This is a genomic window from Sphingomonas sp. Leaf208, assembly GCF_001421415.1.
In the GTDB taxonomy this organism is placed as follows: Bacteria; Pseudomonadota; Alphaproteobacteria; order Sphingomonadales; family Sphingomonadaceae; genus Sphingomonas.
On record NZ_LMKH01000036.1, the window covers coordinates 284,306 to 396,015 of the forward strand.

Below are 111,710 nucleotides of genomic sequence, written 5' to 3' on the forward strand. Positions count from 1 at the left end.
CACCGCGCCCGCCCGCGCCGCGCAGATCCTGCTGGGTCTGGGCTTCGACGAGGACATGCAGGCGCGGACGCTCGACAGCTTCTCGGGTGGCTGGAAGATGCGCGTGGCACTCGCCGCTCTGCTGTTCTCGCAGCCTGACCTGCTGCTGCTCGACGAGCCTTCGAACCATCTCGATCTCGAAGCGGTGATGTGGCTCGAGGACTTCCTCAAGGGCTACAAGGCGACGATCGTGGTGGTCAGCCACGAGCGCGATTTCCTCAACAACGTGGTCGATCACATTCTGCATCTGCAGGGCGGCAAGATCACGCTGTATCCCGGCGGCTATGACGCGTTCGAGCGCCAGCGTGCCGAGCGCCTCGCGCAGATCGAGGCGGCGCGCGCCAACCAGGCGGTGCAGCGCGAGAAGCTGCAGGAATATATCGCCAAGAATTCGGCCCGTGCTTCTACGGCCAAGCAGGCGCAGTCGCGACAGAAGATGCTGTCGAAGATGCAGCCGATCGCCGAGAGCTACAACGATCCGACGCTGTCGTTCGGCTTCCCCAACCCGACCGAACTGCGGCCGCCGTTGATCACGCTCGACATGGCGACGGTGGGCTATGCCGACGTGCCGATCCTGAAGCGGCTTAACATGCGGCTCGATCCCGACGACCGGGTCGCGCTGCTCGGGCGCAACGGCAACGGCAAGACCACGCTCGCGCGGCTGCTGGCGGCGCAGCTGACGCCGATGGACGGCGAGATGTCGTCGTCGGGCAAGATGAAGGTGGGATACTTCACCCAGTATCAGGTCGAGGAACTCGATCCGACCGACTCGCCGATCGAGCATATGTCGCATCTGATGAAGGGCGCGACGCCGGCGGCGGTGCGCGCGCAATTGGGGCGGTTCGGCTTCTCGGGCGACAAGGCGACGACCCGGGTCGGCAAGCTGTCGGGTGGCGAGCGGGCGCGTCTGGCGCTGGCGCTGATCACGCGCGATGCGCCGCACCTGCTGATCCTCGATGAGCCGACCAACCATCTGGACGTCGATGCGCGTGAGGCGCTCGTGCAGGCGCTCAACGCGTATACCGGCGCCGTGGTGCTGGTCAGTCATGACCGGCACATGCTGGAGCTGACCGCGGATCGGCTGGTGCTGGTCGACGACGGGACGGCGAAGGAATTCGACGGCAGCCTCGACGATTACATCGCGTTCGTCCTGAAGGGCGATGGCGGCAAGGGCGATGCGGCGTCGAAGGCCGACAAGAAGGCGGGCAAGAAGGCCGCCGCCGAGGCGAAGAGTAATGACGCCGCTCTGCGCAAGGCTTTGCGCGAGATCGAGGAGCAGACGGCCAAGTTCACCAAGGAGCGCAATGCTCTGGACCGCGCGATGGTGGATCCGGCGAGTGCGGAGCCGCGGTTCTCGCGGATGTCGATGGGGGACCTGAGCAAGCGTCGCGCCGAGGTGCATGCGAAGCTCGAGGCTAGCGAGGCGAAGTGGCTCGAGGCTAGCGAGGCGCTTGAGGGCGTGGAGGCTTAACCCTCTCCTTACGCCCCTCCCTGGAAGGGAGGGGTTGGGGGTGGGTCGGCCTGTTGGCGGGCTCGGGTGGATCCCAAGCAGCCTACCCACCCCCGGCCCCTCCCTTTCAGGGAGGGGGGAAGAAGGTCAGCCCTCGTCGGTGTCCGCGCCGGCTGCCGGCCGCTCGAACCAAGCCTCCACCGGCCCGACCAGCTTCAGTGTCAGAGCGTTGCCGTTGCGGTCGACCTTCTTGCCGAGCGCGACTCGGATCCAGCCTTCCGAGATGCAATATTCCTCGACGTCGTGGCGCACCTTGTCCTTGAAGCGGATGCCGATGCCGCGTTCGAGCAGGTCCTGCTGGAAGAACGGGCTGCGCTGGTTGATCGACAGGCGATCGGGGGGCGTGTCGCCGGTTGCGGCCGGGGTGGTGGCGGCTTCGGTCTCGGGCGTGTTTGGCGTGTCGGTCATGGTCGCGCGTCTAGCGGCAAGCACCGGGGGCGCGCCAGAAAAAAGGCACCGGACGCAAAAGAGGCGCCGGGATTGCTCCCGACGCCTCCATGCGATCGTTTGATCGGATCAGCTGCAGACCTGCACCGCGACCCGGTCGCCGTAATAGGGGTCGACGCGCCACTCGTTCCAGCACCGCGGGCGGTAATCCTCGCGGTAGTAGGTGCGTACCGGTGGGTTGTAATAGGCCACCGGTGGCTGCGCGTAATAGCCGCCATTATAGTAACCGCGGTCATAGTACCGATTGCGGTTGTTGCTGCTGGCAATCGCCGCGCCGACACCCAGGCCGAGGATGCCGCCGAGCACCGCGGCGCCGGCTGCGTTTCCGCCGCCACGATGGCCGTGCCAACCGCCGCCGTAGCCGCGCCCATAGCCGCCGCGTCCCCAACGCTGCGCGTCGGCTGGTGCTGCTGCCGTCAGAGCCGTTGCGGCGAGTGCTACGCCAAGGCCTGCTTTCTTGAAAAATCCGTTCATCTCTTCCGAACTCCGTTACTAGTTACGCCCGGTCCGCTTGGGACAAACGCATAAGTGTCCGACCGTGTTTCAGCATTTAGGCGATTCGGTCTGAACTGGTTCGGAACGGCTTGTTAACCCACGGTATAGCTGGCGGAGCTGGTCCCGTGCGGGGACACGGGCGGCGCGGCACTGCTGGGCAATGTTTACGAATATCGGTTAGGGTGCGGCGATGCGCAGGATGATGACGACGCGAGCGATCGCCTTTGCCGTGCTCGGCGGGAGTGCGGTGCTGATCGGTGGACTGGCCTTGTCCGGGTCGCCGGTGAAGGTACGGGCGGTCGAGGCGCCTGCTCGGGTGGCTCGGATCGCCGCGCCGGTTGCGAAAGCGGCGCCGAAGCCCGTTGCGGTCGCTGCGGAGGACCCGGCCGATGCGTATGTCGTGAAGCGGGTGCTGAACGTGCCCGAGCCTTTGCGGCATGGCGCGTATTATTGGGATACCGAGGGCGTGCCGGAGGGGCCGATCGTGATCACGGTCGACTTGGTGGCGCAGACCTTGTCGATCTTTCGCAGCGGGTACGAGATCGGGACGGCGGCCGTGATCTATGGTGCGGACGAGAAGCCTACCCCGCTCGGCGTGTTCAAGATCACGCAGAAGGACGCGCATCATGTGTCGAACCTGTACGGGGCGCCGATGCCGTACATGATGCGGCTGACCAATGATGGGGTTTCGATCCACGGCAGCGCGTTGATGGATGGGAAGTACGCTACGCATGGGTGTGTTGGGGTGCCGACCGCGTTTGCGAAGCTGATTTTCGAGCAGGTTAAGCTTGGGGATCGGGTTATTGTGACGAGTGGGGAGATGTTGGCGCGAGGTGGGCGGATTACTGCTGCTTGAGGGGCGGTAGTGCTCCGTGCCCTCACCTTTCGCCGCCTTTGGCGTCTCTTCCTCTCCCGATGGGAGAGGAATTTGAGAATGCCCTCATATCCTAGAAATAGGCACCTCCCCGGCGAAGGCCGGGGTCCAGTTGGGGGACGTCGCTAACGAAGGGCAGCGCCGAGTTACTGCGACCTTTCCACCTGGGCCCCGGCCTTCGCCGGGGAGGTGCACCTATTGAGTCCTGACCGCTCGCGTTGCCGTCAGCGTGAGTGCTGCCCTCGGTCTTTCTAGCACAAAACAAAAGGGCCGGAGGTTTCCCCCCGGCCCTTCTTCATTTCCTAGCCAGCGCGCCGCGGCAAAGCCGCGTCGTCGGACCTCGCCTGAGCGAGGCCGGCCGAGCTTGTAAGCTTGGCCGGCTTCGCCGTGCCAGGCTTACGCGCTCTGCTTAGCCCGGCTAGCCCGCTTGCGCTCGTTCGCATCCAGGAAGCGCTTGCGCAGGCGGATCGACTTCGGCGTGACTTCGACCATCTCGTCGTCGTCGATATACGCAATCGCCTGCTCCAGCGTCGCGCGCTTCGGCGGGGACAGGCGGACCTGGTCGTCCTTGCCGCCCGAAGCGCGGAAGTTGGTCAGCGCCTTGGTCTTCATCGGGTTGACCTCGAGGTCGTCCGGCTTGGCGTTCTCGCCGACGATCATGCCCTCATAGAGCGCCTCGCCGTGGCCCACGAACAGGATGCCGCGCTCTTCGAGCGGACCCAGTGCGTAGTTGTTCGCCTCGCCCGAACCGTTCGAGATCAGCACGCCGTTCTTGCGGCCTTCGATCGCGCCCTTGTGCGGACCGTACTTCTCGAACAGCCGGTTCATGATCCCCGTGCCGCGCGTGTCGGACAGGAATTCGCCATGATAGCCGATCATCCCGCGCGACGGCGCCGAGAAGGTGATGCGGGTCTTGCCGCCGGTCGACGGACGCATGTCGGTCAGCTCGGCCTTACGCGTGTTCATCTTCTCGACGACGGTACCCGAATGCTCCTCGTCGACGTCGATGATGACGGTCTCGTACGGCTCGGTCTTCTTGCCGTTCTCGTCCTCGCCGAACAGTACGCGCGGACGCGAGATGCCCAGCTCGAAGCCCTCGCGGCGCATCGTCTCGATCAGCACGCCCAGCTGAAGCTCGCCGCGGCCGGCGACTTCGAAGCTGTCCTTGTCGGCCGCCTCGGTCACCTTCACGGCGACGTTCGACTCGGCTTCGCGGAACAGGCGCTCGCGGATCATACGCGACGTCACCTTGCTGCCCTCACGGCCCGCCATCGGCGAATCGTTCACGGCAAAACGCATCGACAGCGTGGGGGGATCGATCGGCTGCGCGTGCAGCGGCTCGGTCACCGTGATGTCGGCGATCGTGTCGGCAACCGTAGCGACCGAGAGACCTGCCAGCGAGATGATGTCGCCGGCCTTGGCTTCGTCGACGGGAACGCGCTCGAGACCACGGAACGACATGATCTTGGACGCACGACCGGTCTCGATGATCTTACCGTCGTTATCGAGTGCGTGGATCGCCTGGTTGGTCTTCACGGTACCCGAATTGACGCGACCCGTGAGGACGCGGCCGAGGAACGGATCGCGGTCGAGCAGCGTGACGAGGAAGGTGAACGGCACGCCGGCGACTTCCACGGCGGGCGGCGGCACGTGCTTCACGATCGTCTCGAACATCGGGATCAGCGTGCCTTCGCGCGCGTCCATGTCGGTCGATGCATAGCCGTTGCGACCCGATGCGTAGAGCACGGGGAAGTCGAGCTGGTCGTCGTTGGCGTCGAGCGACACGAACAGATCGAACACTTCGTCGAGCACTTCCTGAATGCGCGCGTCGTTACGATCGACCTTGTTGACGACGACGATCGGCTTCAGGCCGAGCGCCAGCGCCTTGCCGGTGACGAACTTGGTCTGCGGCATCGCGCCTTCCGACGAATCGACCAGCAGGACGACGCCGTCGACCATCGACAGGATGCGCTCGACTTCACCGCCGAAATCGGCGTGGCCGGGCGTGTCGACGATGTTGATGCGGATGCTCTCGGACTCGCCGGGAGGGGTCCAGTCGACCGAGGTCGGCTTGGCGAGAATGGTGATGCCACGCTCTTTTTCGAGGTCGTTCGAATCCATTGCGCGCTCTTCGACGCGCTGGTTGTCGCGGAAGGTGCCGGACTGGCGGAAGAGCTGGTCGACCAGCGTCGTCTTGCCGTGATCGACGTGCGCAATGATCGCCACGTTGCGGAGGCTCATGAATGTATTCTCTTGATCGAGGAACGGGGTTGGCGCGCGCCATAGCGTAATTGTTGCGCCGCGGGAAGATGCAGCGGCATTTCGTCGCCTTTAGAGGGAACCTCCGCGGCGCTTGTATGTTCCGGCGCCGAGAATAGCACGGGGATCGCGAACCGCCAGCATTGCCCTCAGCGCGGCGTGCTTGTCAGGCGCCGCGGCATAGTAACGCTGCCAGATCCGCAGCCCCATCCAATAGCCGAGTTCGGGCGGCCAGCCGGCGGGCGGCGTGGAGTAGTTGCCGATCCAGCGGGCATAGGCCTTGGCTTCGGGTGAGCCTTCCTCGGGGTCGTCCTTGTCGGTGAGCTTGCGGGTGAGCGCGATGTCGGCCTGCATCTGGCGCCAGAGTTCCGCCTCGCGCGGGGTGGCCCAGGCGGCGCGGGCGGCGTCGGGCTCCTCGCCGGTGACGAGTTGCGCGATGAAGTCCGCCGCGCCCTCGGCCAGGATCGCGGTGAGCAGCGGATCGCGGGCGAGCGTCATGCCGGCGTCCTGCTGGAAGGAATGCACCGTCTCGTGCGCGAAGAAATGGCGGAGCGTCTGGCGCAGTTTCTCGGGCGTCGGCGACATGCGGCAGAGCACTTCGAGGCCGAGCACCTGCGCGCCGGGCTTGGCGGTGCCGCCGGAGGTGTTCGCGCCGAAGACTATATAGACCTGCGGAAGCTTCACGTCGGGGAGTGCGCCGTGGAGACCGAGATAGATTGAGCGGAGATCGGCGGTGGCGGCCTTGGCGGCGGGGAGGCAGGTCTTGATCGCCTGTGCGTAGCGGGTGGGGTTGGCGGCGATGGCGCGCGCTAGCGTATCCGCGTCGACGATCCGGCCGGGGGTGAAGACGCCAATCCCGAAACTGCCCTTGTCGAGATACTCGCGTTTGAGTTGCGCGGCGGTGGGTTTGCCCTTGATCCTGGCGAAGAGCGCGGCGAAGCGGTCGGCGTCTTCGGTGTGGATCGTTGCGGTGAGTGGGTCGGCTGGTGGGGGACGATTCGTCGCTGCCGCGGGGAGGAGGGCGAGCGCGAGGATCAGCGGGCGGAGCATGGTGAGCAGCGTATCGCGTGTTTGCCGGGGCGCCAGAGCGGATATTGCAATCCTCCCCCGCCAGGGGGAGGTGTCGCCGAAGGGGACGGAGGGGGAGGACACGGAGCAGAGGTTGGCGCGTGCCTCCCCCTCCGTCAGGCTGACGCCTGCCACCTCCCCCTGGCGGGAGAGGATCGTGAAGTAGCGACCACCTGAAGCGTCCCATCCTCCACTATCCACCCCGGCGGAGGCCGGGGCCCAGTTGGAAAGGCGGCAATAACGACGCGCCGCCATCCGTTAGCAACGTCCCCCAACTGGGCCCCGGCCTTCGCCGGGGTGGTGGCATTTCTAGAACTCAGAACCCCTCCAGCACGATCTTCCCCTTGGCCGTGTGGCTCTCGATCCGCTCATGCGCCTTCCGCAAATTCGCCGCGTCGATCTTCCCGAAGTTCTCCGCGAGCGTCGTCCGGATCGTCCCCGCATCCACCAGCCGCGCGACCTCGTCGAGCAACACCCCCTGCTCGCCCATGTCCGCGGTCTGGAACAGCGAGCGCGTGTACATCAGTTCCCAGTGCACCGAGATCGACTTCTGCTTCAGCGGCACGATGTCGAGCGTCTTCGGATCGTCGATCAGCGCCAGCCGGCCCTGGGGCGCCAGCAGCTCGCCGATCTCGGCGATGTGTTCGTCGGTATGAGTCGTGGAGAACACGAACCCCGGTGCGCCGAGCCCGAGCGCCTCGACCTGCGCGGCGAGCGGCTTGCGGTGGTCGATCACGTGATGCGCGCCGAGCTCCTCGACCCAGCCGCGCGTCTCGTCGCGCGAGGCGGTGGCGATCACGGTCAGGTCGGTGAGTTGCCGCGCGAGCTGGATCGTGATCGAGCCGACCCCGCCTGCCCCGCCGATGATCAGGATCGCGTTCGCCGCACCGGGGACGGGTTTGCGCACGTCGAGCCGGTCGAACAGCGTCTCCCACGCGGTGACCGAGGTCAGCGGCAGCGCCGCCGCCTGCGCCCAGTCGAGCGACGTCGGCTTGTGCCCGACGATGCGTTCGTCGACGAGGTGATATTCGGAATTGGTCCCCGGCCGGTCGATCGCGCCTGCGTAGAACACTTCGTCGCCGGCCTTGAACCCGGTCACGTCCGGACCGACCGCGACGACGACGCCCGATGCGTCCCAGCCCAGCACCTGCGGCTTGCCGTCCGGATCTTCGCGCCGCTGGCGGATCTTGGTGTCGACCGGGTTGACCGAAACCGCCTTCACCTCGACCAGCAGATCGCGGCCAGTCGCTTCGGGCTTGGGGAGGTCGAACTCGACGAGCGACTGCGGATCGTCGATCGGGAGCGACTTGGTATAGCCGATGGCGCGCATGCTGGAACTCCTGTGATGTCGCGACCAAGCTGTCCACGCAAGCGCCCGGTTTCAAGGAGAGCTGTTGGCAAGCCTGAGTGTATTATCTATATACGCCACTTGAACGCGGGGCGGGTTGCAGCCACGATGCCCCACCGAACGGAGACACGAGCATGGCGACGACCCCGAACACGCTGACGGAAGAGCCTGGCCTGGTGCTGACCCCGCCCGATCCGGTGCCCACGGTCGCCGCCGCGAAGGCGTCCGGCCTCGTCCCCGTCGATGCCGGCGTGAAGTCGCAGCTGGAGGAGCGCGTGTCGGGCTTCGTCACCGATCTGGTTGCGCAGGACGTCAACTCGCCCGAATTCGGCAAGCGCGTCGACGCGATCACCGCGATGGGCGCGAAGGAAATCCGCGACGCCGCCGGCCAGTCGAACCGCTTCCTCGATCGCCCGGTCAAGGCGATGGATCAGGAGACCGGCGTCGGCAAGGACCTCGCCGAGCTGCGCCGCGTCGTCGAGGATCTCGATCCCGGCAAGAAGAGCAACCTCACCGCGCCGCAGAAGCTGTTCGGGATCATCCCGTTCGGGGGCAAGATGCGCAATTATTTCGACGGCTATAAGTCGTCGCAGACGCACATCGCGCAGATCCTGAAGAGCCTCGGCTCGGGCAAGGACGAGCTGCTGATGGACAATGCCGCGATCGATACCGAGCGCGCGAACCTGTGGGCGGCGATGGGCCGGCTCGAGCAGATGATCCACCTGTCGAAGACGATGGACGCGAAGCTGGAGGACGTCGCCAACGATCTCGACCACAGCGATCCCGCCAAGGCGAAGGCGATCCGCGAAACGGCGCTGTTCTACACGCGCCAGCGCACGCAGGACCTGCTGACGCAGATGGCGGTGACCGTACAGGGCTATCTCGCGCTCGATCTGGTCAAGAAGAACAATGTCGAGCTGGTGAAGGGCGTCGATCGCGCCTCGACCACGACCGTCTCGGCGCTGCGCACCGCGGTGACGGTGGCGCAGGCGCTGACCAACCAGAAGCTGGTGCTGGAACAGATCACCGCGCTCAACACGACGACCGCGAACATCATCGATTCGACCGGCAAGCTGCTCAAATCGCAGACCGCGCAGATTCACGAACAGGCGGCGTCGGCGACGATCCCGCTAGAAACGCTGCAACGCGCGTTCCAGAACATCTACGACACGATGGACGCGATCGACGTGTTCAAGCTGAAGGCGCTCAATTCGATGAAGGTCACCGTCGGCGCGCTGTCGAACGAGGTCGATAAATCCCGCGGTTACATTGCCCGCGCGGAGGGTGCGACGCAGGGGCAGTTGGGTGGACCCTCGTCGCCTAGCCCGTTCAAGCTGGAGGCGATGTAACCCTCGTGAGCGAAGTCGACGACGCCATCGCCAGCGCCCGCGCCTCCTGGTCGCGCATTTCCGACGACCGGACGGGCACCGTCATCGCGCGCTCGCCATCGCGGGGACGGGCACGGCAGACGCAGGCGATCGGCAAGCGGCTGACCCGGATCGCGGTCGCCGACGTCGCGATCCTGATCGCGGCGATGGTGATCGGCTGGATCGTGCCGCTCGGGATCGGCGGCGCGATGCTGGTGATGGCGCTGCTGGTCGCGGCCACGGTGTTGTTCGCGGTCTGGCCGGCGGAACGCGCGCCGACGCCGGAGCGGCTCGCGGCGGTCGATATCCGTGCCCTCCCCGCACAGACCGAACGCTGGCTGGAGGCGCAGCGCCCAGCCCTCCCCGCGCCGGCGATGACCCTGGTCGACCGGATCGGTCTGCGCCTCGAGACGCTGACCCCGCAACTCGCAACGCTCGACGCGAACACGCAGGAAGCGGTCGACGTGCGGAAACTGATCGGCGAACAGCTCCCTGCGTTCGTCAAGGATTACGAGAAGGTGCCGCCGTCGCTCCGCACCACGCCGCGCAACGGTCGCTCGCCCGACGCCGAACTGGTCGACGGGCTGAAGCTGATCGAACAGGAGATCGGCGAAATGACCGCCCGCCTCGCACAGAGCGACCTCGACAATTTGTCGACCCGCGGCCGATTTTTGGAGATGAAGTACAAGGATTGAGGCGGTGAAGCGCACCCGCCTCAGCGTCTGCCGCCGCAAGGCGCGCTTCGTGTCCGAAGCCGACGCGCTCGTCGTGGCGCAGACCGGACGCGTACCGCTGAGGGCCTATCGGTGCGACCGCTGCCTACAATTTCACCTGACCAGCCGCACGAAGGGCAAGCGCGTGCTCGGGTAGCTGGCAATTCGCCGATCGGCCGGTGTTTCAATGAGAAGCGCTCGTCTGGCTTTCAGCGACCTCGACAATCTCGCGACGCGCACGTTTCTGAAATAAGATCGAATACGAGAAAAATGGCGCGCAGTAGCGCAAGCGCGTGCCACGAACTGCAATCAGACCCGATGAATTTAGACTTTGATCGTTGATCCGAATCATGCACGATGTCGCCATATAGATCCGGAGGCTGAACCATGATCGGGTTGCTTTTCGTGCTGGCGATGCAGGCTGCTACACCCGACATCATCGTGTCGGGCAAACGTCTGGACGAAGCATACCAGGCCTGCGTCGAACAAGGTTGCCCGCCGCTTCGCGATGCGCAGGTCTCGATCGCGTTTGCCGAACAGCAATTCCGCCAAGGCGCCTATCAGCGGGCCAGGCGGACGCTCGCTGCCGCGGTTGCGCGCAACAAGCAGAATGCCGCGATCGCACCAAAGCCGGTCGCGGCGCTATATGAAGCCTATGCGACGGTGTCGCTGCACGACGGCGAAATGGATGTCTTCAAGAAAGCGGTAGGTGGCCAAGTTCGCACGCTGCGCGAGAATTTGCCGCCCGACGATCCCGCGGTGACTGCCGCCGCGTTCGCCACCGGCGACATGTGGCTGGCACTGCGCGACGGACGCACTGCGGAGCTTTCCTATCGCGCGGTCGAACGGCAGGCGCTTGCCGACGGCAACGCGACGTTGGCGATGCTGGCGACATTGCGTCGCGCCGAACTGGCCAACGCGCGGAACGATCCCGCCGGGGCCTCCCGCCTTCTCGCCGAAGCCGAGGCAAGACCCGCCGCGACCGACCCCGCGCTTCGATCGGTGTCGCAGGTGGTCCGCTTGCGACTGGCAGCGCAACGTGCCGATGATAGTCAGGTCGACCGGTTGGTGCGGGAGATCGGCCACGACACGTTGACCCGACCGGTGCTGATCTGGGGCCCTCCCTATGAACCAACGGCAGAGGCGGCAGCACGGGACGCGGCCGCCAAATTCGACCTCAGGAACCCGGTGCCGGCCAATTCGTCCGATGTCGGCTCGATCCAGTGGGTCGATATCGGGTTCTGGATCAAGCCAGATGGCAAGACCGACGATGCCGAGATCCTGCGCGGATCGCGGTCGACGGGGTGGGCGGGGTATCTGGTCAAGCAGGTATCCGCGCGCCGCTATACGGGTACGGACGGAGCGGCGGGCGCGCGGGGCGTCTACAGGGTCGAGCGGTTCTCGCTGCGCGGCACGTATCAAACGCCTACCGGGAGTCTGATCAATAGACGGGCTGGCCCCGGCGAACTGGAGGTGCTCGACCTGACGCTGCCGGATACGACGGTGACGGCAAGTCGCTAACCGGCACTAGCCGTTGATCGCGCGGGCCCGGTCCGCCAGGCGCGCGACCGCGGCTGGGTGTATCCCCGGCGTCGAGACGAGCACCCCAAACGCCTGCGGGCGCGGCTTGTTGAACACCAGCAGTGCACCAAGCGCATCGCTTACTACCGCACCCGCTTCGCTCGCGACGAGGATTGCGGCGGCGATGTCCCATTCGTTGCCCCAGCGGAGCGTGGCGACGAGGTCGGCTTCGTCGGCGGCGACCATCGCTATGCGGAGCGCGATCGAGTTGGGTTTGTGGACCATGACGAGGTCTCGGTCGGCTTTGGGGAGGGCGTCTACGGGCGTACGGCTACCGGGGAAGTCGGTGCGGTCGCCGGCTTTGAGCGGCACGCCGTTGCGCGTCGAACCCTGCCCTATGACTGCATGCCAGCGTTCGTTGCGGGACGGCGCTTCGAGGATGCCGATCACCGGCTTGCCACGGTCGACCAGCGCCACCGAGACGCACCAGCCGGGACGTGCGCGGATATAGTCTCGCGTTCCGTCGATCGGGTCGACGACCCATAGCAGGTCGTGCGCGAGGCGGTCGGCGCTGTCGGCGGTTTCCTCGGAGAGCCAGCCGGCTTCGGGGAGAAGGGTCGACAGTCGCGCCTTGAGCATCCGGTCGATCGCGATGTCGAGTTCGCAGACCGGGCTGCCGGGGGTCTTTTCCCAGCGCTGGAAGTCGGTGTCGAAGCGGTCGAGCGCCATCGCGCCGGCCTCCGCGGCGATACTCGCGACGGCGTCAGCCATCGCGCGCAGCCACTCAGGGGACCGCTCGGGCGCGCGCCGCCGCTCAGCCACTCGCCACCGTCATGCCCTCCACGCGGAGGGTCGGCACGTTGACGCCGTAGCGGAATTCGAGGTCGTTGGCGGGGGTCATCGCGAGGAACATGTCCTTGACGTTGCCGGCGATCGTGAACTCGGCGACCGGCGTGGTGATCTGGCCGTTCTCGATCCGGAAGCCCGCTGCGCCACGGCTGTAGTCGCCGGTCACGCCGTTCGCGCCGCCGCCCATCAGTTCCGTGACATAGACGCCCGACTCGATATCCGCGATCAGGGTTTCGAGCGGCACGTGGCCCGGTTCCATGAACACGTTGCTGGTCGATACGCCGGGCCCGCCGCCGACACCGCGGGCGGCGTGGCCGGTCGGTTCGAGGCCGAGTTGCCGCGCCGAGGCGGAGTCTAGCAGCCAGCGTTCGAGCATGCCGTCCTCGATGATGTCGCTCGGCGAGACGGGCAGGCCTTCGCCGTCGAACGGGCGCGAGCGGAGGCCGTGCGGGCGGTGCGGATCGTCGCGGATCGTGATGCCGTGCGCGAAAACCTGGCTGCCGAGCGAATCGAGCAAAAAGCTGGTCTTTCGCGTGATCGCCTGGCCGGATATCGCGCCGAGCATGTGGCCTACCAGCGATCCTCCGACACGGCGGTCGTAGACGATCGTTGTGGGGCCGCTGACAAGGCGGCCGGGGTTGAGGCGCGCGACGGCTTGTTCGCCAGCGCGGCGGCCGATCGCTTCGGGCGATTCGAGATGCGTGCGGAGACGGGCGCTGCTGTGGGCGTAGTCGCGCTGCATGCCGCCGCCTTCACCGGCAAGCACACTGGCCGATACGCCGTAGCCGGTCGCGGCGTAGGCGCCGGCGAACCCGTGGCTGGTGGCTAACGCCCAGACGCTGCGCGAGGCGCTGGCGCCGCCGCCTTCGCTGTTCGAGACGCCGGGGACGGCGCGGGCGGCGTCTTCGGCTTCGAGCGCGGCGTCGCGGAGTTGCTCGGGGCTGGCTTCCCCGCCGTCATCGAGGCCGAGCATCGGGGTGATGCCGTGGAGCAGGCGATCGGCGGGGGCCAGACCTGCCCAGGGATCTTCAGGGGCCTCGCGCGCCATCGCGACCGCGCGTTCGACGAGCGCATCCATCGCCGCGGTCGAGAGGTCGGAGGTGGAAACGCTGGCCGAACGCTGGCCGACGAACACGCGCAGGCCGAGGTCCTCGCTTTCAGAGCGGCCGATATCCTCGAGCTTGCCGAGGCGGATCGACACGTCGAGCGCGGCATCGGCGGCGAAGACCGCGTCGGCGGCGTCGGCACCCGCCGCCCTCGCGCGCTGGACGATGTCGTGGGCGCGGTCGCGGGCTTGGTCTGGGGTCAGCATATCAGCGAGTTAGGGATGCAGGCTCGTGCCGACAACCACGCAGGCGAGGAACATCAGCAGTCCGGCGAACCGGTTGGCGCGGAAGCGGGCGAGTGCGGCGGTGCCTGCGCCTTCGTGCGTGTCGGGTTTGAGCGTGACGACCTGCCATGCGAGGTGGAGCGCGACGGGGACGAGCGCGGCGATCGCGAGCGGGTCGGGGCGGACTTGCCAGAAGGCTGCGGCCCAGAGCGCGACGGCGGCGACGTAGAAGATGCCGACGCCGGCCTTCACATGGCTACCCATGCGGAGCGCGGACGAGCGGATGCCGATCATCGCATCGTCCTCACGGTCCTGCAGCGCGTAGATCGTGTCGTAGCCGATCACCCACGCGATCGACCCGGCGTAGAGCAGCCACATCGGTCTATCGAGCGCGCCGGCGATGTCGCTCCAGCCGACCAGCAACGCCCAGGAGAAGACGATCCCGAGCCACGCCTGCGGCCACCAGGTGATGCGCTTCATGAACGGGTAGGCGGCCACCGGCGCGAGGCTGGCGAGCGCGACGATCGCGGCAAAGAAGGTCAGTTGCAGGAGGACGACGAACCCGATCAGGCAGAGCGCGACGAGCCAGACCCAGGCGAGCTTGATCGAGACAAGCCCGCTGGGGATCGGCCGTGCGCGGGTGCGCGCGACTTGCGCGTCTAGATCGCGGTCGACGATGTCGTTGAAGACGCAGCCTGCGCCGCGCATCGCGATGCTGCCGAGGAGTAGCCAGAGGATCAGGTCCCAGCGCGCGACTGCGCCACCGGCGAGCGCGACGCTCCAGGCGCCTGGCCAGAATAGCAGCCACCAGCCGATCGGGCGGTCGAAGCGGGCGAGCAGCGCGAGGCCGCGGAGGGTTGGTGGGAGGCGGCCGACTAAACCCCTGTGCTCGCTGTCGGGGACGATTTCTGCGTGGCTCGGCTTGGTCTGCATGATGGGGGCGTAGGAAGACGGGGTTTGGCGCGCAAGCCTTTGCCGGGTACCGGTGGGGTGTGACGCGTTCGGACCCTCCAGCATGATCGGCCTCTCGGTCGCGGTCGGCCGCTTCGTCGAGGCGTTGTTCTGGGGGATCTTTCGGGTCGCTGGCGCGGTCGCGGGGGTGTTGATTCTTGGGGTCGTGGTGTTGGTCGTGGCTTGGGTGATCGCGCGAAAGATGTGGTCGCGGCGGAGACGCTGAACTGAGTTTTGCGTGGGCCGGAAGGGCTAATCTTCTCCCCTCCCTGGAAGGGAGGGGTCGGGGGTGGGTCGGCTGCTTGGCGGACGTGCCGGCAGTTCCGAGCCAACCCACCCCCAGCCCCTCCCTTTCAGTGAGGGGAGCGAGAAGTGCCATCCTCCCCGGCACGGGGAGGGGGACCGTTCGCCGTCGGCGAAGGGTGGAGGGGGATCGCCGCGAACGTAACGCTGATCGAAGGCGCCCCACGCAAGCGTTACTCACGCGGAAGCCCCCCTCCACCAGCTTCGCTGGTCCCCCTCCCCGTGCCGGGGAGGATTTGCTAGGACGCCCGCATGCCTGCAACCCCAGCCTGGCCGCCGCAATCCACGCCGCGCCTCTTCGTCGATACGCCGCTCGCACCCGGCCCGCTCCACGTCGATGGGCCGGCGGCGCATTATCTCGTCGGGGTGATGCGGATGAAAGTGGGCGATCCGGTGAAGCTGTTCGACGACCGGACCGGGGAATGGCTCGGCGTCGCGTCGAGCGTCGGCAAGCGCGATCTGGTGCTTGACGTTACCGAGTTGCTGCGGCCGCGCGAGGACGTGCCGGATCTGTGGCTGTGCGCCGCGCCGCTCAAGAAGGGCCGGGTCGACTGGATGGCGGAGAAGGCGTGCGAGCTTGGCGTCGCGCGGTTGGTGCCGGTGGTGACGCGGCGGACGATCGTCGACAAGCCCAATACCGAGCGGCTGCGCACGCAGATGATCGAGGCGGCCGAGCAATGCGGGCGCACCGCGCTGCCCGAGGTCGCCGAGCCGGTGAAGCTCGCCGCATTGCTCCGCGACTGGCCCGAGGACCGCGCGCTGTTCTTCGCGGACGAGACCGGCGGCGTGCCAGCGCTGGAGGCGATGCGGTCGCGGCCCGGTCCGGCGGCGATCCTCATCGGTCCCGAAGGCGGCTTCGATTCCGACGAACGCGAGGCGGTACGCGCGCATCCGAACGCGGTCGGCATCGGGCTGGGGCCGCGCATCCTCCGCGCGGAAACCGCGGCAGGCGCGGCCGTTGCGTTGTGGATGGCGGCGGCGGGCGACTGGTAGGCGTCCCGACTGCCACGTAGACATTGCTACCGATTGGTCCGAATCCCCTCTAGCACCCTCGTTCATCGACGCGTAAGGCGCGGCGATGACGACGATTCCCGCTCCGAAAAAGACCAGCCCGACGATCGAGTCGCGCGACCAGTTGATCGCCAGTTTCGCAGGCGGCGAGAAGCCGAAGGACGCGTGGCGGATCGGCACCGAGCACGAAAAGTTCGTCTATGCGAACGGCGATCATCATGCGCCGTCCTATGACGAGCCGAGCGGTATCCGCGCGTTGCTCGGCGAGCTTGAGCAATATGACTGGAAGCCGGTCATGGAGCGCGGCCCAGACGGCACCGAGAACGCCATCGCCATGTCGGGCCCCGACGGCAGCATCAGCCTGGAGCCCGCGGGCCAGTTCGAACTGTCCGGCGCGCCGCTCGACTCGCTGCACGAGACCTGCGCCGAGACCGGGCGTCACCTCGAGCAGGTGAAGGCAGCGGGCGAGAAGCTCGGCATCGGTTTCCTCGGGCTCGGCATGTGGCCGGACAAGACGCGTGCCGAACTGCCGACGATGCCGAAGGGGCGCTATGCGATCATGTTGCGGCACATGCCGCGCGTCGGCAGCATGGGGCTCGACATGATGCTGCGGACCTGCACGATCCAGGTGAACCTGGATTACGCGTCCGAGGCGGACATGGTGAAGAAATTCCGCGTCGGGCTCGCGCTCCAGCCGCTCGCGACCGCGCTGTTCGCGAACTCGCCGTTCACCGAGGGCAAGCCCAACGGCATGCTGTCGTATCGCAGCCATATCTGGTCGGACACCGATCCGCACCGCACCGGCATGCTGCCGTTCGTGTTCGAGGATGGCTTCGGGTACGAGCGCTATGCCGAATACGCGCTCGATGTACCGATGTACTTCGTCTACCGCGACGGCAAGTATATCGATGCCGCCGGGCTGTCGTTCCGCGACTTCCTGAAGGGCGAACTGAGCATTTTGCCGGGCGAGAAGCCGACGCTCGACGACTGGACCGATCATCTGTCGACCGCTTTCCCCGAGGTCCGGTTGAAGACCTTCCTCGAGATGCGTGGTGCCGATGGCGGGCCGTGGAACCGAATCTGCGCGCTGCCGGCGCTGTGGGTCGGGTTGCTGTACGATCAGGGTGCGCTCGATGCGGCGTGGGACCTGGTCAAGGACTGGACGATCGACGAGCGCCAGGCGTTGCGCGATGCGGTGCCGAAGCTCGCGCTGAACGCGCCGATCGCGGGCGGCGGGAAGCTGCGTGACATCGCGGGCCAGGTGCTCGACATCGCCGGTGCGGGGCTGTCGGCGCGCGCGCGGTTCAACCGGGCGGGCGACAACGAGACCGGCTTCCTCGATCCGCTGCGGGAGATCGTGCGGAGCGGCAAGGTGCCGGCCGAGGTATTGCTGGAGCGCTACAATGGCGTCTGGAACGGCGACGTCTCCAAGGTTTACGACGAAGCCAGCTTCTGACTACTCCCCTCCCGCTTGCGGGAGGGGTCGGGGGAGGGCTTGGCCGCGGACGTCGCGCTAGAGGCGTAGAACAGCCCCTCCCCTAACCCCTCCCGCAAGCGGGAGGGGGATTAGCCGCGCAGCCTTGCGAACAACCGCGGCACCAGACCGTTGCGCGTCATCCAGTCGAAATACACGCGATAGTCCGGGTCGAGCTTCAGATGCCGCTCTTCAGTCTTCGCGCGCCAGTAATACACGCCGCTGACCGCTGCCATCAGCAGCGTCGCACGCGCCGCGTCGACCATGCTGCCGAGCGTCAGCACCGGGATCGTCGAAATCCACCAGAACAGGTTCTTCGATAAATACGCCGGATGCCGCGACACCGCGTACGGCCCGTGTGTTAGGATTCCCCGGTTGGTGAGGTTCGAGAAGCGGAACCCGAACGCCATCGTCGCCCAGGCGTAGATCGCGGTCAGCCCGACCAGCACCGCGCCGATCAGCGCCAGCAGGATCGGATGCCCCTGGAACCAGTATGCCCAGTCCGACGTGCCCGGATGATAATCGAGCGGGCCACCCGTGGTCATCAGGATGAACGGCGGATAGCACATGAGCGCGGGCATCCACGCCGCCGCATACGGATTGGCGCTGCGGATGTGCGAGTCGAGCGGCCGGAACGTCAGCAGATATCCGACCGTCGCGAACGCCACGTCGATCAGGAACATCAGCGTCACCAGCCAGCCCGACAGCGCGACCGGATCACGCAACACCGACGCGACGTCGCCGCGGACGAAGTTACCGAAGCCCGGCGGGACGATCGCCAGCATGAAGGCGAGGAAGAACGTCTTCACCCCCCATGCGCGCAAATGGCCGTAGATCGCCTCGCGGTCGACGCCGGCGTGTCCGGTCAGCCACGCGCCGAGGTGCCAGGCGCCGTCGCGCGGCTCGACGAGATAGCGGTCGATCCACAGCACATACGGGATCGACGCGACGAACAGGATCGGTGCGGCATTTGTGAAGCACCACATCGCAAACGCGAAATTGCCTTCCCAATAAAATCGCCCGGCACCGTAGATCACCGCGATCCCCGCCCACGTCGCCCACAGCCCGGCAAGCTTCGTCAGGCTCAGGTCCAGCGTTTCGCGCCAGAGCCTGGCGGCCGACCAGTCGATCCCGGTACTGGGATTGCGATGAACCTTGTCGACCAGCAAAGACCAGACGATCATCGGCAGTCCGCAGGCGGCGACGTTGACGAGCGCCGAATATGGCCCGTCCATGCCGTAGTGTCGCGCGAACCCGATCCAGACAAGCACGCCGACGAGTCCCGACAGACCCGCGCCGTGACTGACCGCCGACTGCGGACGAGGGTCGGTCTCGGCCATACCGGCTAGCTGAGCGTCGTGATCCATGGCGGTGATCCGTAGCGCGGATTGGTAAGCAAGCCATGAAACATGTTTGGCCGCCCAGTCAGAAGCAAGGTCATCCCCCTCGATTTGGGATGATCGGCAATGGTAGCATCGGATCCGAAATAACGCAGCGCGGGCCGGGCTGGGTGGGAGGAGAAACTCGCTCGGTGCTGAATAAGAGGGGCAATCTGGATTCGGCGGCCACCTGGATCACGAGCGCGAATGTTCTATTTCGGGACCTGGATGACCGCGAATTTAATCGCGGGCGTCCCGTCGGGCGTTACGTTGCGATCAAGGAGATCGCGATGTTTCAAAGACTTATCGGACGTGCCAAATGCATGATCGGCATACATCGTCGGTCTCGCAGACACACCGTCTTCAAGGGTCGCGGCGCGGATACGAGCATCTGCCGCTACTGCAGGAAATCGATGCGGAGTACGCCGGCGGGCTGGGTCGTCGAACACTCGAGCTGAACCGATCGTCTGAATGCGAGGCGGGGCCACAGGCTATGTGGTACTCGTCGCGCTACCGCCCGCGAGGTGGTGCGATGAACGGATTAAAGCCCGGTCCGACAGCGCATCGTCGTCAGTGACGCCACAATTCGTAGATGTTGAGGATGACCTCGAAGGCGATCAGCCCGATTACGGCAAGCTCGAGCCGTAACGAGCGTTTGTCCTGCACCAGGTCGAGCAGCCATTCGGCAGCGTCGCCGATGACCTCGAGCTTGCGTTCCATGGCGCGCGCGCGGTCGCCCAGTTCGAACTCGGCTTCGAGACGCCCGTAAAGCCGGTCGAGTTCGGGATGATCCCAGAGCAGGTCCGGCTTCTCGGAGATCTGCGCCCGGCCGACGACGCGGTGCTGCGCGGCGAGAACGTCACCGATGCTCTGCATGACGCGTCGGATCGGCATCACCGCACGACCGTGGATGCGCAGTTCGTTGATGAGCGGCTCCACGCGATCGAACGCTTCGGCAATACGGCCTTCATCCCGCGCGAGGACGACGCTCCGGGCGACGACGGTGGCCGTCAGCAACAAGCGTTCCCGTGACGCCTCCCTCAACCGTATGTGTCCGTCTGCACTGACCGTTTCCTCGCGGTCCGCGGAAATCTCGATCCAGGCGGTTTCCGTTTCGGGCGTGGCCAGGGGGTCGATGATGTGCTCGGACAGGGTTTCGATGAACCGACGCTCGGTTTCGACCGCCGCCCCGATCAGCACCAGGACACCGTAGCGAAAGACGAACGCGGCCCCGACCCCCGACAGGTTGAGGGTCTCGGGCTCCGCGAAGTCCTGCAAATTGCGGGTATCGATACGCGTACCCAGCAGAAGGGCTCTCACGTCGCCCCTGGCGGGTTCGCCAGGCAGGGGTGCACCCAGCACCTCCCTGATGCCGACGCTTACCGTTCGCAGCGATCCGCCCTCAACCATGTCGCGTCACAACCATGGGACCGGCCTTATCAGTTTCAGACACATCGTCTCGCGACCGATTTAGCGGCTGCCGAGCAAGACCGTAGCGTCACACGATTGTTGCCAGGCATGCAATCGATGAAAAGGACCGAGGCGACGCCAGTCCATTGCCTGTGTTGGCCGAGCCGTGCCAACACCATGCGATGTATCGCGCTTCATCCCTGGCAATTTTGCCGCTGTTTCTGGTTGCCGCCCCCGCCTGGGCACAGCAACAGGATACGCAGGCGTGGGAGCAGCTCAACGTGGTCGTTCCCATCGCACCTAAATTGCGGGTGACGCTGGAAGAGATTGCGCGGACCAGCGACCGCCAGGACGGAATCTACACCACCGAATTTGGTGCGCTCCTCGGCTGGCAGTTGGCCAAGGGCGTCGAGCTCGGATTCGGATACCGCCATGTCGGCTTTCACAGTCGCAACCTCGCGCCGGACGAGGACCGGCTCCGCCAGCAGATCGTGGTCACCAGCGGACGCTTCGCCGGGCGATTGCGACTCGACGAACGCTTCAACCCCGACGGCAGCGAGATCGGCTTCCGCATCCGCCCGTTGCTGCGATACAATTTGCCGCTCGGATCCAAGCGATTGGCCTTGTTCGTCAGCCACGAAAGCTTCTTTTTGCCGAACAGCACGACCTGGGGCCAGCGCGCCGGGTATGAGCGGATGCGCAACATCGTCGGGCTGGCCTTCCCGATCGGCAAGGCGGTAACGGCCGATGTCGGCTATCTCAACCAGTACCGGTTCGCGCGCGGTGGCGCACGCGCCCAGATGGACAATGCGCTGAACCTGCAGCTTACCCTGAACCTGGGGACACTTGGCGTGGCGGGTCTTCACGACTGAGGTCTCCGCGCTGGAATGCGGATCCCGACCTCGGGTTTGCCGCGTCATCGTCGAAGCCCTGCCTCCAGACGTTCGCTACTGTGTATCGGGACACCACTTGCGCGCGGTCCGCTTAGACGCAACGATGGGTCATGTCGTTCCTGCTCTCGCTCCTGCTTCTCCAGGCAGCCGTCCCCCAGACGCCGCCGCTTACGCCCGCGGTCAAGACCGCCCCCTCCACGTCGAAATGGCCGGCACGCGACGCGCAGTTCACGGTCCGCCGCTTTCGCTTCCGCTCGGGCGAGACCCTGCCGGAACTGCGCCTCAACTATACGATGCTGGGGCAGCCGCACCGGAATGCCCGGGGTGAAATCGACAACGCGGTGATGGTCCTGCACGGTACGGGTGGAACCGGCCGCCAGTTCCTCAGCCCGCAGTTCGCCGACGAACTCTACGGCCCGGGTCAGCCGCTGGACATCACGCGCTACTGGATCATCCTTCCCGACGGGATCGGGCACGGCAAATCCTCGAAACCGTCCGACGGGCTGCACATGCGGTTCCCGCACTACGACTATGACGACATGGTCGAGGCGCAGTACCGGCTGCTCCACGATGGCCTGGGCATCCGCCACATGCGGCTGATCATGGGAACGTCGATGGGCTGCATGCACAGCCTGGTCTGGGGCGAGACGCACCCCGAGTTCGCCCGCGCGCTCATGCCGCTCGCCTGCGAACCTGTCGAGATCGCGGGGCTGAACCGCATGTGGCGCAAGCTCGCGATCGACGGAATCAAGGCCGATCCGGCCTGGGCCGGCGGCGAGTACCGGACGCCACCGGTGCAGGGCCTGCGCACGGCCGCCAGCCTGCTGTTCGTCGCCGGTGGTGCGCCGCTCTTCTTCCAGCAACAATATCTCGGGCGCGATGTCGCCGAGGCATTTGCCGAGCAGCGGGTCGCAGCCTCGATCGACGGGACGGATGCCAATGACCTCGTGTATCAACTCGATGCCTCGTGGACCTATTCGCCCTGGTCGCGGCTGGAGGCGATCACCGCGCCGACGACCTGGATCAACTCGGCCGACGATTTCATCAACCCGCGCAATCTCGATTACCCGCAACGCGCCGTCGCCCGCATGAAGAACGCGCGATTCCGCATGATTCCGGAGAGCACCGACACGCGCGGCCACGGCACTCACACTGCGGCCCGGTTCTGGAAGCAGGACCTAGCCGACCTGCTGCAACGCACCGAATAGATGTCGGAGGACGCGGCGACAAAAATTGCGTAGTTCAGCCGTGCGTTATCGCCTGCGTGGCAATCGAGCCGTCAGACGCAAGATGGGAAATGACATGCGATTTGTTCAGATCGAGATCCTGCCGCAGGGCAAGGCGCTGGTAGATATCGACAAGCTGACCCACGCGGTACCCGAGGGCGATGGATCACGCCTGTTCCTGGGCGCGCAGCACATCGACGTGCCGCATTCACTTGCCGAACTCGAGAACGTCCTCGCTGGGCGCGAGCGAACCGACGATGGCGCGAACAGCACGGCGGGGTTCGGCGTCCGGTAGGCTGACGCGACGGCGCGCGCTGGTGCAGATTTGATCTGCCGGCGCGGTCGTCATGGGTCGCGTTACGACCGGGTGGCTGCGCGTCAGGCCGTTGCCCGACGCGTCAGGCCTCGTCGGTGGAGATCGGCTTCCTCGCCGCCAACTGGACCGGCTTGCCGATGACGGGACGGCCAGATGGCCAGCGTCGCGCGATGCAACGGTCCTTGGCGATCCGGGCTACGCTGACGGTATCGCCCTGGTTGCCGCCGAGGACGTGATACGCGGTTGGGTCTTCGCCGACATAGAACCCGACATGCCCACCCCCCGGACGCTCGAACACCAGCACGGCGCCGGGAGCCAACCGCTCCGGCCGCAGCGCCGATCCCCATGTCGACCATGACGTGGCGCGCACCGCGATGGCGACCGGCTCGATACCGTCCTCCTGAAGACAATAGGCGACGAATACCCCACACCACGGGACGCTGTCGGCATTATAGACCATCCCGAGGATCTTCGTCCCCAGCCGCTTCGCCCAACCCAGGATCGTCGCGCTGTTGGCCGATCCGGCAGCTTCCTTCGTGCCCAGCTTCGCGCCCGCGGCTTTCAACCACTTGGGCTCCGTCACCATGACTCACTCGGCCTCATAGCTAAAATCCGGGAACGCCCGTGGTTGCGCTCGAACACGGGCATCAAAGCATCCGCTTTACGGTCGGCAGGATCGCCGCGACCACCGCTGCGATCGCCGCCGCGTTGGGATGCACCCGATCCGCCAGTACCATCTCGGAATGTCCCAACACGCCGGGGGGAAAGAATGGCCAGACGGTCGCGCCATGCTCGGCAGCCAACGCCGCGTGGATACCCAGATACGCCGCAGCGCGGTCACGGATGAACGCCGGGGGATCGACGGTGGTCAGCAACACGGGAATGCCACAGCTACCCAGGCTCAGCAGGATCTGCTCGAGGTTCGCCCGCGTACGCGCCACCGGGATCTGCCGCAGGACATCGTTCGGTCCCACCTGAACGATCGCGAGTACGGGCCGCTGGTCGAGCGCGGACAACAGGCGGGGCAGGCGCCGCAGGACGTCGGCAGTGGTATCGCCCGACACCCCGGTGTTCACCACGCGGGCGCCGGGACGTGCCGTCTGCAGCGATGCCTGCAATCGTGCGGGAAAACTATCGACAGCCTGCAGGCCGTAACCGGCAATCAGGCTGTCACCTATTGCCAGGATCAAGGGTCGGTCGGTCGTCATGCGTTGCCGCGAGATAGTTCATGTTCGACGCATTGTAAGACGTTCGGGTAAGACGCCCGGGTCCGGCGTCACCCCGCTTTCGCACCGAACCTTTGACGCTGGTGCTCGTTCTTACGTGATGACAGACGAACGGACGTCGCGGCGCTCATGAGCGTATTCTTCACGGCCGACACGCATTTCGGCGACCATCGCACCATTAACATCTCCCGACGGCCGTTCGCCAACACGGCCGAAATGGACGCGGCGATGGTCGAGCGCTGGAACGCCGTCGTCGGCCCCGATGACGTGGTGTGGCACCTGGGCGACGTGGCACGTCGCCCGACGGATGTCGCCGAACTGCTCGCCCGACTGAACGGGAGCAAGCACCTGCTGCGCGGCAATAACGATCCGGATGCGACGCTGGCGGCGCACGGATGGGCGAGCGTCGGCGACTATGCGGAAATCGAGCTGGATGGCCGACAGCTCGTCCTGTGTCATTATCCGTTCCGAAGCTGGAACGGGCAGCACCGCGGCGCGCTGAACCTGCACGGGCACAGCCATGGTCGGCTGAAACCGATGCCGCGCCAGTTCGACGTCGGCGTCGATGGCCACGACTTCGCACCGATCCTGCTCGACAGCCTGATCGAAGCACGCTGATAAACGAGCATAAGACGTTCCGTCGCTTCGGGAGCCGGCCTCAGCGTGCGCGCGATCAGGCGCGCATTGCCGTCACGAAGGCCCGGAAGGCGGCGGTGGGTTGGCGTCGGCTGGGATAATAGAGATGGTTCGGTGCCAGCGTGGGTGCCCAGCCGGTGAGCACCTCGACTAGCGTGCCGTCGGCCAGCTGTAGCGCGGCGTGCGGCAGCGGCAGGCAGGTTATGCCCAGCCCCGACACCGCGGCGTCGCGCATCACGTCGATGTCGTTGGTCGTGAAGTCGCCGCGGACCGATCGCTCCAACGTCCGGCCATCCCGTTCGAATTCCCAACGGTGGACAATACCCGACGACGTGTACCTGTAACACAGGCAACGATGCGCCGAGAGATCGTCGGGATCGACCGGTGCGGCACGCCCGGCGATATAGGACGGTGCTGCAACGAAGACGAGCGGCACCGGCGCGCTGATCCGGACCGATATCATGTCGGCTTGCAAGCTCTGCGCGTGGCGGACTCCGCAATCGAAGCGGTCCGCGACAATGTCGACGAACCCGTCGTCGACCACCAGTTCGACGGCGATGTCGGGATAGGCGCGCGCAAAGTCGGCCAGCCGCGGCAGGATGGCGTAGATCGCCGCGACCCGGTGCGCGCTGACCCGGATCCGCCCCGCCGGCCGTTCGCGGGCATTGCCGAGATCGGCCAGCGCGCCCGCGACCGAAGCGATCGCCGGTCTCAACCGCGCCAGCAGTTCCTCGCCCGCAGGCGTCGGCGCCAGCGACCGGGTGGTACGGTCGAGCAGCCGGACGCCCAGTTTCGTTTCCAGCGATCGCATCGCGTGGCTGAGCGCGGAGGCGGACAACCCCAGGCGCGTCGCCGCCCGTGCGAAACTGCCAGCCTCGACGATCGTCTCGAACACCGCGAGACCGGACCAGAGATCGCGATCCATTCGTGAACATCCTTCAGCAACCCATGCGCCTGAGACGATCTAATCCTCGGGCGGTCCGGCGTCCATCTGGAGGCGACACAGTGCAGGATGCTATCATGAACCTCGACACCTATCGTCCGCTCGGCCGCTCCGGCCTGCTCGTCAGCCCGCTGGCGCTGGGCACGATGACCTTCGGCACGCCGCGCTGGGGGTTGGACGAGCGCGGCAGCCGCGCGGTGTTCGATCGCTACACCAATCTCGGCGGCAATTTCGTGGATACCGCCGACGTCTATGCGGGGGGCCGATCGGAAGAGATGGTCGGCGCGTTCGTCGCCGCGCAATCGTCGCGCGACCGGATCGTCATCGCGACCAAATCCGGGTTCGCGACCGGCCGCGGCTATCATGCGGGCGGCAATGGCGCACGCCACATTATGGCCTCGGTCGAGGGTTCGCTCCGACGGCTCAAGACGGATTTCATCGACCTGTACTGGGTGCATGTCTGGGACGGTGTCACCCCCGCCGAAGAATTGCTGCGGACGATGACCGCGCTCGTCGCAGCGGGCAAGATCCGCTATTGGGGCATATCCAATACGCCAGCGTGGTATGTCGCCGAACTCGCCGCCCTGGCCCGCGTCCAGGGTCATCCGGCGCCGATCGGCCTGCAATATTTCTACTCGCTGGTCGAACGTGGGGTCGAGGCCGAGCACCTGCCGCTTGCGCAGTCGGCGGGCATGGGCCTCGTTCCCTGGAGCCCCCTCGCCTATGGCTTGCTGACCGGCAAGTACGACCGTGCCACCGTCGAGGCGGGACCGAAGCGGTCGGGCGGCGTCCCCAACCAGGCCGGGCCGGACGACACCGCGCGGCCCGCGGACGACAAGCGGCTCGACGGCGATAATCCGTTCGGCGACACGCTGTTCACCGAACGCAACTGGCAGATCCTCGAAATACTCAAGCGCATCGCAGGCGAGATCGGCGAAACGCCGGCACGCGTCGCGCTGTCCTGGGTGGTCGGGCAGCCGGGGGTCGCATCGACGTTGATGGGCGTGAGCCGGCCCGAACAGGTGACCGACAATGTCGCCGCACTCGGCCTTCGCCTGCCTCCGGAACACCGGGCGGCGCTCGATGCGGTGAGCGGCGGCAACCTGCCGTTTCTCTACGGCCTGTTCCAACCTGCCGTGCGCAACCAGGTCGTCTTCGGTGGCGGAGACGTCCGAAGCTGAAGTTTCATACTGGAGCCGGTAACATGGGACGAAATCTACGCCCGTCCGGCTCCAATCGACAATCTTCGCGTTTGAGAATGTCTGGTCCGCTGCACGTTGGGATGTTGCGCGCCGGCACGGGGGTATCATGCGGATTGGGATCATCGGCGCGGGAATGGCGGGCCTGTCTTGTGCGCAAGCCCTACGCGACCAGGGTCATCACCCCGTCCTGTTCGACAAGGGTCGCGGGCCCGGCGGCAGGATGTCGACGCGCCGGATCGACACGCCGCTGGACGAGGCCGCGTTCGATCACGGCGCGCAATATCTAACGGCGCGCGATCCCGCCTTCGTCGCGCAGGTCGATCGTTGGGCGCAGGCGGGCCACGTCGCGCGCTGGTCGCCTGCGGGGCCCGATGCCTGGGTCGGGACGCCGGCGATGAATGCGCCGGTCCGCGCGATGGCGGGCGACCTGGATGTTCGATGGAGCACGGTGATCGACAGCGTCTCGCATGACGGCGAATGGCGGATCGGCGACGAACGGTTCGATGCGGCGATCGTCGCGGTACCTGCCGAACAGGTCGCGCCCCTGATCGCGGCTCACGACGGTGCGCTCGCCGATGCGGCCCGCTCCGCGGTGTCCGATCCCTGCTGGACCGTCATGGCGGCGTTCGATGGTCCGGTGTCGCTCGCATGCGACCGGGTGACGGACTTGGGGGCCATCGGATCCGCCGTCCGCAACTCGGCCAAGCCGGGGCGGACCGGACCGGAGGCGTGGGTGCTTCAGGCCAGCGCCGACTGGTCGCGCGCGCATCTCGAAGATACGCCGGAAATGGTTGAACAGGCATTGCTCGCAGCCTTCGCCGACCACATCGGCGTCGTGTCGCCTGCTATCATCGCAACCAGCGCGCATCGCTGGCGGTATGCAAAGACCAACGCGCTGGACCGCGGTGCGTTCTGGAACGCGGACATCCAACTGGGCGCATGCGGCGACTGGCTCCTCGGCCCCCGGATCGAAGCCGCTTGGCTATCCGGGCATCGGCTCGCGTCGCTGGTTGGTCGAACCGTATCCACTGCCGCCGAAGGACGTCGATGAAGCCTACTTTGCGCGGTCGACGTGCGCCTTCGTGCCCCCGCCACGATCGCTTTCGTAATACCGGCACCAAGCCTCGCCGACGCTAATTTTTTGGTCGATCGCTAAATCCGTTGACCGATAAGCGCGACGAAGACGCGTCGCCAGTCCAGCAGCACTGCGGTCAGGGAGCCGGCCCTTTGCGAGGTCGTTTCTCGCAACGCATATCCGCGAATGACTCGGTAGGGAAACCAGTGGCGGAGCGGGTGGGATTCGAACCCACGATACGCTTTTGACGTATACTCACTTTCCAGGCGAGCGCCTTCGACCACTCGGCCACCGCTCCGCATTGCTCTGGAAGCGGGTCTGCTAGTGCGGGTTTCGCCCGCGCGCAAGCAATTGCGTGCGGTGATCGGCTGGGGCAGTCTACGGGGATGTTGAATATCCTTCTCGCCGCCATGCTTGCGCAGGCCGTTCCGGTAGCCGCGACGCTCTCGTCCGATCCGGTTGCGGCGGACTGGGTCGCTGTGCCGGACGACGAACTAATGGTGTTCACGCTGGCCAATGGGCACCGGTTCACCGTGCGGCTCGCGCCTCGGTATTCGCCCATTCACGTGGCGAACATACGCAAGTTGGCGCTTGCGCATTGGTGGGATGCGGGGACGAGCGTGTACCGCGTTCAAGACAATTACGTGGCGCAATGGGGTGACGCGACCGAGAAGAAGCCGTTGGTCGCGGGCGTCGTCGCCAACCCGCCGGCGGAATATCTGCATACCGGGTCGACGACGGTGGCGCGGCTTTCGCAGCGCGATCCTTATGCGGAATGGGCGGGGTATAGCCGCGACGGGTGGCCGCTTGCGGGCAATGGCGCGACCGAGTGGGTGCCGCATTGCTACGGGATGGTCGGCGTCGCGCGCGATCTGGCGCCGAGCACGGGGAGCGGCGCTGAGCTGTATACCGTGATCGGGCATTCGCCGCGTGCGCTGGACCGGAACATCGCGGTGGTAGGGCGCGTGATCGACGGGGTCGGGTGGCTGTCGTCGTTGCCGCGCGGGACGGGCGATCTGGGGTTCTACAAGACCGAGGGGGAGCGTAGCCCGATCGTGTCCGCTCGCCTCGTGAGCGAACTGCCCGCCGCTGAACGACCGCATTTCGAATATCGCGCGGCGGACAATGCGCGGTTCGTGGCGTGGATCGCCTCGCGCGAGAACCGGGCGGGGCCGTTCTTCACGGTGCCTGCCGGGGGCGCCGACATCTGTGCCGCGCTGCCCCCGGTGCGTAAAGCGCCCTAGCGAATGACGGGCGGCTTGCCGAACAGACCGGCGTTATAGTCTTCGATCGCGCGAACGATCTCTTCGCGGGTGTTCATGACGAAGGGACCGTGGGAGACGACGGGTTCGCCGATCGGGTCGGCGTGGCCGTAAAGGATCGTGGCGGGGGCTTCAGTCTCAACAGTGATGGTGTCGCCCTCGTTGCCGAATGTGGCGAGGTGGTGCGGATTGATCGGCGTGCCGTTGGCCGTGGGAGCGCCGGCGACGACATAGAAGAAGACCGCGCGGCCGGTTGGGGCTGGCAGGTCGACCTTGGCGCCGGCTTCCAGTTCGACGGTCATCATCGCGACGTCGGTCAGCGATGCGATCGGGCCCTGTCGTCCGGTGAACGTGCCCGAGATCAGGTTCACGGTGCCGCCGTCGACCGGGATCGCGGGAATGTCCTCGCGCTGGAGGCCGGTATAGGCGGGCTTGGTCATCTTGAGCCGGCCGGGGAGGTTGATCCAGAGTTGCAGGATCTCCAGCGGACCGCCGTCGCGCTTGAACGACGCGGGCGAGATTTCCGCGTGGATCAGGCCCGAGCCTGCGGTCATCCACTGGACGCCGCCTGCGCGGATGACGCTTTCGTGGCCGCCGCTGTCGAGATGCGCCATCTCGCCCTTCAGGATGAAGCTGACCGTCTCGAAGCCGCGGTGTGGATGCGGGCCGAACGGGGAGGCCGCTATTACCGGGGCGGTAGGTCTGGGGCCCGTGATGGTTGAGGAACAGGAACGGATCGACCTGCGACAGGCCGGGACCGGGTAGCGGGCGGCGGGTGACGAGATCGGCGATGTCGTCGCGCTGGGCGGGATACTGGTTGAGGACGTGGCGCATGTCAGGAAGCCTCGCGGTCGGCGATGGTGGGCTGCGCGATGTCGGCGAGCAGGTCGTCGATGCCTCCGACGAGGAAGTCGAGCGTGCGCTGGTCGGTCAGGCGACCGTCGGCGATCTTCTCGTGCACCGCGCCGACGACGGCTTGTGGGCGCAGGACGGTGCGCGCGCCGATCGAGGCCAGCGTCTCGTTCAGTTGCGCGTGCGCACGCGCGCCACCGACCGCGCCGGGTGAGGAGGTGAGCGTGAAGACGGGCTTGCCCGTGAGCGTCGCCTTGCCGTGCGGGCGCGAGGCCCAGTCGAGCGCGTTCTTCAGGACGCCGGAGATGCCGTGATTATATTCTGGGGACGCGATGACGATCCCGTCGGCCGCGCCGATTGCCGCGCGCAGTGCTGCGACGGCGGCGGTGGGCGTGTCGGTGTCGGCGTCCTGATCGTAGAGGGGCACGTCGTTCAGCGCGAAGACCGTCAGCGCTGCCTTGTCGGCGATAGCTTCGCCAAGCGTGGTCAGGATCGCGGTATTATACGAGCCGCGGCGCAGGCTGCCTGAGATCGCGAGTAGGACGGGAAGGGCCATGGAGTTTCCTTTAATTGAAGCGGTAGCCGGAGATTGCGGTTTGCAGCACACGCTCGGTGTAAACCTGCGCGCCGGCTTGGTCGGAAGCGCCGGCAGCGACCATGAGTGGGAGCAGATGCTCTTCGCGGGGATGCGAGAGGCGGCCGGCGGGCGCTTCGGCCCAGCCGGCTAGCGCTGCCGCTCGGGCGGTCGGTTCGGACTCGACTGCGGCGGTCAGCCACTGGTCGAAGGCTTCGGACGGTGCGGTGAAGCGGGGGTCGCCGTAGCCGCGCATGTTGTGGAAGCTCATGCCCGAGCCGACGATCAGGACGCCGTCGTCGCGCAGCGGGGCGAGTGCGCGGCCGGCGGCGGCGTGGAGTGCCGGGTCGAGATCGCGGTCGACCGACATCTCGACGACCGGGATGTCGGCGTCGGGGAACGCGACCTTCATCGGGATGAAGACGCCGTGATCGAGGCCGCGGGTCGGGTCGACATTTGCGGTCAGGCCGGCGGCGCGGAGCAGGTCGGCGGCGCGAGTGGCCAAGACAGGATCGCCGGGCGCGTCGTAGCGCAACTCGTAGGTATGCGCGGGGAAGCCGCCGTAATCGTAGATCAGCGGCGGCGTTACGGCGCCGGTGAACGCGAAGCCGCGCGTTTCCCAGTGGCCGGAGACGACAAGGATCGCCTTGGGCTTTTCGGGCAGCGAGGCGGCGATCGACCGGAGGTACGCGGCCATGCCGGTCCAGTTCCCGGCGGGGTCATCCATGAAGAAACAGGGCCCGCCGCCGTGCGGGATGAAGAGGGTTGGCTGGCGGGTGTGTGTCATGGTCTCGAGGTAGGCGGCGGTGGCGGCGACCGGAAGGCCGCGAATGGCAACGCTGCGTTGCCGGTTGGCGCGGTGGTCAGGTCCAGTAGAGAATACGGGCCTGCGGGAGCCTGGCGGCGATCTCATCCTGGAAGAAGCTGCGGAGCGCGCGCATCGTGTCGGCGTCGTAGACATATTTGACCGAGCCGAACTTGGTGCGTTTCTCGGTGCGGTTGGCCATGCTGAGGTCGAGCGACGAACCGGGGTACCAGGTTTCGAGCACGGCCTTCGATCCCGGCGTGTAGCGGTGGGTGATCAATTCGATCGTCACGTCGGGCACGTCGGCGAGCACCCTGCCCGCCTCCGCCAGCAAGTCGCCATACGCCTCGCGCCAGCCCTCAGCGGCGATGATCGGCGCGACCGTCAGGCCGATCTTGTAGCCCGCGTCCGCCATTCTTCGCAGGGCGACCAGCCGGGCTGCGACCGGGCTGGTGCCGCCCTCGAAGCGTGCATAGGCGGCGGGGTTGATCGAGGCGCGCATGCGGGTGCGGCCACCGTGGTTCAGACCCAGCAATGGCTCGACCGCGTCGAACTTGGTTGTGAAGCGCAACTGCACGTCGGCTTCCCAGGCGCCGAAATGCGCGATCAGCGCGGAGAGCGATCCGGTGACGTGCTCGATGCCGAGCGGGTCGGTGTAGCAGGAGGCCTCGAACGTCGTGCCTTCATGCGCTCGGGCGGTCGAGCGCGAGGTGACGGTGCCCTGGCCGAGGTGCGCGGGGAGTTCGGCGAGGATCTCGGGCAGGTTGGCGTAGACGCGCGTGATCGGGGGCCCCTTGAGGGAGCCGGCGAGGTAGCAATAGCCGCAATGCGCGGGGCAGCCCTCGGCGAGGTCGATCCGCCAGTCCGCGCTGGGGGCGATCGGCTGGAGCTTGCGCTTCGACGGCGGCGCGACGACCAGCGCGAGCATTGCCTTGGCTTCGGCATAGGCACGGCGCGAGTCTTCGGGGAAGTCGAGCTTGAGGCGGTCGCTCGGCAACGTGGTGACCGGGACGCCCAGCGCAGTTGCACGCACGGCAATCTGGGCACCGTGCTCCCAGGTCAGCGCGGACGGGGTCGCGAGCAGTCGCTTCGGCTGCCAGAGTCGTGAAGGTTTGGGCGCTGGCATCGAACGACAACGCGCGCCTTCGGCGAAGCGTTGCGGCTATTTCACCGGGCGTTTCTCGAGCTTTCGCGCGAGCGTGCGGCGATGCATGCCGAGGCGGCGCGCGGTCTCCGAAATATTGAAGTCGGTTTCGGCGAGCGTGGTGTGGATGCGCTCCCATTCGAGCGTCTTGATCGAGGTCGGGCGCTCGGAGAGTTCGGTGTCGACGCTACCCTCGGTGCGGTCGAACGCGGCTTCGATGTCGTCGGTGTTCGAGGGTTTGACGAGGTAGTGCGACGCGCCGAGCTTGATCGCCTCGACCGCGGTGGCGATGCTCGCGAAACCGGTGAGGACGACGACGAGGATCTCGGGGTCGTGCGCATGGAGCGTCTGGACGCAGACGAGGCCGGACGCCCCGCCCAGCTTCAGGTCGACGACCGCGTAACGGGGCGTGCGCTCGGCGAGTTGCTCGACGAGCTCCTCGTGACTGGCGGCCTGCATCACTTCGTAGCCGCGGCGTTCGAACGAGCGACGGAGCGTGCGGGCGAAGGTTTCGTCGTCCTCGACGATCGCCAGGAGTTTCGGTTCGGTCACTTGGGTAGCACCGATCCGACGCCTGGATGTGGAACAGGATTGTCCCAAACCATTCCGTCACCCCGGACTGGTTCCGGGGTCCACCGTTCCGCAAACCAAGATCTCTCGATGTTGCGGTGCCGTGGATGCCGGAACGAGCCCGGCATGACGGAATACGCGCCGCGATCTTCAACGCTAACCGACTGTCGATCCGTCCGCGTCACGAAAGCGCGATCGCAGAGAGCGGCATGGTGATCGTGACTTCGGCGCCGCCGCCTTCGCAGTTCACGACGGACACGCCGCCGCCGAGCTTGCGCATGACGTTGACCGCGAGGAACAGGCCGAGGCCATGGCCGGGTTCGCGCTTGCTCGACTGATAGGGTTTTCCGAAGCTCGCGAGGCGTTCGTCGCTGAAGCCGGGGCCGCGGTCTCGGACGATCAGCGCGAGGTCGCCCTCGGTGCGTTCGCCGCGGAACGCGACCCAGTGCGGCGAGGCTTCGGCGGCGTTATCGAGCACGTTGGCGATCACCTGTTTCAATGCGGGGTCGGAGACGACCTGCGGATCGTCGCCCACTCGGGTGGTGTAGTCGAAATCGACTGATGGGTGCACCGCGCGCCATTCGTCGACGATTCCGTCGAGGAGCTGGTGGAGCGGCATGATCTCGGGCGCTTCGCCGCGTGCTTCGCCGGCCGAGAGCAAAATGCCGGTGACGATCGCCTTGCAGCGCTGGACCTCGGATTGCATCTCGACGATCTCGGCTTGTAAGTCGGCGTCCTGCGCGAGCGTCGGCATGCGGCGCCAGTCGGCGAGGATCACGGCGATCGATGCAAGCGGCGTGCCGAGTTCGTGCGCTGCGCCGGATGCCAGGAGCCCCATGCGGACGATGTGATCCTCCTCTGCGGCCTGCTGGCGAAGGTCGGCGAGGCGCGTGTCGCGGGCGCGCAGGTTTCCGGTGATGCGGGTCATGAACAGCATCAGCAGCGTCGCGATCAGCATGAAGCAGAGCAGCGAGCCGATCGTGTAGAGCAGGAAATACTCGCCGCTGTAGTCGGGGGGCAGGATCAGCGGGCGGTAATAGAGCGTGAGCACGCCGAAACAGGCGGCGGTGACGACGACGATCGCCCAGCTCGACCAGCGATCGAGCAACACGGCGCCAAGAACGACGTGAAGCAGGTAGAGCGAGATGAACGGATTGGTCGCGCCGCCAGCGAGGTAGAACTGCGTGGTAAGCAGGCCGACGTCGAACAGCAACGCCAGCAGCAGCTGGATGTTCGCACCCTTTCGCCAGCCGTAGAGCGGCATACTGGCAAGGTTAAGACCCACGGCGGCGGCGAGCGCGGCCATCATCGGAACCAGCGGGAGGTCGAAGCCCAGGCCGAAGCGCGCGAACAAAATAGTAACGAACTGCCCGGCGACCGCGATCCAGCGCAGCGTAACCAGCTGGCGCATGTTGGCGTTGCCGGTCGCGTCGGTGCGCGCGGTGGCGAGCGCGAGCCAGCGTTGCCAGCCTTGGCGTGCCGCCTCCGAGGTCATGCCGCCTCTTGCCGCTTGCGCGCATCCTGGCGGACGAACACGACGAACGCACCGATCGTCATCGCGGCGAGCGCGAACCACGTCAGCATGTAGACGAGGTGGTTGTTGGGGAAGGCGATGATCGTCAGGCCGCCGACCGGGGCGGCAGTGCCGGACTTGTCCGCATCGACGAAATAGGGCGCTACGTTCGACAGGCCGCGCGCGCTGGCGATCGCGGCAACGTCGCGCGAATACCATTTGCCGGTGGCGGGATCGTTGTGGCGCAGGAAGCCGCCGCCGGGCTCGGTGATGCGGAGATAGCCGGTGATCGTGACCGGGCCGGTCGGCTTGGTATGCGCGACGCGTTGCTCGGGCGAGACATAGCCGCGGTTGACGAGGACGGTGAAGCCTTGGGCGGTCCGCAGGGGCGTGACGACCCAGTAGCCGCTGCCGAGTGCGGTGGCTGCACGGACCAGCGTTTCACGCGAATTATCGAGGGTGCCGTCGAGCCGGATACGGCGATAGGCGTCGGTGGCGGCTGTGATCGCGCCCCAGGAGGCGGGTCCGGACGGGGCGACCGGCGCGGCGTGCGAGCGCGCCGCAACCTGTTCGATCAGGTTGAGCTTCCAGGTGCGGCGCTCGACCTGCCAGATGCCGAGCGCCATGAACCCGGCGAACAGCAGCAGCGCGACCAGGCCTGCGACATAGACGGCAGGGCCCGGTCGCGTCCTCATCACATGTCTGCCGCGGCCTGCATCGGCATCATGTTCGTGTTCATGTGGTACATCACCCAGATCGATCCGCTGAGCGTGATGACGACGAGGATGATCGTGAAGATCAGCGCCATCATCGTCCAGCCGCCCTCCGACTTGCCGCTCATGTGCAGGAAGTAGATCATATGGACGACGATCTGCGCGACCGCGAAGACCATTACGACGAGCGCGGCGGTCGAGGGATCCTTGAACGCGCCGGTCATGACCGCCCAGAACGGGATCGCGGTCAGGATGACCGAAAGGAAGAACCCCTTAAGGTAGCTGCCACGCGTGCCGTGTGCGGCGCCATTGTCATGGTCGTGATCGGCGTGCGGATTGTTCGCCGGTGCTTGGGGGTCGCTCATCGCAGGGTGCCCATCAGATAGACGAAGGTGAAGACGCCGATCCAGATGACGTCGAGGAAATGCCAGAACATGCTGAGGCACATCAGGCGGCGCTTGTTCGCGGCGATCAGGCCGTGCTTCTGGACCTGAACCATCAGCGTGACGAGCCAGATCAGGCCCATCGTGACGTGGAGGCCGTGCGTGCCGACGAGCGTGAAGAACGACGACAGGAACGCGCTGCGGGTCGGGCCAGCCCCCTCATGGATGAGGTTGGCGAACTCGTACATTTCGATCGACAGGAACGCGAGGCCGAACAGGCCGGTGAAGACCAGCCACATCTGCATGACGCGCTGGCGACCTTCCTCCATCGACAGCATCGCGAAGCCGTAGGTGATCGACGAGAACAGCAACATCGCGGTGTTCACGGCCACCAGCGGCAGCTCGAAGATCTCCTTCGGGCTGGGGCCGCCGGCATAGCTGTTGCCGAGCACGGCATAAGCCGCGAACAGCACCGCGAAAATGAGGCAATCACTCATCAGGTACATCCAGAAGCCCAGCATCGTGCTGGCGCCGTCGGGATGCTCGTGCTCCTCGATGTCGTAGAACGAGACCTTCTCGGTCTCGTTCAGACCATTCTTCATGGGTATTGCGGACATCGCGTCAGGCTCCCTGGGTCGCGAGCTGGCGGGTGCGCGCGTTCTCGGTGGCGATCACGTCCTCGACCGGGATGTGGAAGTCGCGCTTGTAGTTGAAGGTGTGGAAGATGGTGGTGCCGAAGATGCCGGCGAGTGCCAGCCCTGCGAGCCACCAGACGTACCAGATCATCGCGAACCCGAACGCCACGCTGAGGCCGGCGAGCACGACGCCCGTGCCGGTGCCGCTCGGCATGTGAATCGACTTGAAGCCGGTCACGGGCCGCTCGTGCTTGCGATCCTTCATGTCGTACCAGGCGTCCAGGTCGTGGACGATCGGCGTGAACGCGAAGTTGTACTCCGGCGGCGGCGACGAGGTCGCCCACTCCAGTGTGCGACCGTTCCACGGGTCGCCGCTGTGATCGGCCAGCGCCTCGCGGTTGCGGATGCTGACGAAGATCTGGAGCAGGAAGGCACCGATGCCGGCTGCGATCAGGGCTGCACCGAAGGCGGCGATGACGAACCAGATCTGCAGGTTCGGATCGTCGAAATAGCGCATCCGGCGAGTCACGCCCATCAGGCCGAGCACGTAGAGCGGCATGAACGCGAAGTAGAAGCCGACCACCCAGCACCAGAACGATACCGTGCCCCACTTCTTGTCCAGCTTGAAGCCGAACGCCTTCGGGAACCAGTAGTTGATGCCGGCGAACATGCCGAACAGCGTGCCGCCGATGATCACGTTATGGAAATGCGCGACCAGGAACAGCGAGTTGTGCAGCACGAAGTCGGCGGGCGGCACCGCAAGCAGCACGCCGGTCATGCCGCCGATCGTGAAGGTCACCATGAAGGCGATCGTCCACATCATCGGCAGTTCGAACCGGATCCGACCCTTGTACATCGTGAACAGCCAGTTGAAGATCTTGGCCCCGGTCGGGATCGAGATGATCATCGTGGTGATGCCGAAGAACGAGTTCACGCTCGCGCCCGACCCCATCGTGAAGAAGTGATGCAGCCAGACGAGATAGGCGAGGATCGTGATGACGAGCGTCGCATAGACCATCGAGCTGTAGCCGAAGAGGCGCTTGCCCGAGAAGGTCGAGGTGACTTCCGAGAAGATGCCGAACGCCGGCAGGACCAGGATGTAGACCTCGGGATGACCCCAGATCCAGATCAGGTTGACGTACATCATCGGATTGCCGCCCGAGTCGTTCGTGAAGAACGCGGTGCCGATGTAGCGATCGAGCGACAGCATCGCGAGAACCGCGGTCAGCACCGGGAAGGCGGCGACGATCAGGATGTTGGTGCACAGTGACGTCCAGACGAAGATCGGCATCTTCATCATGGTCATGCCGGGCGCACGCATCTTGACGATGGTCGCGACCAGATTGACGCCGGACAACAGTGTCCCGATGCCCGCGATCTGCAACGCCCAGATATAGTAATCGACACCAACGTCTGGCGAATACGCCAACCCTGAGAGGGGCGGCATGGCAAGCCAGCCGGTCCGTGCGAACTCACCAATGAACAGCGACATCATGACGATCACGGCACCGGCCGCGGTCATCCAGAAGCTGAAATTGTTGAGGAACGGGAACGACACGTCGCGCGCACCGATCTGGAGCGGGACGACATAGTTCATCAGGCCCGTGACCAGCGGCATCGCCACGAAGAAGATCATGATCACGCCGTGCGCGGTGAACACCTGGTCGTAGTGGTGCGCGGTCAGGTACCCTTCGGAGCCGTTGAACGCCATCGCCTGCTGCGCGCGCATCATGATCGCGTCGGAGAACCCGCGCAGCAGCATGACGATCGCCAGGATGATGTACATGATGCCGATCTTCTTGTGATCGACGCTGGTGAACCACTGGTTCCACAGATAGCCCCAGACCTTGAAATAGGTCAGCGCGGCGACGAGCCCGAGCCCACCGATCGCCACCATCGCGAAGGTGGCGACGACGATCGGTTCGTGCAGCGGCAGCGACTCCAGGGTCAGGCGGCCGAAGATAGTCTTCAACAGGGTGTCGTTCATGATGGTTTCTCTAGCCGTTCGCGACGGGGCGCGTGCCCGGCATGGTGGAGGGGGTCAGCATCGTGTGATTGCGGTTGGACTGCGAGCCGGGGGCGCTGTTTGCACCATCCTTCTTGATGTCGGCCGGCGCGGTCCAGTGGTTGCCGCTTCCCTTTTCGTTCGCGTCCTTCATCAGGGCGCCTTCGGGATGACCGGTGTCCTGCGGGCCCTTGCCGCCGTTGACTCCGGGCATCGCCATGCCGGCGTGCGAGTCTCCCCCGCCTTTGCCGCCGTGCATCATCTGCGACATGCAGACCTTGCCGGGCTGGACGCACTGCTCGACGACCAGCTTGAACATGTTCGGCTCGACCGCATTGTAATAGCGGACCGGGACCTTCTCGCTTGGCTTCTCCAGCTGGAGATAGCTCGCACGGTTCAGACCGCCCCCGCGCTGCTTGACCTGGTTGATCCAGGCATCGAAGCCCGCGTCGCTGACGCCGTGGAAGCGGAAGCGCATCCCCGAGAAGCCCGCGCCGCTATAGTTGGACGAGAAGCCCTCATAGTTGCCGGGCTTGTTGATCACCGCGTTCAGCGTCGTCTGCATGCCGGGCATCGTGTAGATCATGCCGGCGAGCGCGGGGATGTAGAACGCGTTCATCACCGACGACGAGGTCATCTGGAAGCGGATCGGGCGATCGACCGGCGCAGCCAACTCGTTGACCGTGGCGATGCCGTATTCCGGATAGATGAAGAGCCACTTCCAATCGAGCGCGACCACCTGAACTTCCAGCGGCTTGCCGGCGCCGTTCGGACCGTTGCCCGCCTGCTGCTTGTCGACCAGATTACCGACCGGCACGTTGTTCGCGAGCGTCGGCGTGTCCGGCTTGATCCGGCCGAGCGGGCGATACGGATCGAGCAGATGCGTGCTGGTCCAGGTCAGTGCACCAAGCGCGATGATGATCAGCAGCGGGATGCCCCAGATCAACAGCTCGAGCCCAACCGAGTGATCCCAGTTGGGTTCGTACTTGGCCGCCTTGTTCGACTGGCGATACCGGAACGCGAAGAACAGCGTGAGGCAGATCACCGGCACGATGATCAGCAGCATCAGCCCGGTCGAGATCAGCACGAGGTCGCGCTGCTGCACTGCGATATCGCCGGATGGCGACATCACTACCCAGTCGCAACCGCTGGTGAGCAGTGCCAAGGGCATGGCCACCAACCATTTTCGAGCCGAGATTTTGGTGCGGGAAAGCTGTGTCACGACGGTCATTCGGTCCCCCTACGCCTCGGTTGCGCTGCGCTACAGTGGACAATTTGTCCAATGGGCGCTGCACTGCAACATCGGCATGACTTTATCGTCGCCCGGAGTAGCATAGATCACCCTTGCCCGCATTGGGCGCGGGAGATTGGCGCGGAATATATCTGCCCGCATCCGCCGGAACAGCGTATCATCGGGTTCGCGCCCTGAAGAGCGAGTTGAAGAATGAGTGCAAATACAGTCCCCGAGACGAGCTTCGAAGCCGATGCTCGCAGTATCCACAGCGACGGCGAGCACGTCACGCCCGGCGTGATCGCGATCGGCGTGGTGATCGGCCGCACCTCGGAATTCTTCGACTTCTTCGTGTACGCGATCGCCTCGGTGCTCGTGTTCCCGACCTTGGTCTTCCCGTATGTCGACCGGTTGCAGGGCACGCTCTATTCGTTCGCGGTGTTCGCGCTGGCATTCTTCGCCCGGCCGATCGGCACGGTCATCTTCATCGCGGTCGACCGCGCCTATGGCCGCAGCGTCAAGCTGACGATCTCGATCTTCCTGCTCGGCACCTCGACCGTCGCGATGGGGTTTATCCCGAGCTATGATTCGGTCGGCAACTGGTCGGTCGCGATCCTCGCCCTGCTCCGCATCGGCCAGGGCATCGCGCTCGGTGGCGCCTGGGATGGTCTCGCCTCGCTGCTGTCGCTGAACTCGCCGGAAAAGCATCGTGGCTGGTACGCGATGCTGCCGCAGCTGGGTGCGCCGATCGGCCTGCTGGTCGCCAGCGGCCTGTTCGCGTTCTTCGTCGCCGCGCTGCCGACCGAGGATTTCTTCTCCTGGGGCTGGCGCTATCCGTTCTTCGTGGCGTTCGCGATCAACGTCGTCGCGCTGTTCGCGCGTCTTCGCCTGGTGGTGACGCCAGAGTTCGAAGAGATGTACGCCAAGCGCGAGCTCGAGCCCGCCCCGGTCGTCGAGACCGTACAGTCGCAGTGGAAGGCGATCTGGCTCGGCTCGTTCGTGCCGCTCGCCAGCTTCGCGCTGTTCCACATGGTCACGGTGTTCCCGCTGTCGTGGGTCGTGCTGTTCACGCGTGAGGCACCGGCGCGCTTCCTGGTGGTCGAGGTTATCGGCGCGGTGATCGGCATCGGCGCGATGCTGGTGTCGGGGCTGCTTGCGGACCGGTTCGGGCGTCGTACGATGCTGGGCACGATCGCGGTGCTGATCGCGCTGTTCGCGATCGCCGCACCGAAACTGCTCGATGGCGGCGACGTCGGCGAGCGCCTGTTCATGGGCGTCGGCTTCCTGCTGTTCGGCCTGTCGTTCGGCCAGTCCTCGGGCGCGATCGCCTCGAGCCTGTCGCCGCAGCATCGTTATACGGGCTCGGCGCTGACGACCGATCTGGCGTGGCTGTTCGGTGCCGGGTTCGCGCCGCTGGCGGCACTGTTGCTGACGAGCAAGCTGGGGCTGGCGGCGAGCGGCGCGTACCTGTTCTCGGGCGCGGTGTTCACGTTGATCGCGCTGGGTCTGAACAAGCAGCTCGCCAAGCGCGACATCGCGCGGTGATTGGTCGGGGCTGACGAACTTATCGAGCGGCCCCCTCACGAACGATTAACACCGCCCGTTCCGGTACGAACGCGACCCACACCCATCTGCACCACCCCGGCGAAGGCCGGGGCCCAGTTGGCAAGGTCGTTGTAACGATGCGCTGCCCTTAGTTAGCACCGTCCCCCAACTGGGCCCCGGCCTTCGCCGGGGTGGTGGCAGCTTGGTAGGATCGGTCCGTCCTCAATAGAGCAGTTCCCCGCGAAGGCGGGGGGCCAGGAGCCACCAGCGCCACCGCCTGTAACCCTGGACTCCCGCCTTCGCGGGAGAACAGTAGTTAGCAGGTCATCACTGAAACCCGCCGGCGATCCAGCCCCCACGACACCGCCCAGATCGCAAACCCGCCAAGCGCCAGCGCGGTCCCGACCCAGCCGGTCGACGGCAACCCATACCCACCCGCAATCGCCAGCCCGCCAAGCCAAGGCCCAAGCGCATTGGCCGTATTGAACGCGGAATGATTGAGCGCTGCGGCCAGGGTCTGCGCCTCCTCTGCGACATCCATCAGCCGCGTCTGGAGGATCGTCGACAGACCGCCCCCGCACCCGATCAACACCACCACGGGCAGCATCGCCCACAGATGCGGCGTCGCCGGCGCGTAGAGCGCGAGCGCCCCTGCCCCGAACAGCAAGGTGATTCCCGCCGCCGGCATCAGCGCGACGTCCGCTGCCTTGGCACAGACCAATGTCCCGATCGTCATGCCGACGCCGAACAACGCGAAGGCCACCGGCGTGAACGCGGACGACACCCCCGTGACCTCGGTCAAGGTCGAGGCGAGATAGGTGTAGACGCAGAAAATCCCGCCGAACCCGACCGCGCCGATCGCCAGCGTCAGCCAAACCTGCCCGTTACGCAGTGCCGCGAGTTCGCCCAGCGGGCTTGCATCCTTGGCGGGGCGCAGGACCGGCGCGAACCGAAACAGCATCGCCACCGTCGCGGCCGCGATGATCGCGACGATCCCGAAACCCCAGCGCCAGCCGAACCACTGCCCGATGCCATTCGCCAGCGGCACGCCAGCTATGGTCGCGATCGTCAGCCCGAGCATCATCCGCGACACCGCGCGCGACCGGTTCTCGCGCGGCACCATCGATGCCGCGACCAGCGATCCGACCCCGAAATACGCGCCATGCGGCAGGCCACTCAGGAACCGGGCGAGCAGCATCAGGTGATAGGTCGGCGCGAGCGCGGACAGGCCGTTGGCGATCCCCAGAAACGTCATCAACCCGATCAGCAACACCCGCCGCTCGATCTTCGCCGACAGCACCGCGATCGTCGGCGCACCGACGACGACGCCTAGCGCATACGCGCTGATGACGTGCCCCGCGGTCGGCTCGTCGATACCAAGTCCCCGCGCGAACTGCGGCAACAGGCTCATCGCCGCGAACTCTGTGGTCCCGATCGCGAACCCGCCGACGGCGAGCGCAAGCAGCGCCATGCGCGTATCGACAGGTTTCATGGGGTATCGCTTTCGTAAGGTCAGGGCGGCCACAGAATGCTGCGCCGCAACATACGCCTCTATCAGCCCGGGCGGCGCATCTTGAACAAGGAATCCTCCGTGATCGCAAAGTAATCCGCGGGGCCGCCGCCGCGCAGGATCGGGTTCGCGCGGGCGGTCTGGTAGACACCGTCCTCCAGCATCGCCGAGTCGATGTGGATCGCGACCGCCTCGCCGAGCACCAGCCACTGGTCGAGTTCGCGGCCTTCCTTGGTCTCGAGCCGGATCAGCTGCGTGAGCTTGCACTCGAACTGCGCGCGCGACGCGGCGACGCGCGCGGGCTTGACTATCGTCGAGGCCGCCATTTCGAGCCCCGCCAGCGCGAACTCGTCGACGTCCGCCGGCACGCTCGCCGAGGTCGCGTTCATCGCGTCGCCCAGATCGCGCGTGACGAGGTTCCAGACGAACTCGCCGGTCGCCTCGATATTGGCGACGCTGTCCTTCCAGCCCATCGACGAGAAGCCGATGATCGGCGGAGTGTAGTTGAACAGGTTGAAGAAACTGTACGGCGCGAGGTTCGGCACGCCGTCTGCGGACACCGTGCTGACCCAGCCGATCGGCCGCGGCGCGACGATCGCGTTGAGGGGATCGTGTGGCAGGCGATGGCCGTTTATGGGCTCGTAAGAATGCCATTCGGTCATACATGTATTCCTGCTATGTCACGGTCTGACTGCCTATAGCGAAGGTCGAGCATGAACGATCCCACTGCCCCGATTGTCATCAAGCGCCACCGGATGGCGACGCGCGTCTGGCACTGGGTGACGGTGGTGACGATGTTCATCATGATCGGCAGCGGCATCGGCATCCTCAAGGCGCATCCGCGGCTGTATTGGGGACGGTATGGCGCGAATTTCGATACCGCCTGGACAACGCTCGACCAATGGCCGAGCTGGCTGGTGTCGCTGCTCAACCTGCTGACGATCCCGGCGGGCTATAATCTGGCGCTGTCGCGACGCTGGCATCTGCTGTTCGCGCTGGTGCTCGCCTTCGCGCTGCTCGGGTTCATGATCGTCAGCCTGATCAACAAGCATTTCCAGCGCGATCTCCGCGTGCGTGCCGCCGAGCTTTCGCCGCGCGAAGTGGTGCATGACGTGAAGGAGCATCTCGCGTTCCGCTTTCACGATCCCAAGAAGCCGGGTGCGTACAACATCCTCCAGAAGCTCTCGTATGTCGTAACGATCTTCGTGCTGATCCCGGTGATGATCCTGACCGGGCTGACGATGTCGCCGGGGATGGATGCGGCGTGGCCGTGGCTGCTCGAAGTCTTCGGCGGGCGCCAATCGGCGCGGTCGATCCACTTCATCGCTGCCACCGGGCTGGTGCTGTTCATCATCGCGCATCTGGCGCTGGTGATCCTCGCGGGGACGTGGAACGAGGTGCGATCGATGATCACCGGGCGCTGGAAGGTACCCGCCCACCCGTCGGAGGACGTCGCATGAGTTCGCTGATCACCCGCCGTTCGCTCGTCATGAGCGCGACCATCGGCGCAGGCGCGCTGCTGGCCGGCTGCGACAAGATCGCCGCGAACCCGGAGGCGCGGAAGATCCTGTTCATGGGCGAGGACATGAACCGCGGGCTGCAACGCGCGCTGACCAACCGCAACGCGCTCGCGCCCGAGTTCAGCCCCGCGCAGATGTCGCCGATCTTCCGCTCCAATGGGACGAGCAATCCGGGGACCGCGGAGTATACTTCGATGGTCGCCAACAATTTCGCCGATTACCGGCTCAAGGTCGGCGGTTTGGTCGATCGGCCGCTGTCGGTTTCGCTCCCGCAACTCCGCCAGATGCCATCGCGTGCGCAGATCACGCGCCACGACTGCGTCGAGGGCTGGAGCGCGATCGGCAAATGGCAGGGGCCGAAGCTCGGCGCGCTGCTGACCGCTGCGGGTTTGCAGAAGTCCGCGCGCTACATCGTGTTCACCTGCGCCGACTTGTTCGGCGGCGCGAACTATTACGAGTCGGTCGATCTGGTCGACGCATTCCATCCGCAAACGATTCTTGCCTGGGCGCTTAACGATCAGGTGCTCGACGTCGCGCACGGCGCCCCCGTTCGGCTGCGCGTCGAGCGGCAACTCGGGTACAAGCACGCCAAATACGTCATGGCGATCGACGCGGTCGCCAGTCTCGCCGGGATCGGCAAGGGCAAGGGCGGCTATTGGGAAGATAACGTCGATTATGACTGGTACGCGGGGATCTGAGCCGCCCCGAGGGGTAGCGCAATTCCGTACCAGTCATTAGCTAACGCGACATGGCCCTATTCGATCGTTTCCTGGCGCGGCAGGTTAAAACCGGCGAACTCACGCTCATCCACGCGGACGGCACGACCAAGCATTTCGGCAAGCCCGATGCTGCGTATAACCCGGTCACGATCCGGCTGACCCAGCCCGGCGTCGCCGGCGCGATCGTCCGCCACCCGGCGCTGGGCGCGGCGGAGGCGTTCATGGATGGGCGCCTCGTGATCGAACGCGGCGACATTCGGGACCTGGTCAACCTGCTCAAGGGCAACAGCCCGTGGGAGCGTGGCGGCGGGCTTAATCCGTCGCTGCCGATCAAGCTGCTCGACAAGGTCGTGCACCGCGTCGACCGCGTGAACATGGCGCGCCGCTCGAAGAAGAACGTCGCGCATCATTACGATCTATCCGATCGTCTGTACGACCTGTTCCTCGACGCGGACCGGCAATATTCGTGCGCGTACTTCACTGACGCTGGCAACAGCCTGGAGCAGGCGCAGAACGACAAGAAGGCGCACATTGCTGCAAAGCTTGCGATCCAGCCGGGCACGCGCGTGCTCGACATCGGCTGCGGCTGGGGTGGGATGGCGCTGTACCTGCATGCGAAGACTGGTGCCGAGGTGCTGGGCGTGACGCTGAGCGAGGAACAGTTGAAGGTCGCGCGGCGACGGGCCGAGGAAGCGGGCGTCGCCGATAAGGTGAAGTTCGAGCTGATAGACTATCGCGCGCTGACAGGAAGTTTCGACCGGATCGTCTCGGTCGGGATGTTCGAGCATGTCGGCCCCGCGCACTACAAGGCGTTCTTCCGCAAGTGCCGCGACCTGCTGACCGCGGACGGCGTCATGCTGCTCCACACGATCGGCCGGATGGGTGGTCCGGGCGTCACCGATACGTTTACGACGAAATACATCTTCCCGGGTGGGTATAATCCGGCGCTGTCGGAGATCGTGAAGGGGTATGAGGGGCTGCGGATGTTCCCGACCGATATCGAGGTGCTGCGCGTCCATTACGCGCTGACGATCGACCTCTGGTATGACCGGACGGTGGCCGCGAAGGACGCGATCGTCGCGCTGTACGACGAGCGGTTCTACCGGATGTGGACATTCTACCTCGCGGGCGCCGCGGCGGCGTTCCGGACCGGGGGGATGGTCAATTACCAGATCCAGCTGTCGAAGAGCCGGATGACGCTGCCGCTGACGCGGGACTATATGCTCGAGGGTGAGCGGGCGTTGCGCGAAGGCTGAACTACTCCCTTTCCTGAAAGGGAAGAGCCTGACCTGCTCCCCTCCCTGGAAGGGAGGGGCTGGGGGTGGGTCGGCTGCTTGGGATGAGCGGCGCCTGCAAAACAGGCCGACCCACCCCTAACCCCTCCCTTCCAAGGAGGGGGATCGGTTGCGCTTTAGCGCGGCCCCTGTACGTCGGCCTTCGCCGCGGCGCGCTCGTCGCCGCCGATCTTGCCGTCCTTGTTCGCGTCGTATTTCGCGAAGGTCGCCGCGAGCAGTGCCTGCGCCTCGGCCTGCGTGACCTTGCCGTCCTTGTTCTTGTCCGCACTGGTGAACCACAGATCGGCGAGACGCTTGGCATGGACCGGATCCGGACGGCCCGGCCCGACCTTCATGTTGCCGATCCGTGCCTGGACCTCGGCGCGCGTGAGGACGCCGTCCTTGTTGGTATCCGACGCGGCGAACTCGGCCTTGAACTTGGCCGAGGCAGACGCGCGGGTTTCCTGCGCGAGCGCCGGAGTCGCAAGGCCGGCGAGGACGAGAAGAGTGAGGCTTTGGCGTAGCACGGTGGGTTAACTCCAGAGGATTTGCGGCGCGAATAGCGGGGATCGGTTGTACGCGCCATTAACGCCGGAGTTGCATGGCGCGGTTGCATGCACAGGTTGCATGAGGGGCCCCCAGCGCATAGGGGCGCGGGCATTGGATATTGCCCGAAGGATTCTGCCCGTGACCGATCAGATCAATCGTCCCGCCGGCGAGGCCGGCATCAATCGGGTCGTGCTCGCCTATTCCGGTGGCCTGGACACGAGCGTGATCCTGAAATGGCTCCAGCAGACGTATAACTGCGAAGTCGTGACCTTCACCGCCGATCTCGGCCAGGGCGAGGAACTCGAGCCGGCGCGCGCCAAGGCCGAGATGATGGGCGTCAAGCCCGAGCACATCTTCGTCGACGACCTGCGCGAGGAGTTCGTGCGCGACTACGTGTTCCCGATGATGCGGTCGAACGCCCTGTACGAGGGGCTGTACCTGCTCGGCACGTCGATCGCGCGACCGCTGATCGCCAAGCGCCAGATCGAGATCGCCAAGATGGTCGGTGCCGACGCGGTCAGCCACGGCGCGACCGGCAAGGGCAACGACCAGGTTCGCTTCGAGCTCGGCTATTACGCGCTGTCGCCCGACATCAAGGTCATCGCGCCGTGGCGTGAGTGGGACCTCACCAGCCGCACGCGCCTGATCGAGTTCGCCGAGCAGCACCAGATCCCCGTCAGCAAGGACAAGCGCGGCCAGGCGCCGTTCTCGACCGATGCGAACATGCTGCACACGTCGAGCGAAGGCCTCGTGCTCGAGAACCCGTGGGACGAGGTTCCCGACTATGTCTACTCGCGCACGGTGAACCCCGAGGACGCGCCCGATACCCCTGAATACATCACGATCGATTTCGAGCACGGCGACGGCGTCGCGATCAACGGCGAGGGCATGAGCCCGGCCACCCTGCTGTCGACGCTCAACGACTATGGCCGCCGCCACGGCATCGGCCGTCTCGACCTCGTCGAGAACCGCTTCGTCGGGATGAAGAGCCGCGGCATGTACGAGACTCCCGGCGGCACAATCTATCACCTCGCGCATCGCGGCATCGAGCAGCTGACGCTCGATCGCGGCGCCGCGCACCTGAAGGACGAGCTGGCGCCGCGCTATGCCGAGCTGATCTACAACGGCTTCTGGTTCTCGCCGGAGCGCGAGATGCTGCAGGCGGCGATCGACCACAGCCAGGAGAAGGTCTCGGGCACCGTTCGCCTGAAGCTCTACAAGGGCGGCGTGTACGTGGTCGGCCGCAAGTCGCCGAACTCGCTGTATTCGGAGAAGGTCGTGACGTTCGAGGACGACCAGGGCGCCTACGACCAGCGCGACGCGGCCGGCTTCATCAAGCTGAACGCACTACGCCTGCGCCTGCTCGGACGGCGCGATCAATAGGGGCGACCAGTAACCCGCTCCCCGTCGGACCTCAGTCTTATGCCGAAGTTTGCGGGGAAGATCGTCAACTCGTCGTGCGCGCACTTGTCTAGTGCGCCCACCCGCCCCTAGGGTTCGACGATATGATTACTCAGGGGGAAAAGCTGCATTGGTGGCAGACGCGCGCATTCGTTGCCGCGGTTGCGATCGCATCGATCATACCGTTGCTGTGGCCAGAAATACCGCCGCTGGTCGACCTGCCCGGGCATATGGGGCGGTACCGCGTCCAGCTGGCGATCGCCGACAATCCCTGGTTGAATCAATGGTATAACTTCCGTTGGCAGATGATCGGCAACCTCGGCATCGACCTGCTGATCGTGCCGCTCGCGCCGATCTTCGGGTTGCAGCTGGCGGTGAAGCTGATCGTGATGGCGATCCCCGCGCTCACCGTGACCGGGCTGCTGTGGATCGCGCGCGAGGTGCACGGGCGCATCCCCGCGACCGCATTGTTCGCGCTGCCGCTCGCCTACAGCTATCCGTTCCAGTTCGGATTCGTGAATTTCGCGCTCGGCATGGCACTCGCGCTCAACCTGTTCGCACTGTGGCTGCGGATGGGGCGGCTCGACCGGCGGCAGCTGCGGACCATCATCTTCGTCCCCGTCTCGTGCCTATTGTGGCTGTGCCATACGTTTGGCTGGGGTGTGCTGGGCGTGCTCGCCTTTTCCGCAGAGCTGATCCGCCAGCACGACATCCGTCGCGACAGCGATCCCAAGAGCTGGGCGCATGGTTGGTTCAAGGCGTGCATCCAGGCGGGGCTGAACTGCCTGCCGCTGGCGCTGCCGATGGTGATGATGATCGTCTGGCGCTCGGGTGATCATGTCGGCGGCAAGACGCAGGACTGGTTCAACTGGCGCTGGAAGATGAACTGGATCACGATGGTCCTGCGCGATCGGTGGATGACGTTCGACATCGCCTCGGTCACCGTGTTGTTCGTGATCCTGTTCCGCGGCGTGCGCGACCAGACGATCGAGTATTCGCGCAACCTAAGCCTGTCGGCGCTGTTCCTCGCGATCGTGTATATCCTGTTGCCGCGGATCGTGTTCGGCTCGGCCTATGCCGACATGCGACTCGCGCCGTTCATGCTCGGGATCGCGGTGATCGCGTTGCGGCCGCGGCACGGGCTGTCGCTACGCGGCGCGGCGGTGCTTGCGGTGCTGGGCTTTGCGTTCTTCGGCGTGCGGCTGGCGGGGACGACGGTCAGCTACCTTATGTACGATCGCAGCTACGACCAGGCGATCGCGGCGATCGATACGGTGCCCGAGCGCTCGCGGGTCGTGTCGTTCGTCGGGCGGCGCTGTCGCGACGACTGGGCCTATTCGCGGCTCGAGCATGTGCCCGCGCTGCTGCTGGAGCGGCGACTGGCGTTCACCAACGACCAGTGGTCGATGGCGGGCGCGCAGTTGATGACGACGCACTATCCGGCGGCGAAGGGCTTTGCGCATGACCCGTCGGAGATCGTCAGCGACATCAAGTGCCGTGGCCAGTTCTGGCGGCCGATCGGCGTGGCGCTGCAGAAATTCCCGCGCGATGCGTTCGATTACGTGTGGCTGATCCACCCGCCGAAGTTCGATTCCAGGCTGGTCCGCGACCTGACGCTGATCCGGCGTGACGGCACGAGCCTGTTGTACCGCGTCAACCGAGCTGCTGCTGCTCGCCCCGCCGGAACGGAGTGAGCTCGCCGAGATACTCCTGCTGCTCGGCGACGGCTTCGCGCTCGCGGACGAGATAGTCGGCGATCGCGCGGCGGAAGTTCGGGTCGGGGATGTAGTGCGCGGAATAGGTCGCGACCGGGGCATAGCCGCGCGCGAGCTTGTGTTCGCCCTGTGCGCCGGCCTCGACCGTCTTCAAGCCCCGCGCGATGGCGGCGTCGATCGCCTGGTAATAGCAGAGTTCGAAATGGAGGAACGGCACCTCCTCCGTCGCGCCCCAGTATCGGCCGTAGAGCGTGTCGTCGCCGATCAGGTTGAGCGCACCGGCGATCGGTACGCCGTCGCGCTCCGCGACGATGAGGAGCACGCGGTCGCCCATCGTCTTGCCGATCTGGTCGAAGAAGCCGCGCGTGAGGTACGGTTGGCCCCATTTGCGGCTGCCGGTGTCCTGGTAGAAGTCCCAGAACGCATCCCAGTGCTCGGGCGTGATCTCGGGACCGACGAGGTGGCGGATCGTCAGGCCTTCGACGGCGGCGGCGCGTTCCTTGCGGATCGCCTTGCGCTTGCGGCTGGCGAGGACGGCGAGGAAGTCGTCGAAGCTGGCGTATCCCTCGTTCTTCCAATGGAACTGCGTGCCCTGCCGGATCAGCCAGCCTGCCGCCTCGAACAGCGCCACTTCGTCGGGGTCGATGAAAGTGGCGTGGGCGGAGGATAGCCCGCTCTGGTCGGTCACCGCCTCCAGCGCGGCGATCAGCGCGGGGGCTTGGTCGGGGTCGCGGAGCAGCAGTCGCGGGCCGGGTACAGGGCTGAACGGCGCCGCGATCTGGAGCTTGGGGTAATATTGCCCCCCTGCCCGCTCCCATGCGTCCGCCCAGCCCTGGTCGAAGACGTATTCGCCCTGGCTGTGGCTCTTGGCGTAGGCGGGCGCGATCCCCGCGGGTTTGCCGTCGGGGCCGTCGACCACCACCGGCAGCGCCTGCCAGCCGGAGCGGCCGCCGACGCTTTTCGACGCTTCGAGCGCGGAGAGGAAGGCGTGGCCGACGAACGGGTTGGCGGTGCCGGAGCATGCCTCCCAGTCCGCGGCCGCGATCGAGGTGACGCCTTGGGCGATGCGGGCTGTGACGGCGTTCATCCGCGACATTTGGGGTAGCGGGGTGCCGATAGCAAAGGGCGCGTCAGCTTATCTCGAAGGAAAACAGGCGCCCGTCCATACGCTGATCTCCCGGCAAGGCGGGAGCCCAGGACCACATGGGCTGCGCTTGGTAACCCTGGGCTCCCGCTTTCGCGGGAGAACAAGGATGTCAGGCGGAAACTTGAACGATCGCGTCGACCTCGACAGCGGCGCCGAGCGGGAGGACAGGAACGCCGACAGCCGCGCGCGCATGCTTGCCGGCATCCCCGAACAGCGCAACCATCAAGTCCGATGCGCCGTTAGCGACCTTCGCCTGATCGGTGAAATCGCCGGTCGAGTTGACGAATACGCCAAGCTTCACGATCCGCTCGACGCGACCGAGCGTGCCGAGAGCGGCCTTCATCTGTGCGACGAGCATGAGCGCGCAGAGCTTGGCAGCTTCCTGCGCGTCTTCGAGCGAGACGCCGTCTCCGACGCGACCGGTAACCAGCGCGCCGTCCTTGAACGGCAACTGGCCGGAGATGTGAAGCATGCCGTTCGCCAGCACGGTCGGGACGTAGGACGCCACGGGTGCGGCAGCCTGCGGGAGGGTGAGGCCCAGCTCTTCGAGCTTGCGGTCGATACGATCGGTCATGGGTGAGGTATCACCACAGCGGTGGGGGATGGGTCAAGTGAGTCTACTCCACGCCCTTGGTCCGGACCGCCCTCCGATCGATCCTCCCCCGCCAGGGGGAGGTGGCGCCGTAGGCGTCGGAGGGGCAGGACACGGAACGGTGGTTTTCCCTTACCTCCCCCTCCGTCAGGCTACGCCTGCCACCTCCCCCTAGCGTGGGAAGATTGCTTGTCCTCGGCACCTTTCCAACGAGGTCTTTAGGCGTCCGCCGGCAAACCCGCTTCGAACCGTGCGGCGATCCAGTCCGCCGCCTCGCGCCAATCGTCGATCCGCGCGTGCGCCTCGGGCGCCTTCGGCACGCTCACCGCCAGCGTCGGCTCCGACACCATGTGCAGCCGGTGCACCCCCGGCGCGTGCTTGTGGACCGACTCGTGATGCACCGCGAGATCGTCGACGAACACCGTCACCGGCGAGCCATATTCCTCGACCAGCCGCGACACCGGCGTCCCCTTGCCGCCCTGGTTGCATTCGACCCGGTGTTCGATGCCGAACTTCGCCAGTTGTTCGATCCGCGGCTGGCGGCATTCGTCTTGGAGGTTGGTGAGGATGACGATGTCCGCCACCTGGGCCAGCCGCTCCAGCGCCTCGACCGCATGCGGTACCAGCGTCTGGCGGTGCATCTCGCCGGGAAAGAACTCACCCAGCATCGCCCACATGTCCTCGCGCGACGGCGGCGGGCCACCGTCACGCCGCGTCATCGCGGTCGAGAAATCGCCGTGCTGGATCGCGAAATCGATGTCGTGGCGCTCGTCGAGCCAGACGCCGAAATGCTTGACCATGTGCAGCAGCACTTCGTCGCAATCGCTGATCAGCAACGGCCTCATGCTTCGAGCTCCATACGGGCGCGGACGAGTGCCTCGGGTTTCACGCCGAGCGATTCGGCGCAAGCGATCAGGTCCGGCTCGTGGTTTTCGAGGAAACCGAGCGCCGCGGACAGCACCGTCGGGTCGCTCGCCCGAGCGCGGAGGTCATGCGGCTCAAGGCCGGTCACCGACAGCAATCGCATAGCGCGATCGGGTTCGACTAGCGTCCATACCAGCGCGCGCAGGGCGAGCGCTTCGGCGTCTTCGTTTGAATCACGGTCGCGCATTGCCTATCGTGCCCTCTTTCCGGATAAGGTGCGGCGGTGACAAAGAAGGTGCTCGTTGTCGAGGACAACGAACTCAACCTCAAATTATTCTGCGACCTGTTGCGCGCGCATCAGTTCGACGTCGAGCCCGTGCGCGACGGCCGCGAAGCCGTTGCGAAAGCGCGGGAATTCGTGCCCGACCTGATCATCATGGACATCCAGATGCCGCACGTCACCGGCTACGAGATCATCCTCGAACTGAAGGCGGACGATGATCTGCGCGCGATCCCGGTGATGGCGGTGACCGCGTATGCTGGGCGCGAGGACGAGGAGCGGATCCGGGCTGCCGGGGCGGACTCGTATGTGTCCAAGCCGATCAGCCTGGCGCGGTTCATGGATGCGGTGGGGGCGCTGATCTGAGGTGGGAGCGCGCGGATATCCATCTGCTCCGCCTGCCCGTTGCTTCCACCTGAAATTCGCCGCCTACCCGAACCCCCACCCCCGTTCGTGCTGAGTAGAGACCGGGTAGCTTCGTCAGAAGCGTATTGAGGGCTCGTATCGAAGCATGGGTTCCGCGCGCCAACCTGTCCTTCGATACGCCATCTCGATACGCCGCCTACGGCGACTACTCGATGGCTACTCAGGACGAACGGGAGAGGGGGCAAACGGAAGGGGGAGGGACGAACGGAAGGGAATCACAAACGCCAAAAGCCGCGAGGGCTACCCCGCGGCTTTTCGGATCGTTGCAATCAGACGGCGGTTCGCACCGCCGACCAGATTACTTGATCTTGGCTTCCTTGAACTCGACATGCTTGCGCACGACGGGATCGTACTTCGAGAAGGAGAGCTTCTCCGTCTTGGTACGGGGATTCTTCTTGGTGACGTAGAAGAAGCCGGTGTCAGCGGTGCTGAGCAGCTTGATCTTTACGGTGGTCGGCTTGGCCATGAGCCCAATTCCTATGGCTTGAAAATGCGAAAGCGGCGAACTGACGCCGCCGCTCCATCAGGGGCGGCGCATGGCGGACACAGGGAGCGAAGTCAAGCTTTACCCTGTCGCTGCATGCCGAGACCCGTCATTTAACCCGCTATTCACTACCACAAGCGCATCATATCATCAGATAAAGATAGGAGCGGGATCGTGGGGCAGGCGCTGGTTCGAATCGACGACATGATCGCGGTGAAAGCCGATCTCGCCGCGCGAATCGCGGCAATCGATGTCCGAGCGCCCTATTCCCGCCCCTGCGACATCGCCACCGAGATCGATGCGATCCGCGTGATCGCGCATACCAACGGCCTCAACCCGGCGGTGACCGTCGCGCACTTCGTCGATTCGGCCCTGTCGCGCGGCGAGCATGGCGCGCTGGTGCATGGCTGGCTGTCGATCCTGCGCGATGCGGTCGGGTGCGAGCGGCAGGACGTCCAGGCGTGCCATGCGTTCGCCGCGGCGTGTTCGGTGCGCCTTGCGGAATAATTCATGGACGCGTTGATGGCAGCGCTGGTCGCGGCGGCGCTCGCACAGTTCGGCGATCGAACGGCGTGGCTCGCGGCAATCCTGTCGGACCGATACCGAAAGCCGGGTCTTGTGATCGCGATGGCGGCGCTGGCGTTGGTCGCGGCGAGCGGCTTGGCGGCGGCGCTCGGCGCGGTGATCGGGCCGAAGCTTGCCCCCAATGCGCAACAACTGATGCTCGCGCTCGCGTTGCTGTTGCAGGGTGGTGGATCGTTCTTTCCGGCCAAGGCACCCGAGCGGCTGGATCGCTGGAAGATCGGCGCGATCGCCACCACCGCGCTTGGCCTGTTCATCCTGGCTTTCGGCGACGGCGTTCAGTTCATCGTCCTGACGCTCGCCGCGCGGACGGCTGTCCCGGCCCTCGCGGCGATCGGCGCGACGATCGGCTCGCTGGTGGTGATCGTCCCCGCCGCGCTGATGGGCGAGGCAGCTTTGCTTAAACTGCCGCTCAAGCCGCTCCGCATCGCCATCGGCACCGTGTTTCTGATCTTCGGTATCGTCCTGGCGCTCGGCGCACTACGATTGGTCTGACGGCCGGGAGCAAGTTTGCGTTCGGATCGTTCACGCGACGACTTTCCAACGGGAGCTAAACATGGCCGAGATCAACCCTGCCCTCGACACGCCGACCGACCTGCCGAGCAACAGCACCAAGTCGGTCGCCGATGCGCTGAACGCCGCGCTCGCCGATTGCTATGCGCTGTATCTCAAGACCAAGAATTTCCACTGGCACATGTCGGGGCCGCATTTTCGCGACTATCATTTGCTGCTCGACGACCAGTCCGCGCAGATCATCGGCGTGACCGACGCGATCGCCGAGCGCGTGCGTAAGACCGGCAACACGACGCTGCGCTCGATCGGGGATATTTCGCGGCATCAGACGATCGCCGACAACGACATGGCGTTCGTCGGCCCGACCGAGATGCTCGCCGAACTGCGCGAAGATAATCTCAAGCTCGTCGAGCAGTTCCGCATCGTCAAGGACGCTGCCGACGCGGCGAAGGACAACGCGACGAGCGGGATCGTCGACGAGTGGACCGATCATGCCGAAGAGCGTGCGTGGTTCCTGTTCGAGGCTAGCCGAAAGGGTTGAGAGCGGCGCCGTCGCCTCAATCCTCCCCCGCAAGGGGAGGATTGTTAGGCCACTCCACCCTCAACTGCCCGGCAACTTTCAAAACTGCGGATTGACCGTCGCCGGGGCCGCCCGCCGGCGGTCGTTTCGCCTCTGCATCCCTTCGGGCGGCAGGTGCGTTTACCGACGATGCACGCTTTTGCCGCCCTGCTCGACTCGCTCACCTACACCCGGTCGCGTAACGCCAAGCTGAAGCTGATTGCGGATTACCTGCGCGCGACGCCGGATCCGGATCGTGGCTGGGCGATGGCGGCGCTGACCGGCGATCTCGATCTCAAGGGCGTGAAGTCCGCTGTGATCCGCGGGTTGATCGAGGAGCGCGTCGACCCGGTGCTGTTCCGGATGAGCCGCGATTATGTCGGCGATACCGCGGAGACGGTGGCGCTGCTTTGGCCTGAGCCGACGGTGCCGGTGGATCCGACGCCCTTGTCGATCACCGATGTCGTCGAGCGGCTGGCGGCGTTGTCGCGGGCCGATGCGCCGGGTGCGCTGGCGGATATGCTCGATCGGTCCGATGCCGAGGAGCGGTTCGCATTGCTCAAGATGGCGACGGGCGCGTTGCGGATCGGCGTGTCGGCGCGGTTGGCGAAGACGGCGCTCGCCGATGCGTTCGGGCTCGACGTCGATGCGGTCGAGGAGGTCTGGCACGGGCTCGATGCGCCGTATCCGAGCCTGTTCGCCTGGGCGGAGGGGACCGGAGAGCAGCCGACGCCGGCGGACGTCCCCGTATTTCGGCCGTTCATGCTCGCGCACGGACTCGAAGACCTGCGCGTCGATCTCGTCGACTATGCCGCCGAGTGGAAATGGGACGGCATCCGCGTGCAGATCGTCCATGTTGCAGGTGAGACGCGACTCTACAGTCGCACCGGTGACGACGTGACGGGCAGCTTCCCCGAGATTGCAGCTGCGTTCCGGACGCCGGGGACGGTCGACGGCGAACTGCTGGTGAAGGGCGAGCATCAGGGCGGGACGCTGGAGGATGGCGGCGGGGCGGCGAGCTTCAACGCGTTGCAGCAAAGGCTCGGGCGCAAGACGGTGTCGGCAAAGATGCTGGCGGACTATCCCGCGTTCGTGCGGCTTTACGATCTGCTGATCGATGGCGACGAGGATTTGCGCGCGCTACCCTGGACCGAGCGGCGGAAGCGGTTGGAGGCGTTCGTGCCGCAACTCGATTCCGAACGGTTCGATCTGAGCGTCGTGATCGAGGCGGATGACTTCACCGCGCTGGAGGCGATCCGTGCGACCGCGCGCGACTCGGCGATCGAAGGCGTCATGCTGAAGCGTCGCGATTCGCCGTACGTCGGCGGGCGCCGTGCCGGGCTCTGGTATAAATGGAAGCGTGATCCGCTGACCGCCGACTGCGTGATGATGTACGCGCAGCGTGGCTCGGGGCGGCGGTCGTCTTATTATTCCGACTATACCTTCGGCTGCTGGACCGAAGAGGGCGAACTGCTCCCGGTCGGGAAAGCCTATTCGGGGATCACCGACGAAGAGCTCAAAATGCTTGACAGCTTCGTGCGCAACCACACGCAGAACCGGTTCGGGCCGGTACGCGAGGTCGAGAAGACGCTGGTGCTGGAGATCGCGTTCGATTCGCTGCACGATTCGAAGCGGCACAAATCGGGCGTGGCGATGCGCTTTCCCCGGATCGCGCGGATCCGGACGGACAAGCCCGCGGCGGAGGCGGACCGGATCGAGACGCTCAAGCGGATGATCACGTAATCCGCGCGTCATGGAAGTGCGTGGCCGTGCGGGGTATTGACCCGGTCTTGGTACAAGTCAGGACGATCCGGTGAAAAGTAGGAAATATCCACGCACGGTAGCGGCACGACGCTGGCGGCGCGGTGCGTGGGTGACTGGTATCGTGTCCGCGATCGTCGTGCTGTTCGTCTACCTCGCCGGCTATTTCGACCGCGACCCGGTGCATGTGTATCCGGCGATCGGCGTGCACGCGTCGGGGCCGCCGCCGATCGCGGTGGTGAATTTTTCGGGCGACATGGGGCTGCGGTTCCTGCTGGGCGCGTCGACCTCGCGGGGGCTGACCGAGCACGGCATTCCGGTCGTCGGGATCACTACGCCGGCGCTGTTCGCGCATCATCGGACGCGACAGGAACTCGATGCGATCATCGCGGATGGCGTGCGGACGGCGCTCTCGCGGACCGGGGCGAAGCGGGTCGTGGTGATGGGGCAATCCTACGGCGCGGATATCGTCCAGACCGGACTCGCCAACCTGCCGGCGGACTTGCGGCCACGCGTTGCCGCGATCGTGCTGATACTGCCGGGTGACACGGTCTTCTATCGCGCCGATCCGTCCAGCTTGCTGTACGATCACGGCACGCCCGACAGCATGGGCGCGACCACCGGTAACCAGCTGACCTGGGCGCCACTCACCTGCATCTATGGGGTGGAGGAAACCGACAGCCTGTGCCCGCTGCTGACGACGGCGAACGCGCGGAAGGTCGGGATGCCGGGGGGGCATAATATCCGTCACGATGCGGATGGCCTGCTGCGGCATGTGCTGGCGACGATACGGGCGGTGGCGCCGAGTGCGGGGCATGGGTTTTAAGGCTGGGCGATACGCTATCTTGTGACCCCTATTACAATCCCGACACTGTCCCGAACTTCCGCCTCCCAACCGTCATCCAGCGAACGCTGGGATCGCAGCATGTGGGGCACGCGCCTGCCAAACGGAGATACCCCAGCTTTCGCTGGGATGACGAGTTAGGCTCTAAGCGGCATGGCGGCAGCACTATTTGTTCTCCCGCGAAGGCGGGAGTCCAGTCTGGGCTCCCGCCTTCGCGGGAGAACAAGTAAGGGTGCGTTGTCGGGGAAACGGAAACGCGCAACTATTGCGGCGTGGCGGCAATCTTTATTTCGAAGAGCGTCGGCCAGTATTTGCCCGTCACGAACAACCGGTCGGCCTTCGCGTCCCAGGCGATGCCGTTGAGGACCGCCTCTGGATCGGTCGCGGCGACTTCGGCGACCAGCGGACGGAGGTCGATGACCGCGGTCACCTTGCCGGACGCGGGATCGATGCGGACGAGGAAGCCGGTGTGCCAGACGTTGGCGAGCAGCGCGCCGTGGACATATTCGAGTTCGTTGATGTCGCGTAATGGGCGCCCGTCGATCGTTACCGCCACGCGTTTGCGTTCGGCGAGAGTGAGCGGATCGCGGACGATGATATCGGGGCTGCCGTCGGACTGAAGCAGCGAGACGCCGTCGCTCGTCAGCCCCCAGCCTTCGCCGGTGTAGCGGTTTTGGCCTTTGGGTTTCAGCGTGCGAACGTCCCAGCGGTGCGCGATGCCGTCGTGCCAGGTGAGGCTGACGAGCTGGTCCTTCCACAGCGCGAGGCCTTCGCCGAACTGCGCAGGGTCGATTCGCGCTCTGGCGAGGATCTTGCCGTCCTTGAGCGCGACGCGGCGGACGTCGGATTGGCGCTCCTGCCCCGTGCTCTCGTACAGCGCACCGTCGTGCCAGAGCAGCCCTTCGGTGAACGCGGTGCGGTCGTGCGGATAGCGCGCGACGATCGTTGCCGAGAACACCGGCACGCGGGTCGGCTCGCGCGGAGCTGCGACAGCACCCTGCCCGGCCTGCGCCGCGGACGACAGCGAAGACGATGAAACGAGAACGGCCGGTCCCGCCAAAGCAAGACCGGCCGCAATCATTATCCTACCGAACACGGTACGACCAGCGTTCTGAGTCAGACAGCTATCAGCCGCCTGCGCTCAGGTTCACCGCTGCGTACTTGCCGCGACGATCAACCTCAAGCTCGAACTCGAGCTTGTCGCCCTCGTTCAGCGTCGACATGCCGGCGCGCTCGACGGCCGAGATGTGGACGAATGCGTCAGGCTGTCCGTCGTCGCGCTGGATAAAGCCGAAGCCCTTCATCGCGTTGAAGAACTTGACCGTACCGGTCGCCTTCTCGCCGGTAAGCTGACGCTGTGCGCCACCTGCACCACCGTCACGGTCGCGATCGCCACCACGAGGCGCGCCCGGGCCAGCATCACGGTCACGCGGCGGGCCGCGATCGGTGACGGCCATCGGCTCGCCGTCGATCTTGAGGTCGGTTGCCGAGATACGGCCACCGCGGTCGACGAGCGTGAAGCCGAGCGGCTGCCCCTCGGCGAGAGCGACCATGCCGGCCTGCTCGACGGCGCTGATGTGGACGAACACGTCCTCGCCGCCGTCATCGCGAACGACGAAGCCGAAGCCCTTCTGCGCGTTGAAGAACTTTACGACGCCCGTGCCTTCGCCGACAACCTGGGGAGGCATGCCGCGACCACCGCCGCCGCCGCCACCGCCCGAGAAGCCGCCGCCACCGCCGCCGCCGCGGTAACCACCGCCGCCGCCGCCGCTGCCGCCACCGAAGCTGCTGCCGCCGCCGTAGCTGCTGCCACCGCCGCCACCGTAGCTCGAGCCACCGCCGCCGCCATAGCTGCTACCGCCGCCGCCGCCGAACCGATCGCCGCCACCGCCAAAGCTGCTGCCGCCGCCGAACTCGTTGTCGCCGCCGCCGAAGCTGTCGCGCTTGTCGCGGCCACGCCCGCCACGGTTCCCGCGGCCACCTTTATCGAAACCCATAAGCTCTGTTCGTCTTCCCGGTTCGCCCGCAAATTTCTCAAAACCCTTGTGCCGGACGACGAACGCAGGTTTTCCAGCGCGAAACCTTTTGCGCCTTGAGGGGACCCTTAGCGCAAAATACAAGCCGTCGCGAATAGATTCTGATCCGAGGGCGCTCGATTTGGATCGATACTGGCGCAAGTGTCGCGCGCCAGCCACGACTCGTCGCATCAACGATCGCAAAGCCTTCTTGTCGCCTGATTTGGATCGGTGACGCATATAGAGGCATTGAGCGTTAAGCTTCGGGCGGCTACGGCCGGCGCATGACAGTTCATCTCCACGAAGGCGACATTCCCGCCGACCTGTTCGCGGCCGGCGCCGCGATCGCCGTCGATACCGAGACGATGGGGCTGATCACGCCTCGCGACCGGTTGTGTCTCGTCCAGCTTTCCGATGGCGGCCCCGACGAGCACCTCGTCCGATTCGCCGCGGGTGCCGGCTACGACGCGCCCAATCTGAAGGCGTTGTTGGCCGATCCGGCGCGCGTGAAGCTCTATCACTTCGGTCGGTTCGATATCGCCGCGGTTCAATATTATCTCGGGGTGGTCGCGGCACCGGTATACTGCACCAAGATCGCGTCGCGGCTGGTGCGGACCTACACCGATCGTCACGGTCTCAAGGAAATCGTCCGCGAACTGCTCGGCCAGGATATCTCGAAGCAGCAGCAGTCGTCGGACTGGGGCAGCCCCGAACTGTCCGAGGCGCAGAAGGATTATGCGGCGTCGGACGTCCGCTTTCTCCACCGGCTGCGGACCGAGCTCGACAAGCGATTGATTCGCGAAGGCCGGATGGAGCTCGCGCAAGCGTGCTTCGACTTCCTGCCGACTCGTGCCGCGCTCGATATCGCCGGCTGGCCCGAAATCGACATTTTCGCACACGCTTGATGGACGTTCCGCCCCCCTCACCCGTCGCCCGTCGCGTCCGTAGCGCGCGACAGGACTGGGCCGCGCCCGGTGGCAGTCACGATCGGTTCGTGGCTATCGCCCGCGTCGGCCTGCCGACCGCGATCGGCGTGCTGGCGGCGTTCCTGGTGATGGCGCCGCTGACCGCGGGGGGCGACGTGTCGTTCCTGCTCGACAAGAACAAGGTCGACGTCGCGCAGGAGCGGATGAAGACGCAGGTCGCGCGCTATCGCGGCGAGGATACCAAGGGCCAGGCGTTCACGCTCGACGCGGCCTCGGCGATCCAGAAAAGCTCGGCCGAGCCGATCGTCCAGCTCAACCAGCTCGCCGCACAGATCCAGCTGACCGACGGCCCCGCCAACATCAAGGCGAACACCGGCCGCTACGACATGGATACCGAGAAGGTGCAGCTGTTCGGTCCGCTGAACGCCACCGCAGCAGGTGGCTACGACCTGAAGACCACCAACGCGACGATCGACATGAAGGCGCGCACGCTTGAAAGCGGCGGGGCTGCGACCGGCACCGTCCAGCAGGGGACGTTCAGCGCGAACAAGCTGCGCGCGAACCTGGAAGAGCGGACCGTGACGCTCGATGGCAATGCGCGCTTGCGGATCATCCCCAGAGGGCCGAAATAGCCGCCATGCGCGCTCCCCACATCCTTGCCGGCTTGTCTGGCCTTTTGCTCTCCACGACTGCGGTCGCGCAGCAATCGCATAACTCCAACGCCCCGATCGATTTCGGTGCGGACCATATCGAATTGCAGGACAAGGCGAACCGCGCGATCCTTTCGGGCAACGTCGCGGTCAAGCAGGCCGAGATGACGCTGAACTCGGCGCGAATGACGGTCGCCTACACCGGCCAGGTAATCGGCGGAAACCCGCAGGTCTCGCGGCTCGATGCATCGGGCGGCGTGATCGTCAAGCGCCCCGACCAGACCGCGCGCAGCCAGTATGCGATCTACGATCTCAACCGCCGCGTCATCACGATGCTCGGCGCGGTGACGCTGACGCAGGCGGGGAACACCGTGAACGGCGGACGCCTGACGATGAACCTCGACACCGGGCGTTCGGTGATCGACGGGTCATCGGTCGCGGGCGGGAGCGCGGGCGGATCGGCGGCGAGCGGTGGCACCGTCACGCAGACCGGCGGTCGCGTGACCGGTACGTTCTCGGTCCCCAAGCGCAACTGAGCGGGTGAGCATGTCGCGAGGGCTTCCCTCGAACGGCGCGCTCCTGCATGTTTCCTGCCAACCGTCTGCCGAGCGTTCGGCGGCACCATTCATGCCGAGTGTTCGGCGACTGATTATTGCGAGGGCCTGATCCCATGGACGCCACCACGCTGCCCCCGATTGAGGACGTCGCGCCGATTTCCGAGCCTCCGGTGAACAACGGACTTCAGGTCGTCTCGATCGCGAAGTCCTACGACAAGCGCGTCGTGCTGACCGACGTGTCGGTGTCGGTCGGGCGCGGTGAAGTCGTCGGGCTGCTCGGGCCGAACGGCGCGGGCAAGACGACGTGCTTCTACTCGGTGATGGGCTTGGTAAAGCCGGATTCGGGCCGGATCATGCTCGACGGCGAAGACATCACGAAGCTGCCGATGTACCGGCGCGCGATTCTGGGCTTGGGCTATCTGCCGCAGGAGACGTCGATCTTTCGCGGGCTGACGATCGAGAAGAACATCCTGACCGTGCTGGAGTTGTCCGAGCCGGACAAGGCGGCGCGCCAGCGGAAACTCAATACGCTGCTGGAGGAGTTCGGTTTGACTCGGCTCCGTGCTGCACCGGCGATGGCGCTGTCGGGTGGCGAGCGGCGGCGTGCGGAAATCGCGCGCGCGCTGGCGGCGGATCCGTCGATCATGCTGCTCGACGAGCCTTTTGCCGGTATCGATCCGATCTCGATCGCCGACATCCGCGATCTGGTAAAGGACCTCAAGCGCCGCGATATCGGCGTGCTGATCACCGACCACAACGTTCGCGAGACACTGGAGATCGTGGATCGCGCGTACATCATCTACGACGGCCGGGTGCTGTTCTCCGGCTCGCCCGAGGAACTGGTCGCGGATGCGAATGTCCGGCGGCTGTATCTCGGCGAAGGCTTCTCGCTTTAAGCCGATGGACAAGCTCACGCATCCATTCCTCCTCGGCACGGGGAGGGGGACCAGCGGAGCTGGTGGAGGGGGCCCTCCGCGAACGCAGCGTCTGACGCGCCCCCCCTCCGTCGACGCTTCGCGCCGCCACCTCCCCTTGCAGGGGAGGATCTAGTGAGCCTCGCCCCTCGCCTGGATATCCGCCAGTCGCAGTCGCTGGTGATGACCCCGCAGCTTCAGCAGGCGATCAAGCTGCTGGCGCTGTCGAACCTGGAGATCGAGGGGTTCATCGCCGAGGAGGTCGAGCGCAACCCGTTGCTTGAAGCCAGCGCCGCCGAGGATAGCGACGCGCCCGACCGCGAGCCCGTCCCCGAAGTCCGCGACGAACGCGTGGCAGCCGACGAACTGGTCTCGGGCACCGGCGCAGGCGACGAACCGACGCTCGATGTCGACTACGCCACCGAAAGCCACCAGCAGGACAGCGTCGCCGACGGCGGCAGCGGGATGGACGGCGCGCTCTCGATGACCGGCGCGAGCGCGGGGGGAGCGGGCGGTGAAGACGGCCCCGATCTCGACGCGTTCGCCGATACCAGCCTCAGCCTCGCGGATCACCTGCTCGCACAGGCCGGTCCGGCGATCCCTCGCGACGACGCGTTCATCGCCGCGCACCTAATCGACCAGATCGACGAGGCGGGCTACCTGACCGTGTCGTTGCTCGACATCGCCAACCGGCTCGGCGTGCCGCTGGTGCGTGTCGAGGGGGTGCTGGCGACGATCCAGACGTTCGATCCGACCGGCGTCGGCGCGCGCGATCTTTCGGAGTGCCTCGCGTTGCAGGCGAAGGAGGCGGATCGCTACGATCCGTGCATGGCGCGGTTGATCGACAACCTCGATCTGCTCGCGCGCGGTGAACTGACGCGGCTGAAGCGGATGTGCGATGTCGACGACGAGGACATGGCCGACATGATCCGCGAATTGCGCGGTTATGATCCGAAGCCGGGGTGCCGATACGGGGGCGAGCCGGCGCAGTCGGTGACGCCGGACCTGTTCGTGGCGCGGACCAAGGCGGGCTGGGCGATCGAGATCAACGCCACCACGCTGCCGCGCGTGCTGGTCAATCGCAGCTATTACACCGAATTGTCGGGCGGGCAGCAGGACAAGGCGTCGAAGGCTTGGCTGAGTGATTGCCTCGCGAGCGCGAACTGGCTGGTGAAGGCGCTCGACCAGCGCCAGCGGACGATCATCAAGGTCGCGACCGAGATCGTGAAGCAGCAGGAGGCGTTCTTCCTGAAGGGCGTCGCGCATCTCCGCCCGCTGACGCTGCGCCAGGTAGCCGACGCTATCGAGATGCACGAATCGACCGTCAGCCGCGTGACGAGCAACAAATACGTGTCGTGCGCGCGCGGGCTGTACGAGCTGAAATACTTCTTCACGAGCGCGATCCAGTCCGCGGACGGCGGCGAGGCGGTATCGGCACAAGCGGTGAAATCGGCGATTCGGGCGCTGATCGACACCGAGGGTGCGAAGATCCTGTCGGATGATACGCTGGTCGAACTGCTCAACGCCAAGGGCTTCGACATCGCGCGGCGGACCGTTGCAAAGTACCGCGAGGCGCTCGGGATCGGAAGTTCGGTACAGCGGCGGCGTGCAAAAGCGCTGGAGGGGGTTCGGTAGGCGTTGCGCGCGGGTGGGAGGATTACGTTTCGAAAGACAGCACCACCCCGGCGGAGGCCGGGGCCCAGTTGGCGGGTCCTAAGTAACGACGCGCAACATCCCTCAGCTACGTTTCCCAACTGGGCCCCGGCCTCCTCCGGGGTGGCGTACTCAGGAATGGCTCAGTTCGGAACCTGCCCCGAGTCCCCCGCCCCCGACACGCTTGCGCCACCCGGCGGCGTTGCGCTCCGCGCCTCGCCGATCGCCTGATCGTACCAGCGTGCCAGGTCCGCCTTCATCTGGTGCAGCGCCTCGGGGTTGAGATACGTCATGTGCCCCGCAGGATAATAGCGAAACGCCAGGTTCCGCTGCCGTGAGGGATCGAGCATCATGTGCCCGAGGTCGTTCTCCGTCCCAAAGAACGGCGTCGCCATGTCATAATAGCCGTTCATCGACAGTACGTTGAGATACGGATTCTCGCGCATCGCCGCCGCCAGATCGACCGCGGTGTTGGGGTTGTTCTGCGACTGGCCGCCGCGACCCGGCGCATCGTGCTTCCAGTTCCACGTCCAGCCGGGCGCGTCACGCGCGCTGAGGCGGTACGGCATCTCGGTCTTGTAGCCGAGCGTGTGCGTCACGTAATCGTTGAACGTGGCGATGAACGCGCCGGCGATCGCGGTGTCCGACGCGTCCGTCTCCGGCCGCTCGCCCGCCGCGTCGCTGTCGACGCCGGTGTAGCGCGAGTCGAACCGGCCGAGCGTGAGACGTTGATCACGCAACAGTTCCTTCTGGAAACGGGCGAGATCGATGCGGAGGTTGGCGCGCTTGATGAAGTCGGGCGAGATGCCGATCAGCTGACTCATCCGGTTGGCGACCGCATCGCGTTCCGCATCCGGGATCGTCTGGCCCTTCGACAGTGCCGCCGCATAGGGTCCGGTCGCGAATGCACGCGCTTCGGCGACCGTGGTGGCGACGTCGGCAGGGCGGTTCTGGAGCCGGTTATGATACCAGGCGCTCGCCGCATAGCTCGGCAAATAGTTGAGGTAGATCTCGTCGAGCCCAGGCTGGCGATAGCCATAGTTCATGATCGACGACAGCAGCACCACGCCGTTCAGTGCCATCCCGCGATCCTGCAACTGGTATGCGAGCGCACCCGAGCGCGTGGTGCCGTAGCTTTCGCCGAACAGGAATTTCGGACTGTTCCAGCGGCCGTATTTCGTGGCGTAGCGCAGGATGCCCTTGGCGAACGCGTCGGCATCCTCGTCGACGCCGTAGAAGGCGGACGGCTTGGTATCGCCCAGCGGCCGCGAATAGCCGGTGCCGACTGCGTCGATGAACACCATGTCGGTCTTGTCGAGCAGCGTGTCGGGATTGGGACCGAAATCATAGGGCGCGGGCTTGATGTATTCGGGGTTGGCCGTGCGCAACCGAACCGGCGCGAACGAGCCCATGTGCAGCCAGAAGCTGGGCGAGCCCGGCCCACCATTGTAGAAGAACGTCACCGGACGCTTGGTGCCGGGCTTCACGCCGTCGAGCGTGTAGCCGGTGTAGAACAGGCTGGCGGTCGGCTTGCCCTCGGTATCGCGCAGCGTCAGCGTGCCGACGGTCGCGGTATAGCCGAGCGACTTGCCGCCGACGGTGACGCGCCCCTTCGACTTGACCTCCTGCTCGGCGATGGGAGCGTTGGCGTAGTCCGCCTCCGCCTCGGCCTTCATCCGGTCGGCGTTGGTCTCGGACTTGTCCTTCTTCGGCGCGTCCTGCGCGACGGCGGTGGTGGAAAGCGCGAGCAGCAACAGGGCGGCGAACTTGGTCGAACGGGCCACGGGATATCCTTGTGACAGAAGCGATACCCTATCCTGCCGCAGCCTCCACAAAGCGCAAGGGCTCAGTCGTCCTCGTCCTCGAACCCCACGAGCGCGAGCGCGCGTGCCTTGATCTGGCGAGTCATGCACCAGTGGACCAGCGCGTCCTCGCGGCCGTGCGTGACCCACACCTCCTTCGGCGCGATCTCGGTCAGCGTGGCGATGAGTTCGTCCCAGTCGGCATGATCGCTGAGGATCAGCGGGAGCTCCACGTTCTTCTGGCGCGCACGGCCCCGGACACGCATCCAGCCGCTCGCCATCGCGGTGATCGGGTCGGGCAGCCGCCGCGACCAGCGATCGTTGAGCGCGCCGGGCGGACACATCACGACGTGTCCCGCCATATCCGCCTTCTTCGCATCCGCCACGGGGAGCAGTTCGCCGAGCCTGACCCCGTGCTCGGCATAGAGATCGCACAGCCGTTGCAGCGCGCCGTGGATGTAGATCGGTGCCTCGTGGCCGCGTTCGCGCAATTCGGCGATCACGCGTTGCGCCTTGCCGAGCGCGTAGGCGCCGACGACGACGCAGCGATCGGGGTTGGCGTGGAGCGCGGCGATCAGCTTGTCGATCTCGTCACCGGTGTCGGGGTGGCGGAAGACCGGCAGGCCGAACGTGGCTTCGGTGATGAAGACGTCGCATTTGACGGGTTCGAACGGGGTGCAGGTCGGATCCGCACGGCGTTTGTAATCCCCCGAGACGACGATCCGCTCGCCGCGATAGTCGAGCACGATCTGTGCGGAGCCGAGAACGTGGCCGGCGGGGACAAAGCCGATGTCCACCTCTCCCATCCGGATCGTCTCGCCGTAAGCAACGGGGTGGCCGGCCTGCGGGCCGTAGCGCGCGTCCATGATCGCCAGCGTCTCGGGTGTGGCCCAGACGGCTTCGTGGCCACCGCGGGCGTGATCGGCATGGCCGTGCGTGACGAGGGCCTTGGCGGTCGGGATCGAAGGGTCGATCCAGGCGTCGATCGGCTTGACGAGGATGCCGTGCGGATGCGGTTCGAGCCAGTCGCCGAGTTTTGCCATGCCAGTACTACGCGTGAACCGGGTCCGCGGTGCCAGCATTGTCTCGCGCCCAGTGTCCCGTACGATGCGTGCGCTCACCGGGGGGATGTCGCATGAACGATACGATAGAAGACCCGGCCGACCGGCGAAGCGGGCCAGCACGGGTAGGCGTCGCCGCGCTCAACCTGATCCTGCCCGGACTTGGGCTGATCCGCGTCGGAGATCGGCGCGGCGCGGCGCTGACTTTCATGGCGCAGTTCGCACTCGCCGCACTTGTGACGTTCGGGTTGGGGCACCTTCCCATCTCAGGTTACGGTGTCGCGGTAGCGGCGCTGGTGCTGGTCATCGCGTTGTTCGGTGCCGTTTACGTCGTGCCGATCATACTCACATGGCGCAAGAGCAGGCTTCGCGGACCGAAACCTTGGTGGTCGCGCTGGTATGCGCTGGCGCTGATCGCCGTGGTCTTACTCGGCCTTTGGGAACGCGTGCCGCCGATGATGCACCATTTCTACAAGCCGTTCTTCGCACCGTCCGACAGTATGGCGCCGACGATCGGCAGCGGTGACAAGTTCGCCGTGGACATGCGCTGGCGTGGGCCACCGACGCGCGGCGACGTGATCGTCTTCCAGGCGGCCGACAGCGTCCGGGTCAGTCGGATCGCGGCGATTGCGGGAGACAGGATCGCGATGGGCGCTGGCTTGCCGATCGTGAATGGGGTCCCGGTCGCGCAGCATGCAGAAGGCAGGATGATGGTCGACGATATCGAAGGCCGACATCCTGCGACGATCCTGACGGAACGCCTGCCGGGCGAGCGCTCCAGCCATCGCATACTCGACACGGATACGTCGCTGTTCGACGACACGCGCGAGGTCACCGTCCCGCCGGGCCATGTCTTCGTGCTCGGCGACAATCGCGATCGATCCGCCGACAGTCGCGTGCCGCTCGAGCAACAGGGCGTCGGGATGGTGCCGGCGGCGGCGATTATCGGCCGCGCTATGTACCTGTATTGGAGCAGCAATCGCTCGAAGATCGGCGATCGGCTCGACCGCTAGAGGATAGCTTCAAGTCTCAACGCCGCACCTCGCGGGAGCCGATCGCATGGAACGCCGGATTAGCGGCGGCGGCCTATTTTAATCGTCGCGACGATCGCGTCCATCTGGGCCGCGGCGACCGCCTGGGTCGGCGCGTTGCGTGCCGGCGCCGCCGCCTTGACCGCGTAGGTGACGCGATCGACCGCGTAGCAGGTGCCGTCGACGACGGTGCGCAGGTTCGTCGCGTTGACCTGTTGACTCATCCCCGCGTCGCCGTTGGCATAGACCGTCCAGCGGTGACCGCCGAGCATCCGGTTGGGCAGGCGCCGACCGCTTCCCGACTTCAGCCCCGCGGTGCCGCAGGTCGCGACGACCGCGGCGCTGCGGCTGAAACCGACCTGCACCATTTCTGTGACCTGGCCTTGGCCGTCGCTTGGCTTGGCGACCTGCCAGAAGCGGACGATGCCGACGCCGCGACCGACCAGGCTGCCGTCCCAGATCTGACGCCAACCGGCGTTCATCAGGGCGCGGCCGGCGAAGTTGCGCGTCGGGGTCAGCGCCGACGGGTAGGACAGCCGGACCATGCCGCCGGCCCCTAGGAAGGACTTGGTCGCCGCGCTGGCGTTGGCGAAGGGAAGAAAAGCGAGCAGTGGCAGTGGCAGCAAGAAGCGAAGAAGCGTCACCGATCGTCTTTCATATAGAGAGGCTTGGCAGTGTGCCGGCCGTTTGCGCCGCGTCCATAGCGGTGCGGCGCAACGCCCCCATATGACGATGATGCGTGAACAGGCCGTGAGCGACCTCCCCCCTCCCCTCGAAAACTGGTTCGCGTCGCGCGGGTGGCGGCCGCGGCGGCATCAGCTGGAGATGTTGGCCGAAGGCCGCGCCGGGCATCATGCCCTGCTGGTTGCGGCGACCGGTGCGGGGAAGACGCTCGCCGGGTTCCTGCCGACGCTGGCCGAACTGATCGAGGCGCCGACCACCGGTCTCCACACGCTGTACGTCTCGCCATTGAAGGCGCTTGCGGTCGACGTCCAGCGCAACCTGCTGACGCCGATCGACGAGATGGGCGTCGATATCCGCGTCGAGACGCGCACCGGCGATACGCCTTCGGACCGCAAGGCGCGGCAACGGATCAAGCCACCGCAAATCCTGCTGACCACGCCCGAATCGCTGTCGCTGCTGCTAAGCTACCCTGACAGCATCACGATGTTCGAAAACCTCCGTACGATCGTGGTCGACGAGGTGCACGCGTTCGCGACCGGCAAGCGCGGCGACCTGTTGTCGCTGTGCATGGCGCGGCTTCAGAAGATTTCGCCGGGGATGCGCCGCGTTGCGTTGTCGGCGACGGTCGCGGATGCGGACGGCTATCGCGCGTGGCTCGCGCCCGATGGCGATATCGACCAGGTCGCGATGGTCCGCGGCGAGGCGGGTGCGGATCCCAACATCGCGATCTTGCTCCCCGAGGGCCGCGTGCCGTGGTCGGGGCATTCGGGCCGCTATGCCGCCGCGCAGGTGATGGCGGAGATCGAGGCGCACGAAACCTCGATCGTGTTCTGCAACACGCGCAGCCTGGCGGAACTCATCTTCCAGGATTTGTGGAAGGTGAATTCGAGCAATCTGCCGATCGGCGTCCACCACGGCAGCTTGGCCAAGGAGGCGCGGCGAAAAGTCGAGAACGCGATGGCGGAGGGGAAACTGCGAGCACTGGTTGCGACGTCGAGCCTCGACCTCGGCGTCGACTGGGGCAATGTCGATTGCGTGATCCAGATGGGCGCGCCGAAGGGATCGTCGCGGCTGTTGCAGCGGATCGGCCGCGCCAACCACCGGCTCGACGAATCGTCGCAGGCGATCGTCGTGCCGGGAAACCGGTTCGAGTATCTGGAGGCGCGCGCGGCGCTCGACGCGGTCGAGGCAGGCGAGCTAGATGCGGACATTTTTCGAGTCGGTGCGCTCGACGTGCTGGCGCAGCACGTGATGGCGTGCGCATGCGCGGCCCCGTTCCACGAAGCTGCGTTGCTCGACGAGATTCGCTCAGCCCTCCCCTATTCCGCGCTACCGACCGAAACGTTCGAGCGCGTGCTGCACTTCATCAGCGACGGCGGCTATTCGCTGAAGGCTTATGACCGGTTCAAGCGACTGACCAAGGACGCGGACGGGACGTGGCGGGTCAGCCACCCCAAGTTCATCGGCCAGCACCGGCTGAACGCGGGCATCATCGTCGAGGCGACGATGCTCAACGTGCGGTTCGGCAATGGCCGTGTGCTCGGCCGCGTCGAGGAGGCGTTCGCGGCGCAGTTGAGCCATGGCGACACGTTCTTCTTCGCAGGGCTCAGCCTCGAGGTGATGAAGATCGACCTCGAGGATCTGGTGGTCCGCGCGACGTCGAAGCCGGCGCGGATCCCGACGTACGGGGGGAGCCGGATGCCACTGTCGACCAACCTCGCCGACCGCGTCCGCGGTTTTCTCGCGCATTCAGGCGACTGGGCGCGCTTCCCGGACGACGTGCGCGAATGGCTGGAGATGCAGGCGTATCGATCGGTCATGCCCGAGCCCGGCCAGCTGCTGGTCGAGACGTTCCCGCGTGAGGGGCGGCACTACATGGTCGCGTACAGCTTCGAAGGCTGGAACGCGCACCAGTCGCTTGGCATGCTGATCACGCGGCGGATGGAGACGCAGGGACTGAAACCTCTCGGCTTCGTCGCCAATGATTATGCGCTGGCGGTGTACGGGTTGGAGAAGATCACCGACCCGGCGGCGTTGTTCTCGGCGGATATCCTCGAACACGAGTTCGTCGAATGGGTGCAGCAATCGCATCTGCTGAAGCGCGCGTTTCGCGAGGTCGCGGTGATCGGCGGGCTGGTCGAGCGCCAGCATCCGGGCAAGCGCAAGACGGGCAAGCAGGTGACGTTCTCGACCGACCTGATCTACGACGTGCTGCGCAAGTACGAGCCGACGCATCTGTTGCTGGAGGCGGCGTGGGCGGATGCGCGCGCGCGGATGACCGATGTCGGGCGGCTGGCGTCGCTGCTCGACCGTGCGGCGGCGACGATGGTGCATGTCGATCTGGAGCGCGTGACGCCGCTCGCAGTGCCGGTGCTGACGCTGATCGGGCGGGAGAAGGTATCGACGAACAGCTCGGACGACGCGCTGTTGATCGAGGCGGAAGCGATGATCGCCGACGCGATGCGGCCGGATTGAGGGGCGCCTCACCCCACCCAAACACACCACCCCGGCGGAGGCCGGGGCCCAGTTGGGGGACGCTGCTAACGAAGGGCAGCTTGCAGTTATTGCCACCTTTCCAACTGGGCCCCGGCCTCCGCCGGGGTGGTGCAGTTTGTAGCGGCGTTCGTCCCTAACAACGGTAGTTGCACGTGCGTGAAATCGGGCGCAGCATTTGCAGCATGCACAGGTGGCTAGCCCCTCTATTGCTAGGCATCGCCGCCCAGGCCAGCGCTCAGGACGCAGACTCTCCACGCCCCGATGCTGCACCTCCTTCCGGCGCAGCATCCGCTACAGAACCCGACCCCGCCACGCTGCTGTTCGGTGACGACCAGGCCCGCATGACGGTGCCGGTCACGATCGCGGGCGCAGGACCGTTCGCGTTCGTCGTCGATACTGGCGCCCAGCGGACCGTCATCGCGCGCGAACTCGCCGCAACGCTCGGCCTCGCGCCAGGCCGCATCGTCCGCGTTACCGGCATGACCGGATCGAGCGCTATCGGCACCGTCGTCATCCCCTCGCTGAAGGTCAGCGTGATCGGCAGCGCGGCGATCGAGGCGCCCGCGATCAGTGCGATCAATCTCGGCGCGCGCGGGCTGCTCGGAATCGATGCGTTGCAGGCCCACGCGGTGGGAATCGACTTCGACACCAACACGATGACCGTCACACCCTCCCGCAAACGGCAGAGCCGCGAGCGCGCGAGTCCAGACGAAATCGTCATCCGGGCGCGCAGCCTGTTCGGGCAACTCGTCGTAACCGATGCCTATTGCAACGGCATCCGTATCCGCGTGATCCTCGACACCGGCACCTCGGTCAGCATGGCCAATGCCGCGCTCCGCCGGAAGGTGACGCGCAAGGGACTGGGCAGCGCGGGGGCGTCGCAGCCCGTGTCGCTCACCGGCGTCACCGGCGAGACCGTGATCGCCGACTATACGACGATCGACCGCGTCACGATCGGCAGCCTGACGCTAGGCGACCTGCCCGTGGCGTTCACCGCTGTCGATGCACCGCCGTTCCGCCTGTTCGGCCTTGCCGAGCGTCCCGCGATGCTGCTCGGGATGGACGTGCTGCAACTGTTCCGCCGCGTCGACATCGATTTCGCCAACCGCGAGGTGCGGCTCACCTTGCCGCGCGAGACGCGCCGTCGTGGCGAGCTGCGCCGCTGAGGTTGCGTCCGGGTGCGTTCGCTGCAACTCTCCCGCCGGAAACGAAAAGGGGACGACGATGCGCGCGACTGGCTGGCTACTCACGGCGGCAATCCTGACGACCCCCGTGACAACGGCGCTCTCCGCTCAGGCGCAATCGCGACCCGACCAGAAGGCGTTTCTCGGGCTCTACAAAGAGCTGGTCGAGACCAACACGACGCTGTCCGCTGGTAGCTGTACGCAGGCGGCGGCGCAGATCGGTGCGCGGCTAAAGACCGCGGGCTATGCGGACGCGGACGTCACCTATTTCTCGGTACCCGAACATCCCAAGGACGGCGGGCTGGTCGCGGTGCTGAAGGGCTCCGACGCGTCGATCAAGCCGATGCTGCTGCTCGCGCATCTCGACGTGGTCGAGGCCAAGCGCGAGGACTGGGTGCGCGATCCGTTCAAGCTGATCGAGGAAGGCGGCTATTATTACGCGCGCGGCACCGTCGACGACAAAGCGCAGGCGGCGATCTGGTCCGACGCGATGATCCGCTTCAAGACGAGCGGCTACAAGCCGAAGCGGACGATCAAGCTGGCGCTGACCTGCGGCGAGGAGACGACGTTCGCATGGAACGGCGCGCAGTATCTGGCGAAGGCGAAGCCCGACCTGATCGCGGCGGAGTTCGCGCTGAACGAGGGCGGCGGCGGGCGGCTCGACGATAACGGCAAGCGCCAGTTGCTCGCGATCCAGGTCGGCGAGAAGGCTGCGCAGAACTACACGTTCCTGGCGACCAATCCGGGCGGGCACAGCTCGCAGCCGGTTCCCGAGAACGCGATCTACGAACTCGCCGATGCGGTGAAGGCAGTCCAGGGCTACAAGTTTCCGGTGAAGTTCACCGACACCACCAAGGCGTTCTTCGCGGCGAGTGCCAAGGCGATGCCGGGCGAGATGGGGGATGCGATCACGAAGCTGCTCGCAAACCCCGAGGACAAGGCGGCGGATGCGATCGTCAGCCGCGACAAGGCGATGCACTCGACGCTCCGGACGACGTGCGTGGCGACGTTGCTGAGCGCAGGGCATGCGGAGAACGCCTTGCCGCAGCGCGCGACCGCGAACATCAACTGCCGGATCTTTCCGGGGGAGACGGTGGAGGGCACGCTCGCCAAGCTGAAGGAACTGGCGGGGGCGAAGGTGACCGTGACGGCGAACCAGCCGGTGCGGCCGACTGCGATCCCGCCGACGTTGGATCCGAAGATCATGGGGCCGGTGACGAAGGTTGCGGCTAAGCATTTCCCCGGCCTGCCGATCCTGCCGTTGATGTCGACTGGGGCGACGGACGGCATCTTCTTCGAGGCGATCGGGATCCCGGTCTATGGGGCGCCGGGGGTGTTTATCGACAAGGATATGGGGGGTATTCATGGGCTCAACGAGCGCATCCGGGTGGCTTCGCTGTATGACGGCCGGGATTATTTGTTCGATCTGGTGAAGGCATTCGCGGGGTGAGTGCCACGTCCCTCGCCCCTTCGGGGAGAGGGAGGGAGGAGCCGCAGGCGACGGAAGGGAGAGGGGTGTGAGGCTCGGGACGGTGCCCGACAACGCCCCTCTCCCTTCCCACGGCAAGTGCCGCGGGCCCCTTCCCTCTCCCCGGGGGGGCGAGAGAGTTTAGACGTCCGGGTTATATGTTCGCCCTGGTGAAGGCGTTTGCTGGGTAACGAGGCCTTCCCTCGCCCCTTCGGGGAGAGGGAGGGAGGAGCCTTAGGCGACGGAAGGGAGAGGGGCTTGGGGCTCGAGACTGTGTGTCCCAACGCCCCTCTCCCTTCCCACGGCAGGCGCCGCGGGCCCCTTCTCTCCCCCCGGAGGGGCGAGGGAGCACGCGCTTCCGGCTCCGAAACCGTCCGCACCGCTCTCGGCTTACACCGTGACCTGTTCGCCTAGTTCGAGCACCTTGCCCGGCGGGATCTTCAGGAAGTCAGTGGGGTCGCTGGCATTGCGCTGCAGGAACAGGAAGATTCGGTCCTGCCACGGCGGCATGCCCTTTTCCGCATCGGGTTTCAGCGTGTTGCGGCCGATGAAGAACGAGGTGCGCATCGGGTCGAGCCCGAGCTGTTCCGTCTTGTTGCCGACGCCGAGATCGCGGGGCACGTCAGGGGATTCCATGAAGCCGTAGGTCAGCACGACGATCGAAAAATTGTCGTCGACGCGTTCGACCTTGGCGCGCTGAGACTCCTCGACGAACGGCCGGTCCGCGGTGCGGATGCTGACGATCAGGTTGCGCTCGTGGAGCACCTTGTTGTGCTTGAGATTGTGCAGCAGCGCACCAGGCGTCGCATGCGGGTTGCCGGTCAGGAACACCGCCGTTCCCGACACACGTTCGGGCGGACGCTTTTCCAACGCCGAGGCGAGATCGCTGAGCGGAATGCTCTGGCGCTTCTCGAACGCGCTGACGATCTTCTTGCCGCGCACCCAGGTGAAGATGATCAGCCCGATCGCGGCGGCGATGACCAGCGGCACCCAGCCCCCCTCGATAACGCGCAGGATGTTCGCGCCGAAGAAGATCAGGTCGAGCGTCAAAAACGGCAGGATCGCCGCCAGTGCGAGTGGGCGCGACCAGTTCCAGCGGTGACGGACGACGATGTACGCGAGCAAGGTGGTGACGACCATCGTGCCGGTCACCGCAATGCCGTACGCGGCCGCCATCGCCGACGACGTCTTGAACTGGATCACCAGCACCAGCACGCCGATCAGCAACAGCCAGTTGATCGCGGGCAGGTAGATCTGGCCGGCGAACACCGCCGACGTCTGGCGGATGCGCAGGCGCGGGAGCAGGCCGAGCTGGATCGCCTGCTGCGTCAGCGAGAATGCGCCGGTGATGACCGCCTGGCTGGCGATCACCGTCGCGAAGCCGGCGAGGATAATCAGCGCGGGGCGCAGCGATTCGGGCGCCATCAGGAAGAACCAGTCCTGATTGACGAACGGCACGCCGCGCGCCGCCGCATCCTCGAGCCTCGACAAGGCGAACGCGCCCTGCCCCAGGTAATTGAGCGCGAGCGCCGGGAAGACGAGGAAGAACCAGCCGATGCGGATCGGCAGCTTGCCGAAATGGCCCATGTCCGCGGTCAGCGCTTCGGCGCCGGTGACGGTCAGGAACACCGCGCCGAGCACGAACAGCCCGGTGACGCCGTGCGTGGCGAGGAACGAGATGCCGTAGGTCGGCAGGAACACGCGGACGATCGAGGGCTCGTCGGCGATATGCCAGATGCCGAGCGCACCGATCGCGACGAACCAGAGGATGCAGACCGGGCCGAACAGCTTCGATACCTGCGCCGTGCCGCGCGACTGGATCAGGAACAGCCCGATCAGGATGGCGATCGTCAGCGCGCGGACGACGCCCTCGTTGAAGATGTGGGCGGCGCTGGGGATCGTCCGCAGGCCTTCCATCGCGGAGAGCACCGAAAGCGCCGGCGTGATGATCGCATCGCCGTAGAACAGCGACGCGCCCGCCGCGCCGAGCACGATCGCGATCCGCGACCGCATGCCGAGCGCGCGACGGGCGAGCGCCGCGAGCGCGAGCACGCCGCCCTCGCCCTGGTTGTCGGCGCGCATCAGGAAGATGACGTATTTGACCGTCACGACGAGGAACAGCGACCAGAGCGCGAGGCTCAGCACGCCAAGGATTTCGGTCGGATCAATGCCGCCTGCGGACGTCTGGCCGAGTGCCTCGCGGAACGCGTAGAGCGGGCTGGTGCCGATATCGCCGAACACCACGCCGATCGCGCCGACGGTCAGCGCGGCGAGTGCGGGGTGCGGATGCAGATGCGCCGCCGACAGATCGCCAGGCGTTTCCGGTACAGCGGCAGTTTGGGGTGTTCCGGCGACGGACGTCATGGCGCGAAGAGCGCTCCTCCTGAGGGGACGGCGCGCTTTACGCCGATTGGGGGCATGCGCAAGCCCCACCCGGTTCGCGACGATGGCGGGTTGATTCGGTGCGGCGGGGGCGGCATGGCGGGGGGATGGTTCCCTTTTCGTTCGGCGGGCATGCGCTTCTGGCGTTGGCGCAAGGCGCGCTGTTCTGGCCGGAGCGGCGTGCGCTGCTGGTCGCCGACCTGCATTTCGAGAAGGCGAGCTGGTTCGCCAAGCGCGGCCAGATGCTGCCGCCGTATGATTCGATCGCGACGCTGGCCGATCTCACCGCGCTGGTCGCCGCGACTGGCGCGCGCGAAGTCTGGTGCCTCGGCGACAGTTTCCACGACAGCGAAGGGTGCGAGCGGCTGCCGCAGCGCGCGCAGGACATGCTGCGGGCGATGACCGACGGGACGCGCTGGACGTGGATCACGGGCAATCACGATCCGGCGATCCTCGATCGGTGTGGCGGCGAGGTCGTGGACGAGGTCGTCGTCGATGGACTGGTGCTGCGCCACGAAGCGGACCGGGCGGAGACGCGGCCGGAACTGTCGGGGCATTTCCATCCGAAGCTTCGGTTGCGCGTGCGGGGGAAGCAGGTCGCGCGGCGGTGTTTCGTGGCGACGGCGACGAAGATGATATTGCCGGCGTTCGGGTCGCTGACTGGCGGGCTGGACGTGGACCATCCGGAGATCGTGCGTGCGGTTGGGGTTGGCGCCGAGGCTATGGTGCCGGTGGCGGACCGGATGCTGCGGTTTCCGGTTGCGGCCTGAGGTTTGTCGCTGATCAGATAAAAAGGCCACCACCCCGGCGAAGGCCGGGATCCAATTGCGAGCGTTTTATAACGGAGGTTAGGCCGCCGTTACTTCGACCTTTCCAATTGGGCCCCGGCCTTCGCCGGGGTGGTGGCTCTGACAGCAGGTGCCCGCTCAGCTAGAAATCGTCGGAAACGCCGCGCGGAAGGCGGCTACCTTCGGCTTGTCCCACATCACGACGTACGGATGCGTCGGGTTTCGGTCGTAGAAATTCTGGTGATACGCCTCGGCCGGATAGAACGCGCCGGTCTCAAGCTTCGTTACGATCGGCCCGGAGAACGCATGCGTGGCACCGAGTTGCGCGATGTATGAGCGCGCGACCTGCGCCTGGGCGGGCGACTGTGGGAAGATCGCCGAGCGATAGCTGGTCCCGCTGTCCGGGCCCTGGCGGTTCAACGTCGTCGGATCATGCGCGATCGAGAAATAGACGCGGAGCAGCGTGCCGTAGCTCACCACACGGGGGTCGTAGGCGATCTTGATCGCTTCGGCATGCTTCGTCGTCTCGGCGGAGACCTGGTCGTAAGTCGCGGTCGCCCTCGTGCCGCCGGCATAGCCGGTCGTGACGGCCTTAACGCCCTTCACATGCTCGAACACCGCTTCCATCGTCCAGAAGCAGCCTCCCGCTAGCACTGCGGTCTGGATACCGGGCGCTGCGGGAAGGTCGGTCTTGACGGCGGGGATGACGACGGCGCGGGCGCCCTGCGCGGTGCTGGTGGCAATAAACGCACCGGCGATACCGACGGCAGCGAGCGTGGCGAGAAGCGGCTTTTTCATGTTTTGATACATGGGGTTGCCGTTCGCCTTCGCTAGGCCATCGACGCGCTTATCGCGCGGTGGCGGAGACGCTGTGCTCGAAATGGCTGGCGAAGGTCTGGCGGGCTTCGGCAGGCTGCAGTGCGAGCAAGCCGATGGCGCCGAGGACGAAACCGCCGCTGAACTGCCAGAAGAAACTCGACTTTACGATGCTGCGCATGATGCGATCCCAATGAAACCCAGTGATGGCGCCGACCGGATAGGTCAGCGTCAGTTACGGACCGGCATGTCGTAGAGATGCCGGCCAACCACAATGTCGTTTTTAGAAACTCTCGATTAACGCGCCGTGGCCGATGCGTTCATCGTGCAGCAGGCATCGCCCGGCAGGGTTGCCGGAAGATGTCGCCGCGTGTCTCGATTGTTGCTCGAACCTTCCGATCCTCCCCCGCCAGGGGGAGGTGGCACCGAAGGTGACCGGAGCGATGATGCGCTGTTTCCGCCCGATTCCATGATCTGGCGTGTGCCTCCCCCTCCGTCTGGCAAGGGCCAGCCACCTCCCCCTGGCGGGGGAGGATCGTTCAGCTTCGTATTACTTCAGCGCGGCGCACGCCGTCTGGATGCGCGTGCAGGCCTCGCGGAGCAGCGCGTCCGAGGTGGCGTAGCTGATCCGGAACGCGGGGCTGAGGCCGAACGCGGCGCCCTGCACGACGGCCACCTTGGCGTCGTCGAGCAGATAGCCGACCATCGCCTCGTCGGTGTCGATCAGGCGGCCGTTCGGCGTCGTCTTGCCGATCAGCTCGGCGAACGACGGGTAGACGTAGAACGCACCCTCCGGGGTGGGGCAGTGCATGCCGTCGATCTCGTTGAGCATCGCCACGACCAGGTCGCGACGGCCCTGGAACGCGGTGTTGCGTTCGGCGAGGAAGGACTGGTCGCCGTTGAGGGCGGCGACAGCGGCGGCCTGGGCGATCGAGCACGGGTTCGAGGTCGACTGCGACTGGAGCTTGGCCATCGCCTTGATCAGCCACGATGCGCCGGCGCCGTAACCGATCCGCCAGCCGGTCATCGCATAGGCCTTCGAGCAGCCGTTGACGGTCAGCGTGCGCTCGAACAGCTCGGGGCAGGCCTCCGCGATCGTCGCGAACTTGAAGCCGTCATAGACGATGTGCTCGTACATATCGTCGGCGAAGATCCAGACGTGCGGATGCTTCGCGAGCACCGCGCCGAGCGCCTTCAGCTCGTCGATCGTGTAGCCGGCCCCGGTCGGGTTCGACGGCGAGTTGAGGATCACCCACTTGGTTTTCGAGGTGATCGCAGCGTCGAGTGCGGCCGGATCGAGCTTGTAGCCGACCTCGGGACCCGCCTTGACGATCACCGGCACGCCACCCGCGAACTGCACGACGTCGGGATAGCTGACCCAGTAGGGCGCGGGGATGACGACTTCGTCGCCCGGATCGATCGTCGCGACCATCGCGTTGAACAAGGTGTGCTTGCCGCCGACGTTCACGCTGATCTGGTCGGTGGTGTAGGTGAGGGTGTTGTCGCGCGCGAACTTGGCGACGATCGCCTGCTTGAGCTCGATCGTGCCGTCGACGTTGGTGTATTTGGTCTTGCCGTCGCGGATCGCCTGGATCGCGGCCTCTTTCACGAAGTCGGGCGTGTCGAAATCGGGTTCACCCGCGCCAAGCCCGATCACGTCGACGCCTGCGCGCTTCAGTTCGAGAACGCGCGAGGTGATCGCGAGCGTCGGCGAGGGACTGATGCGGCCGAGCGCGGCGGATGCGTGCATGGTGTAACCTTTGCGGTTGTCCGCGAGCGTTGCCGCGGAATTCGCGGGCGCTATACGCGCCGATCGGTCGAATTCGCAACCGTAACGATGGCGGGAATGAGCCCGCGGACCGCATTTCCAATGAAGAATCCGGCGGTCAAGTCGGCTCGGGTCAGCGGGGCTTCGGTTGCACGACCCGATTCGAGGAGGTCGGCGCGGAGAATGCCGGGAAGCAGGCCATGCCGTAGCGGCGGGGTGACCAGCGCCTCTCCACGCTGCACGAACAGCGACGTGAAGCTGCCTTCGGTCAGGAAGCCGTCGGCGTCCTCGAACACCACCTCGAACGTTCCCGCGGCTTTCCGGGCGTCGTCGTAGAAAGCGCGGGCGCTCGTCTTGTGGCGGAGGCGGAAGTCGGTCGCGGCCACCGGCAGCGGAACGATCGCGACGGTCGCTTGCGCAGGCGAGTGCGGGAGCGGTGCCGCCTCGATCGCGATCGCGCCGGAGGGGCTGAGCAGCAGGCGGATGCGGCGGGGTCCGCGCAACCGGAAGGTGGCGGCCTGGAGTTCGTTGCGCGCGGTGTGGCGGTCGAAGGTGAAGCCCAAGGCCTGGGCGCTCGCCTTCATCCGCGCGAGATGCGCTTCGAGGCGGGTCAGGCCGTCGTCGGGATCGAACGCCATAGTTTCGATCAGGTCGAAGCGGCGCTGGCCGGCGGTGACGAATGCGCCCTTCGCGTGGCATTCGTCCCATTCGGCGTCGGCTGCGCTGTCGGCGACGATGCCCGAGCCGAGACTCATCGTCGCCGCGCCGTTCTGGATCGCCAATGTGCGGATCGCGACATTGAATATGGCGTCGCCGTTCGCGTCGAAGCGACCGATCGCGCCGGTGTAGATGCCGCGAACGCGCGCGTGCTCGACCTCGGCGATGACCTCCATCGCGCGTTGCTTGGGCGCGCCGGTGATCGAGCCGCAGGGGAACAGCGCGGTCAGGACATCGACTGCGTCGCACGTGGGTTTCAGGGTTGCGGTGACGGTCGACGTCATCTGATGGACGGTCGGATAGGTCTCGACGGTGAACAGGTCGGGGACCGTGACCTGGGTGGCGACGCGCGACAGGTCGTTGCGCATCAGATCGACGATCATGAGGTTCTCGGCGCGCTGCTTCGGGTCGGCGGCGAGGGTTTCGGCGAGCGCACGGTCGGCATCGGGCGTGTCGCCTCGCGGTGCGGTGCCCTTCATCGGGCGGCAGGTGAGCGTGTCGCCGTCGAACGCGAAGAAGAGTTCAGGGGAGAGCGACAGGAAGCGCGTCTCGCCGGTGTCGATCAACGCGCCGTAGCCCGCCTTCGCCTGGCGTCGCAGCCGGGCGTAGAGCGCGAGCGGGTCGCCGACGAACGGGACGGTGGCGGCGAAGGTGAGGTTGGCCTGGTAGATGTCGCCCGCCGCGATCAGGTCGAGCACGCGGGTCAGGCTGGCGTCGTAGGTGTCGCGGTCGATCAGCGGCTCGGGCGCACCGGTCCATGCGCCCGCGGGGTCGGGGAGGAGGGCGGCAACGTCTTCGGGCGCTATCGTGTCGTACTCGGCGAACAGGCCGAACCAGAGCAGCGGGCCTTCGGTGCGGACGTCGACCGGCCTCGATGCGAGGGCGGCGCCGGCTTCGTAGGTCAGGTATCCGGCGGCGTGCAGCCCTTCCTTGCGGGCGTCGCGGAGTGCGTCGAGCGCGGGGCGGATCTCGGCAAGCGTGTCGGCGCGCACGATCCGGACGGGATCGCGGTACAATCGTGCAGGCGCACCCCCCTCGCGGGCGTCATCGAGCAAAACGAAGGGCGCGGTCCACATCGTCGCGACTGTTGCACGGAGCGCGAGGCAAACCGCAAGCGGCGATTGCTCCTACGGGCGCGCTATCCTATTTCGAGGGCATGACAAATCCTCCCCTCCGCGCTGCGCCCCCGCTCCGTGCTGCCATCGTGCCGGTCACGCCGATCCAGCAGAACTGCACGATCATCTGGTGCACCGCGACGATGAAGGCGGCGGTGATCGATCCGGGCGGCGACCTGCCGCGGATCATGGCGGCGGTCGAACAGGCGGGGGTCACGGTCGAGAAGATCCTGCTGACGCATGGCCATATCGATCACGCGGGCGGTGCGAAGCGGCTGTCGAACGACCTCGGCGTGCAGATCGAGGGGCCGCACGAGGCGGACCGCTTCTGGTTGCAGCGGCTCGATCAGGATGGGCCGAAATACGGGATTTCGGGGGTGAATTTCGAGCCGGACCGGTGGCTGGTCGAGGGCGACACGGTGTCGGTCGGGGATCTGATGCTCGATGTATACGAGACGCCGGGGCATACCGAGGGTCACGTGATCTTCCACCACGCGCCGTCGAAGTTCGCGCAGGTGGGGGATGTGCTGTTCCAGGGGTCGGTCGGGCGATCAGACATGCCCGGGGGCAATCACGAGACGCTGGTGAAGTCGATCGTCGAGAAGCTGTGGCCGCTGGGGAGCGATACGAGCTTTATTCCAGGGCATGGGCCGGCGAGCACGTTCGCGCATGAGCGGGCGACGAATATGTTCGTTAGCGATCGGGCGCTGGCGGAATAGCTTTCTACCGTTCCCCCGCGGAGGCGGGGGTCCAGGATAGCACGCGGTGGCGCCTGTAACCCTGGGCTCCCGCCTTCGCGGGAGAACAAGAAGAGGCAGCAACGCTACCTCTTAACGGCCCCACCCCGGCGAAGGCCGGGGCCCAGTTGGGGGACGAAGTTTGCTGAGGTAGCGCTCCGTTACCGGGACCTTTCCAACTGGGCCCCGGCCTTCGCCGGGGTGGTCGCCTCTATGGAGGACAGTCCTTCTACTTCCGCTCCCCCGCGCTTTCAGACCGCACCGACTTGAATTCCGACCCATCGCGCCATTCCGGCCACAACCGGCTGTTCGCCAGCTTCGTGCCGATCGTCTTGAACAGGTCCACGTCCTGCGCCGCGCCGCGCAGATCCCAGTCGGCGCCCCACGCGTCACACGTCTGGTGGTAGCATTTCATATAGCCGTCGAGCCAAGCCTGCCCCGCGGTCCGACCGCCCTTGACCAGGTCGGGCGCGCCACTGATCGCCATCAGCAGCAGCGTCGGCACGCCGCGCCGCGCGACCGAGAAATGGTCGGCGCGGTAGAACAGCCCGCGTTCGGGGAGCGCTTCGGGGGTGACGACGCGGCCTTGCGCCTTGGCGGCGTCGCCGAGCATGCCCTCGAGGCTGTTCTGCCCGGCGCCGACCAGCATGACGTCCTTCGCGGGGCCAGCCGTCTGGAGGATGTCGAGCGTCAGATTGGCGACCGTCTTGGCGGCCGGATAGACCGGGTTCACCGCATAGGTCTCCGAACCGAGCAACCCGCGCTCCTCGCCACTCCACAGCGCGAAGACGAGGCTGCGGTCGGTGCGGGGGGCCTTGGCGAAATTACGCGCGAGTTCGAGGACGCCCGCTACGCCGAGGCCGTCGTCGTTGGCGCCGGGGCGGATGGTGCGCCCCTGCGCATCGGGCGCGCCGATGCCGTAGGCGTCCCAGTGCGCGCCGAACATCACGACTTCGTCCGCGTGCTTCGTGCCGGGAAGCTTGGCGAGCACGTTCTGGCTCACGGCGGTGTCGTGCTTGACCGGCAGGTCGGTGGTGAACGCCTGCTTCAGCGCGACCGGGCGGAAGTCGCTCCGCCGCGCCGCTTTCCGTAACGCCGCCAGGTCGAGGCCCGAGGCCGCGAACAACCGGGTCGCTGCGCCACCTTCGAGCCAGCCCTGAAGCATCACCCGCGATTCAGGGTCTTTCCGGACGATGTCGTAATTCTCGCCGGCAGGGGCGGTGACGGTGTTCCAGCCGTACCCCGCGCCCGCCGTGTCGTGGACGATCAGCGCGCCGACCGCGCCACGTCGCGCGGCCTCCTCGTATTTGTACGTCCAGCGACCGTAATAGGTCATCCGGCGATCGCCGAACTTGCCCTTCGCATCGTCGCCGGCGACCGTCTCGAAATCGGGATCGTTGACGAGGAACACGGCTACCTTGCCCTTGAGGTCGAGGCCCTTGAAGTCGTCCCAGCCGCGCTCGGGCGCGCTGACGCCGTAGCCGACGAACACCATCGGTGCGTTCTCGATCGCGACGCGGTCAACGCCGCGGACCGTGCTCAGATAGACATCACGCCCCTGCACCAGCGCGGTGTCGCCGGCACGGACGGTGCCTGAGGCCATCCGAGTGTGGACGAGCGGTACGGGTTGCGTCCAGCTGCCGTTCGGGCCGCCGGGTTGCGCCTTCATCGCCTTGAACTGTGCGATCAGCCAGGCGATCGTCTTGGTCTCACCGGGGGTGCCGGGCGCACGGCCCTCGAACGCGTCGGAGGCGAGCGTCTTCACGTCGGCGGACAACCGCTCTGGCGATACCTGCGCGGCGCCCGGTGATGCGGCCAGCAGGGTGGCGGCACCCAATAGACGAAGCGCGCTCATGCCCGGCCACCCGACGGCACGACCTGGAAGGTCTTGGCAGTGGGCACGCTGTTCGCCTGATACGCGATCGTCAGCGCCCATCCGGCCAGCACCGCCATCAACGCCCAGGTCGCCAGCGCACCCCCTGCCCGTGGTGCGCTGGATGTCGTCCGGTCCATCCCGAACGCGTGCGCGATTCGCGCGATCACGAACACCGCGCCGGCGATCCACAGCCAAAGCGTCGATCCGCCGGCGAGCTCGATCAGCCCCATCAGGATCAGGATGAACGGCGCGTATTCGGTGAAGTTGGCGTGCGCGCGCATCCGCGCCTGCAAGCGCTGGTTGCCGTCGTCGCCGATCAGCACGCTTTCCTTCACGCGCATCGGCACGATTCGGAAGGCGAGCCACAGGTTGACGACGGCGGCGGCCGCGGCGATCGTCAGCGTTACCGGTAATATCACGGCGTTGCCCCTCGAATATCAGGTCTTTTGTCAGGCGCATGCCCTGCCACTGGACATCAGGGGTTGCAACTTGGGGGGCGGAAGCTTGCAACGCGGGGTGAAATCGCTATAGCGCCACGCTTCGCGAGCGTCAGGCCGCATGGGTTGCTTCAGGCGGCCGGCATTCTTGTCGGTTGCCTGTGTCCCGTGTCCGGACGTACTCGGAGCCCCGACCTTTAGATTGAACAAGGTGCCGAAATGGCCGTCCCCAAAAGAAAAACCTCGCCCTCCAAGCGCGGCATGCGCCGTGGCCACGACTCGCTCACGATCGCGTCGTTCCAGGAATGCCCCAACTGTGGCGAACTGAAGCGTCCCCACAACCTGTGCGGGTCGTGCGGTCACTATAACGGTCGCGAAATCCTCTCGATCGAGGGCTGAGGCTTCCGTCCGGAACCTCTAACTTGAACGAAGGATAAGCGATGCCCGACAGCGGCTGGATCGCGGTCGATGCGATGGGTGGCGATGACGGGCTGGCAGTGATGCTCGCCGGTGTCGCCCGCGCGCGTCATCAATTCGAGGGCATGCGCTTCCTGCTGGTCGGCGACGAAGTTGCGATTCGCGAGGGGCTGAAGGCTCATCCGAACCTGTCGCAGCATTCGGAGATCGTCCACGCGCCGGAAGTCGTCGGGTCGAGCGACAAGCCGACCCAGGCGATTCGTCGCGCCAAGAAGACCTCGATGGGCATCGCGATCGACCTGGTGAAACAGGGTCGCGCCGCCGCTGCGGTGTCGTCGGGCAATACCGGCGCGCTGATGGCGATGGCGAAGCTGTCGTTGCGGATGCTGCCCGGGATCGACAGGCCGGCCCTCGCGGCGCGTCTGCCGACGCTCGGCGACACCGACATGGTGATGCTCGATCTCGGCGCGAACACTGAATGCGACGCGCGCAACCTCGTCCAGTTCGCGATCATGGGCGCCGCTTATGCGCGCACCGCACTCGACATCCCGCACCCTCGCGTGGCGTTGCTGAACATCGGCAGCGAGGACATGAAGGGCACGGACGAGATCCGCGATGCGGCCGCACAACTGCGCGCGACGCCTGCGGTCGACATGCAGTTCAACGGCTTCATCGAGGGCGACCGTCTGTCGCGTGGCGAGGTCGACGTCGTCGTGTGCGACGGATTCTCTGGCAACATCGCTCTCAAGACCGCCGAGGGCACCGCGCGATTCGTCGCCGACCTGCTCAAGCGCGCGTTCCGCAGCTCGGTCCGGTCGAAGCTCGGCTTCCTGATCTCGCGGCCGGCGACCGAGTTGCTGCGCGATCACCTCGATCCCAACAATCACAACGGCGCTGTGTTTCTCGGGCTCAACGGCATCGTCGTGAAGAGCCACGGCGGCGCCACCGAGCGCGGCGTCGCGACCGCGATCGGCAATGCCGCCAAGATGGTCCGCAACGATCTGGTACGGCGCATCGCCGACGATCTCGGCAGCGTGGAGAAGGCGGCATGATCCGGTCTGTGGTCATCGGCACCGGCTCTGCCCTGCCCGCGCGTCGCGTCTCGAACGCCGAGCTCGCGGAACAGGTCGACACCAGCGACGAGTGGATCGTCGAGCGCACCGGCATCCGCTTCCGCCACATCGCTAGCGAGGGCGAGACGACCGCGACGCTGGCCGCGGACGCGTGCCGCGCGGCTTTGACCGCGGCCGGCATCGAGGCGCAGAGCATCGACCTGATCGTGCTCGCCACCGCGACACCCGACCAGACCTTCCCCGCCAGCGCCACCAAGGTGCAGGCGATGCTCGGCATCAACGACTGCGTCGCGTTCGACGTCGCGGCGGTCTGCTCGGGCTTCCTCTACGCGGTGCAGGTGGTCGACAGCATGATCCGCAGCGGCGTCGCCAAGCGTGCGCTGGTGATCGGCGCGGAGACGTTCAGCCGCATCCTCGACTGGGAGGACCGGACGACCTGCGTGCTGTTCGGCGACGGTGCCGGCGCGATCGTGCTGGAGGCGCAGGATACGGCCGATGACGGCGGTCGCGGCATCCTGACGACCAAGCTGCACGCGGACGGCCGCCACAACGAACTCCTCTATGTCGATGGCGGCGTCTCGACGACCGGCACCGTCGGCAAGCTCCGCATGAAGGGCCGCGAGGTGTTCCGCCATGCGGTGACCAACCTGGCCTCGGTGATGACCGAGTCGCTGGCGATGGCTGGCTTGTCTTCGGACCAGGTCGACTGGGTCGTGCCGCACCAGGCGAACGCCCGCATCCTCGACGCGACCGCGCGCAAACTGGGCCTCCCGGCCGGCAAGGTGGTGATCACCGTCGACCAGCATGCCAACACGTCGGCGGCCTCCGTGCCGCTCGCGCTCGACGTCGCCGTGCGCGATGGACGTATCCGACAAGGCCAGATCGTCGTGCTCGAGGCGATGGGCGGCGGGTTCACCTGGGGTGCGGCGGTTATCCGCTTCTAATCTAGTAGAAAGAGATCGATTCACTTGTAGAACAAAAGTTCTTCCGGTCGCGATCCTGCTTGTGTAGAGAAGCGCCGAGACTGGGAGCTTGCGAATGACGATGACCGGTACATTGACGCGCGCCGATCTGGCCGAGTCCCTCCACCGCGAGGTAGGATTGTCGCGTGCGGATTCCTCGAAGATCGTGGAACAGATTCTTTCCGAGATGTGTGGCGCGCTGTCCGAAGGGGAGAACGTCAAGATCTCGGGGTTCGGCACGTTCGTGATCCGCGACAAGGGCGAGCGGGTCGGCCGCAATCCAAAAACCGGCATCGAGGTGCCAATCGCACCGCGTCGCGTCCTGACGTTCCGCGCGAGCCAGATGATGCGTGAGCGCATCGTCGGCGCCGACTGATTCTGTAATGCCCGATGACGCCGATACTTCCGGTGGCGATTTCACGGACGACATCGACGTAGCGGGCGATCCCGGTTCCGACGACGGCAGCACATCCATAGGTGCCGTGGGTATAGCAGCGGCTGGTCCGGGCAAGGCGGGCGCTGCGTTCCGGACGATCGGCGAACTCTCGCGTGAGACCGGCCTGCCACAGCATATCCTGCGCTATTGGGAGACCCGGTTTCCGCAGCTACGGCCGCTGCAGCGCGCGGGGAACCGGCGCTATTACCGTGCCGAGGATGCGGTGCTGGTTCGCCGGATCGACACGCTGCTCAACCGCGAAGGCTATACCGTCCGCGGCGTGCAGCAGTTGCTTGCGGCCGAAAAGACAACGCCGGTCACGACCGACACGATCGAGCCGGTGATACCGGCGCTGCGTGCGATCCGCGCGCTTTTAGCGCAGGCGCTGGTCGAGGACGGCCGGCGCGCATAGCGCGTAACTGGCCGTCGTGAAGGGGAGAGGGGAAGGACGACACCCTCCCCCCTCGCCGATTTTAATCCTCGCTGCCGAGCGTCTTCTTGGCGGCATCAAGCGCTGCCTTGCCGCCCTTGCGAACGGTCTTCACTGCGTCTTCCGACGCCTTCTCGACCGTTGCACCTGCCTTGCGACCAAGCCCGATCGACTTCGCCATCGCACGGCGCGCTTCCGAATAGGTCGCGGCGACCATCGGATAGTCGGACTTCAGGTTGAAGCGCTCGCGATACTGCTCCGGCGTCATGCCGTTGGTCGAAAGGTGACGACGCAACGTCTTGTACTTCTTGCCGTCGAGCATCGAGATGATGTGGTCGGGTGACGCAAGCGACTTGCGCACCGAAACGGCTGGCTCGGACGTCGGCTGTGCCGTTGCCTCGGGCTCCGCTTCGCCATTGCCGACCAGCTTCTCGACGGCCGAATGCATCGCGACGAGGAACGCCGGCACGTCGTCGGCGGCAGTGCGCGTATTGGGGTTGGCAAGCCATGCTGCCGTCAGTTCGGCGGCGAGCTCGACTGTATTAAGTGTATCGGTCACGGTATGTCCTTGAATTCGTAATGCACCCCTGCTGGCAGGCGCCTACTATATTTGTATGAAATTGAACACCAGGTGTTTAACATACGTGCATCATTACATTTTGTTCATCGTCCGACATAAATATAATCGGTTTGACTGATACTGGCTGGGCTTCGTCGCTACTCCGGCCCCGCTCGGTAGATGTCGGAGTAGATGATCAAATCTATGAAACGTGCCGCATCGCGCGCGCAACACGGTAATATCACGCGGCATTAAGCGTATTGCATCCTTACCTATCATGGATAGGCGGCGCGGAAGTCCAGCGGCTAACTAGCGTTATTTGCTTATCGGCACGGATTTTGCGGAAGGTCGCCGGCGACCCTGTCACTCGCGGACTGCCCGCGACATCGTGACGAACAGCCCAGTACCGCGAGTCCGGCGCCTATTTCGCCGAGGCGACGATGCAGTATAAAAGGATTGGCACGCCGATCACGAGGATCATTAGGACAAGATTCACGTCGATAAAGCGGTTCAACCAGTTCGGCTGCTTGCGAGCGCGGCGATCGCCATCATCGGCAGAATAGTTTTCGACGATCTCCAGCTCGAACTGGTTCGAGAAAAAATGCTTCGGCCTCATTCTAAGGAAGGGCTGCGAGGCGTGATCCCGCAGTTCGACGTCATGGTCCGCCAAAGGGCGACTAGCTTTATCAGGGTTCTGTTCCGACACTGTGCGGTTTCCGTTTACTCGAGATCATGGGCGCGCAGAGCACGTCCCAAAGGTCAGATCGAATAAAGCCCGAACTCAACGGCGAACAGCCGCGAGCTCGGGCTAACCGCGTGCGGCGAGTTGGCCCGAATGGTCGAGGAAACGCTTATGTGTCGCAGGAGCGTACATGCAAGTTACATCGGAGCCGTGACCATTAATGTCAACACGCATCGGATGTGACTAAAAGACCGCTCGACGTCAGCGACGTGGTCTTGCTGCCAATTAAAGACGGTCGGGCAGCAAACGTGCCGCCCGACCGTCAGGGCCTCATCTTCAGGCGAGCGTCAGGCCGACATCGACGTTGCCGCGCGTGGCGTTCGAATAGGGGCAGATCTCGTGCGCGGCGTCGACCAGACGCTGCGCTTCGGCGCGGTCGATGCCTGGCAGCGACACGGTCAGGTCGGTGGTGATCCCGAAACCGCCAGCCGAACGCGGGCCGATACCGACTTTCGCGGTGACCGCGACGTCGTCGGGCAGCTTCACCTTCAACTGCTGGCCAGCGACCTTCAGTGCGCCGATGAAGCACGCGGAATAGCCGGCTGCGAACAGCTGCTCTGGGTTGCTGCCGTCGCCGCCTGCGCCGCCCAGTTCCTTCGGCGTCGAGAGCGCGACGTCGAACCGGCCGTCCTGCGACCGTGCATGGCCGTCGCGGCCGCCGGTTGCGGTGGCTTCGGTAGTGTATTTTACATCGACGGACATGCTGAAATCTCCATATTGCTTATCGCGATAATGATCTATGATGTGGCGGTACCGAAGTCCAGTAAGATTTGCCGCGATAAGCAATTTTATGTACGGTCGAGCGTGAAGGAGCCTGCCGTGTCCGATCCCCTGCCCCTCGACGACCAGCTCTGCTTTTCGCTGTATGCCGCGACGATCGCGATCAATCGTGCGTACAAGCCCGTGCTCGACCGGCTCAGCATCACCTATCCACAGTTTCTCGTCCTCCAGACGCTCAACGAAGCGGAGGATGGCTGTTCGATCGGAGCGATCGCCGAACGGCTCGCGCTCGAACCGAGCACGATCACGCCGTTGGCGAAACGGCTGGAGGCGGCGGGGCTGGTCACGCGCATCCGCAACCCCGCCGATGAGCGGCAGGTACGCGTGCGGCTGACCGAGACCGGCCGGACGCGGTGGGCGGAGACGGGGTGCCTTGGCCCGCTGATCGTCGAGCGGTCCGGCATGACGCCGGATCGACTCGCAGCCCTGAACGTGGAGGTCGCGGCACTGCGGCGTGCGCTCGCCGGCGACCGACCGGCGATGCAGTGACGCCCGCAACGCGGCGATCCTGCAAGCATGACTGACGATCGGTTGGACGATGCCGACTGACTCGGCGCGAAAGGACACGCGCGAAGATCGACGCCCACCCGTCCTTATCGTTTGGTATCCAAGAAGCCGCGTACGGCTGAGATTGTCGCGACAGGCTGTTCTTCCATCAGCCAGTGGCCCGAGTCCGGAATCACCGCCTCGGTCACGTCGCTCGCGGCGAACCGCATGACCGTCGCCATCATCGGCCCGAACGACTTGGCGCCACCGATGGCAAGCACCGGCATGGTCAGCTTGCCCGCCGCGACGAAGCCGGCATTGTCCGCTGCGTCGCGGTCGAATGCGGCGAACTGCGCAAAGCCCGCATGCATCGCGCCGGGTCGGGCATAGAGCGCGGCATAATGAACGCGGGAGGCTTCGCTGAACCGCGCCGGTGACGCCGAGAACTCGTTCCAGAACCGGTCGAGATAGATGCGCTCGCGACCCGCGACGAGCCGCTCCATGTCGGGACCGCCGAACCGGAAATGCCAGAGCAGCGGGTTCTTCAGCAGTTCGTCCCACGGCCCGACGCCCGGCAAGGGCGCGTCCATCAGGACGAACCGGGTCACGCGGTCGCGGTTCCGGGCGGCGAAGGCATAGCCGACCATGTTGCCGATATCGTGCGTCACAAGATCGGTCCTGCCGATCTGCAGCGCGTCGAGCACACCGACCATGTCGACTGCCTGTGTCGACTTGTCGTAGCCGCCCGCCGGTTTCGATGAGAGGCCCATGCCGCGCAGGTCGGGAACGATCACCAGGTGGTCGCGCGCCAGATCGGCGGCGAGCGGCGCCCACATGTCACCGGTCTCGCCATAGCCGTGCAGCAACAGGACCGCCGGACCGTGGCCCCCCGCGCGCACATGGATCGTCGTACCGTTCGTCACGACATCGCGTTCAATGAAGCCCGGCGGGAACGGCTGGACTTGTGCGAGCGCGGGCGTGGCGACGAGTATCGCCAGGATGGCGGCAGCGGCATGTCGTAGCATCGCGGTGCTCCTGGGCAGCATGGCCGCTGCAACTGGACAGAAGCGTGCCGCGCGAGCACCGTTCGCACTAGCCGGCAAAAGCCGAAACCGCCTTCCGGGATTGTCGAACGATGATGAAGCTCGACGGTATTGCGGCGTTCGTTGCCACCGCGGAAGCGGGGTCGATCAGCGCGGCGGCGCGGCGTCTCGGCAACGCCAAGTCGGTGGTCAGCGAACGACTGGCGGAGCTGGAACGGTTGCTCGACACGCGCCTGATCCAACGCACGACGCGCAAGCTGTCGCTGACCGAGGACGGTCAGACCTTCCTGCCGCGCGCGCAGCGAATCCTGTACGAGGCAGCGGAGGGCGCGGCGGAGATGGCAGCACGACGCGGCACGCTGGTCGGGCCGTTGCGCCTGTCCGCGCCGGTCGGCTTCGGCGTGCTGCATCTCGGACCGGCAATCTGTCGCTTCCTCGCCAACCATCCGGGCATCGACCTGACGCTCGAACTCGACGACCGCTTCGTCGATGCGGCGGCTGACGGCTTCGACGCGGTCATTCGCCACGGCACGATCGCCGACACCAGGCTGGTCGCCAAGCGGCTCGCCACCAGCCAGCGCATCCTCGTGACCTCGCCTGCCTATCTCGCGCAGCACGACGTGCCGCAAAGCGTTGCCGACCTCGAAGCGCATTGCGGCATTCTCTACGCAAACCGCGATGCCGACTGGCGTTTTGCGAGCGCCGACGGGTGGACCGTCGTGCGACCGCGCGCCGCGCTACGCGTCAACAATGGCCTAGTGATGCGCGACGCGGCGCGCGCCGGTCTCGGTATCACGTTGCTGCCGACGTTCTTCGCACATGCCGATGTCGCGACCGGGGCCTTGGTCAGGATCGATATTGGCTGCGCGGCCGAGGGTGCCGAACTGTACATCGCCTATCCGCGAGAGCGCAGCGCATCAGCGAAGATCGCTGCCCTGACGCTGAGCCTCAGGGCCTCGTTCGGCGATCCGCCCTATTGGGACTTGCCGCCGAGCGATCACGACGCGCCACCTTCAGCCTAGGATCGCATTCCGGGATACGCCCGGATAGGCTGCGGCGTTTCGATCTGGCAGGGAGGCCGTGATGACGACGCTCGCCAAGCCCCTCGTAGAACCCCGTATCCCCTCCCGCGCCACCGCCGTCCTGCCGACGGTCGCCGACCTGCCCTGGCTGGTCGGGTATGCGCTCGCGTTCCTGGCCGCGCATCATATCGCCGCCGAATGGGGCGGGCGCGGTTTCTATTCGTTGCTGTATCCCGCTGCCGGCTTCCGCATCGCGCTGCTGTGGCGGCGTGGGCCGCGGCTGACCCTTGCGATCATCGTGGCCGAGATCCTCGTGCAGATTGGTACCGGCGTGATCGATCCGCGGTCGGCGGGATGGCTGACCGCGCTGATCGGCGTGATCCGTCCGCCGCTGGTCTATGGCCTGATCGTGCTGCTGGTCCGGACGATGGCGGATCGTGCGCAGACGAGCATGAGCGTCGCGCCGATGCCGCTCGGCCTCGCCTCGGTCGGCGCGCCCGCCGCCGCTGCGTTGACCGCGTTGCCCTGGTCGTTGCTACGCCCCGATCTCACCGGCGTATCCGGACTGCGCGAGACGGTGACGTCGCTGACCGGGTTCGTCGTCGGCGACCTGCTCGGCGTCCTGCTGCTGGCGCCGCCCCTGCTCTGGGTAGCGGACCTTGCGACGGGCGGCACATTGCGGCCCGGACGCCCGAGCATGGCGTCGGTCGCTGAGGCCGTGCTGATCCTGGTCGCGTCGTTCGCGATCGAAATCCTGCTCGCGCGGATCGGCCTGGGCACGCCGCATACCCCCGTCCTGCTCGCGGTCGCGTGGATCGGGCTGCGGTTCGGGCGACTGGCGAGCTGGCTGGCGATCGTCGTCGTCGCGGCGATGGTCCTGCCGCAAACCGCGATGCCGATGGACATGGGCGGGCGCCTCGCGCTGCACATGAGCCTCGCCTCGATCATGGTCGTCGGGTATCTGGCGGGCAGTTTCGCGGATGCGCAGGCCAGGGTGCGGGTCGATCTCGAACGCCGCGATCGCCTGTTGTTCCAGGCGGAGCGGCTGAAGACGTTGCGGGCGATGTCGGTGGCGGTCATCCACGAGATCAGCCAGCCGCTCTCGACGCTGGCGATCGAGGCCAAGCATCTGCACGAGCTGACCGTCTCGGCCGATGTCGAGATCGCGACGACTGCAGCGCTGATCGATCGCAAGGCCGCCGCATTGTCGACGCTGGTCCGCCGGCTCCGGCGGTTCGGCGGGAGGACGGTCGACGTGCCGACGCCCCTGCCACTCGCGACGTTGATCGACACCGTCGCGGCGCTGGCCCGGCCCGAGGCGAAATCGCACGGTGTCACGCTGTCGATCGATGCCGTCGCGCCCGACCTCGTCATCCTCGCGCAGGAAGTCGAGCTGGCGCAGGCGATCGTCAACCTGGTGCGCAACGCGGTCCAGGCTTGTGGCAACGGCACCGTGACGCTCGGCGTGACCCGCACGAACCGAGGCGTCGAGCTGGTGGTCGTGAACGGATCGCGACCCGCCCGCCCCGAGCAGCCCGGCATGGGTGTCGGCATCCTCGTCGCCCGCGCGATCGTCGAAGCGCATGGCGGCACCCTGTCGCGCGTCACCGATACGGCCGGGCAAACGCGCGCGACCATTGCCCTTCCGCTCGTTGGAGAGCCCGAATGACCGATACCGCGTGTGGCATGGTGTATGTCGTCGATGACGACCAGGACCTTGGCGCGACGGTCGCACGGCTGCTTCGCCGTCACGGTCATGTCGCGGAACCGTTCCTGGATCCCGCCCCGTTGCTGGCGGTGTACGAGCGCGCGCCGGCGCACTGCATCGTCACCGACGTGATGATGGGCGAGATCGACGGGTTCGACTTTGCCGACCGCGTCCGACTGCTCGACCCCGCGGTCGCGATCATCTTCATGACCGCATGGCCGACGACCGCCAACGCGGTGGATTCGGTGCGTCGCTATGGCGGCCTCGACTATCTCGAAAAGCCGATCGACGAGGACCGGTTGCTCGCCGCCATCGCCGAGGGGGTCGCCTGGTCAAAGGCGCAACGCTCCGCACTCGCACGGACCGCGGGACTGACGCCGCGGCAGCGCCAGGTGTTCGACCTGCTGGTGAAGGGCCACAATAACCAGGCTATCGCCGCTGCGCTCGACATCAGTCCGAAGACGGTCGAGGATCACCGCGCCGCGATCGTCGCGAAGACGGGCACCAACGGCATCGCCCAGTTGATCGCGCTCGCGCGGTAATCCGCAAGGTCGATCGGACCACCGGATCGGTAAGCTTGATGTAGATTCAGGCGATGCGGTCGGCGGCTGCTGGAATGCTGGGACCGATTCGATCGATGCGCGCTGACCGGTCTCGCTCGTCATCCTCGGTGCTGTCGGCAATGCATGACGCGTCTCGGTATATTTCCCGGATTGGGTGCGCTTCGACACCGGGATACGCATTCTGGACGATGATCCAACCAGATCGGATGAGAATTGCGCGCTTTGAAGGAACTCTCGGTTCCCTGTCGCATGAATGTCGGCGGCAAATGGTCGAACGGATGCATTCATGACGTGTCCGACAAGGGCCTGCTCGTATCGAGCAGCGAACCGCCGATCCTCGGCACCTATGTCGATATCCGCCGCGGGACCCTCGTCATCATTGGTCGCGTGGTGTGGAACGGCGGCAGCCGCTTCGGCGTAAGGACGCAGGACCCGATCAGCCTTGCCGCATTGTTGAGCGAACCCGTCCTGAAACATCGCCCCCCCGCCGCCGACGCCGACCGCCGCGCGATGAAGCGCGAACAGTCCGTCCGGCGGATCGTCGAGCAGACCGACCGTACCAAACGCCGCGCATCGGCATTCCAGTTCGTCTGCCTCGCGATCATCGGCGCAGGTATCGCCTGCTTCGCGGCCATGTCCTGTTACCAGGCGCTGGTGGCTCCCCTCGGCACGACCGTCGACGTGCTCGCCGGCGCGGTGAGCTGACGCGCCTGCGGGGAACGACGGTTTCCGGCGCGCCGTGCTGCCGAGCGGTGCAAGCCGGCAGCTTCACGGGACGGCGCCTTCACGCGGCTATGCGACCGAAGTCGATCGATTGGTCCATTCGATCATTTTAGTTGTCGAGACGGCGGTTTGCGCTTCCGTGCCGACGATCCGCTCCTGCGTCGTCGTCGAGTGCAGCGACTGGACCTTCAGCATCGCCAGGATCACCACGACGTCGCCGCCCTGCACGGACAACGTGGTTTCGGAATTCGACGGCTTGATGCCGTTGCGCGCCATCGCGGTCTCGACGGTGTACGTGCCGGGCGGGACCTCGGCCATGACGAACTGGTTCATCCGGATCTGTCCCGACGCGACGCCGTGGATGTCGATCTTCATACCGGCCATGCCACCCATGAAGCCGCGCCGCACGACATAGATCCGCGCGCTACCCACAGTCGGCCGAAGCGTCCGCGCGTCCGCAATAAGCGCGGGCGGCGCAGTCTTACCGACCCTATTGCCGGACAGCGACCAGATCACGAACGCAATGGCGGCGACGAACAGCCCTCCAAAGATCACGACCGCTGCGCCGCCGGACAAGGATTGCGCCCCCGTCATGCCGAATATCACGCCGAAGAATGCAGCTATCCCGGTGAGAACAAACCATTTTGTATTCTTCGGCCTCATACCTACTCCTCGGATATTCTACAGCGCTTCACAATTATTCGCCGGTCTTTGCCGATTATTGTTCGCGTAATAGCTCGCTACATTGCACGATCAAGGCCACCGCGCTGAACGATCGAACACCGCGGGTCGCTTTTTCCTGCCGTGCGCGGCCGGCACCAGCCGACTGTCGCAACGGCGCCCGCCCCGCTAAGGAAGGCGCCGCAATCATCGGGACGTGAGACAGACGCATGGCGCGCAAACATTCGAAACACGGTCCCTATGAAGATCCGCAGGCCGAGGAGGACGCGCCCATCGCGATCGTCTCGTGCTGGCTATGTGGTCGCCCGACCGGCAAGACCATCGTCTGGCACCATCCCGTCCCCAAGAGCCGGGGCGGCCGCGACGTCGTGCCGATGCATCCGATCTGCCAGCAGACGCTGACCGCGAACTTCACCAATTCCGAGCTGCAACGCCACGGCATGGACGTCGAGGGGCTGCTGGCCGACCCGGCGGTACGCAAGTTCGTCGACTGGGTCGCGAACAAGGACCCCGATTTCACTGCGACGCTGACCAAGAAACAGCGCTGATCGCAGGGCGCCGGTGCCCGCCCCTACCTCGACAGCGAGATGACGGCACACCACATTCCAGTCAACGGAGTGCCGCCATGACCAGTTACCGCAAGACCGAAGATGCCGTCGCCGCGCTGACGCCCGAACAATACCGAGTGACGCAGGAGAATGCGACCGAGCGTCCCGGTTCCGGTGCGTTGCTGCACACCAAGGATGCGGGGATCTACGTCGACATCGTCTCGGGCGAGCCGCTGTTCGCCAGTGCCGATAAATACGAGTCCGGTTGTGGTTGGCCGAGCTTCACGCGGCCGATCGAACCGGCGAACGTCAAGGCCAGGCGCGACTGGTCGATGCTGATCCCGCGTACCGAAGTTCGCTCGGCGCATGGCGACAGTCACCTGGGTCACGTCTTCAAGGACGGTCCGCGAAGCCGGGGGGGCCTGCGCTACTGCATAAATTCGGCGGCGTTGCGCTTCGTCCCGCGCGGGGAGATGGCCGCGCAAGGCTATGCCGCGTATCTCGATCAGGTCGAGGAAGCCCCGGCCAGAACCGAACGCGCGGTACTCGCGGGCGGATGCTTCTGGGGGATGCAGGACCTGATCCGCGCGTTGCCCGGCGTGGTCTCGACCCGCGTCGGCTATTCGGGCGGGGACATCGCCAATGCGACGTACCGCCGCCACGGCGCCCATGCCGAAGCGATCGAGATCGTCTTCGATCCGGCGCGCACCAGTTTCCGCACGCTGCTCGAATTCTTCTTCCAGATCCACGATCCGACGACGGTCAACCGGCAGGGCAACGACCGCGGCGTGAGCTACCGCTCCGCGATCTTCTACACCGGCGACGATCAGAAAAGGGTCGCGCAGGAGACGATCGCCGACGTCGAGGCATCGGGCCTATGGCCGGGCAAGGTCGTGACCGAACTCTCCCCGGTCGGCGATTTCTGGCAGGCCGAGCCCGAGCACCAGAATTACCTCGAGCGCAAGCCGAACGGCTATACCTGCCATTTCGTCCGCCCGAACTGGAAGCTGCCGCGCCGCGCCGAAGCGGCCTAGGCGCGGCGCGAGTATGGGTTCAGCCCGCCTCGCGCTGCCAGTTGTCGCGCTCGGCGAACACGCGCGTGACCTCCGCCATGTTCTCGGTCCCCCAGGTGCACAGCGGCGCCAGCGCCTCGGCGAGGCTTCGGCCCATTGGCGTCAGCGTATAATCGACCCGCGGCGGGACCTCATGGTGATCCGTCCGCGTCAGCACGGCGTCCGCCTCCAGTTCCTTCAATTGCTGGATCAGCATCTTGTCGCTGACGCCGCGCACCGCACGCTTAAGCTCCCCGTAGCGGTTGGGCCGCTGCAACAGGAAATACAGGATCAGCGGTTTCCATTTTCCCGCGATGATGCGGAGCGTGACGTCCAGGCCGCAGGTGAAGCCATCGGTCGGGGGTGAAATTGTCATAACCTGGTACTTACCAAAAGGTGCATACTTGTCGATAGGTATGCGGTCCGCCAGCTAAGGATCTTCGCAACCACGGAGACGACAGATGGACAGACTGAACGGCAAGACGGCGATCGTGACCGGCGGCGGCAGCGGGATCGGCCTCGCATCGGCCAAGCGCTTCATCAACGAGGGCGCGTTCGTCTACATCTTCGGGCGGCGGCAGGACGCGCTCGACGCGGCACTCGTCGAACTCGGCGAGAATGCCCGCGCGATCAGCGGTTCGGTATCCGACATGGCCGACCTGGATCGCCTGTTCGAGACGGTCCGGACGGAGCGCGGATCGCTCGACATCCTGTTCGCCAATGCCGGTACCGGCGAGCTCGTCCCGCTCGGCGAAATCACGCCGGAGCATTACGACCGGACGTTCGACGTCAACGTAAAAGGGCTGCTGTTCACGGTGCAGAAGGCATTGCCGCTGATGCGGTCGGGCGGCTCGATCATCCTCACCGGGTCCAGCACGAGCGTGATGGGAACGCCGCGGTTCAGCGTCTACAGCGCGACCAAGGCGGCGATCCGCAATTTCGCGCGCAGCTGGGCGCTCGATCTGCGCGGCACCGGCATTCGCGTCAACGTGCTGTCGCCGGGACCGACCAGGACCGAACTCGCGCTTGAGGTCGTCGGCGAGGATGCGATGGCGGAAATGGGCGCTGGCACCCCGATCGGCCGGATCGGCGACCCCGCGGAAATCGCCGCTGCCGCCGCGTTCCTGGCGTCCGCGGACAGCAGCTTGATGACCGGCAGCGAGATGTTCGTCGACGGCGGCGTCGCACAGATCTGAATGACGCGAGGCTGTGCCGCTAGCGGTGCAGCCTCGCCCAGTTTCGACGGAGCTTCGAAAGGGTCGAGCGCGCCCGCTCGGTGCAGTTCGGGCGGGCACGGGCGGCGCTTGCGGGAAATCCTGCCGCATCCTACCCCCGTGTCATCGCATTCAAAGGAACACGCGTTGTCCGTCAAATTGCTGCTTGCCGCTTTCCTTTCCACGACCGTCGGCAGCGCCGCGGCGAGTGCGCAGGCGCTGCCGCCTCCCGTCGCGCAGCCCGGTGAGAGTGCGGACGATGCGCGGCTCAAGCGGGTGTTTTATGACAGCGACGAGGCGAGCCTGAAACGCAATCCGATCGAGGGGATCTTCCGCGGTGATTTGCGCTATGCGGACCGGCTCGGCGATTATCTGACCGATGCGTATCTGGCCGCCGAACGCGCGGCGATCGAGCATGATCTGGCCGCGCTCAAGACGATCGACCGGACGAAGCTGACCGCGACCGACCAGATCGCGTACGACGTGTTCAAGACGCGCAACGAGACCGACCTTGCCGGCTACGCCCCCGCGATCGTCAGGGTCGAGCGCGACTTGCCGATCGACCATTTCAACGGGTTCCAGACCTTCTATCCCGACCTCGCATCCGGCAAGGGCGCAGCGCCGTTCAAGACGCTCGTCGATTATGAGAACAACCTGAAGCGCAACGCGCAATATACCGCGGTGCTCGACCGCGCGATCGGACTGTTCCGCCAGGGCATGAAGGATAGGATCGTCCAGCCGAAGCTGGTCGTGACCAACATGATCCAGGAGTTCGACAACCTCATCGCGGAGGGCGTCGAAGGATCGACCTTCTACGGGCCGGTGAATACCTTCCCCGCGTCGATCTCGGCGGCCGACCAGACGCGACTGAAGGCGGCCTATGCGGCGCAGATCCGCGATGTCATCACGCCTGCGCACCAGCGGATGCGGGACTTTCTCGCCAAGACGTACCTGCCGGTTGCGCGCGACACGGTAGGCTTGTCCGCGCTGCCCGGGGGCGATGCCTATTATGCCTATCTGATCCGCAAGAACACCACGCTGCCGATGACCGCCGAGCAGGTACACCAGCTCGGCCTGTCCGAGGTCGCGCGGATCCTGAAGGGGATGGAGACGCAGAAGCAGGCGGTCGGGTTCAAGGGCGACCTGCCCGCGTTCTTCACCTTCCTGCGGACCGACAAGCAGTTCCAGCCGAGTTCGGTCGACCAGTTGCGCGACGGCTATCGTGCGATCGAAAAGCGCATCGACCAGCGCATTCCCGAGCAATTCTCGCTGACGCCGAAGACCGCGCTCGAGATCCGCCCGGTCCCGGCCTTCAAGGAAAAGACCGAGGCCGGTGGCTCGTATCAGGGCGGAACGCCTGACGGCTTGCGGCCTGGGGTATTCTATTACAATACCTACGACCTGCCCTCGCGCTACATGTGGGAGATGGAGACGCTGTTCCTGCACGAGGGCGTGCCGGGGCATCATTTCCAGATCAGTCTCGCGCAGGAGAACACCGCGCTGCCAGCCTTCATGCGGTTCGGTGGCAACACCGCGTATGTCGAAGGATGGGCGCTGTATGCCGAGAGCCTGTGGAAGGAGTTGGGCATGGAGACCGATCCGTATCAGCGGATGGGTGGGCTGAACGACGAAATGCTGCGCGCGATGCGGCTGGTCGTCGACAGCGGCATCCATGCCAAGGGTTGGACGCGCGATCAGGCGATCGACTATATGCTCGCCAATTCGCCGATGGCGCGAACCGATGCGACTGCCGAGGTGGAGCGCTACATCGCGATTCCCGGCCAGGCGCTGGCGTACAAGATCGGCCAGCTGACGATCGCGCGGACCAAGGCGAAGGCGCAGGCGGCGCTCGGCGCGAAGTTCGATCCGCGCGACTTCCATGCGCAGGTGCTCGATACCGGATCGCTGCCGATGCCGGTGCTCGAACGCAAGATCGACGCCTGGATCGCTGCCGGCGGCGGGGCAGCGAAATAATCGTACGGGCGCTACCCTGCTAGAATGGTTCGGTTGGCGCTTGGTGGACAGGGTTTATCCCTGCCTCGCCAAGCGCCAGTCATGAACCGCGGTGGGGACGACGCGTGAGCAGCTTGACCGCCTCGCGCCTAAGCCTTTCTCAGCGATTTGACCGCATGATCGGCGGCGCGCGCGGTCAGGGCCATGAAGGTCAGCGACGGGTTCACGCACGAGATCGATGCCATCTGCGCGCCGTCGGTGACGTAGAGGTTCGACGCAGCGTGCGCCTGACTCCATTCGTTGAGCACCGAGGTGCGCGGGTCGCGGCCCATGCGAGCACCGCCCATTTCGTGGATCGCGTCGCCGGGGACGTGCTCGCTCTCCGAACTCTTGACGTTGGTCAGCCCCGCTCCTTTCAGCATCGCCTCGCCCTGCGCCCGTGCGTCGGTCATCATCTTCAGTTCGTTGTCGCGGAAGCGGACGTCGAAGCGGACGAGCGGGACACCGAACCGGTCGACCTTGCTGGCGTGTAGCGAAACCTTGTTGTCGGCATAGGGCAGGCATTCGCCGAACGCGCCCATGCTGAAGCGCCAAGGCGCGTATTTGCGCATGCCCTGCTTCATCGATGCACCGAACCCGACCGGCGCGGCGGGATTGCGATACGCGCTGCCCTGATAGCCATAGCCACGCTTGAAGCCGACGCCCTCGTCGCCGCCGATATTGCGGAAACGCGGCACGTAGACGCCGCCCGGACGACGACCGAATTCGATGAACTCCTCCATGCCCGGGATATCGCCTTCGATCCCGACGCGGAAGATGTGGTCCATCACGTAGCGGCCGAGCGTGCCGCTCTCGTCGAAATAGCTGCGGTCGCTGCCCGGTGCTCGCGAGTTCAGCAGGATCTGCGTCGAGGCGATCGCCGACGCGCAGAGGAAGACGAGGTCGGCGTTGACGGTTTGCGCCTGGCCGGTCTTGGCATCGATATAGCGGACGCCCGTCACCTTCTTGCGCGCCGCGTCATATACGAGGTTGGTGACGACCGAGTCCGACTCGAGCGTCAGCCGGCCGGTCGCGCGCGCGGCTGGCAAGGTGACGGCCTGGGTCGAGAAATAGGCACCGAACGAGCAGCCATTGCCGCACTGGTTGCGGAACTGGCATTTCGTGCGGTTCTGGTCGGGCTTGTCCTCGGTCATGTTCGACAGCCGCGTGTTGATGAGTTTGCGGCCGGGGAACTTGGATTCGAGACCCTGCTTCAACCACTTCTCGGCGACGTTCATCGGCATCGGCGGCTGGAACTCGCTGTCGGGCAAATAGGCGAGGTTCTCGCGCGAGCCCGACACGCCGATGTATTTCTCGACATAGCTGTACCACGGCGCGACGTCGTCGTAGCGGATCGGCCAGTCGCCATCGAGGCCGTCGCGCTTGTTCGCTTCGAAGTCCTGCGGGCTCCAGCGGAAGCACCAACGTCCCCAGATCAACGACTTGCCACCGACTGCGCCGGGCCGGATCCAGTAGAACTTGCTGCCCTCGTCATAGGCGTACGGGTTCAGCCGGTCGTCGTTGTGGAACTCGCGGTTGCTGGGCTGGACATAGCCGTGCTTGGCGATGAAATAGTCGCTGTCCACCAATGGCTTTGGCATGATGTTGCGCGCGGGCACCTCGTATGCGGGCTTGCCATCATAGGTGTAGCCTTCGCCATGCTCGACCATCTTGCCGCGATCGAGCATCAGGACGCGGAGGCCCTTCTCGGTCAATTCCTTCGCAGCGAAACCGCCGCTGACGCCCGAACCGATTACGATCGCGTCGAACCTGTTGGTCTCGGCCATGATCTTCCTCTCCTAATCTCTTGTAAGAACGTGCCCGATCAGAAACGAAGCGCGCGCAACGTCCGGAAGCTCGTGGTGATGTCCGGTAGATAGGGCGCGGGAGCCTGATCGTTCTCGACGTAGAAATGCCGGACGCCAGCGCTGCCCTTCAGCTTGAACAGCGCGGCGAAATCGACCGTGCCCGCGCCGACCGCCGCCATGCTGCGATCGGGGCGCATGTCCTTGACGTGATAGGCGGAGATCCGCTGCGAGAGGCGCTCGATCAGCGTCGTCAGGTTCTCGCCGGCATGCAGCGCCCAGTAGAGATCGAGTTCGAGCTTCACGAGCGCGGGATCGGTCTCTTTCAGCAGCCGCTCGTACAGGCTGACGCCCCCTGGCTTCGTGGTGAATTCGAAATCGTGGTTGTGATACGCGAAGCCCAGCCCGGCCTTTTTCAGGTCGGTGGCGAACCGGTTGAAGTTCGGCAGTGCCGCGGTCCAGCCCGCTTCGTTGCGATGCTCGTCGGTCATGTACGGCAGCACGACGGTGGTCGCGCCGAGCGTCTTGGCCATCGTCACCGACTGGTCGAACCGCTGGAGCAGCGCGTCGTAGCCGATGTGCACCGATGGCGCGGTCAGGCCGAGCTTGTCCATCGTCCGGCGCAGCATCGCGTGGTCCATGCCCTCATAGCCGCCACCACCGAATTCGACCTCGCGGTAGCCGATCTTGGCGACCTGCCCGAGCGTGCCGAACGGGTCCTTCGAGAAGATGTCGCGGATCGTGTAGAGTTGCAGGCCGATCGCCTTCAACTGTGCCGCGGAGGCAGTCGGGACGAACGCGAGGGCGGCGACCGCGCCGGAGCCGGCGAGCAGATTTCTACGGCTGAGGATCATGCGGAATACACCTTGTTGACCTGAGAATAGGGGAATGCGCCGTTATACTCGCCCGGCACTGGCAGGTATTCGCGCTCCTGCGTCATGCCGATCTCCGACGTGTAATAGCCGGTCACGACGAGCTGTCGAAACGCCTCGAAGAAGACCGCGCCGGACGGGATCTGGTCGTTCATCGCCAGCGTGAGGAGTGCGTCGTGCTGCGCCGCGGTCGCCTTTGCGCCGGCGACCTTATAGTCCGCCAAGCTTCGCGCCTCGATCGCGTCGAGGCCGGCGAGGATCGGCACGCGGTCGGCCGGCGCGGCCCAGTCGGCGAGCAGCTTCTCGATATAGGCGGGCACGCCCGCGGCTATCGCGCCTGGCGTATCGGTGGCCGGCAGCACGCGTTCGCTAAGCGCGGTCATTAGGGCGCGCTGGGGGGCCGTGAAGACCGCGACGCTGGGCGGCCCTTCGCTGATGACGGGGATCCCCGCCGCCGCGCCGGGGGCCTGGCCGACCCCTGCGGCGCGCGCGATGGGCGCATACAAAGCCGTGCCGAACATGGCGACGACACCGGCGAGTGCTGTTCTGCGGTCGATCATTTACCGTCCTTCTTCAGGTCCTGCGCGATCGCCGCTTCGGTCAGCGGACGGACCCAGATGTTGCGGAACGAAACCGGCGAGTCGTGATCCTGGAGCTGGATCGGTGCGGCATCGGCGTGCGCGGTGTAACTGGCGACCTTGCGCCAGATGGTGGTGCCGAGCATCGCCTGATGGTTCTGGACGAGCACGCCGTTAAGCAACGCAGTGACGTAGGCCGGGCGGAGCAGGCTGCCGTCGGCAGCGAAGCGGGGGCGCTCGAACACGATGTCGTAGGTCTGCCATTCGCCGGGCCGGCGCGCGGCGTTCACCAGTGGCGGCTTCCAGCCATAGACCGCGCCGACGGTGCCATCGGCATATGTCGGGTTCTGCGAGCCATCGAGGATCTGCAGTTCGTAGCGCTGCATGAACCAGATGCCGCTGTTGCCGCGATCCTGCGACGTCTTGGTCGGCGGGTTGGGTGAGCGAAATTCGAGGTGCATCTGCACGTCGCCGAAGCTCTGCTTCGAGACGAGGTTGTTCTCGCCGCCGCTCTTCGCGCGCGAGGGGATCGTGAGCGCACCGTTGGCGATCGGCCAAGCGATGCGATCGGGCTTCCAGGCGTCGAGCGAACGCCCGTCGAACAGCATGATTGCGTCGGCAGGCGGACCGCCGGGGGTGGGAGCGGGTGCAACGACGATCGGCGCAGGCCGGTCGGCGTCGTGGACCCGCCATTGGCCGCCGGGCAGCATCGGCGTATCCTTGAAGCCGGGTTTGTCCTGTGCCGCAACTGGCCCCGCCAGCGCCACGACGACGCTCGCCATCAACACCGTCTTCATTCCGATCCCCTTCATGCTGCGTCGATCTCGCGATAGGCGGCGATCAGGCGATCCTCGCCCGCGCGTCCGGCTATCGAATTGCCGTGTTCCATGCCGATCACGCCGGTGTAGCGTTGCGCCTTCAGCCACTTCACGATCGAGGCGAAGTTGATCTCGCCGGTCGACGGCTCGCTGCGGCCCGGATTGTCGCCGAACTGGATATAGCCGATCTCGCTCCAACAGGTCGCCAGCGTCGGGATCAGGTTCCCCGACTGAATCTGCTCGTGATACAGGTCGGCGAGGATCTTCACCGCCGGGCTGTTGGCACCGCGCGCGACCGCATAGCCTTGCGAAATCGTTTGCATATAGACGCCAGGATGGTTGGTCCGCGTGTTGAGCGGCTCCATCACCATCGCCGTGCCCGACGGCGCGACGATATCGCCCGCGCGGCGCATCACGTCGATCACGCGCGCCGTCTGGATATCCACGGGCACCTTCGGGTCCATGAAGCCGGTGACCACGGTCATCCGCGTTGCGTTCAGCCGCTTGGCGACGTCGAGCGAGGCGCGGATGTCGGCGAGGAACGCCTCGCGCTCGGCGCCGTCGTTAGCGCCGAGAAGCGGCCGCGACTTCGACCATTTGGGCATGCTGGCGACGAACACGCCCATCGTCATGCCACGCTGCGCCAAAGCCTTGGCCATCTGCTCCTGTTCGGCCACCGTTCGCGTTGCGGCCTCATTGTCCTCCCAGGCGGTGAACCCCTGATCGGCGGCGTACGCGATCTGCTCGATCCGTCCGCCACGACTGGCGAAGCTGCCCTCGTGCGGCGCGTAACCGAGCGAGAACCGTGCGGCGTTGCTACCGCGGCGCTGGGCGGCGATCCCGGCGGGGACCAGCGATGCCGCTGCACCGGCGGCAAGCAAGGTACGGCGCGAGAGCGTCATGCGCGCGGCGCGATCACTTCGCGCCCTCCGCTTTCAGGTACGCGATGATCGCAGCACGTTTGGCGGCATCGGGCGTCGCGATCGGCATCCGCGTGCCCGGCACCTTCTTCTGGGGGGCGGCGAGATATTCGTTGAGCGTCTGCTCGTCCCAGCGCAGCTTCGACCCCTTCATCGCGGCCGAATAGTTGAAGCCGGGCGTCGCGGCGGCGGCACGGCCGACCACGCCGTACAGGTTCGGGCCTATGCCGTTGCGGCCACCCTTCACGACGGTGTGGCACGCGCGGCAGGCGGCGAACGCCGGGGGTGAGGCTGCAGTCGATTGCGCGGCGGTCGGCACGGATATCGTGACCGCCGCAACCGCCGCGATGCTTCCCGCGACGAAGGCCATGAGCAACTTCATTCCGTGTCTCCCGAATCCATTGATGTCCATTTCCGGTCCGACCCGGCGTTGGCGATCACCGCCTCGATGAACCGCATCGTGCGCAGGCCATCGGTCACGCCTGGAAACCAACGGTCGTTGCCATCGCCGCGGATCGCTGAGGCGAATGCGCGGTAGAGGTTGGCGAACGCCTCGATATAGCCCTCGGGATGTCCCGCCGGGGTACGCACCAGCGTGGCGGTCGCGTCGAGCATGCCGGGGCCGCCGGTCCGCACGATCTCGGTCGGACGATCGAGCCAGCGCAGCGTCAGCGTGTTGGGCTCCATCTGTGACCAGTCGAGCCCGCCGCGTTCGCCGTGGATGCGCAACCGCAGCCCGTTCTCCTCGCCCGCCGCCACTTGGCTCGCCTTGAGCACGCCTCGCGCGCGGCCCTCGAAGCGGAGCAATGCGCTGACGTCGTCATCGAGCCGGCGGCCCTCGACATGCGTGGTGAGGTCCGCAGAGACCGATTGCACCGACAGGCCGGAGACATGCTCGGCGAGCTGGAACGCATGCGTGCCGATGTCGCCTAGACAGCCGCCAAGCCCGGCGCGCGCGGGATCCGTGCGCCATTCGGCCTGCTTGTTGCCGTCGGTGTCGATCGGTCGGCTGAGCCAGCCTTGCAGATATTCGACCTGGACTAGGCGGATCGCGCCCAGATCGCCGCGTTCGACCCGTGCGCGCGCCTCTTCAATCATCGGGTAGCCGCTATATGTGAACGCCAGTGCGAACTGGCGGCCGCTGGCCTTGGCGGCAGCGGCGATCGCGTCGGCCTCGACGACGTTCATCGCCATCGGCTTTTCGCAGAACACGTGGAAGCCGGCGTCGAGCGCGGCGATCGCCATTGGCGCGTGAAGGTGGTTCGGCGTAACGATCGCGAGCGCTTCGATCCGCTCATCCGCGGGCAATGTGCGTTCGTGCGCAATCAATGTTTCAAGCGACGGATAGACGCGCTGCGCATCCAGTCCGAGCAGCTCGCCGGTGCGCGTGTTGCGCCCGCCATCGGTGCTGAATGCGCCCGCGACCAGATCCCAATCGCCGTCGAGCGCAGCCGCCATCTGGTGGACAGCGCCTATAAAGGCCCCCTCCCCGCCGCCGGCCATACCGAGACGGAGACGGCTCATGCCTGCTCCTCCGACAGTCCGAGCAGCTTGCGGATAGCGGCGCGATCGATGCCGCTGGCGGCGAAGTCATCGAATGGGCGCTCGGTCTTGCGGATGATATGGTCGCGGATGAACGGCGCGCCTTCGCGGGCTCCGTCATCGGACCGTTTTAGCGCGCACTCCCATTCGAGAACCGCCCAGCCGTCATAGCCGTATTGCGCCATCTTGCTGAAGATGCCGGAGAAATCGACCTGCCCGTCGCCGAGCGAGCGGAACCGGCCGGCGCGGTCGACCCAATTCTCGTAGCCGCCATAGACGCCGGTGCGACCGTTAGGGTTGAACTCGGCATCCTTGACGTGGAAGCACGAAATCCGGTCGTGATAGCGGTCGATGAAGTCGAGATAGTCGAGCTGCTGCAACACGAAGTGCGACGGATCGAACAAGAGGCGCGCACGGGGGTGGTTGTCGACGGCCGCCAGGAACCGCTCCCAGGTCGCGCCGTCATGGACGTCCTCGCCGGGATGCACCTCAAATGCGCAGTCGACGCCTGCTTCCTCGAACACGTCGAGGATCGGCGTCCACCGGCGCGCGAGTTCGGCAAACGCCTCCTCGATCAGCCCGGCGGGGCGTTGCGGCCAGGGGTAGACGTACGGCCATGCCAGCGCGCCGGAGAAGGTCGCATGCGCGGACAGGCCTAGGTTGGCACTCGCCCTCGCCGCCATTTTCACCTGCTCGACCGCCCAAAGCTGGCGCTCGGCAGGCTTGCCGTGGACTTCGGGCGGCGCGAAGCCGTCGAACAGCGTGTCGTACGCCGGATGCACCGCGACGAGCTGGCCTTGCAGATGGGTCGACAGTTCGGTGACTTCGATGCCGCGCTTTGCCAGTCGCCCGCGAAGATCGTCGCAGTACGTCTTGCTCTCGGCGGCGAGCTTCAGGTCGATCAGTTGCGCGTTGCAGGGGAGCTGGACCCCGACATAGCCAAGCCCGGCCGCCCATTCCGCCAACCCGTCGAGCGTATCGAACGGGGCCTTATCCCCAAGAAACTGCGCGAGGAAAATCCCCGGGCCCTTCATGCCGGTCATGCTGCGATCTTCCTGGTATCGTCGCGGAACGTGAACTGGAACAACAGCGCAATCACTGCTGCGGCGATCGCGGGATACCACCACATATGCTGCCAGTCGGCGATGGTCGGCGATGCGGGCAGCTGCGCGTACAGAAGCGCGCCGATCTGCGACCCGAGCAGCATACCGACGCCGTAGGTGAACAGCGTCAGCATGCCCTGCGCCTGCGCATTCACACCCTTCGGCGTGGCGATCGTGCCGGTGTAGATCGCGCCGGCGACGAAGAAGAAATCATAGCATACGCCGTGCAACGCGACGCCGAGATACACCGCCCAGATCGACGAACCGCCATCGCCGATCGCGAACAAGGCGTAGCGCAACGCCCATGCGGCCATGCCGACCAGCAGCAGCGGCTTCACGCCGAACCGGCGGTACAGCCACGGCATCGAGAACATGAAGACGAGCTCGGACATCTGCCCGATCGCGAGCGTCCCGCCGACGTTGCTGATCCCGGTCGCGCCGACATAGGGCGACGCATAGGCGTAATACATCGCTAGCGGGACCGAGATCAGCGTCGCGCAGGTCATGAAGATCAGGAACGAGCGCTGCTTGAGCAACCCGAACGCCTCGACGCACAACACCTGGCGTAGCACGCTCTCGTCGCGCGGCGCGTCCGCCGTCACGTTCGGCAGCGTGAAGCTGTAGAGCCCCAGCGCGATCGACACGACCGCCGCGACGCGGAAGATCTCAGGGCTCGCCGACAGCCCCGCCCAACCGATGATCAACCCCGCCGTGATCCAGCCCAGCGTGCCGAACGCACGGACGAACGGGAATTTGTCGGTCCGCTCGCCGAAGCTCTTCAGCGCGATCGTGTTCGCGAGACCGACCGTCGGCATGTAGAGGATCATGTAGCAGAGCAGCAGCCACACGAAGGTGCCGCCATTTTCCGGCGTGACCAGCGACGGCAGAACGAACAACAGCACGCCGCCTACCAGGTGCAGGATCACCATCAACATCCGCGGGCTGACGTACCGTGCCGCCGCCATGCCGAGCAGGAAAGACCCGACGATCGACGCGATCGGCCCGACCGAGAACGCGTTGCCGATGAGGTTGCCGATGCCGACAGTCTGCATGACGAGGCCGAGCGTGACGGTCCAGGCGCCCCACACGAAGAACTGCATGAACATCATCGCGCTCAGGCGGCCTGTCAGCAGACCACCCGACTGGGCCATGCCTGTTGAATATTGTGCAGTGTCCGCAACGGCCATTCGCCACCTCTCCGATCGCAGTTTTACTGCTTGTCGGACATGAAGCTACGGAGCCTCCAATCGAATGTAAAGGATTACATCGGATATAGATCGACAGTGCCGACGACCGGATACATGACGACCATATGCCGACGATCATCGAAGTGGCCGCTCTCGCAGGCGTCTCGACCGCCACGGTTTCGCGCGTTCTCAGCCGCCCCGAACAGGTGTCCGAAGAAACGCGGCGCCGTGTCCTGCAGGTCGTTCGCGAGTCCGGCTACACGCCCAACGTCGCCGCACGCAGCTTGCGGACGTTGCGCGCCGCCAAGATCCTGCTGACCGTCCCCGACATCTCCAACGCGTTCTTTGCCAGTGTCATCCGCGGCGCCGAAGAGGCCGCAAGGGACGCCGGCTATTCGGTCGTGGTCGGCGACACGCGGCACGATCCGGAGGTCGAGGACCAATATGCGGACATGCTCTCGCGCCGCGAAGTCGACGGGCTGATCTTCCTCGGCCACCGCCTGCCCGCCAGCCTCGCGCCGCTGCTGGCGCGCAAAGGCACCGCCGCACCGATCGTCAACGGTTGCGAATACAGCCCCGACCTCGGCGTCCCCAGCGTCCATATCGACAACGCCGCGGCGAGCGCCGACGCGATCCAGCACCTGATCGACCTCGGTCACCACAGGATCGGCGTGATCACCGGCCCGGAGATCAGCCCGATCAGCCGCGACCGCCTCGCCGGCGCGATCGACGCCGCGACCCGCGCCGGCCTGCGCGACAGTCTCTACATCCGGATCGGCGACTATTCCGCCGGCTCGGCCATCGGCCACACGCGCGACCTGATCGACAACGACGTCACCGCGATCTTCTGCTTCAGCGACGAGATGGCGATGGGCGCGCTCAGCGTGATCGGCGACGCAGGCCTCTCATGCCCAAATGACATCTCGGTGATGGGCTTCGACGATCTCCCGCTCGCGCGCTATTTTCAGCCGCCGCTGACCACGATCGCCCAACCCAAGGGCATGATCGGTCGCCGGACCGTTGAGCTTCTGGTCGACATCCTCCGCGGTGTCGAAAGCCCGTCGCAGCAGGTTACACTCCAACACGAACTCGTAATACGCAACAGCACCGCCCCCCCTGCTGTGGGCCTTTGACCAGCATCGAACTCAGCGATTGGCAGTTTTCGGCGAAGGGCCTGGCTCTACACCTGTCTCTTGCGGAGAATGGAGTTGGCGCCGAACATCGGGCGCGATCAGGGACGAGATCGTCCAACAGCGACCAGTTAACCTAATAGGGCTCCATATTCCGGACCGATAACAGGCACCATGACTCGCTACCGCGACGCTGAACCTCGCCGCTACAGTCCGACTGCCATTGTCCGATATCGGCAAACACCAGTTGGAACTAGGTTCGAAGATACCGAAGATTTAAGGTGGTGCCGCTTACAGGACTCGAACCTGTGACTGAGGTGGCCCCCTAAATGACCTGACAGGGCCCCGCTCTTAGATAAGAGTGAGGCATATGACTGACGGTACGACCAGGCGTTACAACGATGGCGAGG

General features: G+C 65.7%; 113 protein-coding genes and 1 tRNA gene (1 of these 114 cut by a window edge). 54 read left to right on the forward strand and 60 right to left on the reverse strand.

What is annotated here, in order from left to right:
• Positions 1 to 1,510, forward strand: partial view of an ABC-F family ATP-binding cassette domain-containing protein gene (locus ASE69_RS18880; RefSeq protein WP_056489932.1) — the 3' portion only. The gene continues 359 nt to the left of window position 1, outside the view; 1,510 of the gene's 1,869 nt are visible here — the last part of the coding sequence; the start codon falls outside the window, past its left edge; it ends in the stop codon at positions 1,508 to 1,510.
• A gap of 126 nt (positions 1,511 to 1,636) precedes the next feature.
• Here ASE69_RS18880 and ASE69_RS18885 read toward each other — a convergent pair whose 3' ends face one another.
• Complete coding sequence (locus ASE69_RS18885; protein WP_056489936.1) at positions 1,637 to 1,957, reverse strand: DUF3297 family protein; 321 nt, start codon at positions 1,955 to 1,957, stop codon at positions 1,637 to 1,639.
• A 108-nt stretch (positions 1,958 to 2,065) separates the two neighbouring features.
• A complete protein-coding gene (locus tag ASE69_RS18890; protein WP_056489939.1) occupies positions 2,066 to 2,470 on the reverse strand; it encodes a hypothetical protein in 405 nt (134 codons plus the stop codon).
• A gap of 211 nt (positions 2,471 to 2,681) precedes the next feature.
• Between ASE69_RS18890 and ASE69_RS18895 the strand changes: the two genes are divergently transcribed.
• Positions 2,682 to 3,347 carry a L,D-transpeptidase family protein gene (locus ASE69_RS18895; RefSeq protein WP_082453241.1) on the forward strand — a complete coding sequence of 222 codons (666 nt, stop codon included), beginning with the start codon at positions 2,682 to 2,684 and terminating at the stop codon, positions 3,345 to 3,347.
• Positions 3,348 to 3,761: 414 nt separating this feature from the next.
• Here the strand turns inward: ASE69_RS18895 and typA are convergent, their stop codons facing one another.
• The 3 genes from typA to ASE69_RS18915 form a co-directional block, all read right to left on the reverse strand.
• Positions 3,762 to 5,606 (reverse strand): translational GTPase TypA, encoded by a 1,845-nt coding sequence (gene typA, locus ASE69_RS18900; RefSeq protein WP_056051990.1) that lies wholly within the window; start codon positions 5,604 to 5,606, stop codon positions 3,762 to 3,764.
• 90 nt (positions 5,607 to 5,696) lie between these two features.
• Complete coding sequence (locus ASE69_RS18905; RefSeq protein ID WP_056489942.1) at positions 5,697 to 6,674, reverse strand: hypothetical protein; 978 nt, start codon at positions 6,672 to 6,674, stop codon at positions 5,697 to 5,699.
• Between the two features lie 334 nt (positions 6,675 to 7,008).
• Entirely contained in the window at positions 7,009 to 8,022 is a 1,014-nt protein-coding gene (locus tag ASE69_RS18915) for a zinc-binding alcohol dehydrogenase family protein (RefSeq protein WP_056489949.1), read from the reverse strand.
• A 152-nt stretch (positions 8,023 to 8,174) separates the two neighbouring features.
• Here ASE69_RS18915 and ASE69_RS18920 point away from each other — a divergent pair, with 152 nt between their 5' ends.
• The 4 genes from ASE69_RS18920 to ASE69_RS18930 all read left to right on the forward strand — a co-directional run bounded on the left by ASE69_RS18920 (position 8,175) and on the right by ASE69_RS18930 (position 11,641).
• Positions 8,175 to 9,389: a toxic anion resistance protein gene (locus ASE69_RS18920; protein WP_056489952.1), complete on the forward strand. Its 1,215-nt coding sequence runs from the start codon at positions 8,175 to 8,177 to the stop codon at positions 9,387 to 9,389.
• A 5-nt stretch (positions 9,390 to 9,394) separates the two neighbouring features.
• Positions 9,395 to 10,102: a hypothetical protein gene (locus tag ASE69_RS18925; RefSeq protein WP_235518983.1), complete on the forward strand. Its 708-nt coding sequence runs from the start codon at positions 9,395 to 9,397 to the stop codon at positions 10,100 to 10,102.
• Between the two features lie 4 nt (positions 10,103 to 10,106).
• The gene (locus ASE69_RS22660; RefSeq protein WP_167397711.1) at positions 10,107 to 10,277 is read left to right on the forward strand and encodes a hypothetical protein; all 171 of its coding nucleotides are present in this window, start codon (positions 10,107 to 10,109) and stop codon (positions 10,275 to 10,277) included.
• 230 nt (positions 10,278 to 10,507) lie between these two features.
• Positions 10,508 to 11,641, forward strand: coding sequence for a hypothetical protein (locus ASE69_RS18930; protein ID WP_056489955.1), 1,134 nt, complete (start codon positions 10,508 to 10,510; stop codon positions 11,639 to 11,641).
• A 6-nt stretch (positions 11,642 to 11,647) separates the two neighbouring features.
• Here ASE69_RS18930 and ASE69_RS18935 read toward each other — a convergent pair whose 3' ends face one another.
• The 3 genes from ASE69_RS18935 to ubiA are packed head-to-tail and all read right to left on the reverse strand — an operon-like array spanning position 11,648 to position 14,753.
• Entirely contained in the window at positions 11,648 to 12,412 is a 765-nt protein-coding gene (locus ASE69_RS18935; RefSeq protein WP_056489958.1) for a 3'(2'),5'-bisphosphate nucleotidase CysQ, read from the reverse strand.
• Positions 12,413 to 12,455: 43 nt separating this feature from the next.
• On the reverse strand, positions 12,456 to 13,802 hold the full coding sequence (locus tag ASE69_RS18940; protein WP_056489961.1) for a TldD/PmbA family protein: 1,347 nt from the start codon (positions 13,800 to 13,802) through the stop codon (positions 12,456 to 12,458).
• 9 nt (positions 13,803 to 13,811) lie between these two features.
• A complete protein-coding gene (gene ubiA, locus ASE69_RS18945) occupies positions 13,812 to 14,753 on the reverse strand; it encodes a 4-hydroxybenzoate octaprenyltransferase (protein WP_056489964.1) in 942 nt (313 codons plus the stop codon).
• A gap of 82 nt (positions 14,754 to 14,835) precedes the next feature.
• Here ubiA and ASE69_RS22665 point away from each other — a divergent pair, with 82 nt between their 5' ends.
• From ASE69_RS22665 to ASE69_RS18955, 3 genes are all read left to right on the forward strand, one after another.
• On the forward strand, positions 14,836 to 14,997 hold the full coding sequence (locus ASE69_RS22665) for a hypothetical protein (protein ID WP_200924203.1): 162 nt from the start codon (positions 14,836 to 14,838) through the stop codon (positions 14,995 to 14,997).
• A 329-nt stretch (positions 14,998 to 15,326) separates the two neighbouring features.
• Positions 15,327 to 16,067 (forward strand): 16S rRNA (uracil(1498)-N(3))-methyltransferase, encoded by a 741-nt coding sequence (locus tag ASE69_RS18950; RefSeq protein ID WP_056489967.1) that lies wholly within the window; start codon positions 15,327 to 15,329, stop codon positions 16,065 to 16,067.
• Positions 16,068 to 16,152: 85 nt separating this feature from the next.
• On the forward strand, positions 16,153 to 17,541 hold the full coding sequence (locus ASE69_RS18955) for a glutamate--cysteine ligase (RefSeq protein WP_056489970.1): 1,389 nt from the start codon (positions 16,153 to 16,155) through the stop codon (positions 17,539 to 17,541).
• Positions 17,542 to 17,651: 110 nt separating this feature from the next.
• Here ASE69_RS18955 and ASE69_RS18960 read toward each other — a convergent pair whose 3' ends face one another.
• On the reverse strand, positions 17,652 to 18,926 hold the full coding sequence (locus ASE69_RS18960; RefSeq protein WP_235518984.1) for a methyltransferase family protein: 1,275 nt from the start codon (positions 18,924 to 18,926) through the stop codon (positions 17,652 to 17,654).
• A gap of 582 nt (positions 18,927 to 19,508) precedes the next feature.
• Positions 19,509 to 20,216, reverse strand: a complete 708-nt coding sequence (locus ASE69_RS18965; RefSeq protein ID WP_235518985.1) for an RMD1 family protein — start codon at positions 20,214 to 20,216, stop codon at positions 19,509 to 19,511.
• Between the two features lie 341 nt (positions 20,217 to 20,557).
• Between ASE69_RS18965 and ASE69_RS18970 the strand changes: the two genes are divergently transcribed.
• The 3 genes from ASE69_RS18970 (at position 20,558) to ASE69_RS18980 (ending at position 22,762) form a co-directional block, all read left to right on the forward strand.
• The gene (locus tag ASE69_RS18970) at positions 20,558 to 21,220 is read left to right on the forward strand and encodes a DUF2490 domain-containing protein (RefSeq protein ID WP_235518986.1); all 663 of its coding nucleotides are present in this window, start codon (positions 20,558 to 20,560) and stop codon (positions 21,218 to 21,220) included.
• 131 nt (positions 21,221 to 21,351) lie between these two features.
• The gene (locus ASE69_RS18975) at positions 21,352 to 22,449 is read left to right on the forward strand and encodes an alpha/beta fold hydrolase (RefSeq protein WP_056489982.1); all 1,098 of its coding nucleotides are present in this window, start codon (positions 21,352 to 21,354) and stop codon (positions 22,447 to 22,449) included.
• 94 nt (positions 22,450 to 22,543) lie between these two features.
• Positions 22,544 to 22,762: a hypothetical protein gene (locus tag ASE69_RS18980; protein ID WP_120300599.1), complete on the forward strand. Its 219-nt coding sequence runs from the start codon at positions 22,544 to 22,546 to the stop codon at positions 22,760 to 22,762.
• Between the two features lie 103 nt (positions 22,763 to 22,865).
• Here ASE69_RS18980 and ASE69_RS18985 read toward each other — a convergent pair whose 3' ends face one another.
• Both ASE69_RS18985 and ASE69_RS18990 read right to left on the reverse strand, forming a co-directional pair.
• Positions 22,866 to 23,369 carry a TIGR02594 family protein gene (locus ASE69_RS18985; protein ID WP_056489987.1) on the reverse strand — a complete coding sequence of 168 codons (504 nt, stop codon included), beginning with the start codon at positions 23,367 to 23,369 and terminating at the stop codon, positions 22,866 to 22,868.
• A gap of 61 nt (positions 23,370 to 23,430) precedes the next feature.
• Entirely contained in the window at positions 23,431 to 23,991 is a 561-nt protein-coding gene (locus tag ASE69_RS18990; RefSeq protein ID WP_056489991.1) for a GDSL-type esterase/lipase family protein, read from the reverse strand.
• 147 nt (positions 23,992 to 24,138) lie between these two features.
• Between ASE69_RS18990 and ASE69_RS18995 the strand changes: the two genes are divergently transcribed.
• Positions 24,139 to 24,627: a metallophosphoesterase family protein gene (locus tag ASE69_RS18995; protein WP_056489992.1), complete on the forward strand. Its 489-nt coding sequence runs from the start codon at positions 24,139 to 24,141 to the stop codon at positions 24,625 to 24,627.
• A 55-nt stretch (positions 24,628 to 24,682) separates the two neighbouring features.
• Here ASE69_RS18995 and ASE69_RS19000 read toward each other — a convergent pair whose 3' ends face one another.
• Positions 24,683 to 25,570: a LysR family transcriptional regulator gene (locus ASE69_RS19000; RefSeq protein WP_056489995.1), complete on the reverse strand. Its 888-nt coding sequence runs from the start codon at positions 25,568 to 25,570 to the stop codon at positions 24,683 to 24,685.
• Positions 25,571 to 25,665: 95 nt separating this feature from the next.
• Between ASE69_RS19000 and ASE69_RS19005 the strand changes: the two genes are divergently transcribed.
• On the forward strand, positions 25,666 to 26,769 hold the full coding sequence (locus ASE69_RS19005; protein ID WP_056489997.1) for an aldo/keto reductase: 1,104 nt from the start codon (positions 25,666 to 25,668) through the stop codon (positions 26,767 to 26,769).
• 127 nt (positions 26,770 to 26,896) lie between these two features.
• Complete coding sequence (locus ASE69_RS19010; RefSeq protein ID WP_056489999.1) at positions 26,897 to 27,841, forward strand: NAD(P)/FAD-dependent oxidoreductase; 945 nt, start codon at positions 26,897 to 26,899, stop codon at positions 27,839 to 27,841.
• A gap of 231 nt (positions 27,842 to 28,072) precedes the next feature.
• Here ASE69_RS19010 and ASE69_RS19015 read toward each other — a convergent pair.
• A tRNA-Ser gene (locus tag ASE69_RS19015) sits at positions 28,073 to 28,163 on the reverse strand.
• 88 nt (positions 28,164 to 28,251) lie between these two features.
• Between ASE69_RS19015 and ASE69_RS19020 the strand changes: the two genes are divergently transcribed.
• A complete protein-coding gene (locus tag ASE69_RS19020) occupies positions 28,252 to 29,109 on the forward strand; it encodes a peptidylprolyl isomerase (RefSeq protein ID WP_056490001.1) in 858 nt (285 codons plus the stop codon).
• On the opposite strand, the gene ASE69_RS19025 is transcribed toward ASE69_RS19020, so the two are convergent.
• The 11 genes from ASE69_RS19025 to ASE69_RS19075 form a co-directional block, all read right to left on the reverse strand.
• On the reverse strand, positions 29,106 to 29,966 hold the full coding sequence (locus tag ASE69_RS19025) for a pirin family protein (protein WP_321163590.1): 861 nt from the start codon (positions 29,964 to 29,966) through the stop codon (positions 29,106 to 29,108). The two genes, ASE69_RS19020 and ASE69_RS19025, sit on opposite strands and share 4 nt — an antisense overlap.
• Complete coding sequence (locus ASE69_RS19030) at positions 29,963 to 30,535, reverse strand: NADPH-dependent FMN reductase (RefSeq protein ID WP_056490004.1); 573 nt, start codon at positions 30,533 to 30,535, stop codon at positions 29,963 to 29,965. Before ASE69_RS19030 ends, ASE69_RS19025 begins: the two co-directional genes overlap by 4 nt.
• 10 nt (positions 30,536 to 30,545) lie before the next feature.
• The gene (locus ASE69_RS19035) at positions 30,546 to 31,340 is read right to left on the reverse strand and encodes a DODA-type extradiol aromatic ring-opening family dioxygenase (RefSeq protein WP_056490007.1); all 795 of its coding nucleotides are present in this window, start codon (positions 31,338 to 31,340) and stop codon (positions 30,546 to 30,548) included.
• A 76-nt stretch (positions 31,341 to 31,416) separates the two neighbouring features.
• Positions 31,417 to 32,484, reverse strand: coding sequence for a spore photoproduct lyase family protein (locus ASE69_RS19040; RefSeq protein ID WP_056490010.1), 1,068 nt, complete (start codon positions 32,482 to 32,484; stop codon positions 31,417 to 31,419).
• A gap of 36 nt (positions 32,485 to 32,520) precedes the next feature.
• The gene (locus ASE69_RS19045; protein ID WP_056490014.1) at positions 32,521 to 33,054 is read right to left on the reverse strand and encodes a response regulator transcription factor; all 534 of its coding nucleotides are present in this window, start codon (positions 33,052 to 33,054) and stop codon (positions 32,521 to 32,523) included.
• 199 nt (positions 33,055 to 33,253) lie between these two features.
• Complete coding sequence (locus ASE69_RS19050; RefSeq protein ID WP_056490016.1) at positions 33,254 to 34,567, reverse strand: ATP-binding protein; 1,314 nt, start codon at positions 34,565 to 34,567, stop codon at positions 33,254 to 33,256.
• Positions 34,564 to 35,280 (reverse strand): SURF1 family protein, encoded by a 717-nt coding sequence (locus ASE69_RS19055; RefSeq protein ID WP_056490019.1) that lies wholly within the window; start codon positions 35,278 to 35,280, stop codon positions 34,564 to 34,566. Before ASE69_RS19055 ends, ASE69_RS19050 begins: the two co-directional genes overlap by 4 nt.
• Complete coding sequence (gene cyoD / locus ASE69_RS19060; protein ID WP_056063531.1) at positions 35,280 to 35,663, reverse strand: cytochrome o ubiquinol oxidase subunit IV; 384 nt, start codon at positions 35,661 to 35,663, stop codon at positions 35,280 to 35,282. Before cyoD ends, ASE69_RS19055 begins: the two co-directional genes overlap by 1 nt.
• A complete protein-coding gene (cyoC, locus tag ASE69_RS19065; protein ID WP_156362408.1) occupies positions 35,660 to 36,283 on the reverse strand; it encodes a cytochrome o ubiquinol oxidase subunit III in 624 nt (207 codons plus the stop codon). The genes cyoD and cyoC overlap by 4 nt, the downstream gene beginning before the upstream one ends.
• A gap of 19 nt (positions 36,284 to 36,302) precedes the next feature.
• Positions 36,303 to 38,303 carry a cytochrome o ubiquinol oxidase subunit I gene (cyoB, locus tag ASE69_RS19070; RefSeq protein ID WP_056490025.1) on the reverse strand — a complete coding sequence of 667 codons (2,001 nt, stop codon included), beginning with the start codon at positions 38,301 to 38,303 and terminating at the stop codon, positions 36,303 to 36,305.
• 10 nt (positions 38,304 to 38,313) lie between these two features.
• The gene (locus tag ASE69_RS19075; RefSeq protein WP_056490028.1) at positions 38,314 to 39,552 is read right to left on the reverse strand and encodes a ubiquinol oxidase subunit II; all 1,239 of its coding nucleotides are present in this window, start codon (positions 39,550 to 39,552) and stop codon (positions 38,314 to 38,316) included.
• A 213-nt stretch (positions 39,553 to 39,765) separates the two neighbouring features.
• On the opposite strand from ASE69_RS19075, the gene ASE69_RS19080 reads away from it, so the two are divergent.
• Positions 39,766 to 41,097 carry an MFS transporter gene (locus ASE69_RS19080; RefSeq protein WP_056490031.1) on the forward strand — a complete coding sequence of 444 codons (1,332 nt, stop codon included), beginning with the start codon at positions 39,766 to 39,768 and terminating at the stop codon, positions 41,095 to 41,097.
• Between the two features lie 316 nt (positions 41,098 to 41,413).
• Here the strand turns inward: ASE69_RS19080 and ASE69_RS22670 are convergent, their stop codons facing one another.
• Entirely contained in the window at positions 41,414 to 42,589 is a 1,176-nt protein-coding gene (locus tag ASE69_RS22670; protein ID WP_056490034.1) for an MFS transporter, read from the reverse strand.
• Positions 42,590 to 42,651: 62 nt separating this feature from the next.
• Positions 42,652 to 43,269: a flavin reductase family protein gene (locus ASE69_RS22675; RefSeq protein ID WP_056490036.1), complete on the reverse strand. Its 618-nt coding sequence runs from the start codon at positions 43,267 to 43,269 to the stop codon at positions 42,652 to 42,654.
• Positions 43,270 to 43,320: 51 nt separating this feature from the next.
• On the opposite strand from ASE69_RS22675, the gene ASE69_RS19095 reads away from it, so the two are divergent.
• Genes ASE69_RS19095 through ASE69_RS19105 form a run of 3 tightly spaced genes read left to right on the forward strand, consistent with a single transcriptional unit; the run spans position 43,321 to position 46,102 of the window.
• A complete protein-coding gene (locus ASE69_RS19095; RefSeq protein ID WP_056490040.1) occupies positions 43,321 to 44,067 on the forward strand; it encodes a cytochrome b/b6 domain-containing protein in 747 nt (248 codons plus the stop codon).
• Positions 44,064 to 44,825: a molybdopterin-dependent oxidoreductase gene (locus ASE69_RS19100; protein ID WP_056490043.1), complete on the forward strand. Its 762-nt coding sequence runs from the start codon at positions 44,064 to 44,066 to the stop codon at positions 44,823 to 44,825. The genes ASE69_RS19095 and ASE69_RS19100 overlap by 4 nt, the downstream gene beginning before the upstream one ends.
• A 50-nt stretch (positions 44,826 to 44,875) precedes the next feature.
• Positions 44,876 to 46,102 carry an SAM-dependent methyltransferase gene (locus tag ASE69_RS19105; RefSeq protein ID WP_056490046.1) on the forward strand — a complete coding sequence of 409 codons (1,227 nt, stop codon included), beginning with the start codon at positions 44,876 to 44,878 and terminating at the stop codon, positions 46,100 to 46,102.
• A 155-nt stretch (positions 46,103 to 46,257) separates the two neighbouring features.
• Here ASE69_RS19105 and ASE69_RS19110 read toward each other — a convergent pair whose 3' ends face one another.
• On the reverse strand, positions 46,258 to 46,647 hold the full coding sequence (locus tag ASE69_RS19110; RefSeq protein WP_056490051.1) for a hypothetical protein: 390 nt from the start codon (positions 46,645 to 46,647) through the stop codon (positions 46,258 to 46,260).
• Between the two features lie 160 nt (positions 46,648 to 46,807).
• Between ASE69_RS19110 and ASE69_RS19115 the strand changes: the two genes are divergently transcribed.
• Together ASE69_RS19115 and ASE69_RS19120 are read left to right on the forward strand one after the other, a co-directional pair.
• Positions 46,808 to 48,052 (forward strand): argininosuccinate synthase, encoded by a 1,245-nt coding sequence (locus ASE69_RS19115; protein ID WP_235518988.1) that lies wholly within the window; start codon positions 46,808 to 46,810, stop codon positions 48,050 to 48,052.
• 122 nt (positions 48,053 to 48,174) lie between these two features.
• Entirely contained in the window at positions 48,175 to 49,764 is a 1,590-nt protein-coding gene (locus ASE69_RS19120; protein WP_200924204.1) for a hypothetical protein, read from the forward strand.
• On the opposite strand, the gene ASE69_RS19125 is transcribed toward ASE69_RS19120, so the two are convergent.
• From ASE69_RS19125 to ASE69_RS19140, 4 genes are all read right to left on the reverse strand, one after another.
• Complete coding sequence (locus ASE69_RS19125; RefSeq protein ID WP_056490358.1) at positions 49,724 to 50,872, reverse strand: GNAT family N-acetyltransferase; 1,149 nt, start codon at positions 50,870 to 50,872, stop codon at positions 49,724 to 49,726. The two genes, ASE69_RS19120 and ASE69_RS19125, sit on opposite strands and share 41 nt — an antisense overlap.
• 169 nt (positions 50,873 to 51,041) lie before the next feature.
• Positions 51,042 to 51,506 (reverse strand): RidA family protein, encoded by a 465-nt coding sequence (locus tag ASE69_RS19130; RefSeq protein ID WP_056490055.1) that lies wholly within the window; start codon positions 51,504 to 51,506, stop codon positions 51,042 to 51,044.
• A gap of 236 nt (positions 51,507 to 51,742) precedes the next feature.
• A complete protein-coding gene (locus ASE69_RS19135; RefSeq protein WP_056490058.1) occupies positions 51,743 to 52,369 on the reverse strand; it encodes a hypothetical protein in 627 nt (208 codons plus the stop codon).
• On the reverse strand, positions 52,366 to 52,635 hold the full coding sequence (locus ASE69_RS19140) for a DUF3572 domain-containing protein (protein WP_056490061.1): 270 nt from the start codon (positions 52,633 to 52,635) through the stop codon (positions 52,366 to 52,368). The genes ASE69_RS19135 and ASE69_RS19140 overlap by 4 nt, the downstream gene beginning before the upstream one ends.
• Positions 52,636 to 52,671: 36 nt before the next feature.
• Here ASE69_RS19140 and ASE69_RS19145 point away from each other — a divergent pair, with 36 nt between their 5' ends.
• The gene (locus ASE69_RS19145; RefSeq protein ID WP_056490063.1) at positions 52,672 to 53,034 is read left to right on the forward strand and encodes a response regulator; all 363 of its coding nucleotides are present in this window, start codon (positions 52,672 to 52,674) and stop codon (positions 53,032 to 53,034) included.
• Between the two features lie 358 nt (positions 53,035 to 53,392).
• Here the strand turns inward: ASE69_RS19145 and rpmG are convergent, their stop codons facing one another.
• Positions 53,393 to 53,560: a 50S ribosomal protein L33 gene (rpmG, locus tag ASE69_RS19150; protein WP_055881863.1), complete on the reverse strand. Its 168-nt coding sequence runs from the start codon at positions 53,558 to 53,560 to the stop codon at positions 53,393 to 53,395.
• Between the two features lie 192 nt (positions 53,561 to 53,752).
• Between rpmG and ASE69_RS19155 the strand changes: the two genes are divergently transcribed.
• From ASE69_RS19155 to ASE69_RS19175, 5 genes are all read left to right on the forward strand, one after another.
• Positions 53,753 to 54,085: a hypothetical protein gene (locus ASE69_RS19155; protein WP_235518990.1), complete on the forward strand. Its 333-nt coding sequence runs from the start codon at positions 53,753 to 53,755 to the stop codon at positions 54,083 to 54,085.
• A gap of 3 nt (positions 54,086 to 54,088) precedes the next feature.
• Positions 54,089 to 54,655: a TMEM165/GDT1 family protein gene (locus tag ASE69_RS19160; protein WP_056490066.1), complete on the forward strand. Its 567-nt coding sequence runs from the start codon at positions 54,089 to 54,091 to the stop codon at positions 54,653 to 54,655.
• Between the two features lie 61 nt (positions 54,656 to 54,716).
• Complete coding sequence (locus tag ASE69_RS19165; protein ID WP_056063578.1) at positions 54,717 to 55,214, forward strand: Dps family protein; 498 nt, start codon at positions 54,717 to 54,719, stop codon at positions 55,212 to 55,214.
• 168 nt (positions 55,215 to 55,382) lie between these two features.
• Positions 55,383 to 56,975 carry a cisplatin damage response ATP-dependent DNA ligase gene (locus ASE69_RS19170; RefSeq protein WP_056490075.1) on the forward strand — a complete coding sequence of 531 codons (1,593 nt, stop codon included), beginning with the start codon at positions 55,383 to 55,385 and terminating at the stop codon, positions 56,973 to 56,975.
• A 70-nt stretch (positions 56,976 to 57,045) separates the two neighbouring features.
• Positions 57,046 to 57,819: an AcvB/VirJ family lysyl-phosphatidylglycerol hydrolase gene (locus ASE69_RS19175; RefSeq protein ID WP_056490079.1), complete on the forward strand. Its 774-nt coding sequence runs from the start codon at positions 57,046 to 57,048 to the stop codon at positions 57,817 to 57,819.
• A gap of 280 nt (positions 57,820 to 58,099) precedes the next feature.
• Here the strand turns inward: ASE69_RS19175 and ASE69_RS19180 are convergent, their stop codons facing one another.
• Positions 58,100 to 58,918, reverse strand: coding sequence for a glutaminyl-peptide cyclotransferase (locus ASE69_RS19180; protein WP_056490081.1), 819 nt, complete (start codon positions 58,916 to 58,918; stop codon positions 58,100 to 58,102).
• A gap of 46 nt (positions 58,919 to 58,964) precedes the next feature.
• A complete protein-coding gene (locus tag ASE69_RS23285) occupies positions 58,965 to 59,834 on the reverse strand; it encodes a cold-shock protein (RefSeq protein ID WP_056490084.1) in 870 nt (289 codons plus the stop codon).
• A 302-nt stretch (positions 59,835 to 60,136) separates the two neighbouring features.
• Here ASE69_RS23285 and ASE69_RS19190 point away from each other — a divergent pair, with 302 nt between their 5' ends.
• The 5 genes from ASE69_RS19190 (at position 60,137) to rpoN (ending at position 64,534) form a co-directional block, all read left to right on the forward strand.
• Positions 60,137 to 60,757 (forward strand): ribonuclease D, encoded by a 621-nt coding sequence (locus ASE69_RS19190; protein WP_056063589.1) that lies wholly within the window; start codon positions 60,137 to 60,139, stop codon positions 60,755 to 60,757.
• Positions 60,757 to 61,410 (forward strand): LPS export ABC transporter periplasmic protein LptC, encoded by a 654-nt coding sequence (gene lptC / locus ASE69_RS19195; protein WP_056063592.1) that lies wholly within the window; start codon positions 60,757 to 60,759, stop codon positions 61,408 to 61,410. The genes ASE69_RS19190 and lptC overlap by 1 nt, the downstream gene beginning before the upstream one ends.
• Before the next feature lie 5 nt (positions 61,411 to 61,415).
• Complete coding sequence (locus tag ASE69_RS19200) at positions 61,416 to 61,964, forward strand: LptA/OstA family protein (protein ID WP_056490087.1); 549 nt, start codon at positions 61,416 to 61,418, stop codon at positions 61,962 to 61,964.
• Positions 61,965 to 62,098: 134 nt separating this feature from the next.
• The gene (lptB, locus tag ASE69_RS19205; protein ID WP_056490090.1) at positions 62,099 to 62,881 is read left to right on the forward strand and encodes an LPS export ABC transporter ATP-binding protein; all 783 of its coding nucleotides are present in this window, start codon (positions 62,099 to 62,101) and stop codon (positions 62,879 to 62,881) included.
• 153 nt (positions 62,882 to 63,034) lie between these two features.
• Entirely contained in the window at positions 63,035 to 64,534 is a 1,500-nt protein-coding gene (rpoN, locus tag ASE69_RS19210; RefSeq protein WP_056490094.1) for an RNA polymerase factor sigma-54, read from the forward strand.
• A gap of 161 nt (positions 64,535 to 64,695) precedes the next feature.
• Here rpoN and ASE69_RS19215 read toward each other — a convergent pair whose 3' ends face one another.
• Both ASE69_RS19215 and ASE69_RS19220 read right to left on the reverse strand, forming a co-directional pair.
• The gene (locus ASE69_RS19215) at positions 64,696 to 66,336 is read right to left on the reverse strand and encodes a S10 family peptidase (RefSeq protein WP_056490096.1); all 1,641 of its coding nucleotides are present in this window, start codon (positions 66,334 to 66,336) and stop codon (positions 64,696 to 64,698) included.
• Between the two features lie 62 nt (positions 66,337 to 66,398).
• Positions 66,399 to 67,397: a ligase-associated DNA damage response exonuclease gene (locus tag ASE69_RS19220; protein WP_056490098.1), complete on the reverse strand. Its 999-nt coding sequence runs from the start codon at positions 67,395 to 67,397 to the stop codon at positions 66,399 to 66,401.
• Between the two features lie 92 nt (positions 67,398 to 67,489).
• Here ASE69_RS19220 and lepB point away from each other — a divergent pair, with 92 nt between their 5' ends.
• Positions 67,490 to 68,428, forward strand: coding sequence for a signal peptidase I (lepB, locus tag ASE69_RS19225; protein WP_056490101.1), 939 nt, complete (start codon positions 67,490 to 67,492; stop codon positions 68,426 to 68,428).
• Positions 68,429 to 68,487: 59 nt separating this feature from the next.
• On the opposite strand, the gene ASE69_RS19230 is transcribed toward lepB, so the two are convergent.
• The gene (locus tag ASE69_RS19230; RefSeq protein ID WP_156362410.1) at positions 68,488 to 69,090 is read right to left on the reverse strand and encodes a hypothetical protein; all 603 of its coding nucleotides are present in this window, start codon (positions 69,088 to 69,090) and stop codon (positions 68,488 to 68,490) included.
• A 91-nt stretch (positions 69,091 to 69,181) separates the two neighbouring features.
• On the opposite strand from ASE69_RS19230, the gene ASE69_RS19235 reads away from it, so the two are divergent.
• From ASE69_RS19235 to ASE69_RS19245, 3 genes are all read left to right on the forward strand, one after another.
• The gene (locus ASE69_RS19235) at positions 69,182 to 71,605 is read left to right on the forward strand and encodes a ligase-associated DNA damage response DEXH box helicase (RefSeq protein WP_082453258.1); all 2,424 of its coding nucleotides are present in this window, start codon (positions 69,182 to 69,184) and stop codon (positions 71,603 to 71,605) included.
• A 203-nt stretch (positions 71,606 to 71,808) separates the two neighbouring features.
• Positions 71,809 to 72,792, forward strand: coding sequence for an aspartyl protease family protein (locus ASE69_RS19240; RefSeq protein ID WP_056490107.1), 984 nt, complete (start codon positions 71,809 to 71,811; stop codon positions 72,790 to 72,792).
• A gap of 58 nt (positions 72,793 to 72,850) precedes the next feature.
• Positions 72,851 to 74,260 (forward strand): M20/M25/M40 family metallo-hydrolase, encoded by a 1,410-nt coding sequence (locus ASE69_RS19245; protein ID WP_056490112.1) that lies wholly within the window; start codon positions 72,851 to 72,853, stop codon positions 74,258 to 74,260.
• A gap of 408 nt (positions 74,261 to 74,668) precedes the next feature.
• Here ASE69_RS19245 and ASE69_RS19250 read toward each other — a convergent pair whose 3' ends face one another.
• Entirely contained in the window at positions 74,669 to 76,642 is a 1,974-nt protein-coding gene (locus ASE69_RS19250) for a potassium transporter Kup (RefSeq protein WP_082453242.1), read from the reverse strand.
• 125 nt (positions 76,643 to 76,767) lie between these two features.
• Between ASE69_RS19250 and pdeM the strand changes: the two genes are divergently transcribed.
• Positions 76,768 to 77,430: a ligase-associated DNA damage response endonuclease PdeM gene (gene pdeM / locus ASE69_RS19255; RefSeq protein ID WP_056490113.1), complete on the forward strand. Its 663-nt coding sequence runs from the start codon at positions 76,768 to 76,770 to the stop codon at positions 77,428 to 77,430.
• 156 nt (positions 77,431 to 77,586) lie between these two features.
• On the opposite strand, the gene msrA is transcribed toward pdeM, so the two are convergent.
• The 4 genes from msrA to pabB all read right to left on the reverse strand — a co-directional run bounded on the left by msrA (position 77,587) and on the right by pabB (position 81,825).
• Positions 77,587 to 78,246, reverse strand: coding sequence for a peptide-methionine (S)-S-oxide reductase MsrA (gene msrA / locus ASE69_RS19260; RefSeq protein ID WP_056490370.1), 660 nt, complete (start codon positions 78,244 to 78,246; stop codon positions 77,587 to 77,589).
• 49 nt (positions 78,247 to 78,295) lie between these two features.
• Positions 78,296 to 78,445 carry a hypothetical protein gene (locus ASE69_RS22680; RefSeq protein WP_165895481.1) on the reverse strand — a complete coding sequence of 50 codons (150 nt, stop codon included), beginning with the start codon at positions 78,443 to 78,445 and terminating at the stop codon, positions 78,296 to 78,298.
• A 369-nt stretch (positions 78,446 to 78,814) separates the two neighbouring features.
• On the reverse strand, positions 78,815 to 80,014 hold the full coding sequence (locus ASE69_RS19265) for a pyridoxal phosphate-dependent aminotransferase (protein WP_056490117.1): 1,200 nt from the start codon (positions 80,012 to 80,014) through the stop codon (positions 78,815 to 78,817).
• Positions 80,015 to 80,064: 50 nt separating this feature from the next.
• Positions 80,065 to 81,825: an aminodeoxychorismate synthase component I gene (gene pabB, locus ASE69_RS19270; protein ID WP_056490121.1), complete on the reverse strand. Its 1,761-nt coding sequence runs from the start codon at positions 81,823 to 81,825 to the stop codon at positions 80,065 to 80,067.
• A gap of 80 nt (positions 81,826 to 81,905) precedes the next feature.
• On the opposite strand from pabB, the gene ASE69_RS19275 reads away from it, so the two are divergent.
• Complete coding sequence (locus tag ASE69_RS19275) at positions 81,906 to 82,583, forward strand: MBL fold metallo-hydrolase (protein ID WP_056490123.1); 678 nt, start codon at positions 81,906 to 81,908, stop codon at positions 82,581 to 82,583.
• 247 nt (positions 82,584 to 82,830) lie between these two features.
• Here the strand turns inward: ASE69_RS19275 and ASE69_RS19280 are convergent, their stop codons facing one another.
• Positions 82,831 to 84,456 (reverse strand): M28 family metallopeptidase, encoded by a 1,626-nt coding sequence (locus tag ASE69_RS19280; RefSeq protein WP_056490125.1) that lies wholly within the window; start codon positions 84,454 to 84,456, stop codon positions 82,831 to 82,833.
• A complete protein-coding gene (locus tag ASE69_RS19285) occupies positions 84,453 to 84,896 on the reverse strand; it encodes an MAPEG family protein (RefSeq protein WP_056490128.1) in 444 nt (147 codons plus the stop codon). Before ASE69_RS19285 ends, ASE69_RS19280 begins: the two co-directional genes overlap by 4 nt.
• A 237-nt stretch (positions 84,897 to 85,133) precedes the next feature.
• Here ASE69_RS19285 and rpmF point away from each other — a divergent pair, with 237 nt between their 5' ends.
• The 5 genes from rpmF to ASE69_RS19310 all read left to right on the forward strand — a co-directional run bounded on the left by rpmF (position 85,134) and on the right by ASE69_RS19310 (position 88,214).
• On the forward strand, positions 85,134 to 85,313 hold the full coding sequence (gene rpmF, locus ASE69_RS19290) for a 50S ribosomal protein L32 (protein WP_056054400.1): 180 nt from the start codon (positions 85,134 to 85,136) through the stop codon (positions 85,311 to 85,313).
• A gap of 41 nt (positions 85,314 to 85,354) precedes the next feature.
• The gene (plsX, locus tag ASE69_RS19295; protein WP_056490131.1) at positions 85,355 to 86,383 is read left to right on the forward strand and encodes a phosphate acyltransferase PlsX; all 1,029 of its coding nucleotides are present in this window, start codon (positions 85,355 to 85,357) and stop codon (positions 86,381 to 86,383) included.
• The gene (locus ASE69_RS19300) at positions 86,380 to 87,348 is read left to right on the forward strand and encodes a beta-ketoacyl-ACP synthase III (RefSeq protein ID WP_056490134.1); all 969 of its coding nucleotides are present in this window, start codon (positions 86,380 to 86,382) and stop codon (positions 87,346 to 87,348) included. The genes plsX and ASE69_RS19300 overlap by 4 nt, the downstream gene beginning before the upstream one ends.
• Before the next feature lie 94 nt (positions 87,349 to 87,442).
• Positions 87,443 to 87,742 (forward strand): integration host factor subunit alpha, encoded by a 300-nt coding sequence (locus tag ASE69_RS19305; RefSeq protein WP_056490137.1) that lies wholly within the window; start codon positions 87,443 to 87,445, stop codon positions 87,740 to 87,742.
• Positions 87,743 to 87,854: 112 nt separating this feature from the next.
• On the forward strand, positions 87,855 to 88,214 hold the full coding sequence (locus ASE69_RS19310) for a MerR family transcriptional regulator (protein WP_056490374.1): 360 nt from the start codon (positions 87,855 to 87,857) through the stop codon (positions 88,212 to 88,214).
• 61 nt (positions 88,215 to 88,275) lie between these two features.
• Here the strand turns inward: ASE69_RS19310 and ASE69_RS19315 are convergent, their stop codons facing one another.
• The 3 genes from ASE69_RS19315 to ASE69_RS19325 form a co-directional block, all read right to left on the reverse strand.
• Entirely contained in the window at positions 88,276 to 88,791 is a 516-nt protein-coding gene (locus tag ASE69_RS19315) for a MucR family transcriptional regulator (RefSeq protein ID WP_056490139.1), read from the reverse strand.
• Between the two features lie 421 nt (positions 88,792 to 89,212).
• Positions 89,213 to 89,497, reverse strand: coding sequence for a hypothetical protein (locus tag ASE69_RS19320; protein WP_156362411.1), 285 nt, complete (start codon positions 89,495 to 89,497; stop codon positions 89,213 to 89,215).
• Between the two features lie 312 nt (positions 89,498 to 89,809).
• Positions 89,810 to 90,235 carry an organic hydroperoxide resistance protein gene (locus tag ASE69_RS19325; RefSeq protein WP_056490142.1) on the reverse strand — a complete coding sequence of 142 codons (426 nt, stop codon included), beginning with the start codon at positions 90,233 to 90,235 and terminating at the stop codon, positions 89,810 to 89,812.
• Positions 90,236 to 90,352: 117 nt separating this feature from the next.
• On the opposite strand from ASE69_RS19325, the gene ASE69_RS19330 reads away from it, so the two are divergent.
• Positions 90,353 to 90,802 carry a MarR family winged helix-turn-helix transcriptional regulator gene (locus ASE69_RS19330; RefSeq protein ID WP_056490377.1) on the forward strand — a complete coding sequence of 150 codons (450 nt, stop codon included), beginning with the start codon at positions 90,353 to 90,355 and terminating at the stop codon, positions 90,800 to 90,802.
• A gap of 104 nt (positions 90,803 to 90,906) precedes the next feature.
• Here the strand turns inward: ASE69_RS19330 and ASE69_RS19335 are convergent, their stop codons facing one another.
• Positions 90,907 to 91,824 (reverse strand): alpha/beta fold hydrolase, encoded by a 918-nt coding sequence (locus ASE69_RS19335; protein WP_056490380.1) that lies wholly within the window; start codon positions 91,822 to 91,824, stop codon positions 90,907 to 90,909.
• A gap of 110 nt (positions 91,825 to 91,934) precedes the next feature.
• On the opposite strand from ASE69_RS19335, the gene ASE69_RS19340 reads away from it, so the two are divergent.
• From ASE69_RS19340 to ASE69_RS19355, 4 genes are all read left to right on the forward strand, one after another.
• Positions 91,935 to 92,864 carry a LysR family transcriptional regulator gene (locus ASE69_RS19340; protein WP_056490146.1) on the forward strand — a complete coding sequence of 310 codons (930 nt, stop codon included), beginning with the start codon at positions 91,935 to 91,937 and terminating at the stop codon, positions 92,862 to 92,864.
• A gap of 61 nt (positions 92,865 to 92,925) precedes the next feature.
• Entirely contained in the window at positions 92,926 to 94,533 is a 1,608-nt protein-coding gene (locus tag ASE69_RS19345; RefSeq protein ID WP_056490149.1) for a sensor histidine kinase, read from the forward strand.
• The gene (locus ASE69_RS19350) at positions 94,530 to 95,114 is read left to right on the forward strand and encodes a response regulator transcription factor (protein WP_056490151.1); all 585 of its coding nucleotides are present in this window, start codon (positions 94,530 to 94,532) and stop codon (positions 95,112 to 95,114) included. Before ASE69_RS19345 ends, ASE69_RS19350 begins: the two co-directional genes overlap by 4 nt.
• Before the next feature lie 234 nt (positions 95,115 to 95,348).
• Positions 95,349 to 95,840 (forward strand): PilZ domain-containing protein, encoded by a 492-nt coding sequence (locus tag ASE69_RS19355; RefSeq protein WP_133020281.1) that lies wholly within the window; start codon positions 95,349 to 95,351, stop codon positions 95,838 to 95,840.
• Positions 95,841 to 95,927: 87 nt separating this feature from the next.
• Here the strand turns inward: ASE69_RS19355 and ASE69_RS19360 are convergent, their stop codons facing one another.
• Positions 95,928 to 96,521, reverse strand: a complete 594-nt coding sequence (locus tag ASE69_RS19360) for a DUF2846 domain-containing protein (protein ID WP_056490157.1) — start codon at positions 96,519 to 96,521, stop codon at positions 95,928 to 95,930.
• 227 nt (positions 96,522 to 96,748) lie between these two features.
• On the opposite strand from ASE69_RS19360, the gene ASE69_RS19365 reads away from it, so the two are divergent.
• Positions 96,749 to 97,087, forward strand: a complete 339-nt coding sequence (locus tag ASE69_RS19365; RefSeq protein WP_056490160.1) for a hypothetical protein — start codon at positions 96,749 to 96,751, stop codon at positions 97,085 to 97,087.
• 77 nt (positions 97,088 to 97,164) lie between these two features.
• On the forward strand, positions 97,165 to 98,121 hold the full coding sequence (locus ASE69_RS21585) for a bifunctional methionine sulfoxide reductase B/A protein (RefSeq protein WP_082453245.1): 957 nt from the start codon (positions 97,165 to 97,167) through the stop codon (positions 98,119 to 98,121).
• A 19-nt stretch (positions 98,122 to 98,140) separates the two neighbouring features.
• Here ASE69_RS21585 and ASE69_RS19375 read toward each other — a convergent pair whose 3' ends face one another.
• The gene (locus tag ASE69_RS19375; protein ID WP_056490163.1) at positions 98,141 to 98,515 is read right to left on the reverse strand and encodes a winged helix-turn-helix transcriptional regulator; all 375 of its coding nucleotides are present in this window, start codon (positions 98,513 to 98,515) and stop codon (positions 98,141 to 98,143) included.
• 85 nt (positions 98,516 to 98,600) lie between these two features.
• On the opposite strand from ASE69_RS19375, the gene ASE69_RS19380 reads away from it, so the two are divergent.
• On the forward strand, positions 98,601 to 99,335 hold the full coding sequence (locus ASE69_RS19380) for an SDR family NAD(P)-dependent oxidoreductase (protein ID WP_056490196.1): 735 nt from the start codon (positions 98,601 to 98,603) through the stop codon (positions 99,333 to 99,335).
• Positions 99,336 to 99,500: 165 nt separating this feature from the next.
• Complete coding sequence (locus ASE69_RS19385; RefSeq protein WP_056490199.1) at positions 99,501 to 101,327, forward strand: DUF885 domain-containing protein; 1,827 nt, start codon at positions 99,501 to 99,503, stop codon at positions 101,325 to 101,327.
• A 128-nt stretch (positions 101,328 to 101,455) separates the two neighbouring features.
• Here the strand turns inward: ASE69_RS19385 and ASE69_RS19390 are convergent, their stop codons facing one another.
• From ASE69_RS19390 to ASE69_RS19430, 9 genes are read right to left on the reverse strand one after another with little or no spacing between them, the layout of a single operon-like run.
• Entirely contained in the window at positions 101,456 to 103,132 is a 1,677-nt protein-coding gene (locus tag ASE69_RS19390) for a GMC family oxidoreductase (protein ID WP_056490202.1), read from the reverse strand.
• A 38-nt stretch (positions 103,133 to 103,170) separates the two neighbouring features.
• Positions 103,171 to 104,004: a sugar phosphate isomerase/epimerase family protein gene (locus ASE69_RS19395; protein ID WP_056490205.1), complete on the reverse strand. Its 834-nt coding sequence runs from the start codon at positions 104,002 to 104,004 to the stop codon at positions 103,171 to 103,173.
• The gene (locus ASE69_RS19400; protein WP_056490210.1) at positions 104,001 to 104,582 is read right to left on the reverse strand and encodes a gluconate 2-dehydrogenase subunit 3 family protein; all 582 of its coding nucleotides are present in this window, start codon (positions 104,580 to 104,582) and stop codon (positions 104,001 to 104,003) included. Before ASE69_RS19400 ends, ASE69_RS19395 begins: the two co-directional genes overlap by 4 nt.
• The gene (locus ASE69_RS19405) at positions 104,579 to 105,412 is read right to left on the reverse strand and encodes a DUF1080 domain-containing protein (RefSeq protein WP_056490212.1); all 834 of its coding nucleotides are present in this window, start codon (positions 105,410 to 105,412) and stop codon (positions 104,579 to 104,581) included. The genes ASE69_RS19400 and ASE69_RS19405 overlap by 4 nt, the downstream gene beginning before the upstream one ends.
• Positions 105,409 to 106,320 carry a hydroxypyruvate isomerase family protein gene (locus ASE69_RS19410; protein WP_056490213.1) on the reverse strand — a complete coding sequence of 304 codons (912 nt, stop codon included), beginning with the start codon at positions 106,318 to 106,320 and terminating at the stop codon, positions 105,409 to 105,411. Before ASE69_RS19410 ends, ASE69_RS19405 begins: the two co-directional genes overlap by 4 nt.
• 13 nt (positions 106,321 to 106,333) lie before the next feature.
• A complete protein-coding gene (locus ASE69_RS19415; RefSeq protein WP_235518991.1) occupies positions 106,334 to 106,720 on the reverse strand; it encodes a c-type cytochrome in 387 nt (128 codons plus the stop codon).
• Complete coding sequence (locus tag ASE69_RS19420; protein ID WP_056490218.1) at positions 106,717 to 107,862, reverse strand: Gfo/Idh/MocA family protein; 1,146 nt, start codon at positions 107,860 to 107,862, stop codon at positions 106,717 to 106,719. The genes ASE69_RS19415 and ASE69_RS19420 overlap by 4 nt, the downstream gene beginning before the upstream one ends.
• On the reverse strand, positions 107,859 to 108,923 hold the full coding sequence (locus ASE69_RS19425; protein WP_056490220.1) for a sugar phosphate isomerase/epimerase family protein: 1,065 nt from the start codon (positions 108,921 to 108,923) through the stop codon (positions 107,859 to 107,861). Before ASE69_RS19425 ends, ASE69_RS19420 begins: the two co-directional genes overlap by 4 nt.
• Positions 108,920 to 110,170 carry an MFS transporter gene (locus ASE69_RS19430; RefSeq protein ID WP_235518992.1) on the reverse strand — a complete coding sequence of 417 codons (1,251 nt, stop codon included), beginning with the start codon at positions 110,168 to 110,170 and terminating at the stop codon, positions 108,920 to 108,922. The genes ASE69_RS19425 and ASE69_RS19430 overlap by 4 nt, the downstream gene beginning before the upstream one ends.
• Before the next feature lie 125 nt (positions 110,171 to 110,295).
• Between ASE69_RS19430 and ASE69_RS19435 the strand changes: the two genes are divergently transcribed.
• On the forward strand, positions 110,296 to 111,303 hold the full coding sequence (locus ASE69_RS19435; RefSeq protein ID WP_056490226.1) for a LacI family DNA-binding transcriptional regulator: 1,008 nt from the start codon (positions 110,296 to 110,298) through the stop codon (positions 111,301 to 111,303).
• Positions 111,304 to 111,710 lie beyond the last annotated feature (407 nt).

Coding starts and splice junctions, on each gene's coding strand:
- ASE69_RS19095 (WP_056490040.1), top strand. CDS start 43,321: ATGAACGATCCCACTGCCCCGATTGTCATCAAGCGCCACCGGATGGCG.
- ASE69_RS18955 (WP_056489970.1), top strand. CDS start 16,153: ATGACGACGATTCCCGCTCCGAAAAAGACCAGCCCGACGATCGAGTCG.
- ASE69_RS19180 (WP_056490081.1), bottom strand. CDS start 58,918: ATGATTGCGGCCGGTCTTGCTTTGGCGGGACCGGCCGTTCTCGTTTCA.
- ASE69_RS19035 (WP_056490007.1), bottom strand. CDS start 31,340: ATGACACACACCCGCCAGCCAACCCTCTTCATCCCGCACGGCGGCGGG.
- ASE69_RS19075 (WP_056490028.1), bottom strand. CDS start 39,552: ATGACCGTCGTGACACAGCTTTCCCGCACCAAAATCTCGGCTCGAAAA.
- ASE69_RS19375 (WP_056490163.1), bottom strand. CDS start 98,515: ATGACAATTTCACCCCCGACCGATGGCTTCACCTGCGGCCTGGACGTC.
- ASE69_RS19305 (WP_056490137.1), top strand. CDS start 87,443: ATGACGATGACCGGTACATTGACGCGCGCCGATCTGGCCGAGTCCCTC.
- ASE69_RS19350 (WP_056490151.1), top strand. CDS start 94,530: ATGACCGATACCGCGTGTGGCATGGTGTATGTCGTCGATGACGACCAG.
- lepB (WP_056490101.1), top strand. CDS start 67,490: ATGAACGATACGATAGAAGACCCGGCCGACCGGCGAAGCGGGCCAGCA.
- ASE69_RS19420 (WP_056490218.1), bottom strand. CDS start 107,862: ATGAGCCGTCTCCGTCTCGGTATGGCCGGCGGCGGGGAGGGGGCCTTT.
- ASE69_RS19005 (WP_056489997.1), top strand. CDS start 25,666: ATGAACCTCGACACCTATCGTCCGCTCGGCCGCTCCGGCCTGCTCGTC.
- ASE69_RS23285 (WP_056490084.1), bottom strand. CDS start 59,834: ATGGGTTTCGATAAAGGTGGCCGCGGGAACCGTGGCGGGCGTGGCCGC.
- ASE69_RS19135 (WP_056490058.1), bottom strand. CDS start 52,369: ATGAGGCCGTTGCTGATCAGCGATTGCGACGAAGTGCTGCTGCACATG.
- ASE69_RS19280 (WP_056490125.1), bottom strand. CDS start 84,456: ATGAGCGCGCTTCGTCTATTGGGTGCCGCCACCCTGCTGGCCGCATCA.
- ASE69_RS18920 (WP_056489952.1), top strand. CDS start 8,175: ATGGCGACGACCCCGAACACGCTGACGGAAGAGCCTGGCCTGGTGCTG.
- ASE69_RS18915 (WP_056489949.1), bottom strand. CDS start 8,022: ATGCGCGCCATCGGCTATACCAAGTCGCTCCCGATCGACGATCCGCAG.
- ASE69_RS19425 (WP_056490220.1), bottom strand. CDS start 108,923: ATGACCGGCATGAAGGGCCCGGGGATTTTCCTCGCGCAGTTTCTTGGG.
- lptB (WP_056490090.1), top strand. CDS start 62,099: ATGGACGCCACCACGCTGCCCCCGATTGAGGACGTCGCGCCGATTTCC.
- lptC (WP_056063592.1), top strand. CDS start 60,757: ATGGACGTTCCGCCCCCCTCACCCGTCGCCCGTCGCGTCCGTAGCGCG.
- ASE69_RS19040 (WP_056490010.1), bottom strand. CDS start 32,484: ATGCCAGCGCCCAAACCTTCACGACTCTGGCAGCCGAAGCGACTGCTC.
- pdeM (WP_056490113.1), top strand. CDS start 76,768: ATGGTTCCCTTTTCGTTCGGCGGGCATGCGCTTCTGGCGTTGGCGCAA.
- ASE69_RS18980 (WP_120300599.1), top strand. CDS start 22,544: ATGCGATTTGTTCAGATCGAGATCCTGCCGCAGGGCAAGGCGCTGGTA.
- ASE69_RS18990 (WP_056489991.1), bottom strand. CDS start 23,991: ATGACGACCGACCGACCCTTGATCCTGGCAATAGGTGACAGCCTGATT.
- rpmF (WP_056054400.1), top strand. CDS start 85,134: ATGGCCGTCCCCAAAAGAAAAACCTCGCCCTCCAAGCGCGGCATGCGC.
- ASE69_RS19235 (WP_082453258.1), top strand. CDS start 69,182: ATGCGTGAACAGGCCGTGAGCGACCTCCCCCCTCCCCTCGAAAACTGG.
- ASE69_RS19105 (WP_056490046.1), top strand. CDS start 44,876: ATGGCCCTATTCGATCGTTTCCTGGCGCGGCAGGTTAAAACCGGCGAA.
- ASE69_RS21585 (WP_082453245.1), top strand. CDS start 97,165: ATGACCAGTTACCGCAAGACCGAAGATGCCGTCGCCGCGCTGACGCCC.
- ASE69_RS19435 (WP_056490226.1), top strand. CDS start 110,296: ATGCCGACGATCATCGAAGTGGCCGCTCTCGCAGGCGTCTCGACCGCC.
- ASE69_RS18885 (WP_056489936.1), bottom strand. CDS start 1,957: ATGACCGACACGCCAAACACGCCCGAGACCGAAGCCGCCACCACCCCG.
- typA (WP_056051990.1), bottom strand. CDS start 5,606: ATGAGCCTCCGCAACGTGGCGATCATTGCGCACGTCGATCACGGCAAG.
- ASE69_RS19390 (WP_056490202.1), bottom strand. CDS start 103,132: ATGGCCGAGACCAACAGGTTCGACGCGATCGTAATCGGTTCGGGCGTC.
- ASE69_RS19405 (WP_056490212.1), bottom strand. CDS start 105,412: ATGAAGGGGATCGGAATGAAGACGGTGTTGATGGCGAGCGTCGTCGTG.
- ASE69_RS18995 (WP_056489992.1), top strand. CDS start 24,139: ATGAGCGTATTCTTCACGGCCGACACGCATTTCGGCGACCATCGCACC.
- ASE69_RS19265 (WP_056490117.1), bottom strand. CDS start 80,014: ATGCACGCATCCGCCGCGCTCGGCCGCATCAGTCCCTCGCCGACGCTC.
- ASE69_RS22675 (WP_056490036.1), bottom strand. CDS start 43,269: ATGACCGAATGGCATTCTTACGAGCCCATAAACGGCCATCGCCTGCCA.
- ASE69_RS19240 (WP_056490107.1), top strand. CDS start 71,809: ATGCACAGGTGGCTAGCCCCTCTATTGCTAGGCATCGCCGCCCAGGCC.
- ASE69_RS19010 (WP_056489999.1), top strand. CDS start 26,897: ATGCGGATTGGGATCATCGGCGCGGGAATGGCGGGCCTGTCTTGTGCG.
- cyoD (WP_056063531.1), bottom strand. CDS start 35,663: ATGAGCGACCCCCAAGCACCGGCGAACAATCCGCACGCCGATCACGAC.
- ASE69_RS19380 (WP_056490196.1), top strand. CDS start 98,601: ATGGACAGACTGAACGGCAAGACGGCGATCGTGACCGGCGGCGGCAGC.
- ASE69_RS22665 (WP_200924203.1), top strand. CDS start 14,836: ATGATCGGCCTCTCGGTCGCGGTCGGCCGCTTCGTCGAGGCGTTGTTC.
- ASE69_RS19055 (WP_056490019.1), bottom strand. CDS start 35,280: ATGAGGACGCGACCGGGCCCTGCCGTCTATGTCGCAGGCCTGGTCGCG.
- ASE69_RS19430 (WP_235518992.1), bottom strand. CDS start 110,170: ATGGCCGTTGCGGACACTGCACAATATTCAACAGGCATGGCCCAGTCG.
- ASE69_RS19360 (WP_056490157.1), bottom strand. CDS start 96,521: ATGAGGCCGAAGAATACAAAATGGTTTGTTCTCACCGGGATAGCTGCA.
- ASE69_RS19130 (WP_056490055.1), bottom strand. CDS start 51,506: ATGACCGATCGTATCGACCGCAAGCTCGAAGAGCTGGGCCTCACCCTC.
- ASE69_RS19250 (WP_082453242.1), bottom strand. CDS start 76,642: ATGACGTCCGTCGCCGGAACACCCCAAACTGCCGCTGTACCGGAAACG.
- ASE69_RS19365 (WP_056490160.1), top strand. CDS start 96,749: ATGGCGCGCAAACATTCGAAACACGGTCCCTATGAAGATCCGCAGGCC.
- ASE69_RS19030 (WP_056490004.1), bottom strand. CDS start 30,535: ATGGCCCTTCCCGTCCTACTCGCGATCTCAGGCAGCCTGCGCCGCGGC.
- pabB (WP_056490121.1), bottom strand. CDS start 81,825: ATGTGGACCGCGCCCTTCGTTTTGCTCGATGACGCCCGCGAGGGGGGT.
- ASE69_RS19400 (WP_056490210.1), bottom strand. CDS start 104,582: ATGATCGACCGCAGAACAGCACTCGCCGGTGTCGTCGCCATGTTCGGC.
- ASE69_RS19160 (WP_056490066.1), top strand. CDS start 54,089: ATGGACGCGTTGATGGCAGCGCTGGTCGCGGCGGCGCTCGCACAGTTC.
- plsX (WP_056490131.1), top strand. CDS start 85,355: ATGCCCGACAGCGGCTGGATCGCGGTCGATGCGATGGGTGGCGATGAC.
- ASE69_RS18930 (WP_056489955.1), top strand. CDS start 10,508: ATGATCGGGTTGCTTTTCGTGCTGGCGATGCAGGCTGCTACACCCGAC.
- ASE69_RS19125 (WP_056490358.1), bottom strand. CDS start 50,872: ATGAACGCCGTCACAGCCCGCATCGCCCAAGGCGTCACCTCGATCGCG.
- ASE69_RS19275 (WP_056490123.1), top strand. CDS start 81,906: ATGACAAATCCTCCCCTCCGCGCTGCGCCCCCGCTCCGTGCTGCCATC.
- ASE69_RS18895 (WP_082453241.1), top strand. CDS start 2,682: ATGCGCAGGATGATGACGACGCGAGCGATCGCCTTTGCCGTGCTCGGC.
- ASE69_RS19345 (WP_056490149.1), top strand. CDS start 92,926: ATGACGACGCTCGCCAAGCCCCTCGTAGAACCCCGTATCCCCTCCCGC.
- ASE69_RS19190 (WP_056063589.1), top strand. CDS start 60,137: ATGACAGTTCATCTCCACGAAGGCGACATTCCCGCCGACCTGTTCGCG.
- ASE69_RS19020 (WP_056490001.1), top strand. CDS start 28,252: ATGTTGAATATCCTTCTCGCCGCCATGCTTGCGCAGGCCGTTCCGGTA.
- ASE69_RS19050 (WP_056490016.1), bottom strand. CDS start 34,567: ATGACCTCGGAGGCGGCACGCCAAGGCTGGCAACGCTGGCTCGCGCTC.
- ASE69_RS18935 (WP_056489958.1), bottom strand. CDS start 12,412: ATGGCTGACGCCGTCGCGAGTATCGCCGCGGAGGCCGGCGCGATGGCG.
- cyoB (WP_056490025.1), bottom strand. CDS start 38,303: ATGAACGACACCCTGTTGAAGACTATCTTCGGCCGCCTGACCCTGGAG.
- rpmG (WP_055881863.1), bottom strand. CDS start 53,560: ATGGCCAAGCCGACCACCGTAAAGATCAAGCTGCTCAGCACCGCTGAC.
- ASE69_RS19170 (WP_056490075.1), top strand. CDS start 55,383: ATGCACGCTTTTGCCGCCCTGCTCGACTCGCTCACCTACACCCGGTCG.
- ASE69_RS19415 (WP_235518991.1), bottom strand. CDS start 106,720: ATGAAGTTGCTCATGGCCTTCGTCGCGGGAAGCATCGCGGCGGTTGCG.
- ASE69_RS19220 (WP_056490098.1), bottom strand. CDS start 67,397: ATGGCAAAACTCGGCGACTGGCTCGAACCGCATCCGCACGGCATCCTC.
- msrA (WP_056490370.1), bottom strand. CDS start 78,246: ATGAAAAAGCCGCTTCTCGCCACGCTCGCTGCCGTCGGTATCGCCGGT.
- ASE69_RS18960 (WP_235518984.1), bottom strand. CDS start 18,926: ATGGATCACGACGCTCAGCTAGCCGGTATGGCCGAGACCGACCCTCGT.
- ASE69_RS19140 (WP_056490061.1), bottom strand. CDS start 52,635: ATGCGCGACCGTGATTCAAACGAAGACGCCGAAGCGCTCGCCCTGCGC.
- ASE69_RS19410 (WP_056490213.1), bottom strand. CDS start 106,320: ATGACGCTCTCGCGCCGTACCTTGCTTGCCGCCGGTGCAGCGGCATCG.
- ASE69_RS19245 (WP_056490112.1), top strand. CDS start 72,851: ATGCGCGCGACTGGCTGGCTACTCACGGCGGCAATCCTGACGACCCCC.
- ASE69_RS19395 (WP_056490205.1), bottom strand. CDS start 104,004: ATGATCCTCAGCCGTAGAAATCTGCTCGCCGGCTCCGGCGCGGTCGCC.
- ASE69_RS18985 (WP_056489987.1), bottom strand. CDS start 23,369: ATGGTGACGGAGCCCAAGTGGTTGAAAGCCGCGGGCGCGAAGCTGGGC.
- ASE69_RS19325 (WP_056490142.1), bottom strand. CDS start 90,235: ATGTCCGTCGATGTAAAATACACTACCGAAGCCACCGCAACCGGCGGC.
- ASE69_RS19120 (WP_200924204.1), top strand. CDS start 48,175: ATGATTACTCAGGGGGAAAAGCTGCATTGGTGGCAGACGCGCGCATTC.
- ASE69_RS19335 (WP_056490380.1), bottom strand. CDS start 91,824: ATGCTACGACATGCCGCTGCCGCCATCCTGGCGATACTCGTCGCCACG.
- ASE69_RS19000 (WP_056489995.1), bottom strand. CDS start 25,570: ATGGATCGCGATCTCTGGTCCGGTCTCGCGGTGTTCGAGACGATCGTC.
- ASE69_RS22680 (WP_165895481.1), bottom strand. CDS start 78,445: ATGCGCAGCATCGTAAAGTCGAGTTTCTTCTGGCAGTTCAGCGGCGGT.
- ASE69_RS18950 (WP_056489967.1), top strand. CDS start 15,327: ATGCCTGCAACCCCAGCCTGGCCGCCGCAATCCACGCCGCGCCTCTTC.
- ASE69_RS18940 (WP_056489961.1), bottom strand. CDS start 13,802: ATGCTGACCCCAGACCAAGCCCGCGACCGCGCCCACGACATCGTCCAG.
- cyoC (WP_156362408.1), bottom strand. CDS start 36,283: ATGAAGAATGGTCTGAACGAGACCGAGAAGGTCTCGTTCTACGACATC.
- ASE69_RS19080 (WP_056490031.1), top strand. CDS start 39,766: ATGAGTGCAAATACAGTCCCCGAGACGAGCTTCGAAGCCGATGCTCGC.
- ASE69_RS19340 (WP_056490146.1), top strand. CDS start 91,935: ATGATGAAGCTCGACGGTATTGCGGCGTTCGTTGCCACCGCGGAAGCG.
- ASE69_RS19300 (WP_056490134.1), top strand. CDS start 86,380: ATGATCCGGTCTGTGGTCATCGGCACCGGCTCTGCCCTGCCCGCGCGT.
- ASE69_RS19165 (WP_056063578.1), top strand. CDS start 54,717: ATGGCCGAGATCAACCCTGCCCTCGACACGCCGACCGACCTGCCGAGC.
- ASE69_RS18890 (WP_056489939.1), bottom strand. CDS start 2,470: ATGAACGGATTTTTCAAGAAAGCAGGCCTTGGCGTAGCACTCGCCGCA.
- ASE69_RS18905 (WP_056489942.1), bottom strand. CDS start 6,674: ATGCTCCGCCCGCTGATCCTCGCGCTCGCCCTCCTCCCCGCGGCAGCG.
- ASE69_RS19200 (WP_056490087.1), top strand. CDS start 61,416: ATGCGCGCTCCCCACATCCTTGCCGGCTTGTCTGGCCTTTTGCTCTCC.
- ubiA (WP_056489964.1), bottom strand. CDS start 14,753: ATGCAGACCAAGCCGAGCCACGCAGAAATCGTCCCCGACAGCGAGCAC.
- ASE69_RS18975 (WP_056489982.1), top strand. CDS start 21,352: ATGTCGTTCCTGCTCTCGCTCCTGCTTCTCCAGGCAGCCGTCCCCCAG.
- ASE69_RS19100 (WP_056490043.1), top strand. CDS start 44,064: ATGAGTTCGCTGATCACCCGCCGTTCGCTCGTCATGAGCGCGACCATC.
- ASE69_RS22670 (WP_056490034.1), bottom strand. CDS start 42,589: ATGAAACCTGTCGATACGCGCATGGCGCTGCTTGCGCTCGCCGTCGGC.